Raw genomic sequence first — 115,343 nt, 5'->3', positions numbered from 1 at the left:
CTTCGTATTTATCCAGCCAAATTCTCAGGAGCACATTAACCAGCGTTGCAAGGGGTATGGCGAAAAACAGGCCCCAGACCCCCCATATTCCGCCAAAAAAGAGTACTGCTATAATAATAGCCACGGGATGGAGATTGACAACCTCGGAAAGAAGCAAAGGCGCCAGGATCTGCCCGTCGAAAATCTGTATGAATCCGTAGGAAGCCACAGCCCACAGGGCTTTCGGTTCCACGCCCCATTGAAAAAATGCAATGAGCCCCACGGGAAAAAACATGACCGTCACCCCGATGTAGGGAAAGATGACGGACAGGCCCGTGAACAGGGATAGCAGCAGCGTGTAGTTGAGATCCAAAAATTTGAACACGGCGAAGCTGAGGCCCCAGATGATGAGGATCTCCCAGCCCTTGCCCCGGACATAGTTGGAAACCTGCCGGTTGACGTCATGCCAGACCGACCGGGTCAGCCCCATGTCGCTGGGGCGGAACCGAAGCATCCAGCCTATGATGATCTCCTTGTCCTTTAAGAAGAAAAAGACCAGAAAAGGCACCAAAACCAGATACACCACCAAAGTCACCAGGGTGTACACCGAGGCCACGGACAGGGAAACCGCCCGCTTTGCAAAGGCCGCGGCTGCGGAATTGCTCATTTCGAAAATCTGATCCACCTGGGCCTTGGATATGATCTCGGGATATTTTTCCGGCAGATGCATCAACTGCTTCTGCCCTGTGGAAAGCATGTCGGGAAGCTGTCTCAACAACTGAATGATCTGCTTGGAGATTTGGGGCAAAAGCCAGACCACCAAAATCACCATGGCGCTCAAAAAAAGGACGAACACGATGATCACGCAGGCCAGCCTGGGAATTTTAAACTGCTGCAAACGGACCACAAGACCGTCCAGCAGATAAGCGATGACGATGCTGACGAACACCGGCATGAGCATTTCGCCCAAATACAGGATGGAAAGCAGCCCGGTGACCAGCATCAGCACCAGGACCACCATCTGGGGGTCGGACAAATACCGGTCCACCCAATTCTTGATCATGGAAATCATATTTTACGCAAATCCTCGCAATAAGCCTTGCCGCACCGCACGCAGGCCGCAGGTCCGCCGGCCGTTAAAGGCCGCCCCCCTCAGCGCGGAAAAATCATCCCTGCCACAGGGTTATGGCGGCATTGCGCCTGGAACGGAACCGCACCATGACTTTTTCCAGGGGCGAATCGTGGGGTCCTATGGTGATGAGCGGGGTCTTTTGCACGTCCTCCTCCACGGCGTACGTGCGCCCTACCCCCACTTCCTTGCTTGATCCGTCCTCAAAAAAAACCTTTACTTTAGCCACGTAGATGGAAGCCCCCTGGGTGGAGATCCGGAACGCGGCCGCGTTTTTTCCCGCATCCGTGATGTAAATGTAGCCGTTGCCCAGTTTGTTGTTCGCCTCCGGCTTGGGGCTGCCCTGGCCTATCATCACGGGTTCGCCTGCAAAAACCAAAGCAAGAGATAAAAGAAAGAACATGCAGGCGGACAAAGCCAGCCTCGCCAATCGTGCTTTTTTCATCTTGGACTCCTGGGTTTGTTGCTGTTTTGAAGCATAAAGGGCGCCGGCCCCTTAGCAAAACCATCATGAAAGGATACCAAAAATGCAGGAAGGAGGAAAACAAAAAAGGAAGAAACCAGGGGGCTGAACGGAAAAGGCCCGCCAACGCCGGCTTTTCCCACGAACTAGGAAGCCCAATGCGCCGCAGGCCCTTGAAAAACAAAACGGAGCATTTTGCGGGAGGAAGAAAGAGCCCCTATAACTTGCCGATCATCATGGCAAGCCCCACCGCCGCGCCTACCCAAAAGAGGGTTTTAATGCATCCCATGCAACGGCCCAGGCCAGTCCGGTCCATGTACCCGGTTCCCAGCGGGGTTCTCCGGGTGGAATCCTCGGGAGAGCAAAGAATGTAAATATAATACAGAATGTTATCAATCCCTATAGCCATGTCCGCCTCCTGAAAATACGGGTCCTTATGATTTGCACGCTGCTCCGTGAACATCCCTGAAAGCTCATTTGTGCTTGCCATGATAACCCCGGAGGTATATATTAGTAAAATTAAATTAATTTTCATTTTGGATAAATAGATCTAATGCTTCCGGACTTCAATCGCCTCAAACTCTTCTATCACGTATACGCCCGCCGAAGCGTGGCCGGGGCCGCCAGGGATCTGCACGTGACCCAATCCGCAGTCAGCCAGGGCCTCGCCAAGCTGGAGGAGGAGCTGGAAACGCCGCTCTTCACCCGGGTGCACAAGGGCATCGTGCCCACTCCCGCGGCGGAAAGCCTGTTCAGCATGGTCAAGCCCTTTGTGGAGGCGTTGGAACGCGAGCTGCGGAGTTTTGCGGCCTCCAAGAAGCAGCCGTGGGGGGTTTTGCGCGTGGGCTCGCCCCGGATGTTCGGCAAAATATACATGCTCCGGGTCTTTGCGTCCTTCCGGGAGAAATACCCGGAGGTCAGCTTTGTTCTGGAGCTTGGAGGCCAGGAAAAGCTGTTGAACATGGTCCGGGCCGGGGATCTGGATTTTACCTTTTCGGACATCTTTTTTGCGGAAAAGGCGGATTTATCCGGCCTGCGGGATTTTGCGGTGGAGCCGGTGATCGAGGAGGAGGTGATCCTGGCCTGCTCCACCCAATATTATGAGGAGCGCATTCGGGGGGATCATTCGTTGAAGCATCTGCTGACGCTGGATTATCTGGCTTTCCGGCCGGACCAGTTGATCCTGCGGGGATGGTTCAAGCATCATTTCAAGCGCCAGGCGCCGCGCCTGAACATATCCCTCACCGTGGACAACATTCAGGCCGTCATCGCGGCCATCGACGAGCATATGGGCCTGGGCGTGATCGCTTCTCACCTGGCCTGGGAGCAAATCAGCCGGGGGGACATCACGGCCGTCCATACCAACAAACCGCCCATCTCAAATACGATCTCCCTGGTGCAACTGGCTAACAAAGTCCCCAGTCTCACAGAAAAGGTCTTCCTGCGGCATTTCCACAAATCCATGGCCGCCATGGAAATGCACAAGGACTTTTTCAAGCTCTGGCCCCAGCCCTGAAAAGCAAAAGATTAACTGCAAAACTAATAAACTAAGCGCCTCAGGCGCGAACTGATTAACTGAAGAACTGCGAAAAAAAAGTGCCTCCGGCGGCCAACTTTTGAAAAAGTTGGATCAAACCTTTTACAATGGCGCTTCGCGCATAAGCAGAATCAGCAACACCGTCATTTTGGGAATAAGTTACTACAATGAACCAAAGGTTTCATGTATATGAGAGTCTAACCAACGGCTCGTTCCCATGTTTTACGTGGGAATGCATACAGGAGAATCTGAAACCGAAGACTTATCAATGAATTCCATCAAATTTAACGGAAAAGCGCTGCTTCGAGCAAGGTATACCGGGCGCAGGTCCTTCCAAGTCTCCACGCTCTTTCCTGGCCGCCCTTATTGGCCTTCGGCCCCCGGCATTGCATGCCGCGGCTGGCCGGGATAAATTATTGTACGCCGGGGTTAAAATTGGTCTCACTTACCCTACAATCAGCAAGCCGTACAGGGGGATGAAGTCTTCTTTGCCGGCGGCCCTGTTATTGACCACCAGGGGAGGCCAGTCGGCGGCTTTGGCCAGGGCGGAGACGTCAATGCCGTAGCCGGACATGGAGGGCCGGGCCAAGTCGGGATTCCGGCAGGCGCCGTTGCGGGCCGTGACGTTGCAATCGGGCTGATCGGCGCAGAACATGTTCTTGCACGATCCTCCGGCAAAGGCGCGGGCTTTGTCAAAGCCCAGTTCCAGGGCCCTGTTTTCCAGGCTGGCGGCGATGGTGTGAACCTGGCCTTGAATATCGTGGATTTTGGCGGAATAGACGTCGGTTTTTTTGGCCATTAGACGAAAAAACAGGGCCTTAGTATAAGAAGGCAATTGCTTTTTCAGGGATTTTGGCCCGCCCACGTGGGGGGGGCAGCTGGCGGCGACGCCGTAATTGGGGCACCTGGGCTTTTGGCAAAGGGCGGCCAGATTCTCTTTAGCCTCGATGATTTGTGCGTCAAGGAGTACGGCCGAGTCCGCGCCCAGCTCACAAGCAAAATTCTTCAGTTCCGTGAGATTTTTTTGTTCCACCGCCATTATCCATAGGCAAAGTAAAAGAAAAGCGGGCGCCCGCAGGTGTGGCGTTTTCCGCGCGAATAGTCCCGTTGTGGGCCAGGACGGCCATTTGGCAAAAGGCCAGGCCCAGGCCGGTCGAATAAGCCCTGTTCTGGTCAGCCTCGTTCACGCGGACGAATTTGTCAAATATTTTCTGTTCAAAGCCTTCGGGGATTCCCGGGCCGCTGTCCTCCACAAAAAAGACAATCTGGTTGGGTTGGGGCGTGCTGTATCCCAGGATAATGCCTCCGCCCGCGTCTGTATAGGATATGGCGTTGACCAACAGGTTTTGGAGCACCCGGGAAAGAAGGATTTTATCGGCCTCGAACAGGCAGTTTTCCCCGTCATGGGGGATTTCCTTGGCGAACCGGATTTCCTTGATCATGGCCATGCCTGAAAGGCTGGCCAAGGCGTCGTCGATGATTTCCAGGGGATTGACCGGAGTGAGGTAGAGCTTTAGGCGGCCCTCCTCCATTTTGGTGATTTCCAGCATGTCCGACACCATGCGATAGAGGCTGTCGCAGGCGGTGCGGGAGGACTGGATGAACTCCAGGTTTTCGCCTTTGACAGTATAGGTGAGGAGATCCAGGTTGGCCACCATTTCGGAAATAGGGCCTTTAAGGTCGTGCACCAGCATGTTGAAAAGCTGATCCTTGGCTTTTTCCACCTTGCGCAGCTCCTGATTTTTTTTACGGAGCTTTTCCTTGCTTTTCTTAAGGGATTGGGTCAGGCGCTGATTTTCGATGGCCATAATAAAGTGCCCGGCGATGTTCAGCACGAACTCCTGCTCTTTGGGGGACAGGAGATCCAGCACGACCTTATCGGTGAGGTTAAGCACGCCCATGACCTTTTTCCCGGCCATGAGCGGCACGGAAAAATAAGCGTTCTTTTTGTAATGGTCAAATTTTTGGGGAAACTGGCAGTCCAGCGCGCAATCCACATAAAGGGGCTTTTTATTCACGGCCACCCAGGCGGACGGGCTGTTTTCGTCGTCCAGGCTTTGGGAGACGCCGATCAGTTCGGGCCGGGACGAGGCGGCCACCTGCAGGGATTTCCTCCCTTTCATGAGCATGATGGAGCCCTTGGCCATGCCCGAGCATTGCATGATTTCTTCAAGAATTTTTTGAAGTTTATCCTCAAACCCGATTTTTGCGTCGTTGGAAATTTTCACGACGCGGTGGAAGGTTTGAAGCACGTCAGCAGCGTTATCCATTAAAACCTCTCATCACAAGCATTGCTGTAACATTTCCCGGGCTTCTTCATTTTCCGGGTCGGCTTTAAGAACCTGATTCAAATATTTTTCGGCCCACATGGGGCGTTTCATGGCCAGGTAGTTGCGCGCCAGATGCATTTTGATCCGCGGATCCTTGGCGTCCAGGTCCGAGGCGAGAGTCAGGCGTTTGACGGCCTCCTGGTTGTCCCCCAGCTCCTCCAGAAACAGGCCCAGCCTGACCAGAAGGTCCGGCCTGCCCGGAGTGTTTTGGAGGATTTCCATCAAAAGGTTTGCAGCGTAGCGGATGTCCCCTTCTTTTTCGCAGATGTCGACGATTGCCTCCCGGGTTTCGTTTTGCTCCCGGGAAACGCTGATGGTTTTGTCAAAGGTTTGGCGGGCCTTGTCACGCATGCCGGTTTGAAGCAATACAGTTCCCAGGCGAATCCCCCGGTCCAGCTGCCTGGGGCTGATTTTCATGGCTTCGTCCAGGAACTTGGCTGCGTTTTCAAAATCCTGACGCTGCATGTAAAGCTCGCCCAATTGATTGAACGAAAACACATCCAGCTTGTTGAGTTTTATGGCGGCCAAAAAGCATTTTTCCGCCTCGTCCAGGCTATTGTTTTTCAGGTAGTAAAAACCCAACTGCCGGATGGGCTTGGCGCCCCCCGGGTCTATTTCCACGGCTTTTCTCGCGGCTGCGATGGCTTCCGGCAATTGTCCCTGGTTATAGAAATTCCTGGCGTGGCGCAACAACTGGACCGTCGGCGTGGGGTTGTTGTGATGGTGGATGACCCGGGCCACCCGGTCCCCTAAAGACTTGACCGTGAGAGGCTTAAGAAGATAGGCGTCAATGTCCGTTTCCGCCACTTCGGCCACGATTTCCGGGTCAGCCTCGGCCGTCACCATGACCACGGGCATATCCCACATGCCGTTATCGTCCCGGATGTTCCGGAGCACGTCCACGCCCTTCATGACAGGCATGTTCCAGTCGATGATGGCCAGGTCCACTTCTTCGGTTTCCAGCTTCCTCCATGCCTGGGCGCCGTTATTGGCGAACACGAAGTCGCGCCCGTATCCCAGGAGTTTCATGATTCCCCGAATAGACTTGCACATGCCGGGCATGTCGTCGGCAATCAGGACCTTCATGGTATTGATATCAATCATTGCAGCGCCTTTGGGCTAAAAAATACGGGAAAAATTGAAACAGCAATCCGTCGGCCTAAAAGGTATGCAAGTACCATGCCCTATGTATGAGATTTAATAATGCGCCGTGTGGGGCGCCCCAGCGCAGTAGGGGCGGCCTATAGAGTGATAGAAACCATCAATATCCTGCGCACGAAAGCCCGTTCCAAAACCAAACAAAAACACGAATTCAAGCAGGTTCGTGCACCCGCCAACCATATCCAATTTCTGCATTCTTTCCCGGCCGCGCCTTTTGTTCTTTCGAACCCAGGCAAAAAAAGCCTTGCCTGGGCCACCCACAACGACGGCCGATGCTCTCCGTCATCCCCGTGGAGGGCGGCGGCGGGATGATAGCGTTTTTTGCAATCATCGTGACGCCGTCCCGGAAACGGGAACCCAGAGTCTTCATGGAATAGTTGCAGGGTGTGGATTAAAAGTTTGTAACGTGGAATCAGGCGTCCAGTTCCGCCTGCAACTGGGCTTCCAGTTCCTCAATGGCTTCCTGGTCGGCCTCCCAGGCGTTCATGAGAGTATCCAGTCCGTCTTTAACCTTTTGGTATTCCTCCAAAAGAGGCTGGCTTTTTTCGGAGTCGGAAAACACGTCCGGGTCGGCCAGGAGCTCGGAGATTTCCGCTTCCCTGGCTTCCAATTTGGAAATTTTCTTTTCCGCTTCCTGGACTCTTTTTTGGATGGGTCCGATCTTCTCCCACCTTAACTGGCGAATTCTGGCCTCAGCCTGCTTGCGGGCCTTTTTCTCGGCCCGGGTTCCGCCGGCGGGATCAGGCGCGTCATCGGCCTGGGCGGGCTTGGCTTCCTGACGGGCCTGAGCCTCCTCTTCTTCTTCCAACCGGTCCAGGTGGTCAAAGTATTCCGTAAGGGTTCCGGGGTATTCCTCGATGGTCTGGTTTTTGATGTCCCAGATTTTGGTGGCCAGCCTTTTTACAAAGGACTGGTTGTGGGAGACGAAGATCAGGGTGCCGTTGTAATCTTTCAGAGCGTCGGTGAGCATTTCGGCGGCCACGATGTCCAGGTGGTTGGTGGGCTCGTCCATGAGCAGGCAGTTGCCCGGGTTGACCAGGAGTTTGGCCAGAGCCACCCTGGCTTTCTCGCCGCCGGAAAGCACGCCGACCTGCTTGTCCACCTCGTCGCCGGAAAAAAGAAAAGCCCCGCACACGCCGCGGACAAAGGTCTGGGTGGCCTTGGGCACGGCGGTGAAAACCTCCTCCACAATGCTGCGGGAGGCTTCCAGCTGTTCGGCCTGATGCTGGGCGTAATAGGACAGCGAAACCCCATGGCCCAGATCCACCTTGCCCTCTCCGGCCTTCATTTCTCCGGCGAAAATCTTGAGCAGGGTGGTCTTGCCAGCGCCGTTGCGGCCGATGATGGCGATGCGGTCTCCGCGCTGGGCGTTCAGGCGCACGCCTTTGTACAGTACATGATCTCCAAAGGCCTTGGTCAGTTCTTTGGCCGTGACAACGTTCTGGCTGCTTCGGGGGACTTCGGGAAAGGAGAAGCTCATGCTTTTCTGGGGTGCGTGGGTCTTGATCATCTCCATCTTCTCCACCAGCTTGAGCTTGCTTTGGGCCTGCCTTGCTTTGGTGGCCTTGTACCGGAACTTCTCCACAAACTTCATGGCGTCCTTGACCCGCTGTTCCTGTTTTTTGGCCTGACGCTCCAGGACATGCTCCTCTTCGGCCCGTTGGGAGAGGTAGGACTCGTAATTCCCCCGGTACTGGCGCACCCCCTCCATCTCAAAGCTGATGACCCGGTTGATCTGGGAATTCAAAAAGTCCCGGTCATGGCAAACCAGGATCAGGGCGCCTTCGTAGCGCTCCAAAAACTGGCCCAGCCACCGGACCGAGTCCATGTCCAGATGGTTGGTGGGTTCGTCCATAAGCAGGATGTCGGGCTTTTGGAACAACAGGCCGGCCAGGGCGGCGCGCATGCGCCAGCCGCCGGACAGTTCGGCCAGGGGGCGGTCCATATCCTCCATGAGAAACCCCAGGCCGGTGAGAATCTGCTCCGCCACGTGCTTGGCGTATTGGGTTTCAAAATCCGTCAGGGTTTCGGCCAGTTTGGCGATCTTATGGCCGATTTCCGCCTGCTCCTCCTGGTCTTCGGCCTGAGACAAGGCCTCTTCCAGGCGCTCCATGCGCTGGTCCAGCTCCACCCGTCCCGGGACGGCCTCCAAAACGGACTGGAGCACGGTTTCATCCGAAGGATCGGAAATGTCCTGGGCCAGGTAGCCCAACCGCATGCCCTTGGTCACCCGCACCTCGCCGGCGGTGGCCGCCGCCTCGTCCACCATGATCCGCATGAGGCTGGTTTTTCCGGTGCCGTTCCGGCCTATCAGGCCGATGCGGTCTTTTTCCGACACTTGAAAGGTGAGGTTTTCGAATATGGTGCGCCCTCCGAAGGAGAGGGACAGATTGTTGACGACCAAAAGGCTCATAATAAACTAATATCCAAGGTAAAATGTTTAATGGCGCCCGCGAAGAGCGCACTCGTCCGGCCCGGAAAGGGCGTATCCTGCGCGGCTCGAAAATCTACGGCAAACACAGCCTCTTGTCAAACCTTTGGCCTGTAAAAACCTTAAAATAACTTGCTTGTCCGGGCTTTATTGTGTATCAGGGGCGTGATTCTTGCACTATCTTAAAAAGCGGCCGTTTGGGGGCTGCAAAGCATAACCTTTTTGCGGGGGCGCCCGCAAGCAATCAGGAAAACAAAGGAAATACAGCTATCATGGCATTCATAGCCCCTTTTAAGGGTATCCTGTTCGCCCCGGAAAAAGTCAAGGACATGTCCAAGGTCCTGACGCCTCCGTATGACGTCATCAGCCCCGAGGAGCAGGAGGCCTTTTACCAGGCGCACCCCAATTGCGTCATCCGCCTTATCCTTGGCAAAAAAACCCCCGAAGACAATGAGGAAAACAATCCCCACACGCGATCCGCCGCCTATTACAAGGAATGGCAGGAGCAGGGCGTGCTGGCCAAGGACAAGGAGTTGTGCTTTTACCTCATCGCCACGGAATTTGAAGCCCTGGGCAAAACCCACGAACGCCTGGGCCTGGTGGCGGCGGTCCGGCTGACGCCCTTTTCCGAAGGCAAGGTCCTGCCTCATGAGCAGACCTATTCCGGGGTGAAATCCGAGCGCCTGGCTTTGTTTAAAAAGGTGCACGCCAATTTTTCGTCCATATTCTCCCTGTTTCCCGATACGGACGGCGGAGCTTTTGAAAAAATGCACCAGGTCGTGCTGGAGCAGGCCCCGGACGTGGACGTAATCGACTACGCGGGCCACCGTCAAAGAATGTGGCGCATCACGGATCCCGAAACCCAGGAGTTTTTGGGCAAAAAGGCGGGCGAGGAGTCGGTCTACATCGCGGACGGCCATCATCGCTACGAAACCAGCCTGGCCTTCATGGAATTTTTGGAGTCGGAGAATCCCGGCTTGCCCGAGGATCACCCGGCCCGATACGTCATGATGTACCTTGCCTCCATGGCCGACCCCGGCATGATCATCCTGGCCGCGCACCGTATGCTGGCCAAGCTGAGCGATGCGGCCAAGGCGGCTTTCCTGGAAAAAGCCCCGGAGTATTTCGACATCACGGAATTCGACGCGGAAGCCGGCCGGGAGGATTTTCTGGCGGCCCTGGAAAACCAGACCGAAAGAACGGCCATCGGCGTCGCCCTGACCGGCGAGCCCCTGAGGCTCATGGTCATCAAGCCCGGCGCCATGGATAAGGTGTTCGAAGGCGAGATCGCCCCGGAACTGAGGGACCTGGACGTGACCGTCCTGCGGGACTTGATCTTCCTCAAGCTCCTGGGGCTTACCGAAGCGGACATGGACGACCACGATTTTATCAGCTACGACACCAGGCACCGGGAGGTGCTGGACAAGGTCGCAAGGGGCGAGGCGGCCGCCGGATTCATCCTGAACGCCACCAAAATCCAGCATGTGAGGAACGTGGCCAAGGCCGGCCTGACCATGCCCCGGAAATCCACCTATTTTTATCCCAAGGTCATCACCGGCATGGCCATGAAAAGCCTCAAGGCGGACGAGTAGTTTTTGTTGTTGAAAAATCCAACGCCGGATAAAGCCCAAGCGGGCTTTTTCCGGCGTTTTTGTTATAGGGGGTGATTATGAACGACAGCCGATTGGTGTACTCCACGGAGACGGGCCGCATGTGTCCTGACTGCGGCAAGCCCAAAGCAAAATGCTCCTGCAAAAAGAAAAAGAAGGGCAAGGAAGCGCCCCAGCCCTTTCCCCAGGACGGCGTGGTGCGCATCCGCCGGGAGGTCAAAGGCCGCAAAGGCAAGACGGCCATCGCCATATTCGGCCTGCCCCTGGAAGGCCCGGACTTGAAGGATTTCGCCAAGCACCTCAAGCAAAAATGCGGGTCCGGCGGCTCGGTCAAGGACGGCGTGATCATCATCCAGGGCGACCACCGGGAAGCCGCCGCCGAGGCCATCAAGGAAAAGGGATACAAAGTCAAGCTGGCGGGGGGATGATTGAAGAAGGCAGGTATTCCACCAGCATATACCGTCCGCCGGAATTGATGGGTCCCGACTGTCCTAAGCGGCCGCACCTACTGTTGCTAAGCAACCCGGCGCCGATACTGCTGTGCCAGGGCCACCCGAAAAAAAGAAGGGCAAGGCTCCTGGATTCCCGCTAAAAGCATGCGGGAATGACAGGCTGTGCATCCCCAAGGCCCCTATTGCTCCCCTAAAGACGGTGGCCCACAGGGGGGCGCCTCTACAAAGCGCTGCTGCTGCATGCTGCGGCTGGCCGGGAAAAAGGCCCCTGGATTCCCGCAAAAAAAACGGGACAGACGGGGCGAACCCCGCGCCTATTGGATTACAATAAATGATTTAACCTTTTTGACGCCTTCCACGGACCTGGCGATGGCGATGGCCCTGTCCCTGTCCGCGGCGCTGTCCACGATACCCAAAAGCACCACGTGGCCCAGCACGCTTTCAATCTTGACCTGGGTGGATTCAAAATCTTCGGCCTTGATGAGCTTTGTGCGGATTTTGGCGGCCAGGGCCGTGTCGTCCACGGATTCGCCCAAGGTTTTGTCGTTGACGTTCAGCAGGTAGGTTTTGACGGAAATGACGCCCTCTTCCGCTTTGGCGTGGGCTACGGCGACTTCCCTTTGCAGATCCTGCTTTACAATGCCGATGAGGTAGGCCGTGCCGTTGTACACGGACACGGAGATGTCCAGGCCTTTGACGGTGTCGTCGGCCAGGAGCGCGTATTTGATGTTCGCCGCCCGTTTGGCGTCGTCCATTTGGGTTCCCAGGCTGCGTTCGTCCCTGGCGGCCCTGTAGGCGGAATAGCAGCCGGACAGCATAACTGCGCAAAGCAAGAGCGCCGCAAAGGCAAGCCAACGTGATTTCTTCTGCATGACATCCTCCTTGAGATGCGCAAAAGCGGCTTGCCGGGCTTTGCCCTATTCCGAGCAATCGGTTTTCCCCAGAACCTCCCTGATTTTATGGGAAAGCTGCTCCAGGTTAAAGGGTTTTTGAATGAACCCGTTGCACCCCTTTTGCATGATTTCCACAGCCTGTCCGTTCAGGCTGTAGCCGCTGGATAAGAGAACTCTGACTGCGGGGTCGATGAGCTTCAACTGATCGTAAACCTCCTCGCCCGTCATATCAGGCATTATCATATCCAGGATGACCATGTCGATTTCCTGGTGGCTTTGTTTGAAAATTTCCAGGGCGGTTTTGGCGTTGCCGGCCAGGTGAACCTGATAGCCCAGGGCCTTGAGAATTTCTCCGCCGGTCTTGATGATGACGTCCTCGTCGTCCACCAACAGCAGGGTTTCGCTGCCGTACAGGATTCCCAGGGAGGCTTTTTCCTCCATCGCAACCTCGGCCTTGGCCGCAGCCGGCAGGTAGATATTGAAGGTGGCGCCCTTGCCCGGGGCGCTGTATACGGTGAGCATGCCCTGGTGGTTCTTGATGATTCCGTAGGCCGAGGAAAGCCCCAGGCCTGTGCCCCGGCTTACGTCCTTGGTGGTGAAAAAGGGGTCGAAAACCTTTTGTTGGGTGGCCTCGTCCATGCCGTGGCCCGTATCGGTGACGGATACCTTGATGTATTTTCCCGGCTCCAGGGAATAGGGCTTCACAAACACTGCGTCCAACTGGATGTTTTGGGTCTGGATATACAGGTCGCCCCCGTCCGGCATGGCCTGCCCGGCGTTGACGAATAAATTCAAGAGCACCTGCTCCAACTGTCCGGAGTCGGCGTCCACGGCCCAGGAGCCCTGGAAATCCCGGTGAATGGTGACCTCCTTGGCGGCCCGGCCGAACATATGGAGGGTCTTGTCCACCAGCCTGTTCATGTCCAGGGTTCTGACCTCGTACTTTCCTCCCCGGGCGAAGCCCAGGAGCTGGCGGGTCAGGCCGGTGGCGGCGGCGATGTACGCCTCCATGTCTTGAATGCGGTCGTAATGGGGATGGGCGGGCTCCAGGTCCTGCAGCATAAGGCTGACGTTGCCCTGCAGCCCCGTGAGAAGGTTGTTGAAGTCATGGGCCACGCCTCCGGCCAACGTGCCGATGGCCTCCAGCTTTTGGGCCTGCGTGAGCTTCTTTTCCAGCCGGTCCTTTTCCTTTTGGGCTTCCAGGATGTGGGAGATGTCCCTGCAGATGCACCTGAACCCGGCCGGCTTGCCGTCCACGGTCTTTAGGGAGGCGGACATCTGGATCTGCACCGGCGTTCCGTCCAGCTTGACCACCTGGTACTGCACCACCCGGGCGGGCTCTCCGGTCCGGTAAATGCGGTTGAACATCTCAAACAATTCTTCGGCGGTTTCGGACTGAGTGTACTGGCGGTAGCCCAGGCCCAGCATTTCCTCCCTGGACAGGCCGTAGATGCGGCACATGGCGTCGTTGACGAAAATCAGATTGCCTTCCAGATCCAGCTCAAAGAAGCCTTCCTGCAGGCTGTCCAGCATAGTCTGGTATTTCAACTCGGACTCCACCAGAGCTTTGAGGGCGGCCTTCCTCCGGGTTATGTCCGTGGCGATCATGGTCAGGTCGGGAGGCTTCCCCTCCATTTCAATGGGCATGATCCTCACTTCATACCACGACTTGATGGACTGGTTGGGTCCCGCCGCCTTGACTTCCAGTTCCCCGGTCCGCCCCGTCTCCACCACCTTGCGTAGGGCTTTGTCCAGGTTGGATCTGAATTTGGAGGAAATATACGTCAAAACGTTGGAGCCTAACACCATTTCCACGGGAGTTCCGTCCAGGGTGCGGTTGAGAGCCAGGATATGCCCTTCGGAGTCCAGGCGCATCACGATTTCAGGCAGGCTGCGCACCAGGGAGCGATAGCTTTCCTTGGCCGCCGCCAGCTTTTTGAGGGCGCAGTCTTTTTCTTTCAGGGATTCATCCCGGCTGTACAGCCTGGCCACGGTTTGGGCCAGAAATCGGAGGTGGTCCAGGAGCTTGTGCATGCTCATGCGGGGAATCCGGGTCAGGGCGTCCAGATAGCTTTCCCGGTTGTAGCCGTATTCCCGGCAGATTTCCGCGACTTTCTCGGGATCAGGATCCTCTTGGGTGAGCGCCTGGCCCGCAATGAGGGTGAACACCTGTTTGCCGTCATGAAAAATGGGAAGGGCTGCATCGGCGAGCCCAAAGCCGCAAATCCTGGCTGCAGGGTCGTCCCCTCCATCCATGGACGCCAGAAGGCTGAGGCAGTTGTCGCGGCAAACCCGCCCGGACCGGGCGTCGGAAAGGTGAAAGCCCTTACACAAAGACTGCCAGCCGGCCTGGGCCGCCGTCCGGCCTTCAGGATAGGTCAAAAGGCTGACGCTGACGCCCGTGGCCCGAAAAAACCCCGCCAAAACGGATTCCATCTCCTCCAAGGCCGGAGGCGTTCCGTGGGCGTTGTCAGCCGGGTTGTGTATGGGATGCCGCCCTGCTTTGTTCGACGTGTTTTCAGACAGTTGCGACTTTACAGAACTACGTTTAGAATCCTCCATGGCTCCCCCCAGGTGAAGTTACTCAGCCTGCCCATAGCATTCTTAAGTATGTTTACTTTAGTTTATTACACATAAAGTGCGAGATATTCAAGAGATTTGTTATTGGCCTTTGTCTAATAGCGTCCGAATGCTTTGCGCTATCTTTTTAATGTCAAGGGGTTTTACAATGATGTCGATTTTTGTCTCATCCCCCGGAATGCCCTGCAGCCGCCCCTGGGTCCGGCTTGCAACCAGAGAAGCGGGCATGCCCGGTTTGGTCCGGCGAACGGCGTTGATAAGATTTTGACCGGTCATGTCATCCAAGGCCTCGTCGGTCAAGAGCAGATCAAATCCGGAGGGATTTGCATTAAGGATTTCCAAGGCTTCTTTGCCCGAACCGGCGGAGGCTACGGAGTAGCCTAATTGAACGAGCATTTTTGCGGATATATCCCGGACCTGTTTTTCTCCGCCTGCAAGGAGCAGGCTTTCGCATCCTTTTGGCAGCGGGATGGAAGCGCTTTCCGGGAGGCTTCCGGGATTCTTTGCGGCCGCCGGCAGCAGGATGGTAAAAACGCTGCCTTTGCCAAGTTCGCTTTCCACGGTAATGGCGCCGTTGTATTTGGCCACAATGCCGTGGACCACGGCAAGGCCCATGCCGGTGCCTTTTTCCGGGTCCTTGGTGGTGAAATACGGCTCAAAAATGCGGTCCTTGACGGCGTCGTCCATGCCCCCGCCGCAATCGCTGATGCTCAGCCGCACATAGTCTCCGGGCTTTATGCGGGGATGGCGGGTCTGATCCTCCCAGCCGATGGAGCACTGTTCCAGGGATACGCCCAGCACGCCGCCGCGGTCTCGCATGGACTGGTAGGCGTTGGTGCAAAGGTTCATGACAACCTGGTGAATCTGGGTCTGGTCCGCCAAAACCACGCCGCCGCCTTCGTTGATATCCGTATGAAGCTGCACATTATGGGGCAATGAGGACCGGATGAGATTCAGGGCGTCCTTCACCACCGGCTGTATGCGCATGGGCAACAGCTTCTCTTTTTTACGGCGGCTGAAGGCCAGGATTTGATCCACCAGTTTTTGAGCCCGTTCCGCCGCCGACAGCACTTCCTTGAGGTTGCCCTCGGCGAACGGGTTGTCGCCCAACTCGGACAGGGTCATCTCCACATAGCCGATGATGGGATACAGGATATTGTTGAAGTCGTGGGCCACGCCGCCGGCCAAGGCGCCCAGGGCCTCCATTTTATGGGCCTGGCTGAGCTGCTGCTCCAGGCGGATTTTTTCCTCCCGGGCGATTTTACTGGCTGTAACGTCTTCGATGAAGTTTTGAAAATAGGCCACGGACTTGTTTCCGTGTTCATCGGATTCATACATGGAATGGGGGATAAGGCGCAGCCATACAATTTCTTTTGCGGCGTTGAATATGCGGACTTCATAAGGGTCCACAGGCTCCAGGGTGGCGATGGCCCGGGTGCGGTTTTCCAGGATTGTTCCGTAATCCTCCGGGTGCACCATCTCTATATAGCTGCGCCCTTGCCACGCGCTTCGTTCATACCCGGTTATTTCCGCCATTTTTTCATTGGCGTAGATGATGCATCCGTTGGTGTCGGAGATCATCATGCCAATGGGCGCGGACTCGATGAAATTTCTGTACCGCTCCTCGCTTTTGCGCAAAGCCTGCTCAGCCCAATGCTGGTGGGTCCGGTTTCTGGAAACGCCCCTGACCCCGGTTATACGGCCGTCTTCGTCCAGGATGGGCAGGCCGCTGACCGCCAGGATCACCTCCCTGCCGTCTTTATGAACCACGGGAATCTCAACGTCCCTGAATGGCTCGCCCGAATCCAGAACCCGCCGGATGCAAGGCTGCAGCAAGGCCTCCTTGTCTTGGGGGGTAATGATTTGAGACAAATTTTCGCCGAGCAGTTCTTCAGGAGGGCGTCCAATCACAATACGGACGGACGGGCTGCTGAATATACAGTTTCCTTCGGGACAGACTTCCCACATCCAATCGCCGGTAATGTCCAGCAGGGAATCAAGCCGATCCTTGGCCAGGGCCGATTCCCCACATTGGGAAGTCGCTTTTTCCATGAATGCTCCGGATTCAAGATAATAGCGGCTATCTTCCACCAAGCCATTTACAAAAACAGCCTTCCTGGCCGTCAAACTCCTCCGCGATGCAGGATGCAGGACGCGGGGTTATGTACTGACAATGAATTGCATGACGCCGGATCAGGGGGCTACGTGGCCGCTTCCCTCCCGGCCCGGTATATGCTTCTTAGCATTGGACTGAAAATCATGACCATGCTTTTCTTGACCCAGTCCTTGTACTCACTGCTTTTGGGGGGCAACCCCAACACCATGGCCTGGCAATAGCTGGCGCCCAGATAATGCATCACCAACGCATTGAACGCGTCCTGGAAGCGCAACGTCAGTTCCGGAGGGGTCGTAGGGGGGAAATTCTTCTTAACGTTCTCAAGGGTTCCCTGCAGCATGCCTATGATGTACTCATACCCGGGAATGGGCTCCTCGCCGCTGTCCTGGGGGAGATTCAGGGCGATAATCTTCAAAGATTCGGGCCTTTCATCATAAAAAACGAAAAGCTCTTCCAGGTAAAACTCCAGGCCGGCCTCGGCCCGCATGTCCGCGGCTTGGGAAAGCCAGGCCGCACTGGCGTCTTCAATGTCCCGGCAAATGTCCTTCAGGATGGTCTCAAACAAAATGGCTTTGCTGGGAAAATGATAACGGATGATGCCGTGTTCAAACTCGCCCTCCGCCGCTATCATCCGGATGCTGGCGGAGTGGTACGGCTGCCTGGAAAACACGGTCCTGGCCGCTTCTATAATTCTTTCCCGGGTGGCCTGGCCTCGGCTTAACACGGCCCTATTCTCCTGTGTTGTTTTTGTTTTGGCGCTCATAGGTTAGCCTTGTGGACGGATTGGGATCTGATAGTGCTATCCATAACCAGTAGCGGAAGTGTAGACCGGGAACCTGGGTCTGTCAACTTGCGTCATGACGATAATCGGCTTGACAGAGGGCGTGTTTTTGGGCCACATTAGTTTTACGACCGTGAAACACCTTGTTATTCGGGACCCTACGGGTTTCAGGCCCCACTAGTCAAACCATTAGGCAGATGAATTTTTTTTGGAATTTTCAGCGGTTTTTCCGGGATTTTTCCCTTTTTAAGGAAATTTTTCGGCCGCTGGTCCTTTTGGGGCCTTGGCCTGGATAAGTTAATTTAGAAGTCATCCGGCAAACGCTTTAACCTTCACGCGTGACAAAATGCGGAAAAAAATCGAGCCTGCACGCCAGTTCCAAAGGAGGAAAAATGAGTTACCAGGACATTCTGTATGATGTGGAAGACGGCATATTGACCATCACCCTCAACCGGCCGGACCGGTTGAACGCCTTTACCATCACCATGAAAAACGAAATTGTGGACGCCCTGGATCGGGCCGACAATGATGATGACGTCCGGGCGATCATATTCACGGGGGCTGGCCGGGCTTTTTGCGCGGGCATGGAACTGGGCGCCGAGGGCAATATTTTCGGGTACGAAATTCCTCAAAAGGAGCCTTATAATATCGAGGAAATCAGGGACTCGGGCGGTGAGGTCAGCCTGCGGATTTACGATTGCAAAAAGCCGGTCATCGCAGCCATCAACGGGCCGGCCGTGGGCGTGGGCATCACCATGACCCTGGGCATGGACTTCCGGCTGGCGTCGGAAAAAGCCAAGCTGGGCTTTGTGTTTTCCCAAAGGGGGCTTTGCATCGAGGCCTGCTCCAGCTGGTTTTTGCCCCGGATCGTGGGCGTTTCCCAGGCCTTGGAGTGGGCCTATTCCGGCGAGGTCTTCCCGGCTCAGGAAGGCAAGGACGGCGGCCTGATTCGTTCGCTCCACGCGCCCGAGGATCTTTTGCCCGCGGCCAGGGCCCTGGCCAAGAAGTTTACGGAAAAAACCGCGCCCATCTCCATCGCGCTCAACCGCCAGCTCATGTACAAAATGATGGGCGCCTCCCATCCCATGGACGCCCACAACATGGACTCCCGGTCCATCTATTACGCCAGCGAGACTGACGGCAAGGAAGGGGTCATGTCCTTTTTGGAAAAACGGGCGCCGGAGTTCAAGGTCAAGGTGTCCGACGGCATGCCCTACTTCTATCCCTGGTGGACTCCCCGCAAGCCGGAGTAAAACGGCGATTTCATAAGGCATTGATTCACAAATGGCCGGAGCGCGGAGAAAACGCTCCGGCCTTTCTTTCCTTTGAAGATCCTGTTGTTGGACCGCAAGACCTCCCCACAAATTTATTGACCTCATTTCCTGAAATTATTGCTGGACGATCACCATGCAGCATTTCCAGCCGGTCACTGAGGACTGTTGAAAAATAAGGGTTCGGGGAACGCCTTTCCAGGAGTATTCCACCTGGCCTTTCGCCTCCTTGCGGAGGGTTTTCATGGCGGCGGTCATGGTGGGCTCGTTTTGCTTTTCCGGGTTCAAAAAGATTTTTTCCGGCAGATAGTGAATGACGGTTTTCATTTCCGGGGTCATGGCGAAAAAATGCATGCCTTTGGGCAGGTCAAAGCTCTTTTTGATGATTTCGGAAAGATCCTCCAGAAAAATGGAAACTCCCACCGCGCCCGCAACGCGGCCCTCATTCATGACAGGCGCGGCGCAAAAGACGGCCTTTTTCCCGGTGCTTCTGCTCACGAGAGGATGGGCGAATATTTTGTCTCCGTTCATGAGGGGCCGAAAATAATCCCGATCCTTGAGGTTGGCGTCCACAAGGCCTTTTTCGGGAGTCCAGTACTCGCCCTCCGGCTTGATAAACACCACGACCAGATGGGGGTGGGCGTCCTGATAGGCAGTAATGAGCGGACGCATGGACTCCCACTCGCCGGACCGAACCTGACCGGTTTGCGCCAACATGTCCAGGTCAGCCGTGATGCTGGAAATGTGCAGATCCAGCAAATTTGTAAAGGCGTTCAACAGGCTTGCTTCCAGGGGTCGGATTTGGGCGCCGTCCCCGGAAGCCCAGGCAAAGGGGCAGGCAAAAAATACTGACAGCAATAATGCAATGACGATTCTTTTCACAGGGAGCCTCCTGGGCAAGAGTTGCGTTAGTGGATTGTCTGCTGCTCGGCGGCGGTATAGCTTGAAATTGTATCAAATAGGGATGGTAGGAATCAAAATACTTTTTTTCATAGAGCGCCCACCGCAAGGAGGGATTCTCCCATTCCATCTATATCGAGCTATCGGCAGATGAAAATATGATAAAATTGGATCAAGTGTGATGTATTTCATTGACAAAGGATGAGTACTCTCTCAAATTGACCGCGGGTTGGTAATCCTTATTATAATCTTCTTAATAGAAAAAACTTTTAACCCTGGTGGAAGAGGGCGGCTTTTCCGCTGAAAAGGCGGCGAAGAGCGCCGGACAGGAGGAGTCATGGCCGTTATTCGAAAGTCCTTAATTCAACACAATTACCTGATATTAATAGTTTTTTTATTATTTATCGTCATTTTTTCGGGATGCCCTTTTGACGACGATGACGATTATCCTTTGCCGCAGGATCAAAAAAACGAGGCCGGCGTCAACAAAATTCCCGTTATTGTGGAACTGGACGGAACCGGGCAAGTGGCCACAGTCGCCCAGGGGGACAAGGTGTACGTCATTGACATCACCGGCGCTTCGGGAACCCTGGACCCGGATTCCATAGACGTCCTCGGCATTGAGGAGGTGAACGTCAGCTCCTACCCTCCCGGCCTGGCCTTTCCGGACGGGTTTATCAAGTTCAAGGTCATTGGGCTGGCCCTGGGCGAGACCATTACCGCGGTCATCACCTTTCCCACGGCATTTCCCGCCGGGTCTGATTATTATAAAGTGACCGAAGACGGATTCGTGAAATACGACAATGCGGTCATCAACGGCGCCGTGGCCACGCTTACCTTCACCGACGGCCAGGACGGAGACCTGGACAAGCTGAAAAACGGGGAAATTCTGGATCCTGGAGCGCCCAGTTGGGACTGGATATCAGAGGGCGAAGGCAAACTAGCCAAACTTGTTGCGAGAGGCCCCAATTTGATTGGCGCTATGGTTCGCATATTCGTCCCGTGCGCAGACAACAATAATTCCAGTCGGATCAAAGGGAGCAATCCGGAAGCTAACACTCAGGTCTTTTTCATAAACACCTACGCTGCCGACACCGCCTGGACCGTTCTCACGGACAGCCTGCCTAATTGGGTGACCGTCACTCCCGCAAGCGGGACGGGCTCCGGAAAGATTACGGTGAAATTCTATTACTATCTGATGCCGGACGGGACCAGCACAGTGAGCGTATTCTTACAGGATGACGCCGGTGAAGCCCAAGAGATAAGATACACGGTGGAAAAGGCCGATGCATCCGCCATGCAGGCTCCGGCGGGGTCGGTGGATGAACCGGCGACGGGCGCCACGGTGTCCGGCGTGGTTCCCATTTCCGGCTGGGCGGCGGACGACGGCGGCATTGAAAGCGTTTGGATCAGAAATGCGGACGACGATACTTTTTACGGTTACGGTTTTCTGCTGGAATCGCCCACCCCGGACATTGAAAAGCAATATCCCGATTACCCCGGCTCCGGCTACGCCAAATGGTACTTTGACTGGTCCACGCTGGATCTTGCGGACGGCGTATACAATCTCGAGGTGATCGCCTGGGACTGGAGTTACAATCAGACGGCCATAGGAACCCTTGCCCTGACTGTGGACAACGCCAATGCAACCGCGCCCTTTGGAGAAATCGAAACCCCCATTCCCATGATGGCGTCCATGCCCGATTCCAACACTGGCGGTTCGTTCGATCATGAGGGGTGGGCGCTCACTCCCCTGCCCAATACGATCCCCACAGACGGCTCCACCATCAACGTGTATCTGGACGGGCTGTATTTAGGGCATTTGGATCAATACAACCAGTACAACTCGACTCCGGCCATTGCCTTTCCTACGCTGAACAACCATAATGGCGCCGGAGGCGGGTGCACCCTGGATCTGACCGCGCTGCGCAACGGCGTCCATTCCCTGGAATGGGTCATTTACGACGACGCAGGCAACGCTGGAAGTACGGGCAAGCGCTATTTTGTCGTGGAAAATTAGGAAGGATTCCCTATAGGCAACTATTAAGGGCGCCCGGCAATCCCGGCGCCCTTTTTTTATCCCCGCCTCTTGCGAACGGAAGCTTGATTGCATACCCGGCGAGGCTGTGCTAATGTCCGGGCATCCGGTTGGAGTGCAGCCGGAAATCTGGCCTTTCCGTGGGGGACGGAGGGCCGTTGAACCTTCAAGCGACGACGGACATCCATGCGTCTTGCATTTGTCTTCAATCCCTTTTCCTACAAACTGCACGAAGAAAATCTTCGCATAGTGCAGCGTTATTTCGGGCTGTTTCCGCCCTTGTCCATGGCGTGGGTGGCGGGCATTGCCGAGCGTGCAGGCCATGAGGTGACCTTTATCGACGCCCGGACCCTGCGTCTGAGGCCAGACGAGGTTGTGGCCCGGTTAAAAGCGTTCCGCCCGGACATGGTGGGGTTTATGATGACCACCTACATGTTCCGGGAGACCCTCCAGTGGATTCGGCACGTAAAGGAAAACCTGCCCAAGGTGCGGGTCATTGTGGGCGGCTACAACCTGCGGGTGTATCCTGAGGAGTCGGTCATGCCCCCGGAAATCGATTACGGGTGCTTTAACTCCGCCTATTATACGGTCCCCGGCCTATTGGAAGCCCTGGAAAATAACTATGACCTGTCCGACGTTCCCGGCCTGATTTACAAACAGGGAACCAAGGTGATCCGGACCGAATACGGCCCGGAGCCCCATTTTAACGATTATCCCAACCCGGCCAGGCACTTGCTGCCCAACGAGTTGTACGCGGAATTTCCCACGGAGCGGAAAAACTTCACGGTCATGGTCACCAGCAAGGGTTGCCCCATGAACTGCCTGTTCTGCGAGGCCAGAAGCACGCCGTACAATCCCCGGAGCATCCAGACCGTGGTGGATGAAATCCAGGAATGCTATGACGTTCACGGCGTGCGCGAGATCGACATTTTCGACTACGAATTTTTGGTGGACCGCAAACGGGCCATGGGCATTTGCGAGGAGATCATCCGCCGGGACCTGGACATCCTGTGGGCCTGCCGGGCACGCATCGACTCTTTGGACGAGGATCTGCTGGCCCGCATGAAGGAATCGGGCTGCGGCCGGGTGTATTTGGGCATCGAGTCGGGCTTGCAGGAAATGCTGGACCGGGTGAACAAGGGCATCACCATCGAGCAGGTGCGCCGGGCCGTGGACATGACCAAGGCCCACGGCATCAAGACCCTGGGATTTTTCATGACCGGCCTGCCCGGCGAGACCAAACAGACCGTCAAGGAAACGCTCAAATTCGCCACCAGCCTGGGCCTGGATTACGTGCAGTTTTCCAAAACCACTGCCAAGCCTTTGACCAGCATGTGGCATGACATGGTCAAGGAATCGGGCTACGACTACTGGCGGGAGTACATTTTGGGCAATGCGGAGGAGGCCCCTTTGCCAAGGCCCTGGACCGAGCTTTCCAACGACGAGATCGACCGCCTGACCAAAAAGGCGTACCAAAAGTTTCATTCCCGGCCCTTTTTCCTGCTCAAGCACGCCCTGGCCGTGCGCTCCTTTGACGAGTTCAAGCGGAAATTCCTGGCATGGCTGGAGATGCAGTTCCGGCAGGAGGCGGTCTCAAGGCCGGACGAGCATTTTGTCGCCTACGAGGAAAGCCGGCGCAAACGGAAAAAACTTCGAAAAAAATCCTGACGGGCGGCCATGAATATTGTCTTGGTTTATAAGGGAAGGTACGTGATCCGCCAGGCCCTGGACCTGGAAACCCTGGCCGCCGTCCTCAAGGCGGGCGGGCGCCGGGTACGTCTGGTTCACGACCCGGATCCTTTCGGCGTCACGGACAACGTGTTTCAAATTCCCGCCCTGGCCAAGCGCTTTTCATCACCCGGAAAAATCGCCCAAAAAATCCTGAAAGCCAAGCCGGACGCAATTGTTTTTTCCGCCCTGCCCAACACCCTGGATTTCTGCCTGAAAGCCGCCGGATTGGTAAAGCAGCGGTCAACGGCGCCTGTAATTTTTTTAGGCCTGCACCCCACTTTATCGCCTGAGTACGTCATCGGGCGGGACGTCGTGGATTACCTAATAGAAGGGGAAGCCGAGGAATCCCTGCCCGCCTTGCTGGATTCGCTGGAAAAGGGGAAACGTCCTGAAAATGTTGCGGGTCTTTGGCGGAAAAAAGGCGGGGCTGTCATAAAAAATCCCCCCGGGCCGCCGGTGAACCTGGACGCCCTGCCCCTGCCGGACAAAGATCTGTTCGCCCCCCGGGAAAGGCACGATTACAGTTACGCCGCCATGGTCAGCCGGGGGTGCCCGTTTTCGTGCACCTATTGCGAGGAAACCTGCATCAAGCAAAAATACGGACCAAAGTATTTCCGCCGAAAAAGCGTGGAATCGGTCATGGCCGAACTAACGGCGGCCAAAGAGAAATACAGGTTCCGGGAGGTCATCTTCAAGGACTCCTATCTTTCGGGAGACGAAGACTGGCTGGCCCGGCTTATGGCGGAGCATAAAAGCCGCATCCGGCTGCCCTTCAAATGCTTTTGCACCATTTCAGGCTTTACGGAAAACACGGCCATGCTGCTGAAGCAGGGAGGATGCTACGGCATCGAGTTCGGCCTGCAAACCTGGAACGAAGCCATCCGGCGAAATGTTTTAAACCGCAAGGAAACCAACGCCCAGGCCCGGGAGGTTTTTGGGCTATGCGACGCATGGCGGCTTCGCTACGACGTGGACCACATGTTCAACCTGCCCGGAGAAAGCGCAAACGACCACGTCCTGGGAGCGCGGGAATATAAAAAGCTGAAATATCTTAACCGCATCAAGGTGCATTATCTGGTGTACCTGCCCGGCGCGCCCATTGTGGACGCTGGTCTTGGCGCGGGGCTGCTGACCCGGGAAGACGCTTTGGCCTTGCATCGAGGCGTGGGCAGCGATTTTTACGACCAGCAATTCGGAGATCCCGGAAACAAGGACCTGGCGGCGGGCTTCGGCGCCCTGTACAAGATGCTGCCGTTCATCCCGGAATCCATGCTGGAACGGGTTCTGGAAGGGGATAAAATCCCCTTGCTTGGTAAAATTCCCGCACCGGTCATGGCCGGCGTGCAGGCGGCCAGGGCCTTGCAAACGCGGGACTTGCGGTTTGCATTGTACTTGAAAAAATATCCGGCCCAAATATTTGGGGAAGCCATGAAACGGATGGGCGAATCATGAGCAAGGGCGCGCGTCCATTCCGAGCGCGATGGATGTCCGTGGGCGCGGCGGTTTTAGCTTCGGCCCTTTTGTATTGGGTTTTGCTCCGAACCAGCGGCCTGGATTTCGCCGGATTATGGAAGGCGTGGCGCAACGCCAATCTGCCTTTGGTTTGCGGGGTCCTGATTTTTTCCCTGTTTGTGCATATTGTTCTTGGGGCGGATAAATTATGGCGGGTGCTCAAATCCATGGGGTTTGACCTGCCCTGGACTTTGGTGCTCAAAATCCGGCTGGGCGCAGGGCCGTTGCGGGCCTTAATGCCCGTGGACATGGGCGAGGCGCTGAACATCGCTTTTTTTAAGCAATACAGCAAAATCCCCCTGGGCGACGCCTCGGGCGCTTGTCTTTTCGACCGGGGGTTGAATTTTGGCGGCTCCGCGTTCTGGCTGACAGCCGGTCTGGTTATGCTGCCCATGGAAACCCAGGTCGCCGCTTCCCACGCTTTGGGTATTGCAATCGCCGGAGCGCTCTATTGCGTTTTTGTATTTGCAACTCCCATACACGGGGCCGTCGTAGGGCTGGCGATAAAGCTGCATCCCAAGGTAGGGCGGTTCGCGCAAGGAGTGTTGTCGCCGTTTAAAGACTGCCCGGCGGAAAGCAAGTTATTCTTGATGGGCTACGGCATTGTATTCCAGGCGCGGCCTTTGATCGTGTGCTATTTTTTGTTCGCCGCCCTGGGCGTGCAGCCGCCCCTGGACGTATTCATCGCCTTCGCCTCGTTGGCCGTGTTCGCCGGGCACATCCCCACGGCAGCGGGGATCGGCCCCCGGGAGGCGGCTTTGATGGTTTTATTTCAAGGCCTGGCCCCGGCCGGGACGATTTTCGCCGTGGGCGCGGCCATGAGCCTTTTGGTCCACGTCATCCCCATGATCGCGGGCCTGCCCTGGCTGCCCTGGTTTTTGCGCGGCCTGTCGGGCGCTGAAAGCGGACAAAATCCATGAAAGTTTTGCTGATAAATCCCCGGGCCACCTATTGCGGAGAGATTTCCCAAAAATGCTATCCGCCGGTGAGCCTGTTATATCTGGCAGCGTCCCTGCGTCAGGCCGGGCATGAGCCCCGCGTGCTGGACGCCAACGCCTTCGGCCTCAGCGATGAGGCGGTTTTTGCGGAAATCAAGAAGGCGGCGCCCGACTTGGCGGGAATCTCCGTGTATTCCGAAATCCTGCCCCAGGTTTACGCCCTGGCCGACCTGGCGAAAAAGGCCGCGCCCCAATGCAAAATCATCCTGGGGGGCCCCCACGCCACGGCGGTTCCCCAAGAATGCCTGGAGCAGTTTCCCCAGGCGGATTTCATCCTCACAGGCGAGGCGGAAGATTCTTTGCCCATGCTGTGCCGGGCCATGAAAAGCGGAGAGGGCTTTGAGGCTATTCCCGGACTGCTCTTCCGAAAGGATGGCGGCATCGTCCAGGGGCCGAAGCACGTATTTCCTGACGTCCACGCCCTTCCCTGGCCGGCCAAGGACCTGGCCGCCCTGGCTTACGAAAAAAAGCGCTACCACTCCCTTCTGGTGCGCAAACGCCCGGTGGACACCCTGTTCACCAGCCGGGGCTGCCCGTTTTCGTGCGGGTTCTGCTACAACTTCCGCAAGCATTACCGGGCCAGAACACCCGAAGACGTGGTGCAGGAACTGGCCGCCATAAGGGACCGGGGCATCCGGGACGTGGAAATCTGCGACGACACCTTTACGGTCAACGAAGACCGGGCTTTGGCCATTTTCGACCTGATCGTCAAGGAGCGGCTGGACATCTCTTTTCGCATCAAAAGCCGGGTGGACGTGTTTACGGAAAAACTGGCCAGGGCCGGAAAAAAGGCCGGGGTGTATCTAATTGCTTTCGGCATGGAGTCGGGCTCCCAGAGAATCCTGGACGCCATGAACAAAAAAATCACCCTGGAACAAAGCGCGGAAGCCTGCCGCCTCACCAAAAAATACGGCATTGCCGCCCATTCAAGCTGGGTGATCGGGTATCCCGGAGAAACGCCCGAGGATGTGGAGGACACGGTCCGATTTATCCTGAAAAACAAGCCCGCCACCGCCAACCTGGCCGTGCTGAGGCCCTACCCCAACACGCCGGCCTACGAAATCGCCAAGGCCTCCGGCGACCTCATGGGCCAGTGGAGCCCCCACGCGCCGGACATGCCCTGGGTGCGCCTGCCTTGGGCCCAAGACAAGAAGATCCTGGACGACTTGTGCACCCGATCCATCAAACGCATCTACTTCACGCCCTATTACACAGCCGCCTTCGCCCGCCGCATGATCGCCGGCGCCAACTGGACCTTGTTCGCCTACGCGGTCCAGGAGGCCCAAAAGGTTTTGGGGTTGAAAGGGAAAGAAATTAAAGGGTAAAGTGGGTTTTAAGGAGGCGCCTTATGAAAGCCCTAACGTTCTTAGATGCCAAAAGGAATCTGAGCAATGTATTGGAAGAGGTCTGCCAGGACCATGAGCCCACCATCATTACCAGAGCCGGAGGCGAAGCGGTGGTTCTCATATCCCTGGAGGAATACTCTTCCTTAGAGGAAACCATGTACCTGCTTCAATCCCCCAATAATGCCAAGCAATTGATGGAATCCATAGCCCAACTGGAAAGCGGAGGAGGGATGTAAAAGCAGCCTATTGACCTTGATTTATAAGTCTGTCCATTGATCCATTTCCACCTGAAACTCCTCCCAAACCCAATACTTGCCCATTTCAAACGTAGTTTCGTAACTATCAAGGTCTTTGGGCAACAAGTCGTCATTCTCGATTTTGTGCTCATAATAAAACCTCAAAAAATGAATAGGCGCGGGAGAGTATTGCACGATTTCAATGGATTGAGGCTTTTCCATCAGATCGGTCCCTCCGATTAAAACCTTTTTTCCCGTGGGATTATGGCGCCCTTTTAATTCAACCCTGGACTTGACGACGGGAACCAATTTTTTGTACTCGTTCACAAAAAAGAAAAACAAGTCCAGGGGCTTTTCATCCTCCCCCGCTGACTGCTCGATATCGTACGCCCATCCGACGCAGGATCCGTAACCTGTCCTGTACATCAGCCAATGCCAAAAATGCGTGTCCATTGAGGGGACGTTTTCTATAATCCCATGGGCGCGCAACGCGGCGTAATAGCCATGGATATATTGTTCCAACTCGTAAATGGACTCGTTCCTGACGAATGTCATGGGCCGCCTTTCAGCCCTTTCCAACAACGTGAAGATGTTCTCTTTCGGTTGAGATTCGGATTGATGTGGATTGTTCGCCATGCTCCCCTCCTTTGGTTTGTCTGCTTGAGCCCCCCATGACTGTGGGATAGTTTAGCATACACTCCCACGAAAAGCATTTGTTATGGGTGGCCCATGCATGCAATGCCTGGGGCCGCAGGCCAAAAGGTGCGGCCGGGAAAGGGCGTAGAAATTGGGCAAGGCCGGCGGGCGGATGGATTTGGTTGAGTTCCGATTTTTTGTATGGTTTTGGATTGGACGCTCATCCGCCCGATATTTTTGGCTTCAATTTTCAAATGGGTCGCTCCTACTGCGCTGGCGCGCCCAGGCAAGGTGCTGCTTTGCCTGGGCCGCCCACGAACATCCTACAAAATTCAAGCAATTCGGTTTCATGAAACATTGTTGGCGCACTGCTTGGTGCGCTTTAACACGCGCAAAGCGCGTTTTGGCAGGCGCGGGGGCCTGCAAACACACGGCAAACGGGATCGCATCAGGCGGCATGCGAACAGGAAAGCCCTGTGCAACTGCGTATCAAAAGCAATATTTACATAGGCGGAAGGTTTTCCTGGTTTAGAAAACGGAAAATCTCCCGGGCGGCGATGGCGTGGGCCAATTCATTGGGATGGTGATCCGTGGGATTCACCCACAAATCCCGGGCCTTATGTTGGGAAAACGCGGGAAGCAGATCCAAAACCGGAATGCCTTTGTTCGTTGCAAAGTCGCGCAGGAGAGCGTGGCATTTTTCAAACCGGTAATTGTCAAAATCGTAGAGCAAAGGAAAAAGCACCAAAACCATGCGGCCGCCCCGCCCTTCGACCTCTTTCGCCATGCTTTCCAGGATATCCAGGCGCGGCCCTGCGTAATCCGGTTCATAGGCGTCCAGATAGGCCCGGGTGGTTTGCGTGTTCAGCCGGATTTTTTCAATCAGCGAGGCGGCCAGATTGACGCAGGCCAGGCGCTTCCGCCAGGGATTGTACTGGTTTTCGCCGTTATTCTGGTCAATAAAATCGCTGCCTGTGATGGATTCCCGCCCGGGCAGGCCCAGGTCGTTCAACACAAAGCCGTAGATGACCAGGGGATAGGGCTGGAGGCTAAGCTCGTGAGCGCATATGCTTGAAATATGGCCCAGGTTCACGCCGGGCACGGCGCAATTTTTGATTTTCAGGTCGCGGCCTTCCTCCTTGAACATTTTTTCCAAGCGGCGGAAGCAGACATCTTCATATTTAACTCCGGCGCCGGTCATGAAGGAGTCGCCCAGGCCCAGGACGTCAAACCGCTTGCCGTCCAGGTAATTCTTGGGAGCGCCCGGAGGCAGGCGATACTTTTCCCGGGCGAAGTTGTAATCCAGGCCGTAAACGGGAGTTTCTCCGTCCATACGAACAATATGGTGGTATCCCCTTGGATTGGTGTAGTACTCATGGGATCGGTTGTTGAACCGATAATACTCCGGCCCCATCAGTCTGGCCGCGGTTTCCAGAATGATGAAAGCCAGGACCAGCCCCAGGAGAACGGCCAGGAGGCGAAATGTTATTTTTCGGGTGTGAGGCATTAATCCTCTTTTGAGGGGGCTGCCCGGCGGATTTCGCCCGCGAGCCTTTTTGCAGCCCTTCGGGCTTCCAGGTTCTTGGGATCCTGTGCCGCCATCAAGTAATACTCCAGAGCCTCCTCGTTCTTTTCGAGCCGTTCCAGGGCTCGGGCCAGATCATAGGAATATCGAGCATTGAACGGGTTCAGTTTATGGGCTTCCCGGAGTTGTTCCTCGGCCTTTTCCAATTCCCCCATTCCCAAATATTGGAGGCCAAGATTGTGGCGGGGCGCCTCGGCTGAAGGATCCAGTTCCACGGCCTTTTTAAATTGCTGGACGGCTTTTTGGTCTTTGCCCTCGAATGAAAGGATCGCCCCGTAATAATTGCGGCGATATGCGTTGTCCGGCTGTTTTCTGACCGCGGTTTTCCCCAGGTTCTCGCCGTACTTTAACTCTCCGCTCATGATGACCGTCTTGAACACCTTATCCCACAAATAGTTTTTGTCCGGCGCCAAATCCAGGGCTTTGGCGTAATGCTTAAGCGCATCCTTGAAGGCGCCCTGCCGGACTTGCTCCTGCCCCAGGTACTCGTAAACAAGGTAGTAGTCCGGGTTGTTGCTTTTGGCGTAATAATGAAAGGCCATGGGGTTGGCGAAAGCCGGAAGGTACACCACCGTCTGGGCGCCCAGAGCCGCTACGAGGCTTAGAAACACGAGGCCGCTTTTATTTTCGCCCAGGCGGCCGAACAGCCAGCCGGCAAGCCAGCCGGCGGCCAGGGCCAATCCCCCCAGAGGCAGGTACAAAAACCGGTCCGCTCTCCACACAAAGGTGGGGAATATCTGGGAGGTCATAAAAATGACCGCCAAATACCAAACCAGGCCGAGCCGCCAGATTTCTTTACGTCTTGTCAAAAAGAACGCGGCGGCCAGGCACAAAACAAAGCCCAAACCGATCAGAACATACGGGTCCATAAGCGATGCAGGAATGCGGGGCGGAAAAAAAATAGGCAGGGAAAAGGGAAAAAGCCCGTGCACAACGTTTTCGCCGAACACGCTGAGAATGACGGATATACGCTGCACAAGGCCCTGCCCCGCCTCCACGGAAGGCGTAAATTGGGACCACAAATCTCCAAGATGGAGAATAGCCGTGGGAACATGGGGTATTTTGGACGCCATGGTTTGCGAGTTCCAGGCCAGTTCGGCCGCGATCTTCATGAACACGGCGCCCGCGCCTATGATCCACAACAGCCAGGTACGGCTGAATATGGTTTGGAGCTTCTTATCCTCCTGAGAATAAAAGATATACCAGGCAGCCAAAAAAGGGAGGGCCGCGCCCATGACATTGGACAGGCACGCCAGTAAACAAGCCCCTGCGGACAGGGCAAGATACAAGGAGGTTTTTTTTCCCTTTGCGGCTTCCATCTGCATGAGCAGACACCAAAGGCCGAAAAAGAATACAAGCAATTCCTCCCGGCCCGGTATCCAGGCCACGGATCCCGCGGCGATGGGATGCAGGCCGAAAAAGGCTCCGGCGCCAAAGGCGCTCCATATATTTTTTTTGGCCGGTTCTCCCGCAAGGTTGAGAAACAGCAAAAAAACCAGCGCCGTATTGAATAAATGAAGCAAAAGGTTCGTGACATGATGCCCAAAGGGATCATCCCCCCAAATCCTGTAATCCATGGCGTAGGAAAGCAAACGCACCGGGTAATAGCTTTTGGGCATGAAGTGGGTGAACATGGTCTTGACGCCGGCCGGCGACAGGTCTTGAATCATGTAGTTGTTTTTCAGGAGGGTTATGTCGTCGTAATTCACATAATCGGCGGACAGGGTCGTCCAATAAGCGGCTAAAACCATAACGGCGAGGAATATCAGGGCTTTTCTCGGCCCCGTGAAGACGTCGAACCGGCTGGTTTTTTCACCTAGTGCGGTTGTTTGGTTCGTTTGCGTTTCCGGCATGATCCTGTTTCCTTTAGCGGCTCCATTTTTCGGGATAGAAAGCCAGGCCTTGAGCTTGGATTATAACCATTTGAAATCAGAACAGAAACACATTGCAAATCATATTCTTCGGCGCCAGGCGGCAGGCATAAATTCGCAATAATATCAATAAGAAAGACTTCGGAAAGAACCATATCAAATACAGGCTCAGGAAGCAAGAAAACCTTAACGGAAAGGCTTGATAATTGCATGGATATATACTTTCAGGCCTGCGGCATGATGCGGCAGGGACGGATGATCGGCATGGCGGGCCTTGAACCCGCTCCAGGCTTTTTTGCGCCGGCGCGTTACTCGTTCGGGTTGCCTGGACATCATTTAACGGGTTAAATAGCCTTAAAAGTCAATATGGTTAACCACACAAAGCACTTGAGGCGACAAGTCCATGGGACTCCCGTTTTTTAAAATTCATTCCTTGCGGTTCAAGCTGATTGCCAGCATGATTTCCATCTCGTTATTCATCGGCTTCATATCCATGCTGATCGGGGTGAGCTTTTTGTACCGGTCGGTGGTGAACGAGGCTGGCGCCAGAGTGGGCCAGGACTTGAATGTGGCCCGCGTCCTCTATGACCGGCAGATCGAATGCGTTCGTCTGGCTCTGGAGTTGTCCGCATCCACGCCCAGCCTTGCCGACGCACTGTCTTCCGGCAATGAGGCGGAGGCGGCCGGGGCGTTGAATGCGGTCGCCCTGAAACTCAATCCGGACATCCTGGGAATATGCGACTCCCAAGGCAGGATTATCTACCGGCACACAGCGGAAATCCAAGGGAACGCCTTAAATGCGGCGCCCAATCCACTGGTGGTAAAAGCCCTGGAGAGCCAGGCAAGCGCGGCGGGCTCCCTTGTCATGGATAATCAGGAACTGGCCCTGGAAAACCCGGAACTGGCCCGTTTTGCATCAATCAGGGTCAGGGAAAATCCGGAGGACGCGGAAGCGCATCCCCATGAAATGACCAAGGCGCTCATGGTGGGGGCTGCGGCTCCCGTCTTTTCCGGCGGCCGCCTTGCCGGCGTCATATACGGCGGATTTCTTTTGAATAAAGACACGCAGATCGTGGATAAAATCGGGGAAACGGTTTTTAAGAACGAAAAATACAAGGGACGGAGCATCGGAACGGCCACCATTTTCTATCAAAATCTCCGGGTGGCCACCAGCGTCAAGGATTCGTCGGGAAATCGGGCGATTGGAACATTCGCTTCTGAGGAAGTCAACAGCCGGGTTTTGGGCAAAGGGGAAAAATGGACCGATCGGGCCAAGGTGCTTGATGAATGGTATATCACCGCGTACGAGCCTCTGACGGACATCATGGGGCGCCGGGTGGGCATGCTCTACGTGGGGGTTCTCGAGGCCAAATACAATGACATCCGGACGAGGGCCATCAGCGTGTTTGTCAAAATCATTCTGGCGAGCGCCGCCATCGCCATTATTCTTGGGTGGCTGATCACCAGAAGAATCATGGCGCCGGTGAGTCATTTGATTCAGGCGAGCGCGGAGATCTCCCGGGGCAATTTCACCCCGGATATCGGCCCGATTTCCAGGGACGACATCGGTCAGTTGCAGAGGAAGTTCCTCAAAATGACCACGGCTTTGAAGGAACGGGAGGAAAGCCAGAAGGCCCAAAGCGAAATCCGCCTGATTCAATCGGAAAAGCAGGCCAGCGTCGGAAAGCTGGCCGCCGGGGTGGCCCACGAGATAAACAATCCGCTGACCGCGGTCCTGACCTTTACCCACATGATTCTCCGCAGAACCGATCTGCCCGGCGAAGTGCGGTCGGACCTGGAAACCGTGGCCTCCCAGACGGAGCGCGTGAGGAGAATCGTGAAAAGCCTTCTGGATTTTTCGCGCCAGTCAGCCCTGACGCCCGAGAGTCTGGACGTCAATAGCCTTATACAGGAAAGCGTCAAGCTCCTTGAAAACCAGGCGCTTATCAAGGGAGTGAGCCTGAGTTTCCGGGGCGCCGACGATCTTCCCCTGTTCACCCTGGACCACAATCAGTGCCAGAGCGTGTTTATCAATATGATCATCAACGCCCTGGACGCCACGCCCTCGGGAGGAAAGATCTCCATACAAACCAGGAAAGCGAGCCTGGAGAACGCCAAGGGCGTGGAGATAAAAATCACCGATACTGGAACGGGAATTGCACCGGAACACATGGACAAGTTGTTTGATCCCTTTTTCACCACCAAAGAGGTGGGGAAAGGGACGGGGCTGGGCCTGGCCGTCTCCGCGGGCATCATCCAGAGGCATGGAGGCTCCATCTCCGTCCATTCCAAACTCGGGGAAGGAACCGTCTTCACCATCTGGCTGCCCATGGCGGACAACCCGGAATAAACCCAAAGGACTGTTATGAAGATACTGATTGTCGATGACGACCCCATTATCATCCTGAGCTGCCGCAGAATTTTGGAAGCGGAAGGGCACGAACTCCGCGTTGCAAACACGGTTGACGAGGGCGAGTCCTTTCTCGTCGAAGAATCTTTCGACCTGATGATCACGGATATCAAAATGCCTGGCGCCGACGGCTTTGAAATGATCCGGCGCGCCGGGAAAGCGCGGCCGGAAATGCCTGTCCTCGTCATGACGGGCTACCTGATGCAGGAAACCCTTGATGAAGGGGCGAGCCTGGGCGTAACCGATTATATTGCCAAACCATTTACTCCGGATGAGCTGCTGAGGGCCATTGAAGGAGTATAAAAAACAACTTTAACAGGTATAGACCTCATATAAAAGGAACACGACACATGGCGCAAACTATGCTGATCATTGACGACGACCCGGCGGTGCTGGCCTCCTGTCAGCGCATATTCACGGAAGAAGGGTTCCAGGTGACCACAACCACCAATCCGCTGGAAGGGCTCGAATTGGCTGCCGCCAAGCCCTACACGGTGATCCTTTGCGATTGGCAAATGCCGGAACTGGACGGCCTGGACGTGGTGGCGCGGCTAGAAAACGAGGCGCCCGAATCCGCCGTGGTGATGATCAGCGGCTATCCGTCCGTTGACAGGGCCACGGAAGCCATGAAGCGGGGCGCCATGGATTACCAGGCCAAACCTTTCACGCCGGAGGAAATCGCCGCCACCGTGCACAAAGCCATCGCCAACAAACTGGGCCGGGAGAAGAAGGCCCTCGGCCGGTTTGAAAGCATTCTGAAGGACTTTCCCACCCAGATGCTGGACGACAAGGGGCCGAAGAACATCGCCGAAACCGTGGCCCATACCGTGGGCGTGGCAAAGGCCGCCTCCGCCTGGAAATCCTTGTTTGTATTAGGCATGATGGCCGGGGCTTACATTGGTTTTGGAGGGCTTTTAGCCACCACTGTGTCGTTTGACATGAATCCGTCCATGGGCATCGGCCTGAAAAAACTGGTTACGGGCTCGGCTTTCAGCCTGGGCCTGATGCTGGTGGTCATAGCGGGCGGCGAATTGTTCACAGGCAACAATTTGATGGTTTCCAGCGTCATGACCGGAAAGGTGACGTGGCGCAAGGTCCTGGCCAAGTGGGGCATAGTGTATTTGGCCAATTTCGCGGGCTCCATCCTGCTGGTCATGCTGTTTCTTTTTTCCGGACTGTGGAAAACGGGGGGAAGCGCCCTTGGGGCTGCGGCGGTGAGTACGGCCGCCGCCAAGGTCAGCCTGGATTTCGGGGAGGCCATGGTCCGGGCCATTGGGTGCAACTGGCTGGTTTGCCTGGCCGTTTGGATGGCTTTGTCCGCGCGTCAGACCATTGGAAAAATTTTCGCTATCTTCTTTCCCATCATGGGATTCGTGGCCATCGGATTTGAGCACTGCATCGCCAATATGTATTTCATTCCAGCAGGCATCCTGCTTAACGACTGGTACGGGGTCGCCCCTAAGGGAATTGACCTGAATACGCTGACCTGGGCCGCCTTTGTTTTCAAAAACCTGATTCCGGTGACCATCGGCAATGTGATTGGCGGGGTGGTGTTTGTGGGTCTTGGGTATTGGGGCGCCTACTTACGACCAGCCGGCCGCTGATGAGGAGTCATCTCAAAACGCCAGGCTGCTATTAAGCAAGCGAATAAACTCCAAGATAAGTGCAAAAGGACACTGGGTCCCGGCTTGCGGCCGATCCTGGAAAGCGGATCGCCCTTGCCGGGATGACGAACTTTTAGAATTAGCGAAAGAGTAAAGGAGGTTTGCAGCCCTTTTTGATACTGCGGAAGGGCCTCTATGGCTTTTTTACGCCAGAAGCCGCCGCTCTCCGTCTGCTCCGGAATCAATTTGAACGGCTGGTTTTGTCGAGCAGGCGTTTAACTTGAAAGTCCACGCCCACAAAGGTGGGGTTGTACCGCTTTGCTTCTTTGTAGTGATGAATCGCCCCGGAAACGTCTCCCAATTTTTCCAGTTCAATAGCCAGCCTTACATGCAGTATGGCGGTGCGCGGGCTGATTTTCAGGGCTTCCCGCAGATGATGGACGGCTCTTTCGGGCTGGTTTCTCCGGGCGTATTCGTCCGCCGCGTTTTCCCGCATAATGGTGCTGTTAGGATTCAAAGCCACGGCTTTTTCAAATTCCGCCAGGGATTGTTCAGCTTTGTCACGGGCCGAAAGGATGATAGCCAGGTTGTTATGGGCCTGGGCGTCCCGGGGGAAGTCCTTGACGGCTTTTTGGGCGATGGCCTCTGCCTCGTCCAGCCGGCCCATGTCTATCAGCACTTCATAATAAGGATGCCAGATGTATTTCTCCCTGGGCCTTAAATTAATGGCTATGGCGTGATGCAGCAGGGCCTCTTCGTAAAAGCCTTTTCTCTTCAATTCCTGTGCGTAAAAGAAGTGGGCCTGAAAATTGTTGGGATAGGATTTCACGGCGTGTTGATACAAGGCCATGCCGTCCTCCCACACGGGAAGATGCAGCCCGCCCCTCACAGCCAAAAACAGCACAAACACCATCAGGGCCATCCTGGCCAGTTTGACGTTGCGCTTATTGTCCCAGGCCATGGCCAGGTAAGACAAGGCCAGGGCGAATCCGAACAAGGGCAGGTATAAAAACCGATCCGCCCTTGGGATGTGGTGCTGCAGGATTTGTGAGCTGGGCGCCAGGGCGATCAAAAACCATCCGGCGCCGAACAGGAACATCCTGTTTTTCCGCAAAAGGAACATGGCCGCGCCAGTGGCCGTCGCGGCGGCCAGACCGCCTGATACATGTCGGCTGAAAAAGCTCTTGGGGATGTCGTCCGGGTACAGGCAGGGCATCTTCAGGGGCAGAAAGACATGTCCCAGGTTGCCGCCGTACACGGACAGGACGGCCCGGATTTTTTCAGCCAGGGAGACGGGGTCTTTGTAGGTGATTTGCGGCGCGGCCAGGATTTCGTGAAAATATCTTAAGGCCGAGGGCAGATGCGGCAGAAGCATGGTTCGGCTGGATTCGTCCCAGGCCAGCAGGGACAGAGCCTTGATAAAAATCGCCCCTCCCCCGATGATCCACAAAAACCAGGTTGTTTTTAAAACCTTTTTCCAACCGCCGCTCCGGTCCAGGGTCAGGATGTACAGGGCGACCAGGGCGGGAGTCACGGCCCCCACCACGTTGGACAGACAGGAAAAGGCGCAGGCGTAGGCTGTCAGGACGCGGATTAAAAAGGGGCGTTGGGAGTGATCCGCATGGATGTGCAAACGCAGGCAAAGCAGGCAGAAAAAGAACATGAGCAGTTCCTCTCTGCCGGGAATCCACGCCACGGTGTCGGCCGCAGCAGCGTGCAGTCCGAATAGCATGGCCGTAAAAACGCCCAGAAAGCGGGAAGACCGCCCGTCCCACCCCCTTTGCCCGGCGATGGTCTTGGCCAGGCCGAAAGCCATGAGGATGTTCGCCATATGGACCAGCACATTGGTCAGGTGGTAGCCCATGGGGTTTGCGCCCCAAACGGCCCGGTCAACGGCGATGGAAAGCAGGCGGATGGGATAGTAGCTTTCCAGGGAGAAAAAGGTGAAAATGCGTTTGAGGCTTTCCAGGCTCAAGTCTTTGATCAGGGGATTGTTGGCCGTTAACGCAAGGTCGTCGTAATTGGCGAAGTCGAAAAAAATGCATTGCCAATACATGGCCGCGGCCAAGGCGCACAGCGCCAAGGGATAAAGGAGCCTCCCTGTGTTCAGAGCGGCGTCGTTATTCCAGGGGCTGTCCAAAAAGGCCTTTGGTGGAATCATTAACCCATGTCCGTTGCGCTGGTCCCGCCTGCCTGTTGACGCATCAAGTCCCTAAAGAATTCGGTGTCCCGAATATTAGCCATGTCCGGATCGGTCTGCAGTAATTCCCACGAACCAAAGCCCTTGTCAATCGCCGCTTTCAGGTATTTGACGGCCTCCTGCTTTTTGTTCTGCCGTGCGTACATGCAAGCCAGGTTGTATAGGGAGGGAATGTTTTCCTCCAAAACCCGGGCCGTCTCCAAAAGCAGCTTTTCCGCCTCGCCGTACCGCCCCTGATCCATCCTGATTTTAGCTAATTGATTAAGGCCGTTGGGGTCGGAAGGCGCCTTTTCCAGGCCCTGCAGGCATAATTGTTCGGCCCGGTCCGCTTTATTGTACCGCCCCAACAGTTTGGCCAGAGCAAAGTAGTTTGCAGGCTGGTTCGGCCGGATTTGTATGGCGTCTTCCAGGCGCTCGATTTCATTTATTATTCGCAAAGCCAGCAAAAGGTCGTTTTGGGTTTCCTGGTCCTGGTGATCGATAGCCAGGGCGGCGGTGAAATGGTCCACGCCTTGCTGAAATTCGCCCAGGTTGACCAGAAGTTTGCCCATGCTGGCATGCACCTGGAAGGAGTTGGGAGCCATGGACAAGGCCTGGGTGTAAAATCCTTTGGCCTTTTCCAGGTTTCCCAGAGCGACCTGGGCGTCCCCCATGTTGGCGAGGGTTTCCGCGCTTTGGGGGTTGGCGGCCAGGGACTTTTGATAATAATCCACCGCCTCCCGGAGCTTGCCGTTTTTCGCCATGATGAGGCCCAGGTTGTTTAAGGCGAGATCGGAGTCCGGTTTAAACGTAAGGGCCTTATAGTACCCCTGGACGGCTTCCTCAGTATTTCCCATCTCGTATAAAATGGCGGAGTAAGCCGTGTAGGAGACTCCCGTCCGGTGTTGGACCAGTTTTACCCGCAAAGGCTTTGCGTCCGAATGAGAATTCAGCCATAGTTCGTCGATTTGCAACCCTTTTTTATAGCTTTCGGCGGCGGCTTGCAGATCTCCCGCTATCATCTGGGTGTGGCCCAGATTATAATAGGGTCTGGCGTCATGAAATTTCGCCGCACAGTCCTGCATAAGAGCCACGCCGTCGCCCCACAACGTATTTCGTTCATAGGCCGACCAGCCAAAGGCCGCTGTTACGCCCAAGATCAAAAGGGCCGCAGCCATAGGCTTTGCAATAACCCGGAAGGCCAGAACGACCAATGCCGCCGCCAGCATCATGGAAGGGACGTAGAGCCTGTGCTCGAAAACCAATTCAAGCCCGATTACGGATGATTCGATGGCAAGGGTTATGAAAAACCACAAAATGGCAAATGAAATCAGGCGCTCCTTTTTCGCCAGGGCAACAGCCAGGACGACAAGGGCGATTATAATTCCCAATGCGGGCAATGTCTGCCAATTGGAAAACAAGGAATGGGAGACGGGAAAATCGTGCAGCAAAGTCATGCGGGAAGGCAAAGGCGCCGCCAGCAGGCTTAGATACCACACCACCACCCGCCATTCGGTCATCACCCTTTCCCACATGGAAAACTCCCGGCGGGCGTAGGTTTCGCTCAACATGCCCACGGCGTCTTCGCCCACGGCCAACCACGCCAGGGCTCCGAAGGCCGCCAGGCCCAGGATGATCTTCCACCAGTTTCCCGTCAGCCAGCTTTTGGATAAATCCCGAAAGAAAAACCATTCCATGAGCAGAATGATCACCGGCAGAACCAAGGTGTTTTCTTTGGAGGCTAACGCACAAAATGCGGAGAGAACGCCCAACCCGAACAAGATATGCGCCCGCCGTTTATCCGGGCTTGTCCTGGCGTACAGGTAAAGCAGCAGGGTAAGGACAAAGAACATGCCGGCCATGGCGTTCATGCGCTGGACGATGTATGCAACGCTTTGGGTCTGGACCGGGTGCGCCATCCACAGCAACGCGGCCAGGGCCGCAGGGAGGGTCGCATGTTTCATTTTAACGCCGGAAAAAGGCAGCATGAACATTTGCCGGAAAAACAAGAATAAAAAGGCCCCGGTAAGGAAGTGGATGCAAATATTGACCAGGTGGTAGCCTTTTGTGTTGAGCCCATGAAAATAATAATTCAAGCCAAAGGACGCCATAGGCAGCGGGCGGAAAAAATCGGGGTTGGAAAAGGCGGCCTGCATCAGGCCGTCTGAACTAACGGAGTTGATTTGCACGTCCTGATTATATAGGATATTGTGCATATCATCGAAAATAAAAGGCCCTGTAAGGGTGGGCCAATACAACCAAAAGCAGACGGATAGCAATACGGCCAGCCAAATCATCTCGTGCGCGCCGAAAAGGTCTTTGCTTAAGCCGGCGTCTTCCGCGGAGCCGGAGGTGTTGGGTTCATTCATTGTATTCATGTGCGGCCCTCCAATGCTTTTAGTTCAGCGCGGGCCTGTGAGACATTGTTATCCATCCCCAGCTTTTGCGCAAATTCCAAAGCCAGCCAAAGATGGCGTTTGGCCCCTTTGTAGTCCCCCATTTTCTTCAGCAGCATGGCGTAATTATGATGCCCGCGAGGATCGGCGGGCGCCAGTTCAATGGAACGTTTGATGCATTGCAGCGCTTTTTGCTGATCCCCCAGCACTTGATAGGCCAGGCCCAGGTTGTGGACCGCAGGGGCGTACCTGGGCTCCAACTCCACGGACTTGTTAAAGTAGGCGAGGGCCTCCTCCGGCTTGTTCGCCCGCATGAGCAACATTCCCATTTGATAGAGGCCCTTGTAATTATCGGGCTCCAGCGCCAGGCCATGTTGAATATGTTTAGCGCCCTGATGCAGCATGCCCAGGCGCGCCATCAAGGCCCCTAAAAATATGTTGCATTTGACATTGTCCGGGTCTTGCTTCAAAGCCCGCTGGTAATAAACCACCGCCTCCCCGTATCTGCCCACTTTATCGTCGCTCAACTCCGCGGCGTAATTTTGCAGCACCCTGGTCTTGTTGGGGCTCTTCTTCAAGCAGTCGGCCATGAGGACCAGGTTGTCGGCCCAGACCCGGTTTCTGTAAACCGTTCCGATGGAAAGCAAGAGAGCCGCACAGACGCACGCCGCGGCGGCCTTCCTGGGGCTGGACATGGCCTGGAAGAGAAGCAAGGTCAAGGCGAGGATGACCATCATGGACGGCAGGTAAGTCCTGTGTTCAAAGACCAGTTCGATGGGGATGAACGAGGACTCCAAAGCAAGGGTTGCAAAATACCACAGGATGGCGAAGCTCACGATTCTGTGCTTTTTTGCCAGGGCGGCTGCGGCGCCCAGCAGCGCCAGGATGATCAGCAAAGAAAGGAATGTGCTCATTGGGTCAAACAGGGAGTGGGACAGGGGGAAGTCATGCTCCAGGTTCATTCGGCCGGGAAAAGGGAGGATAATCAGGGTCAGATACATCAGGACCACCCGGAATTGGGTGAGAATTCGCTCCATGGGGGTGAAATCCCGAATTCCGTAATAGTTCATCACGCCTTGAACAGGATGGAAGTCAAAATAGATAACCCCCGCCAGGGCGCCTAACAGGACGGCCCCGCCCAACCAGGGAAGCCCGCGCTTCAGCCATGCGAAATCCAGGTCCTGAAAAAAATACCATTCATAGATTACGATTATCACGGGCAAAACCAGGCCGATTTCCTTGGAGCCGAGGGACAGGGCGAAAAACAGCCCGCACAAAAGAAAATATCTTCTGCGGTCTTGCATGCGGCCGCGGATGTACGATAGCAAGGCTGCGGCGAAAAACAGGGTGGAAAGCCCGTTCATCCTCTGGACGATGTAGGAGGTGGTCTGGGTTCCCAAAGGATGGACCAGCCACAAAAGCGCCGCTAAAAAAGCTATCAGGTTCGCCCTGTCTTCCTGGAAGTTTTCGCCCTTCCCCGACAGCAGCAAGGTGATCCGGAGCAGGAAAAAAACCAAAATGCCCGTGACGGCGTGGATGCCAAGATTCACCAGATGGTAGCCATAGGGATCCAGCAAGCCAAACCGATAGTTAATCATCAAGGTGAAGTTGGCTGCAAAACGGCCCGCCAGGCGGGATTCCTTCAAGCCTTCCAGGATGTTTTTCAGATCAAGATTCTGTTGCTGCAAGGGGAAGTTGTTCTTAATCTGGGCCAGGTCATCGAAGATCATGGGGCCGTGCAATACGCCATGGTAAAGCGCCAGGGTCAGCAGCGGAAATAGAACGAAGGCTGCAATCCCCCAGTAAACGCCCTTGCCTCCGGGACCGGCCTTGGAAGCCTCGCCTCCGGGCGCTGCGTCAGGGACGGGTTTAGTTTTCATTTTCCCCTCCAAAAGATGTGTGGATAGCGGTGCGGTGAACGAATCAAGGCGCTTCGTTTGAAGGCTCCAAACTTAGCACATCCGGCGGGATTGGGACAGTCCTTTGTTGGGGTTAAGAATTTGGAAAACTATTTAGACTCCCCAGCGCCATTTTCCATAGATTAAGGTATGGGAATTTTTTCCCCATACTCCGGCATTTAGGCAATTATTCATTAAACCCCCGCCCATGTTCAGTCAGCCGGACCTGTTTGCCCCTCCCTGGAGGGGGCGATGGACCGCATAAACCTGCATGCAAAAAAATAAAGAATTGATTTTTAAAACTAATATATACACAAAAACCACAAGCAGATGCCAATTTACTTCGCAGACGCCATGCTTCCCGGAACAATTCTGTACACATGAAGAAAAAAATACGATAAGATCTTGACTTTGAGAAAAAACCGGGATATAAACGTCTCTAAGGGTGAAGAATGCCTAACTAAAGGGGGGGCGTATTCGCCGGCAAGGGGGATTTATCAGTTCGGCGAGTAGTCTATCACACACATGGAAGTGACGCAACCAGGGGGAAGGGCTTCCCGGCAAAAAACGGCCCTGATCAGCACCCGCCCCACCGCAATCTTTGGCTAAACAAAGCCTCATTATTCAGTTTTCACAATAGGAAACGGTTTTTTAAACATTAATCTTGGTTAAAAACTCCATTTGGGCGTAAACGGCTGGCTCCAGCCGATGTTCAAGGTTTTTCCGACCAAGCCGGAATTTACTCCGGGCGTATTTTTCTACGCACGGGATAGAACGATGTTATAAGTGAAAATCCGCATTTGCTGAAAACAGGCATAGGGCCTGATTCTTGATAACCTTTTACCCTTAAACCACAACACTTTATTTTACCAAGGAGGTATGGCATGAAGAAATTAGTTATTTTGGCGGCAATCCTGATGCTCGTTCCCGGAATGGCTCTGGCGGACATGGGTCTGTTGAACGAAAGCTCCCTGAACGACGTCACCGGTCAGGTCGGCATCACCATCGACCAAAGCCTGAAGGCAACCATCGGGGCCGTGGAATGGACGGACGCCGACGGCTTCGAAACCACCACGCCCGGCGGCGGAAACACTGGCGCACTGGAACTGAGCGTCATCACTATTGACAACGGCGGCAACGCTATCTCCATGACCGGCCTGACGATTGACGCTGATGACGCCTCTCTGGTCATCGGCCTGCCCGCCATGACGGGCGACATCTCCGTTGGCAACATCTATCTCACCGACGGATCCACGGCCGCCACCACGAGCAGCAGCCTGGGCTCCCTGACCATTTCCGACCTGAACATGAGCGGAAGCAAGGTCGTTGTTATGCCTCACTAGGATGCATTGCAGCCTGAACGGAGGATTTGCATGAAAACGCTGGCGATTATAATGGTGGTTTTATTAATGGCGCCCATTGCCGCCCAGGCCCGCATGGAAAGCATGTCGGAGGACTCCATGGGAGTCATCCACGGGCAGGTGGGAATCACCATTAATTTTGAAACCCACCTTAGCGGCAGCTACGTTGCAATCACAGACTCAGACGGCGACGACGGCTCGTACCCCAACCAGGGCGCCCTGACCATATACGGTCTGGACATAACCAAGACAGGGGCCAACGACAACATGGTGGTGACCGGATTGACTCTGGACGTGGGAACCGACAGCGGCGGAAACCCGGCCTTGTGCATCGGGCTTCCGCAGATCACGGGCCATGTGCAGATAGACGAGGTGCGCATAGGAGGCTCGGCCACGGCCGGAAACTCCCTTGGCGCCATCACCTGGGGCAACATCGACTACGCCCCCACCACCTGTACGGTTTACCCGCACTAAGCGGCGCCGTGCACGCTGTTTGACTTTGCATTGCAGGAAGTGGAGTGAATGACTCGATTCGCTGTCATAGTCATGATGTTGCTGACTTTGCCGATGACCGTTTTCGCCCGCATGGACTCCCTTACGGAGGATGACATGGGCGAGGTGACAGGCCAGACCGGCATCACTATGGACTTGACATGGCAGCTGAACAACTCCTATCTGGCATGGACCGATGATGACGGTTTCGGCACGACGGTTTCCCAAAATGAAGGTTCCCTGACCCTGTACGGGTTGACCATAGACGACAGCGGCGCGCCCATCACCATCTCGGGCATAACCCTGGATGTGGGAACCAACTTAAGCGGAGAAACCTATCTTTTGATGGGGCTGCCGTCCATCGAGGGCCAACTGGGCGTTCAGGAGATCTACATAGGCTCCCAGATTGCCTCCGGCGGGTCCTTGGGCCGGGTTTTCATCGGGGACCTGAATATGGAGAACAGTACGATTCGAGTCACGGCTCACTGACAACGCGTTCTCCGGAAAAAACAAACTGTGGGGAGGGCTTAGGCCCTCCCCCACAGCCATTTTCGGAGGCCGTTTTTGCAGAGCCGCAGTCTTTGAGGAGGAGAGCAAGAGGGAAACCAAAACCATGAGACGCCGTTTTTTCATCATCGCCCTTTGCGCCCTGCTATTTCCAGCCCTGGCTTTCGCCGGGCATTCTGCGTTTGACAACATGGTGGAGCTTGACGAGGAACTGGGCGGGCTTTCCGGCCAGGTGGGCATAGCCATAGACGGGTCCATCAAGTTGGTGGACGGCTACACGGCCTGGATCGACCAGGACGGACTCGACGGGGATGAAAACAATCAGGGCGTCCTTCTTTTTGACGATCTGAGGCTTAATGCGGGTGGAGGACACGGCCCTTTAATGATTCAGGGGCTGACCATTGATGCAGACGCCAACGCCGCCGGAAAAACCGTGTTAATAATCAATCTTCCCAAAGTATCGGGCGAGTTCACCGTAGGAAACATTTCTTTAGGAAAAGACATCGAGGGCGCCAGGGAAAACAGCCTGGGGAGTATAACAATCAGGGACATTGATTTATCCAAGGACACAATATTGCTATCGCCCCATTGATTTTTTAATTGAAATTCGAGAACATTGTTTTAGCTATTTGTTACGGATCGGAGCCCATAACCGTAAATGCCTGACAAAACAGCCAGGGAGGCTTCCATGGCAAAAAAAATATATGCATTCATAATAGCCTTTGCCTGTATGGCGTTTTTTTCGCCGTTTGGTTATTGCGGCATGTCCGCCCTTGAGGATGAGGATCTATCCGAGGTCACCGGGCAAGTGGGAATCACCATTGACGTAGCTTTTGAAGCGACTTCCGGCTACCTGTCTCTTATGGACTATGACGGCTTCCCGGACGACACCGGGGGTTACAGTGACCGTGCGTGCATCACCTTAGGCGATTTTTGGGCTAACGGCGGTTCGGCGGGAACGCCGGTCACCGGAGAAGACTGGACCATTGACGTTGGAAGCGACGGATCAAGCTCTTATCTGATCATCGGCATCGGCACGCTTACGGAGGACGATGACTCCGGATGGGGATTTGACTCCTTTAAAATCGGCAAGGATCCGGATGTTGGATTTAACATCGGACGGATCGCCATGACAGGCATTCAAATGGGCGGAAGCACCATACGCATTGAGCCGATTCCCTAAGTTGCGGCGTTTTTAGGAGACGCACTCATGAAAAAAAGCATCCTCACAGCTTGTTGCGCAATTCTCCTGGCTTTGCCCGGCGCCATGGCCCAAAGCCCGGAGCAGGACATCCGCGGCGACTATCCTGACGCGGTTGAAGTCCCCATGCGCGACCCCGGCCTTGAGAGCTTTTTTGCATTGGAAAATGATCTGGAGGAAATGGATCGGTCCGACCTTGCCTCTCACACAGGGCAAATAGGCATAAGAATAGACGTCAGCCTGGAAGTCACGGACGGCTATCTCTGTTGGAAGGACAAAGACGGCTACGCAGAAGACGGCGTGGCCGGGGCGCCCGGATACCTGACTTTATCCGGAATGAAAATGAATGACGGCAATGACCCCACCGGGCCGATGATCATCAACAATCTGGTGATTGACACAGGCTACGGCAACGAGTTCAGCTACATGGCCATCAGCCTGCCTGACATCATCGGCAGGGTTTCGTTTGACGCCATCAAACTGGGCGACGGGCAGGACATGGGGGATTCGCTTGGCGGTTGGGTTTTCGGAGACATGTACATAGAACACAGCAGTTTTTTTATCCGGACCCGGTGAGACGCCGTCCGCGCCGGTTCTATTGAGCGCTTTAACAGGCAAATCCATTTTGGCGACTGCATTTCCGGCCTTGGAAATATACACACAATCAGCGAGTCCGGCGAATTAGCGAATTGGCGGGAATCGGAAGGGCCAGGGCTCCAACAATAATCAAGCGGCGGATTCCTTTAAGGAATCAGCCGGGGATGCGATTAAATTATGCACGTTCTGGCAGGCTTTTTAATCGGCGTGGCTATGCTGACCGGATTTTATGAACCTCAGCCTCTTCCTCAGGGGACTTATATGGTTCAGACCGGCTTGCAGCAGCCTGTTGCTCCCCGGACGTCTTTGCCCGCCTTGTCGGAACACCGATACCACAATATCGTGCGCCAGATGTACGACTACAGCTGCGGCTCCGCAGCCCTGACCACCCTGCTCAACTACTACCTGGGGGAAAATCTCACCGAACCCCACATCATCAACGGATTGCTGACTTACGGAGACGTGGAGCGCATATCCCAAAGCCGGGCTTTTTCCTTGTTGGACATGAAGAGCCTGGTGGAAGTCCTTGGGTATGAAGCCCATGGATATAAAGCGGAAATAGACGACGCTAAAAAACTCAAAATTCCATACATCGTATCCATCGACCTATTCGGATATCTGCATTTCGTGGTTGTCAAAGGCATTTATAACGGACACGTTATGATTGCGGATCCGTCCATGGGCAACATCAGTTTCCCTCTGGCTACCTTTGAACGATTATGGTATAAGAACGTCATCTTTGTCGTATTGCCCAAGACCTCCAATTCCTATCGAACGCCAGCCGGAAGAAAGGCCGCCGTATACGCGGCTGCGCCAGGTTCAGGCAATGGATACGGAAACGGAAACGGTTATGGAAACGGCAACGGATACGGCAACGGAAACGGCTATGGCAACGGGAACGGCTATGGCAACGGGAACGGCTATGGCAACGGAAACGGATACGGAAACGGCTATGGCAACGGATACGGCAACGGCTATGGCAACGGATACGGAAACGGATACGGCAACGGGGCGGGTTCCGGCCCCGCAAACAACCGGTCAAAAATTCCATCCTCGCCGGAGGAAATCAACGCATTAGGCCTTTACTATGGAGGCATTCAGGGAAACAGTCTGGACGGAGCCTTGGAGCCCAATGCCCATGGTAATGGAAACGGCTTTGGAAACGGCGACGGATTTGGAAACGGAAACGGTTTCGGAAACAGCGACCCATTAGGGAATAAAAACGGGTACAGCAACAGTGAGGGGTTTGGTAACGGGGATGGGTTCGGAAACGGAAACGGCTTTGGAAACGGCAATGGCTATGGCAACGGAAACGGCTATGGCAATGGAAACGGCTACGGCAATGGAGAAGACGGCGCCAACGGCGGTCTTTATGTAGACGGCGTTGGAAACGCCGGCAATCGCCGCTTCCATGCATTGGAATTAACCGAAAACGACCTCCGTTTTATAGACAATGAGATGGCTCGCCATATTATGGCGTTTACTACCCCACAGCCCTCCATTCTTGCTTCGCAATTCGAGGCGGATTACGTGACAGGCATGGCGATCAACAAGATCAATTACCGGGTTGCTCCCGGCCATGTGTTGTTCACCGCCCCGGATGCGACCGCCAGCTCCTCCGCAAGTACGCGTTTTGAAATACGGGTTTCCAACGACAGTTCGGATTCAGACAGCGGCACGGCGACAGTGGTGACCAACTAGCTGACTTCCGGCTTGTTGCAACCGAATTAGTGGCGGCCCCTCCAGGGCGGTAGTGCGCCTTATATCATTTGGAAAGGAGATTTTTCTTGCCACGCCATCTTATTTTAATCACGGTGATTTTGGGAATGGTTCTGAGCCTTGGCGCCCTTCCTTTATTGGCGGCTGACTCAGAAGGCCAAGCCGCGGGTTCGCAGGTGGAAGCTTTCAGGACCTTGCAGGAGCGTCTTGACAGTCTGGAAGATGAACTGGACCTCTATAAACGGGAAGCCAACGCCAGAAAAGCGCTGATGCCCACCAGGGAGGAGGCCTCGGAACGCCGAAAAACCGAAGAGGTTTTGAGAGCGACGGAAGAGGACACGGCCGAATTTGTGCTTTTGAAAAGCCGCACCATTGAAATGCGGTACAGCCTGGCCTACAGCCATTCATCCTACGACCGCGTCGCCACGGAGACTGCGGACGGCCTGGCCTATCAATACGTGGATATTGAACGGGAAAGCTATTACAGCCTGATCAACTCCATCGGCGTGGGCTACGGCCTCATGGATAAGGTTTCCCTGAGCGCGTCCATTCCTTTCATTTACAAGTATCAGGTGTCCGGGGAAGATCAAAGCATTTCCGATTTGGGGGACATGTCTTTTGGGCTTTCATACCAGGCCAAGCAAGAGACGGCCAAGTGGCCCGCCATTTTGATGTCTTTCGGGTATGTGGCGCCCACTGGCAGAAGCCCCTATAAAATTGATCCTGACAACGAAATGTCCACAGGGGACGGGGCTCATTCGTTCAGCGTGGGCGCCAGCTTCAGCAAACTTCTGGACCCTGTCATTGTTTTCGGCGCCGTCACCGGGGGCTATTCCGCCCGGGTTACGGGACTGGATCAGAAGCGCTCGGACGGCTATTCCCAGGTCATGGTTCTGGAGGAAGTCAGGCCCGGCCATACCATCAGCTATGCATTCGGGCTCGGCTTTTCCTTGTCCTACACGACGTCGCTTACATTCAGGTTTAACGCAAGCCATACATCCAGCGCCGAGTTCCGGCTGCGGCCTTTGTACGGCTATAATGCCAGAGTCTACGAGGGTGACGACTCCAGCACTGCTTCATTCAGCATTTCCACCGGCTGGAGATTGTCTCCCAAGACGACTCTGTCCGTGGGCCTTGGCTACGGGTTGATCGGCATAGAAAGCTACTCCATCAACGCAAGTATACCATTTGAATTTTCACTGTAGACTTTTAAAAGACGCTTTATTTAAAAATTGTCTGCTAAAGTCAATTTGTTTGATCCGGTGAGGAAATGACAATATTTTTGCGGCCTGAATCCATTAAATCCTGCAAATTAATAAAGCTCCAGGCTTTATTGGCTATCATGACGGGATGGCTTTTGCTTGTTTTATCAGCTCCGCCGGCTTTTGCGTCCGTGGCTGAGCAATTCGCCATCTGCACCAGGGGCATTTCCTTGGGAAACGCCGTGACAGCCAGCCCTCCGGGAGTGTTTTCCATTCATTACAATCCTGCGGGGTTGATAAAACTTCGGGGAAAGGAGCTTGAGTTGGGGGCCCTGCTTCCCAACTTCAATGTTTCACAGCAATGGAGCAAGCCCGACTCTTACACCGCATTTTTCGGGCAAGGCGACGACCCGGTGGCCGGAAGCAGCAGCACCTCGGAAGGCATGGTCATCAGTCTTCCCTTTAACGGGCCTGTGTCCAACGTCAGCTTCGCCCCTTACACGGGAATGGGCTATCACCCGGTAGGCAAGAAATGGGCGGTGGGGTTGGCCATGTATGCGCCCATGGCCGTTGGTATGGAAAACCCGGCCGGCCCTGCAACTTACGGCGCCCAAATGATGCATTTATCCCGGGTGGTTGTGGGTCCGGGCATTGCTTACCAGGTCAATGACACGCTTTCTTTAGGCGCATCCATCGGCCTTGGGTTTTCTTCCATGGGGGTCAGGATGCAAATGCGCGCCCCCAATGACATGGTAGCCCTGACAGGCACCCTGGGCGAGCTTACGGAAGACATAGACGAGTCCCTGTTTTTGGGCCTGATACCGCTTCCGCTCTTCGGCGGCGGCATGTACGCCTTTGACGACATGGGAACCATGCACGCCGAACGCCTGGAAGACAACTTCTCCCCTGGATTTAATGTAGGCATGCTGTGGGAGCCTAGAGACTGGTTTTCGGTGGGCTTGTGCTACCAAAGCGAAGTCAAGCAGGAGCTTTCCGGACATTTCACCCTGGAATACTCCCAGAAATTTCAAAACATGATGGACTGGCTGGTTGCCAACGATTTGATCCGCATCTTCACCGAGTCGCTGGGACTGCCCACGGAAGGCGGACTGGCTTATCAGTCGGGCCGCGGTTCGGTGGAAATGATCCAGCCCCGCCATATTCAGGGCGGCATCATGATCAGGCCTTTCAAAAGGCTCAAGCTCACCGCCGATCTCCAGTGGACCCAGTGGTCCACCATGGAAAGCAACATCTTTGAGTTTGACTATGATCTCCAAGTATTAAAGCTGGCGGAGCTTTTAGGCTACCAGTACGGAACCCGCACCATTGTGTTCGAACGCCACATGATAGACACCCTCCACGCCTGCTTCGGCCTGGAATTCGCCGCCACTCCGTGGCTGGACCTTCGCCTGGGCTACGAGGATCGTCCCACCTCCGTCAGGGAGGAATACAGGGACGCCATGATGGTGCTTCCCGACATGAAAATTCTATCCGGCGGATTTGGCCTAAAGCTCACCAGAAACGCCACTCTCGATATGGGCGTAGGCCTTATTATGGCGGAAGACATTGAAATGGACTACGACAACGGGGGCAGGAGCCGAAACCTGAACACCCGCGAGTTGACCGCGTTGATTTACAACCCCTACGCGCACTTGAATTACTACCAGCAAACCACGGGTATGTTCATCTCCATGGGATTGCGCTATAACTGGTAATCCGCTGCAGCGAAAATCGTCGGCCGGAAATACACAGGCCCTTTGTCACGGACAAAGGGCCTGTTTTGTTCCATCTTCCCCAACAGTTTGTTTGGGGCATGCTGTCCCTTGCCGGGATAACGGGCAGTGGGATGAGCCGCGGCGCCAGGGGCGGGGGAGATTTCCCGGGACAGGAACTTATTTTCCCGGCAGTCCCATGTCTCACGAAGCAAAACGGTTGAGATAAGGCTCGCGTCCCTCCTATCTGTGCATTCCCGGAAAATGGGGCCCAGGGAGGTTGTGGAATATATGCAGGGTGTGGACTAAAAGAATGAGTAAATTGCGTGAATGACGGCAACCAGGCATCTATCCATAAAAGCAGCTTCACACCGGTTCAAAGGTCCGAGGTGGATGTATTTCGTGAAAAAGCATGGGGCCGGCGAAACGGCTTGGCTTATGGCTTAAAATCATATTGGAATGGTCTGAAAAGGGAAGGAACTTAGTAATTCCACCATCCGCCGTCGTAGGCGTCGGGGTTTTCCTGTTGGGGAAAGTCAATGGTGATGGTGCCGCGCAGATGATTTACTTCCAAGGCGCCCAGGTTCAGGTATCCATTAGCGTCGACCGGGCCGTCGCTGCGGGTGTAGCTGGTGTCTCTGATGGCAAAATTATCCCAGGTCAGGGAGCCTTCAAAAGGAAACCAGATGCGCATGTTGTTCATGCGGATGGTTCCGGTGGAGTCTCGGAAGTTGGAGGTTTGATCCCACACCAGGGGGTCGCCGCCGGTTTCGTTTCCCAGGATCATGTAGTTGTCGGTGGTTCCGCCCGTGGAAACGGGCAGCCGGCTGAAAGTCAGGTTGTCTATGACCGCGGCGCCGTCCAAATAGGTCTGTCCCCACTGGATGGTCGTCCTCTCCACCGTCCCGAAAAACCGGCCGTAACCCTGAATCTGGGAGGTTGAGGTCTGTCCGTCGTTGAAAATATCAATGTAGGATTGCCACAAATGGATGGTGGTGAGATACAGGCCGCCAATGTCTATCCAGCCGGCTTCCGTGTGGTTTCCCGCGGTGTAGGTATTTGGCGCGCCTGCGTAGGTTCCCTCTTCCAAGTCGGTCAAAGGATTGGCTGCAGACCAGTCATAGTTCCAGAAATTTCCCGAAGGATCGTCTCTTAAGCAGTCCGCACCGTTATAGTAGGGCGCGCCGCTGTAGCTGCTCCAGTCTTCATCCTGCCACATCTGGATATTTTTAAAGACCCAGGTGGGAGCGTCATCATTCACGCGGGCGTCCAGGCCGATGCGCAGCACGGCTCTTTTTCCTGCGGGAGCATTCCTATAGCCCACATTGATGGAAAAAGGCCCCCATTGGCTGAAGGAAATGGTTCCGTCGGTGGTGCTGGCGGGGTCCGCCGTGGAGGTGGTGGCGTTATTAAGGCGCCAGCCGCCCAGTTTCAGCCCGCCCGCCGTACTGGCGATGATGAGGTTGCCGGCGGTGGCTTTTAGGGAGCCGTACAGATTGATGCCCGTTTGCGCAGTGATTTCGGCAAGATCCTCATCCCCCACGGGCGCCATGCCCGCGCCAGCCGGTTCCTGGCTGATCAGGACGATTATCATGAGCATTGCAACGATGCTTGCGCCCAGCCATTTGATCATCTGTGGTCACCCTTTGCAGGTTTTGCTTTTTTGGAAGATTGCTACCAATTGCCCGTATCAACTTCCGCACTGACAAAGCCTCTCTGAAAGTGCATCCAGAGCCCTCTTCCGGGAATGGAGTTCCTGGCCATGTTCCACGGCCCCAAAGCCCGGCCGTCATTGGTAATGACCGCTGTGCCTCTTTTTGCAGTAATTGTATCAGCGATGGAAATATAAAAGTCCGTGGGGCCGGAACTGGCGGGATTGCCGTTGCTATCGTACTCAACGCCGAAATCCATGTAGTTGACCGCAGAAAGCGCCTGCTTCCCAAGTCCCGTCTCAAAGGGCAGACTGGCGGCCAGGGTCTGGCGGTGATAGTTCATCCGCATGTAAGGCTCCGTATCGTTATCCGGCCAGCTTAGCGTTTCTTCCAGGTTGTTGTCCAGGATGCCGTCAAAGCTGATATACCTCATGTGATTTTGTACGTTAAAGCGGCCGGTTTGATCGTCGGTGCCGAATCGGAAAAACAAAAAGCGCCGGTCCACGCTGTCTATATCGTCGTAAGCCAGTTCCACCCGAATTCCGTTCATGATCATTATGCCGTCATCGCCGACCCCCGTGGTATCGCCGAAGGTATGTGCGTCGACATAGAAATCCCATCCGTCGGAAACCCCCCAAAACCCCGTGTAGTTAAGGGCGGCGATGCGGTCGCCTTCAACGTCCTGCATGGCCACTCGGGCGTTGATCTTCAAAACGGCCACGTCGTAGTTCAGGCTGTAGGCCCTGTTGGTCATGCTTTCGTTCCACCCGAAGGACGAAACGTAGGTGACCGCCAGGTTGCGATGGTCTATCTCCATCTCTGCAACCGCTTGAGCGCGGATGTCCGCCAACTCATCGTCCGTGGCCACCATAATGCGGCCTATGGCAATGAGGGGAAAAACAATCAGAAAAACGGCCAAGAGGGACCAGGCGACCTTTCCGGCGCTGCCTTCCTGTTCCTGGTCTGTTGGTTGTCTTTCCGTCTGCACGTCATTTCCTCCACTGGCGGTAAATTTTTCGGAATACGCGGATATTGCTGGAGCCGGAAATCAACGGCCGTTTTATAACGGATGATAATTATACGGCGATACGCGCGCCCGATGAGTTAATACTGGAAAAAAACAAGAATGACAGGCTGTTTTGCCCCCCCGGCCCAGCCTGAATGCAGGCATGGGTGATTAATCCTCTTATATCAGGATGACTTGGCAATGTCAAACCTAATCCTGCCATTTAAAGGTAAAAATGGGATATTTTTTCCCATGAATCCCGTTCTTAAGCGTCAGGTAAAACCGCCTCAAGCCTCTTTGTCTTATTTTGCAGCTCGCCCTGGGTAATCAGGCCCTCTTCCGCACGAATCAGCAATGGGCCCATCACGGCAGCCTGGACAAAAAACAGCCCGATCAGCGCCGCCAGAGCAATGCGGGAGATGTTTTTTTTCAACCCTTTGTAAAGGGCCGTCAATATGACCGCGTCCGTAAAAACGATCAGGCCCGAGGCTGCTATATCGAATGGAAGCACGAACCATTGCGTTATTTTCATGATCAGGGAAAAAGCTATCCAGGCAGCCGCGCCGGTTATAAACGCCGCCTTCCACGCCTTTTTCGCATTTTGAAATAACCCCGCCCGCCATATGGTTATTATAACCAGAAACGAGAACACATGAAGCAAAACCACGGAGATAAGGCAATTGGAAACCATCCAGGTGTTGATGGAAAACACCGCATATTTGTGGGGCGTCTTGCCCACCCAATGCACCGCCCACAGCATCAGGACGGAGTACGAGACCGCGCCGGTCAACACCGCCTTTCCCGGCCTTTTGGTTATCAGCCAGGCCAGACCGGTTATCCCGGCGAAAATCAATCCCAGTTCAATGCTTAAAGCCCGGTCCGCCTCCCAGGTCCAGACAAAGGTGAGGGCGTGCTTCAGGATTTCCCAAAATCCTCCCCGCAAATAGGTCAGAGCGGCTTTTTGCCCGGTCAGAAGTAAATACAATATGGGAATGAACACCAAAATCGAGCCGTAGCATAGGATGAACAAATCCTTGATAGGCGTTTTGATGATGAAGTGAATCACCAGCATCAAACTTAAGAAGGTCCCTGCAAACCAAAGCATGTGGTGGCACAGGGTGTAATACGAAAAGTAGGGTTCGGGGGCTAATAGCTCTGTTTCAATATATATTCTTGCCCCCACGACCAGCACGAAAAAAAACGGCGCAAAAACATTGACGGCAATCAGGTTTCTCAACCGCCAGGCATTGAAGCGCCCGATTATGGACAAGCCTTCCGCCGCCTTCCCCTCGGGCGCAGGGGCGGCTCCCTTGCTGTGGGGGGTCATGGGAGGCCTCCCATCAAACTCAGGCTGATGACGCCTTTGTTGTATAACACCTGCCAGCCCAAAAACAAGGCTCCTCCCGCCTCCACAATATGGATGTTTCTCCGGTACAAAAAGCCCATCTGGTCCGGCCGCGCCATGTGCCACCGGATCATCAGGCCCGTAAGAAGAAACAGCAGAAGCAGCCCGGCCTTCAAAAGAGGCGGCGCCGGCAAGACCGACAGGAGCGCCGCGTCGATCAACAGGCCGGCCAGGGCGTAATAAGGCAGCCGGGCGCCGTATTTGGCGTACAGGTTCCAGTCGCCGTCTCCGCGTTCGTCTTCAATATCCTTGAGGGGAATAATTGCCAGGCAATAAACGAAAAGAGCCAGAAAAAAGGCCCGAAGGTCGGGAGCGGCGCCTCGCACATTGGAGTAATAGCCCACAATGATAGGAATGACTAGCCCGCCGCTCACGGCGAACACGGAGGCCGGGGGCCTTAATTTCAAGGAGAAAGGCTTGCCGGAATATGACAGGCCAAGCAAGGGCAACAGCAGATAGGCGAACAGCATCCAACCGGGTCTGACCAGAAAAAAGGGATACACCAGGGAAGCCGCCAGCAAAAACATGCTGTAAATCAACGCCTGCCTGGGCGTCAGCCTGCCCGAAGGAATGGGCCTGTGGGGCTTGTTGACGGCGTCCGTTTCCCAATCGGCCCAGGAATTGAAGCTGTAGCAAAAATTGGTGGAAAATCCCGTGATCAAAAAGGCGGCCGCCACGTCCATCAGATCCAGACCGTTGGCCAGCACCGCCCCCACCAGATAGGTGGCGAACGAAATAAGCGCGGCGTCGGGCCGAAACAATTGAAGATACGCTTTGACTGGCGGCATAGTTGATCCCTAAAAGCTCACCCGGTTACGGGCGCAATAATCCACTGGACGGCGCCGGGGCCGGTCAGGCTTTCCTGCACCCCCAGATACATGGGCCCCATTACCAAAACCTGAAAAAACAAAAGCAGCGTGAGCAAGCCTATGGAAACGATGGTCGTCCTGCTTTTCCATCCTTCCTGCTGCAGCCGCAAGATGATTGCTGCGGATAAAAACAGGGGCAGTCCGGCGGCTATGGAGTCAAAAAGGAACTGGCGCCATCCAGCAGCAAAAACCGTTGCCGAGCATAAAACCCATGCGGCGGCGCCCCCTCCGAAAGACCGCTTCCAGGCCTGGGAATCCTGTTGAAAAAGGCCCTGCTTATACGCTGCATAAAGGGCCGCGCCCATGGCGCCTGTAGAATAAACCACGGCCTGAAAAGGGTGGATGCTAAGCTCCGTATGCACTTTGATCAGGGCCTCGGGCCTGGAGGAAAGGCCGATCCAGTGGACTGCGGTTAAGGTTCCCGTCAGGTAAGACGCAAAAAAAGCCCCCAGCCCCTTGAGCCTGCTCCCGGTGATCATCCAGCAAAGCAGGCCTATGCCCGCCGTAAGCAATAACATCTCCAGGCTTAAAGGACGATTTTTAGGATTGTACAGACAGCATGTAGCTATGTCTCGCAATATGCTTTTAACTCCGCCCTGGAGATAAGTGAGCTCCAGGGGAGCGCCGGAGGCCAACGAATGCAGCAGGGGCAAAGTCATGAAGGTCACGCCGAAAAGCATGCCCATGAGCTTTCTCGGCTCCGTGCGGGTGAAGGCCTGCAGGGTCATGATCAAAACAAGGGCCGCCGTGGCGTTCCATAAGACATGATGGAGCCCGCGGTAATAGGAGAACATGGGATAGTTTCCCATCAAGGCGGTTTCCACATAGCTTCTTAACAGGGAAAACAGGACGAAATATACAGGCGCGGCCAGGGCGATGATGAAAAAGGCCTTATGATCGCCCGGCCCCATGACGCATCGGAACCTTTCCAGCTTGTTCGCGGTTTCCATGTTTCGCCTCACTTGGCCGGGTTGGAGTTTCGGAATTCTCAAACGTCAAACGTAGATTTGACCCCATTGCTTTATCGGGCCAGGGCTTCGGCTTCGTCCAGGGATTTGTATCCCAGGTCCGAAACCATTTTCTCGTACACGATCCGGGACATATTCGTCTTTGCTTCCAGATGCCTTAAAACATCCTGCTCCAGCAAGGCCAAGGTGCGGTCCGAATAGGTTTCCAGTTCAGACGTAATATACACTAAAAAGGAGCCGCCTCCCAACTTCTCATCCCCGTCTTCCAGGGACCGGCCCCGGCCTACGGTTTTGGGATATTCCTCAGCCAGCCTGCGCTGCCATACCAGTTGGGCCTCTGCAATGCCCAACACGGCCGGATTGGCGTTTAGCCGGGGAATCAGGTTGTCCATGCGCGCGTATTTCAAGGTGAACAGATTTTTGCCCTCCCGGACAGCGTCTTTCAGGTCCTGCAGGTAGGATTCCAGGGTTTCTTTTGACCAGGGCCAAAACTGGGCTTTGCGCATGTCCCGGAATCGCTCCGGGTTATCCTGGCACGCAGCCGGCTCCTTGGCATTGACGGCCAGAAACATTTCCAGTTCCAGGGCGATGATGTCATTTATGATGGATTCATTGGATTGCATACACTCAGCCCTTGCGATTATTGAAGATTGAATCGATGCGATGCAAATCAAAAAAGGCCTGATCCTTGGGAAAGAGGCCTTTTTTAAAACATTTCTGAATGCCGAACGGTGCGCATGGCCCTTTGCTTGGCTCAGACCATGCGCACCGGGTTGATTCGGATTTACGGCGTAAGGATGTCTATTAAAACAGAGTATCCTCAATGGAGAGGTAGTACTTGGCTTTGGCCTTGGCCAGGTCGTTCAAGCCCTCTCCCCCGGACAGCGCGGAGGAATCCGCCTCCAGCACGCTGTTCAGCAGGCTTTCAAAGCGGTCCCGGTCGTCCACGTAAGTGGAAAGGAACCTGGCTTCGAACACGTCCACCAGCAGGAACTTGCCGCCGGAAACCTCCCTGGCTTCCTCGAACATGGCCGCGGAAGCGTCAGGTCCGCCGCCCAGGCCCAGGAACTCGGGCAGCATGGCGTAGTAGCCGCCCATAAAGGCTTTGCCGACGCCGAACATATAATGGTCGTCCAATTCCATGGACCTTTGCACCATGGCGACGCAGTCGGGCATATCCATGAGCGCCATGGGATCGTCCATGTTCTGCATGAGATACAGGCCGTAGGCCAGACCGGTCCAGCACAGGGCTTCCATGTATTTTTTGCCGAGGAGAGGCGTCAATTCAGGAATTTTTTTGCCTTCCTCCAGCCCCTTGGCGAACTTTTTGTCGGTCATAAGGGAGCGCATGCCGTATTCCTTGGCGATGGAGTAAAGCTCCACAGCGTAAGCGGGATCCTCGTCCTCCACCATCATGCCGTAAGAGGTGTAAAGAAAACAGGTCTTGGAGAGAAGGCCCTGATTTTTCGGGTCCATTTCGGCCAGGGCCGTAACGAGCAGCACGTTGCTGGCCATGCCGTCTTTAAGGAGCGTGGAGCTGGGGGAGTCCAAAAGCGATTCCATCATCAAGTCCATGACAGGCACGGCGGACAAATGCACTCCGGTTTTAACGGCGGTTTTGACGCATCCTGAGCCGGTCATGATGGCCAGCGCCAGAACGATGGTCAACAAAAGTTTGAACCCTTTAAGCCTTGTGATTTTCATGCCTATATTCTCCTCTTTAAAAAGTCCCTATTGTGTTCCAGGCAATATTAAATTGTCAGCATTTCCGTCTTATGTCCCAACAAATCGCCCAGGAAGAGGCTCAATTGCGGGAAGTAACTGATTGCGATTAGGGCAATCAACAATACCAGCAGGAAGGGTAATACCACCCTATACAGACGCATTACGGAAACGTCAAACCGTAATGAAGCAATAAACAGGTTAATTCCAACAGGCGGGGTCAGGTATCCCAACTCCAGGTTGGCCAGGAAGATGACGCCCAGATGGATGGGGTCGACGCCGAACTTGGCCGCCACCGGAGCAATGAGGGGCACCACAACCACGATGGCTGAAAAGATGTCCATCACGCATCCCACCACCAGCAGGAAGGCGTTCAAGGCCACCAGGAAGGCGATCTTGCTGTGGATGATCACCTGCACCCATTGCATGATCCTTTGGGGCACTTCCTGGTCCACCAAAAAGTTGGTGAAACCCAATGCCGTGCCCAAAACAGCCAGCAAGGCGCCCACGGTGATCATGGAGTCCACGGCGATTTTCAGCAAATGCTTCCAGGAAATCTCGCGGTAGATAATCACCTCGGAGAACAGGGCGCACACCACCGCGGCCGAGGCGGCCTCGCCCGGGGTGATAAACCCGCCGTAAATGCCGCCGATGACCACAAAGGGCAGAGGAATTTCCCACTTGGTCTCCCAGATGCTTTCCAGGATCTTCTTAAAGGAGAACTTGGTGGTGGGAATGCTGTTCCGGGCGCCGTACATAATGCCGTAGCCGGCCAGGCAAAAGACGATGAGCAGGCCGGGAATGGCGGTGGCGATAAACAATTCCGTGATGTCCACCTGAGCGATCATGCCGTAGATGATGATGGGAAGGCTGGGGGCGAAAAGCACGCCTGAGCTTCCCGAAGCCGTGACAATGCCCAGGGAGAAATCCCGGTCAAAGCCGTCTTTGATCAGGGCGGGCAGCAGGATGCCGCCGCAGGCGATGATGGTGATGCCCGAGGCGCCGGTGAGGGCCGTAAACACCGAGGACACGATGACCGTCACCGCAGCCAGACCGCCGGGCACCCAGCCCATGAGGGCGTTGGACATACGGATAAGCCGGTTGGAGGCCTTGCTTTCCGCAAACATGTACCCGGCGAAAATAAACAATGGAATGGCTATGATGCCTGGGGCGTTGGCAAGGCGGCCCATTTCAATGATAATGGCCGCCGTGCTTTCGTGGGCCACCAGCATGAACAAAACCACCGCGGCGCCGCCGATGATGGTGAACAAAGGCGCCCCCACAAGAATGGCGGCGATAAAAATCACGACTAAAAAAACGGTTAAAATTTGTTCCATGATTCCCCGCTTATCCGATTCAATGTATCCATTTCAAACTTGCTCATGATTGCGTTCAACCGCGCCTCAGCTTCCCTATGCCCCTATAATCAGGGCTCAATGGTTCTGGTATAGCCGCCCAGGATAATACGGCGAATATTGATAATGCACCGGGCGCTCATAACCAGGAAGAAATAGGGAATGACCAAGCGAAAGAAATGGTCGGGAACTTTCAGGAAGTCCGTGTCCACCAGGGTGAAGGCGGGATATTTGGCTTCCGATTCGATATAAGTCACTGCGGCGTTGAACAACAATGCGCAGGCGATCAGAGCGAAGACCTGTGCGCAAACGTCCAGGATTTTGCTGGCTTTGCTGTCCCCCAGGAGATGGGAGAGCACGTCAATCTTGATATGCCTGTTGTATTCCGCGGCAAGGCCCGCTCCCAGAAAGGCCACCCAAAGCACCTCCACCCGCAGCACCTCATCCACCCACATGATGCCGGTCTGGAAGATGTTTCTGGCGATAACCTGGCCGAACTGCATGAAGATCATGGTGAACAAGAGAATGATCAGGGCGATCTTTTCCACGTAGATCATGCTTTTATGGATGTTGGCCATGCATTCCACGGACGCTTCTTTGTTGATGATGTACCAGACGGCGAAGAACAGAAACACGGCCAGCACAACGCCCGCCAGGAGAATGTCCCTGCGGGTGCCCTGGGCTCTTTCGTACAGGTCGTCGGAGTTTTGCTCCACAACCAGCTTCCAGCCCCAGTCTCCCACGGTGTGAAAGGCTGCAGCCATGGGAGTTTCATTAGCCGCAAAAGCCGTGAGGCCGTTTCTGTCCTTTAAGATAAGGGAGCCGTAGCCCAGGTCGTTGACATTGACTTCCAGGATTGCGTCTTTTTCGGTGGAGCCGATCACCAGGCCCGTGGAATCGATCATATAGGCCTCCCCCTCCTCGCCGGAGCGTAAGCCCTTGATAAAGCGTTTGACCAGCTTGTTCATATCCACGGTGACGGCCAGAACGCCCACGGTGTTTTCCGGGGTTTGATCCACCTTGCCCCGTTTGTCCCTCTCTTTGTAAACGGGCTGCATCAGGTAAAAAACCGGGTAGCGTCCGCTCTGGAAAACGCTGGATACCACCGGCTTGCCTTCCAGCGCCTTTTGAAAATCCGCGTCCCCGGCCAAATTGACGGTCATGTCCGTTTTGTCATCGCCGGCGGCTACGATTTCCCCGGCATTGTTCAGCAGCAAGGCCGCCCGGTATTCCTTTATATCCTTGGTGACCGCCTGCAGCGAGTTGGAGACTTCCTGGACCGCCTGCTCGTTTTGATCGCCGCCCTCGGAAAGGGCGATAAAGGTTTGGTCCGCCGCCACAAGCCCTAACTCGCCCAGGTGCCCCTCTATCCAGTCCGAAATTCTTTCCGCAGCATTTTGAACGGCGAAATTGAGCCCCGTCTCCGCCTGCCTGACTTGCATGCTGCAGATGGAATAAACCAGCACAGCCGTCATCACCGCGACTCCAAAAATGATCAGGAGCCCGGCCGGCAGGATCTCATTGAACCTGGGAGCCCATTTATTAGACCACTCCATGTTGTCCTTCTCCTTTATCTTTGCTGAACGAAATACAACCGGCGGCCGATTGCCCGCCTTGTCGCAATGCTTTATGGTGATCGCCCCGAACCGGGCCAATTATTGCGCTTTCCCGCCTAGTAGAAAACCGGTTGCCAGGTGAAAAAACCCCGCACCGGCGCCTTTAAGCCGGATAGAAAACCGCCCAAAAAGCCGGCCTGCAGGCATAGAGATTCGGTTGAGCGTCTTTTTACAAGACCAGTGATTTTGAGAATGGTAAAAGGCCAGTCCACTCTTGCTCCACCCGCTGTTGATGCAAAAACCAGGTCCGAACGCACAAACCCAAGGCCGGTCCGAACGCATGGGACGCTTGCTGAAATAATCCGGGAATTCAATAAAAGGAAGGGCTGCCTTACAACCGCGCTTTTTTCTATAGCAATATTATCAGCGCCCGAAAAAAACCAAATCGCGCAGTTGGTTGATCTTTAAATGATCGGCGCTTTGTGATGAAGTCGCTAACATCCCCATGTAGCCCCCCCCCTGTTTATACTCCATCAGACGGCTTTTGAACAAATCCTGATTAAGACCTTCGTGGTTTCGCCGCTTTGGTTGACCCTTGATTCAAGGCCGGCTGCGTATGGATTTGCCTGAAGCCGTACACGGTATAACATAGTTTAAAAATCAGGACAAGACTCAACAAGTGTACAATTTTTATTTTTTGCAGAAAAACCGCCTCCGGCCTGAAATCATATTTATACCATTTAAAACCGGGCTTTCCCCAAATTCCTTCTCCCTTTCCCAGGCTAAAGAAAAAAATCATCCTCCATTTTTCCGGCGATTCGCCGAATTCCCTCCGTAATCTCCTCAATGATCTCCCGAACGCTTTTTTCCCCCCTGATAAGCCCGGCTGTCTGGCCGCACGGCATGACGGCGGTTTGGGCGTCCCCTCCGCTCATCACATAAATGGGCTGAGCGGGTTTTGCGCCTGACGGGTTTTCCTCTTCATTTTCCGCGCCTGCAATTCGGTTTGTCGCCGCGTTTTTCAGCACCCTGACAGGCATGGCTTTCTTGCCCATGATTAAAGTGGCTTCGCAGTCGGCGTTGGCCAGGCTTTGTTTGTAAAACAGGGGAGCCTCGCTTTCGGTGCAGGCGGCGAACCGGGTGCCCATTTCCACGCCCAAAGCGCCCAGGGCGAAGGCTGCGGCCGCGCCTCTGGCGTCTGCAATGCCGCCCGCTGCGATGACCGGAATGTCCAGATGATCCACAAGCTGGGGAACCAGGCACAGGGTGGTCACGTGCTCCCGGCCAACGTGGCCTCCGGCCTCAAAGCCCATGGCGGTGACCGCGTCCACTCCGGCTTCCTGAGCCTTTAAGGCCATGGTCAGGGAGGATACCTTGTGCACGATCTTCAGCCCGTTATCTTTCACCACTTTGATGATTTTGGCTGGATTCCCGCCCGAGGTGTTGATGGTTTTTACGCCCATCTCCGCCGCCGCTTGGATAAGCTCCGGCGCATTGGGCCTGTATATGGGCGCGTTGATGCCAAGGGGCTTGTCCGTCAGGGTTTGGGCCTCGCCCAGGACTCTGCGCATGGTTTCCACGTCCATGCCGGAGGCGGCGATCAGGCCGAAGCCTCCGGCGTTGGAAACCGCGGCCGCCAGCTTGGCGTGGGTAATCAATCGCATGGCCCCCAGCATAATGGGGTATTGGGTTCCTAAGATAGCGGAAACAGGATTTTTTTTGGGGGGGTGGGACATGTTTCTCCTATATCACATTATCTGCCTTTAAACACGGGCTTGCGCTTTTCCAAAAAAGCAGCCTGCCCTTCCTTCAAGTCCTCGCTGGCGAAGCCTTCGGCCTGAAGCTGTTCGGCCAGGGCCTTTTGCCCGGGTGTCAATTCAACCCCGCCGGCCAGCATGTTCAAAACAGCCTTGTTGTTTTTTAAGGCGATGGGCGCGTTGTCTGCAATGGATTGGGCCAGCTTTGCAACCTCTTCATGAAAGATCTCCCGGGGATATAAGCGGCTGACCACGCCCAACTCCCTGGCTTCCAGGGCCGTGTAGGTCGCGGCGGTCATGAACAACTCCCGGGTGACGCTCATGCCCAGGGCTTCCACGAATTGCTGCAGGCCTTCCGCATGATAGACCACCCCCAGCTTGGCCGGAGGCATGCCGAACTTCGCGTCGTCCACGGACACCCGCATGTCGCAGCACACGGAAAGGTTGAGGGCCGCGCCGAAGCAGTATCCGTTCCAGGCCGCCAGGGTGGGATAGGGAAAATTTTTGATGGTGCGAAACGCCAGCTCCACGGGATTGTTTTCCTTAAGCAAGGACTCTTCTTCCTTGGAGACGCTGGTGGGAATGGCGGAAATGTCGTATCCGGTGGAAAAGGATTTGCCCTGGCCTCCGGTGAAAAGCACGCACCGCACGTCCGGGCCTTTGGCCCATTCCTCCAGGGTCGTGTGCACGCGAATGAGCATTTCCGGGGTGAGGGAGTTGCCCTTTTCCGGACGGTTAAAGGTCAGGACGCCCACGTGGTCCCTGATTTCCGCCAGCAGATTTTCCTGAGGCATGAACTTGTCTTCCTTTCCGGGGGATAATGGGGTTACTGCCGTATGGGGGTGACTTTGTCCTTCTTTTCCGGGACCGGCGCCACGGCCATGATGCGCACCGTGTAATACAAATCCTTGCCCGCCCAGGGATGGTTCTGGTCCAGGTACACCCAATCGCCGATAAATCCTGTGACCGTATAAGGTTTGGAGGCTTTGCCGGTTTCCGAGAGTTTCCTGACCATATTGCCCACGACCACGGAGCCTTTGGGCAATTCGTCAGACCGGATTCGCTCCACCAGGGACTTGTCGCGTTCGCCAAAGGCGCTTTCGGCCGGAACCGTAAACATGCGGGTCTGGCCCGGCGCCATGCCTTTCACCCCTTTTTCCAGGCCGGGGTACTGATCTTTGGGGGCTTCGTCGAATACAAACCGGTACGGCGTGTATTCATAGATGTCGTTCAGGACTTCGCCCTTCTGGTCCTTGATGGAAAACTGGAGGGTGACCTCGGTGTTTTCGCCAATCTCCATGGATCAGACGCCCTGTCCGAAATCCACAATGGGCCGGGTTTCCGTAACTTCAAATTTGATCAAATGCTTGAGCATCTCGGCGGCATCGCCGATGCGCTTTTTGATTTCGCTTTTCACTTCATCAAATTCCGGGCCTTCGTCCTCCATGTCCAGCACCTTTAAGTACAGGCGGCAGCCTTCCATCTGCATGCCCGTCTTGCCGTGCATGGATATGAAAAGGGCGGCCGAGGGGTTCTGGCATAAATTGTCGTAAGTCCGGTTATCCCCCAGCATCATGCGTATCTTATTGCCGTCCACCAGCATGGGGGAGCCGAAAGTCGCGGCATTGACCTTGCCTTTGGCGTTGGCGGTGGCAAGCACATTGGTCCTGTCCGGGGATTCCAGGAATTTTGCTACGGTTTCACTTACCAGCATGGCTGTCCTCCTTGAAATTATAGGGAGTTAGTCCGTTGCGAAAAGCCTGCGCAAGCGGGCCTCCGCAGTGAGTTTTTTTCCGTCGCCGTATAAAAATGACCATTTTAACAGCTTTTCCATGGCCATGGGAAGCTGTCCGAAATGACTCACAAACTGAATGGTCCTTCCGTACTGCTCCTCCATCTTGGCCCGATCCTTAACCCCGCATCCGATTGTAACCAGGTTGATGTTTTGCTGCCTACAATAATCTATCCCGCACGATACATCCACCCCAAAATTGGATTGCCCGTCCGTAACGTGGATCAAGAGCTTGCGGCGCTTGTCCTTGGGCATGAAATAAGCCGCCGCAATGATGGCCTGGCCCGAGGCGGTCTGGCCGCTGGGGGGCACGGACAACAGGTTGCGGCCGGAAAGCAGCCGGGACATCATGCAGATGCCGTCCATTTCAAAATAGGCCCAGGCGCCCAGGCGGTTTTGAAAGCCGGCCAGGGCCTTGTGCATGGCGCCTACGGTGTTCTCCACCATGCGCCATTTGCCGCCCCGCATGCTGCCCGTGGCGTCCAGCAAAAGGGTGACGTTCCAGTCCATGGAGGGGATGGAATCCGTCTGCCTGAAGCACCGGCCGTTGATGGGCGCGCGGTACAGCTTGCGGCCGTCCACGCGGCCTCCGGTCAGGCCCCGGCTCATGATTTTTTTCCGGTCGGCGTAATTGGCGAAGACGGCTTTAAGCCTGCCCACGGTTTTCCGGTCGATCACCGGATGGGCGGCCATGTTGAAGTCCCAGCGGGAGATGGGCGCCACGTCCGGGTTGTCCGGCCCCACGATGGATCGGATGATGGGCGTGATGTCTGCGGAGCTTTGGGCCAGGTTGGTTTCAATATCGCGCATGAGGGCGTTGTTCAGCCCTTTGCGCGGCGAGGGCGCCGGGGCGCCTGAGTCCTCGTCCTGATGGACGGAAACCGCCGAATCGGGCAGCCAGATCAAGCGCTTGTCCTGGATGGAAAGGCCTTTCACCTCCGGTTCCAGGTTTTTCCAGGCGGCTTTGTACAGGTCCGCCCTGCCCTGGCAGCGTTTGATGATGCTTGCAGTCCGGTCAGGCAGGGATTCCAGGGAGGCGGTTAAATTTTGAAGAATTTTCAGGGCGGGCAGGTAAGAATCTGCAGCGCGCTCGAATATTTGGGGGGACCAGGACGAGGCCCACCACAGATGGATCAAATGCTCCAAAGTGGGCTTTTCGGCGCTCAGCCGGGCTTGCGCCTCGTCCATGGCCCGGCTGCGGGTGCGGGCTGCGTACCGGCCCAGGATGGAGCGGTCGGCCAGGCGGTCCACGTAAACGTCCTCGCCGGTATGGATTATTTTTTGAAAGGCGATCCTGGAAAAGCCGGGCATGGCGGAGAAATCCGGGGCGAGCGTTTTCCACACTTTTTCCGACCACTCGATTTTGTGCAGGGCTTCATGCACCACCAGGCCCGTGAGGTAATCCACCTTATGGGGCGGCGCCGGATATTCGCCCATGACCACCTCGGGGTCGATGATGATGGACGCGGCGGATCCGTGGGCCATGCCCGTGTATTCGATCCGGCCCACGTTTGGCCCCATATGCCCCGCCACCTTGCGGAGCGCCCGCAGGATGTTGGCCAGTTCCACGGATTCCAGGCCGGAAACGTTTTTTCGCCAAAAGGAAGAAAGGCCATCTTCCTCCTCCGGGTCCGAGGCCGAAGCCGGCGTGAAATCAATATTTTTCGTATCGGCTTCCATGGGACCTTTCCGTCATGTTCATCTCCAAATGCAGGGAAAGGAGCACGGATTCCAGGATGTCCCGGCTCACCTGCAGGCTGTTGGCGAAAGCCTCGCGCACCGTGGCGCCCACGGCGACCATTTCGGCGATCATCAAGGTGTGGCGTGTGGACACGGTGACCGGCTCCTGGGTGTTTTTCCGCAACTGGCCGGCTATGTTGACGATGGTCTGGGCGTCGCCCTGGTCAATGCCGGTCTTAAGGTGCAAAACATCGGTTTCCACCTCGGGAGTCAAATAGTCCATGAGGGTGACGTAAAAGCGGTCCCGCAAGGCCGCATCCAGCATTTCGGTTCCCACAAACTCCTCGCCTTCGTTCAATGTGGCGAAAAACACCACGCCGGGAGCGACTTTGATCAGCCCCAGTTCGTCGGTCCAGACCTGGCGGTCCTGGGACAGCACGGAAAAAAGCATGTTCAAGGCTTTGGGATGCTCGGGCCGGTTGATTTCCTCCAGATGGATGACGCATCCCGGCGTCTGAATGGCCTGGGGAAACAAAAATTGCTGGTAATAGGTTTCGCCGTCTTTCAAGCGGTGCTCGCCGAACAGCTGGCCCGGCTCGGAGAGAATGCCTATCTGGAAGGTTGCCAACGCGCGGTTGTTGTTGGCGGCGAACTGGCGCACCATGGTGGATTTGCCGCACCCTTGCTTGCCGGCGACCAAAATGTTGACCGGATGCCGTTGGGACAGGGCTTCGATCCTTCCCAGGTTGTCGATGATGTCTTGGGGCAGGAAAAAATGCTCCTCCCGCTGGGGGATTTCCAATCCGTGTTCCGTTTCGGCCATTCTTTCTCCCTTCCTTTAAAAAAACAACTCCCTGGAGCGCTGCTTGATAAAATCGTTCAATTGGGGGATGTTCCAGCGTTCGTTCATACGCCTGAGGCTGCCGATGATTTCCATGGCTTTTTGCTGGACGGCAGGATCCTCGGACTTGGGAATTTCGGACAATTCCTGGCACAACTCGCGCATGCGCACGTCTTCGGTCTCCAAGGCCAGGGCCCGGGAGAACATAACCTGGGCGCCGCACTTGGGGCATTCGCGGAGGTCCGATTCTCCGCAGGCCACGCAACCGTTCCGGCAAAGATACTTAAACTCCTCGTGGTCGTCCTTATAGCCGCACTGATGGCATGTGAATTCCATACAATCCTCCTGGATTCCAATATTTTTGATGATGCAATTTTATGCGGGATGCAGAGCGGCAGCGCGCCGGGCGGGGGCGGGATTCCGGGGTGTCCCGGACTGTTTGATATGACGTGTTGTCCGGATTCATGCTGCTGCGCCCCATGGGGGAGTTGATGCTTGGTTGCTCTTATTCGAAGGCCTTCGGCGCCCGTCTGTTGAAAAGCCGATAACAGCCTCTGCCTCATGTTCTTAAAGACACTGGGTCCCCGCTTTCGTGCGATCCTGAAAAAACGGATCGCCCTTGCGGGGATGACGGTCTTTTTCAGAAGGCGTTGCGTAAAAGGGCGCTTGAAGCCAAAGTCGATTAAAGCCGCCGCCGATCTTCTTCATCCCCGTGAAGGGATGCGGCGGCAGCCTGAGATTTCAGGGACATGAACTGATTTCTGCAAGACCAAAAAAACTGCCTGTGAAAACGGATGAAATCAGTATCGTGTCCCTCGAAATCGTACCTAAACCAGTAGTTGGAGGGAACGATTTCACGGGGACACGATACTTATCTCCGATGTCTTGCTCAAGGCGTTGTGTGACTGCCGGGGAGATGAGTTCATGTCCCGGGAAATCTCAATCGCCGCTTAAGTTTGCTTTATACGGCTTCTTCCAGGTCTCTTTCGATGCCTGCGGACTTGCCCCAGGGGGCGTCGCCGGCTTCCACCTTTCCGGTGGATTCTCCGGCCAGTTCGTCCACGGACAGCCACGCCTGGCACTGGGGGCACTGGCGCAGGGTCAGGGGCGCATCAATGCGCACATTATATAAATACCTGAATTCAGGAACGGGAGCTTCATAAGAGCATTCCGGGCATTTCATATTGCGTTTTCCTTTCTATCTTTTCCGGAACTCGCCGCAACCGGAGGCGTCTTCCTCGGGGTTCTTGGGCCTGGTGGTGTAGTAGGCCTGCCTGGGGTCCACCACGCGCCGGACGCAATCGCCCTTGCCGGGTTCATCTTCACGCGGGAAAAAACTTTTGCAATCGCTGCATGTGCTCATTAGATCATTCTCCTTTCATAACGCCCTGGCCCGGATTGCAGGGGAAAAGGCAGGGCCTTTTTCCCTGCGTTTTTGAGAGGCCGGGTTCCGGCCCACGGGCCGGGAGGGCGTGGATTATCCTTAAATGCCCTGGATCGTCCTCTGGATGATGTTGTCCTGGGTTTTGCGGGAGATATCCACAAAATGGGCGCTGTAGCCCGCCACCCGCACGATCACCTCCTGGTATTTTTCCGGGTCTTTCTGGGCGGCCCGGAGGGTTTTGTCCGAGACCATGTTAAACTGGATGTGGTCCAGGCCCAGGTCGGCCCAGGTGCGCATATAGGCCCGCCAGAGCTGATACCCTTTCTCGCCGGCCATCTGGGTGGGGGAAAGGCGCTGGTTCAGCAAAAAGGCCCTGCCGTCCGCCACGTGGTCGATCTTGCCGCAGGACTTCAACACGGCTGTGGGGCCTTTTTTATCCAGGCCCGGACCGGGGGAGATGCCGCCGTCGTACAGGGCGTCGCCCAGTCTTCTGCCGTTGGGCAGGGCGCCCACTACGGAGGAGTAGTGGATGTTGCCGGAGACGTTCTGGGGAGCGGCCGGCCAGGTGTTGTTGGAGGTGCAGCGCATGACCTTGCTGTGCTTGGCCATGGTGCGCAGGCACCGGAGCATGATGTCGTCCACGTAGTCGTCGTCGTTGCCCCATTTGGGCGCTTTATTGACGAAGTCCAGGCGCATTTGCTCGTAGCCGTCCCAATTGGTTTCCAGGGCTGTGATCAACTGATCCATGGTGTATTTTTTATCGTCGAACACCAGCTTTTTGACGGCGGCCAGGGAGTCGGCGTTTTCCACCCAGGTGAAAGCGGTGATCCAGCAGTTGCCGCGTTCGCCTTCGGGGCTGACTGCGTCGATGCCCCTTTCCACGGCGCGCTCGGTGATGCCGGAGAGGAAGGGCCTGCCGTAGAATTCGGGGTCCTTGTACCGGCCCAGGTTGACAGTGCGGACCAGGAGGCTCAACAGCCACTGCATCTGCTGGGTCCAGGCGTCGAAGAGCTGCTCGAAATCCGTAAAGGTGCGGGCGTCCCCGGTCTGGGGGCCCATTTGCATGCCCACCACGTGGTCGTAGCCGTTGTGCAGGGCGTATTCCACCATCTTGGCGCAATTGGCCGTGGCGGACGCCATGCGGAAGGGCTGGACGCCGTTTTTGGTGGTGGGGCACGGGCTCATGCAGGCCTGATGCACCCAGGTGCGGGCTTCCTCCACCGGGTGGCCGTGCCAGTTCATGCAGTTGGCCACCAAAATGGGGTCGTTGCGGAAGGACGGATAGCCCAGGCCGTGGCGGATGCACTCAAAGCATTCCCGCATGACCTCGTCGGAGACTTTGGGATGCCACCTGAAGGCGAAGGTGGGATTGGACACCCGGATCAGGCGCGCGGTGCGCAGGAAGGCGGTGGTCAGGGCGTTGCATGCGTCCGAGCCGTCGGGCTTGACGCCGCCGATGGTCCAGACCCAGGTGCCGGTGATGCCCTGCATGCCTTCACGAGCCCAACGGGGGCCGAAGCCGCCCACTTCGTATGCGCGGATCATGAATTCGCCGATAAGGTCCGTGGCTTCCTCTTCGGTCAGGCTTTTGTCCTGGAGAACGTCTTTTTCGTAAAAGGGCCCGTGGTAGTAGTCGGGTCTTGCAGGCCAGGCGCCCTCGCTGGCTTCAAAGCGCGACATGGTCTGGATCAGCAAATCCATTTGGAAGGATTCCTGCAAGTTCCGCGGGGCCTTGGCCGGAACCCGCTCGCAGGTTTCGGCGATGCGCAGGAGTTCTTCCTTGCGCTTTTCGTCGGTTTCCAGGTGCTCGGCCATGGTCCTGGCAAGACGGGCGTAGCGTTTGGCGAACCGGATGGCCGCTTCCAGCACGAGGATCATGGCTTCCCAGTTCTGGATGCGATCGTAAATGTGCAGGATGTCCGGGCCGGGGACGCCGATGGTTTTTTCTTCGGCTTCGGCGATGTGATCTTCAATGTCGGCGATGATGTCTTCAAAGCCGCGCTCGCCCTTAAGGTAATATTCGTAGTTCTTGCCCGAATAGCCGTATGCGGAGGTCGGGGCGCCCCAGCCGATGGCGCCGGAGAGGAACTTCACCGCGTCTTCCGGGTCCAGAATGCGGGCCACCTTGTCCACGGCGGTCTGACCGGCCCAGTAATCGTTGATCTCGGCCACTTTGCGGAGGGATTCCTCTTCAGGCTCGGGCATGATGCCGGGTTCGTTGTACAGTTCCTCGTTGACGATGGACGCGCCGTCCACGCGCCAGCTGATGGTATGGGGAGCGCTGCCCCAGTACCCCACGAGTTGGGAATGATCCGTAATAAAAATGGGAATATTGTCAAAAACATGGGCCAGTGCTTTGGCCCTGCGCATGATGATGGGGTCGAATTTCCACCACTTCCACATGTCCGTAAACAGCTTGGGACCTTCCAGGTCCACTTTGATTCCAGGGGCGTAGTTGCCGCCCAAAGCCCCTTTTTTCCACACGGCCTTCCTCAAATAGTCCAGCCTTTTGGAGCGCTTTTTTTCCGCGATCCACCACCATTCCTGTTTCTCTTCATGTTCTTGGAGACTCACGTCCAACTTTGCGGGTTCTGCAGTCATGGTCTTTCCTTTCACTCTTGGCGTTTGCTGGCATTACTTCCGGAAAAACGGTTCCCCTGATGATGATACCATCCTATTAGCACAGATGACGTAAAAATTACCATCCATAATTGATAAAAGATATTATTAGGCGCAATTTAGACAAATTTTTATCAAAAATTTAACACTAATTTCTAAAATAGAAGGATATCAATAGCCCAATTTTACAGCAAATAATTTTACATGTAAAATTCGAAATTAACTGAATTATTAATTATAAAGGCAAAGATAAATACGGGGCCAAGATTCACCGACGGACGGCCGCAGCCTCCAAGGCCGGGGCCGTCCGGACAATCCGCTGCAGGCGCCCCGGCGAAATAAGGGCGGGCCGCAGGCGCGCCCTACTTTTTCAACTGGCGATGAGCCCTGCGGTAACTGGGGTCGTTCACCTCGCTTCCGCTGGTGTCGATGAGGGCCTGGCGGGTGTAGTGTTCGCACTTGCCGCCGTCGGAGTTGAACAGGACGGTGTAGCTGGCCTCGCCCTCCATGACGTAGACCGGCGGAACCGCTTTGATGTCCGAGCCGACCTTGAGCTTTTTACAGTAGCCGCGGCCGTCCGATGCGTAGGCGTTTTCGGAGAAATTCCTGCAAAAACCGCAGGCCTTTTCCGGGACGTTCTCCCGTTCCTCCACGGTCCGGGCTTTGCTGACGTCGCCCAACATGCCGTTCGCCACCTGTTTCCACTGACTTCTTCGAGACATCCTTTTTCCTCCTTGGTCAAGACGATGAAAGGCGCCGCCTTTATGGGACAGGCTAACCGCCAATGGTTACTTCGTAAACATGCTCCAAAAACAGATCGATCACCGGCTCCAGGCGGGCGTCGTCGTAGCCTTCGCCCGCGGGAAAGTCGTATTCCATGCCAAAGGCCCTGTATTTGCTTCCGGCGTAGGGGTGATAGGGCAGAAGGTCTACGCCCTGGACCGCGTCGTCCAGACTCGCCGCGAATTTGGCCGTGGCGGTCCAGTTTTCCTGGTTGTCGTTCACTCCCGGTATGATGGGAACCCGAATGCGCATGACGGCGCCGGCCTCAGCCATCTTTTGGGCGTTGTCCAGGATCAGCTTGTTCGTCGCGCCCGTATAGGCTTTGTGGGGTTGGGGGTCCATGTGCTTCAGGTCCAAAAGCACCAGGTCGGCCAGGGGCAGCACCCGGGCGTAATCCTCCCATGGGGCGTGGCCGCAGGTGTCCAGGGCCGTATGGATGGGCCTGCCTTCTTCGGCGCCCTCTTTGGCCAGGCTAAAAAGGGCGTGGACGAATCCGGGCTGAGCCATGGGCTCGCCCCCGGAAACGGTGAGGCCTCCGCCGGAATGGCGAAAAAAGGGTTCGTCGGCAAACACCTCTTGCATGACCTCGGCGGCGGTTTGGATGGCTCCCCAGGGAACCAGGCCGGAATGGGTGCATGTCCGGGCGCATTGAAAGCAGTCCGTGCACAAGGCCCGGTCGATCATTGGCTTGGCGTCGTCATTGAGAGACAGGGCGCCGGCGGCGCAGGCTTCCAGGCAGTCTCCGCACCCGATGCAATTGGTGTAAAAGGGAATGACCTCGGGAAAACGGCGCCGCCCTTCCGGGTTGTGGCACCATTTGCAGTCCAGCAGGCACCCCTTCAAAAATACGGTGGTGCGAAATCCAGGACCGTCGTTGGTGGACATGCGCTGGATGTCGTTGACTATTCCGATTGTTTTTCCTGGCGCCTTCAAACCGGTTCTATGCTCCTTCAAACCCGGAGCCGCCGATGGTGGCTTCCAGGCCGCTCATTTCGTAAAGCTCCCTGGGAATTTCCAGCAAGGAAGGCTCCATGGCCTCGGTTTGCCACAGAGACCAGCTCCGGCCCAGCCATCCGTATTTGTCCTGGCACCAGTTGTGGTAAGGCAGCAAGTCCACCCGGGCGATGCGGCCGGGAAGTTCGGACAGAAACAGGGCCGCGGCCTTATGATCCTGAATGGCGTCGTTAAAGCCGGGGATCACGGGAATGCGCACCCAGGTCTCCACCCGGTTTTTTACCAGGAGCGCCAGATTCTCCTTGATCAGGGCGTTGTCCACGCCGGTCCATTCCTTATGCTTCTCCGGGTCCGTGTGCTTGAGGTCGAAAAGCACCACGTCCGTGTGCTTCAGCAGGCTTTCCAGAACGCTCCAGGAGCAATGGCCGTTGGTGTCCAGACAGGTGTGCAAGCCCCGGGCTTTCGCCCCGGCCAATATCTTTCCGGCGAATTCCGGATGGGCCGTGGGCTCGCCGCCGGACAGGGTCACGCCTCCGCCGGAGTTTTCGTAAAAGGGCCGGTCCGACTCCACTTCATCCAGAATTTCCTCCACGGTCATGGCCTGGCCCGTGATCTCCAGGGCGCCGTAAGGGCAGGCGTCCACGCAGTTCAGGCAGCCATCGCACCGGGCCAGGTCGATCTTGTAATAATCCGAGCCTTCGGCCCGGGACAGCACCGGGTCGATGGGCGGCTGAACCGCTCCCGTGGGGCAGGCGTCCATGCAGGCGCCGCACTGGACGCAAAGGCGCTTTTTCCAAAAGACCTGGGGTTTGGCGCTGATAGTCTCGGGGTTGTGGCACCAGGCGCATTTCAGCGGGCAGCCTTTTAAAAAGACGTTGGTGCGAATCCCGGGCCCGTCGTTTACCGCAAAGCGTTGAATTTCCGTAATCAGACAGGTTTCGGCCATTTATCCCTCCCGCTCTCTTTCCTTTTGGGGCCGCGGCCGGGTGAAAACCCTTCCCCGCAGCCCGGAGGTTCCCCAGACCGAGCCCCCGCAATAGGCCTCGGCTTCTTCCATTTCCTCGCAATACACGGCGCCGTGGCATTGGGGGCATTGCCGAAAGCACTGCACCCCGGCGGAGTCCGCGTGATTCAAGAACCGGAAGTCCACTTTGTCGCCCGTATGCCCGCAATGGCTGCACGTGAGTTCCATAGGAAGTCGTCCGCTCCGCAAAATCAGGTTGTCAACGTAATTGGATGAAAACTCAATAATATACCCACTTTGCATCAGGGTATTTTCACAAGCTATGATCCGTAATTATCAATCTGCTTTGTGCCCAACAAATAGTTGCAGGATATTAGCATCTTAGTTTCTACGTCCATGTCCTTATACACCAGATACTTGAAAAACACCAGATTTTAACATCCTTAAGAGATGAGAGGCTTTTAAATTATTAGGGACATACCAAAAAGTTTCGGGATGAATCCATATTTTTCAGAACTTTAGGGCCTTTTGCAAAACCTTTTTAAGGAGGCGATTTCCCCGTAATTCCCGCACCATAGAACGCGCCCGCCCCTATCCAGCCTGGTTTTGACAAGAACGGTTTTCAGCCCCATTATTGTCAGTATGGTTTTCCCGATAAATGGGGCTCAAAGTGAATATCACCTAACGGAAAGGATAAGCCATGGCTGACGACAACATCCCCCAGGCGGGAGACAAAGCGCCTGATTTTTGCCTGAAGGACGGAAACGAAAACGAGGTCTGCCTGAAGGATTTTGCGGGCAAGTGGGCGGTCTTGTACTTTTACCCCAGGGACAACACATCAGGATGCACCACCGAAGCCCTGGAGTTTACGGGTCTGTTGCCGGAATTTGAAAAGCACGGAGCGGCGGTGATCGGGGTGAGCAAGGACTCCACGGCCTCCCATAAAAAATTCACGGACAAGCACAGCCTGGGGGTGACGCTGCTGTCCGACCCGGACAAGGAGGTCCTGGAAAAATACGGCGCCTGGCGGTTGAAGAAAATGTACGGCAAGGAAAGCATGGGCGTGGTGCGATCCACTTTCCTGATCGACCCCAAAGGAACAATCCACACAGCCTGGGGCCGGGTGGGCAAGGCGGCCGGCCACGCCCAAAAGGTGTTGGACGCCTTGGTGAAGGCGGTGTGATTTTAGGATCTGAAAAACAGAAAAAGTGCCTCCGGCGGCGAACTTTTTGAAAAAAGTTCGATCAAAAACTTTTTAAAGTGCGCTGCGCGCAAGGGCGTTGCTGGGTTTGTCATTCCCGAATGCTTCTGTCGGGAATCCAGCGTCACTGGCCTTTTAAAACTACAACGACGCTGGGTCCCCGCCTGCGCGGGGATGACGGGCTTAATCGGCCTGAATAGCTCCTTTGGCCTGCCCATTTTCCCGCCTGTGTCGACCGCCGCTTGCTGCGCCCGCGTAGGGGTTGGGTTCCCAAACCTTGGGCGGCGCTAGCAGAACAGTATCCTGCCAGATTGAATACGGGGAAATGTTCCAATGGAAATAGACGGCCGAGACGATGAGGCTTGGCGCTTTCGCCCCGGCCGGAGGATTTTAGAGTTTGTCAATCATGCCCCTGACGGGAACCTTGAGCATAATGAACCTCAGTCAATCTGGAATTATAGCTCAAAATTCATCCATGATTTCAAAGTTATATAAAGTTAGTCCCTTAGTAAGGGACGTCCCCTTGTTTCCCAACAAAAAAATAGCCAGGCTGAAATTCCCACCCTCTATCAAACTGGTGTATTTGGAATTTTTCATAACATTATAAGATTGCGGTGTATATGGGTACTCACATAAGACTTGAAAATACTTGATTTCATTAAAACATCGAATATGTGGCAAAAAAGGGCTTGAAATATTTATATTAACGTGTGTATCCTTATCGTCACCCACTAGTGTATCCTTATCGTCACCCACTAGTGTATCCTTATCGTCACCCACTAGTAAAATTTACAGTCTGGGGCTACTTAGACCCAAGCCCTAAGCAAAAATGGAATAAGCAGATAAAAACTATGCATGGGTCGAGGACTTCTCTATGGAAGAACTTAAGGCAAGAACGCTTGTTATGATTTTTTCAGCGATCATTTCAGCATTACTCGGTGGGAGTTCAGTTTATAAATTTTATACAGAGAAACTTGATGAAAAAACAATTTTATGTGAAGACTATCGCCACAAATGGCATAATGCAAAATCCAAAGTTTCTTCACTTGAAAAAGAAATATCCTTACTCAATAATAAAATCGGACAGTTAAATTCGGACTTCAATAAACAAAAGGAACAAATAGAAAAGGACTTCAATAAACAGCATAAAGAGATAAAAAAGGAGTTCAATAGCCTTCAGGAAGAATATAATTCTCTAAATAGGAGATATTATAAAGCAACCAGTACTGGGGGGCTTACATACGAAGGGCCATCTATCGAAACGTCATGGCAGGAAGTCAAACTTTCCACAGGAGATAGAGTGCACTTTAAATTACCAAGCGCCTCTCTTTTTATGAAAATCACAAAAATTACAAAAAAAGGACCTGTTATCAAATTTACAGGTGCCATACCACGACTTACTCAATCATCTCTCGTTAGTGAAAAATTTGGAGACTCTTGTTACCTTCTTTCAATAGATCAATTATTACATTTTCAAGTTTCTGGCAAGGCATCGAAAGAAGGATATCTAAAGGCAGATTTATCTGATTTAGAAGACATTTATGTTAAGTGTTTGTCTTACGATGTTTCTGAGCAAGTAACAGAACTGAAGTTCCGAAAGCAACTTGTGGGAGGATAGACTATGAAAAGACCATACATAAAGACACTTGTTTTTTCAATGCTTATTATCTGCGTGACATCAGTGGGGTGCACTTCATCTTCTGACTTACAAAAATTGCAAAGACAAATGTACGGAGAAATCAATCCACTAAGGTCAAACCTAAGTAGAATTGAAAGAGAGGTCAGGTCTTTAGGGACAGAAATTCAGAATAATACAACGCTTATACAGGCCGCCCAGTCACAAATCAGGAATGTTTCAATTGAACAAAAGACTCTTGCTTCTAAGACAAACTCAGAAGTAGAAAGAATTTCCGACTCACAGGACGATATCCTCAATGAATTAAGAAATAAACTAAGAAAAAGTGAAGAAAAGCTAAAGGAAATGGAGGAAACTGTAATTGAAATACGATTAAAAATACATAATCTACAGAAGGATTTTATCCAATGACATTTTTTGCACAACCTCATAAATACGAAAATGCATTTTTGGGGACGTCCTTAAGTTTTTAACTTAGCGCTCAGACAGGATTCATGGGGCCTCTCTCAAAAAGTCATTAGCCTTATCTCATTTTTGACGTCATTTCGGGAATGACGGGTTGGCAGCCCCATCCTTTGCGTTCTACTCGGTTTCGCCGGGACGAATCCCAACTCTTTCCCGCCAGGGCTTTTCGTTTTGATAAAATTCCAGGCGTTGCTCCATGTCGGCGCCTCCGGTTTGATCACCGGCCCTGACTTTCTCCAGGGCGCGTTGCTGGATGGCGATGGCTTGTTGAAAGTCGCCGGTCTCGGCCAGGGCTGCTGCGAGGGTTTCCAGGTAAGAAGCGGGCTTCTTTTTATTCACAAGGCTTTGTGCGATTTCCAATGCCCGGGCGCCGTCCCGCACCTGATCGTCAAAGCTGACGGAAAGAACCCAGGCCAGGAGCCTGGAAGGCTCCTCCATGCCGGGTTGGCATTCCAGACACCTTGACAGCCAATCCACGGTTCCGCGGTCGTCGCCCATATAGCGAGCCGCGTATGCAGCCTGTAAATTCGCCCCGCACAAATCCGGCTTGTATTGCACAGCTTTTTCCAAATCCCGGACCGCAGCCTGGTATTGGCGCAACTGCACGTGAGCCTTGCCCCTTTCCATATAGGCCAGGGCGTATTCCGGATTGAGTTGAACGGCTTTGTCCAACAGCCTGATCGCGGCCTCCGGCATTTTCAGCAGGCCGTAAGCGGTTCCCGTGAAATAAAGCACCAGGGGGCTGTCCGATCTCAGCGCCAGGGCCTTTTTAATGTCGCCGACGCTTTCCGCTTTCTTTCCCAGGCGGGCGTTGATTATGGCTCTCCAGGCGTAGGCCATCACATGATTTTCGTTAAATTCAATGGCTTTGGAAAGGTGTTCATAGGCCTTTTGGTTGGCCGCACTCTGGGCGTAGTTAACGCCGAGCCTGTAATGCCCCTGCACGGATTGGGGATTTAACGCCACGGTTTTAAGATAGTCTTCCAGGGCCTTTGGCTTTTGCCCCATGACCTCGTAAATATTCCCTCTTTCAAAATACAGGGAGTCTTTTCCCGGATAGAGGGCGATGGCCTCGCCGGCGTTTTTCAAAGCCAGATCATAGTCGCCGGCCAAACGGGCCGCATGGGCGCGCCCCAGGTACAGCGCCGGCTCATTGGGGGTGCATTCCAGGGCCTTTGTATAACTCTCATAAGCCTTTTCCGGCTCATTTTTTTGCGTGTATATGGAGCCCAGGTAGTAATAGCCCAAAGCCTGGTCAGGGTCCTCCGCTACAACCTTTTGGGCGTCCGCCAGGGCCTTGTCAAACTCCTCCGCCGCAGAGTAGGCCAGGGCTCTTCTGCCCAGGGCCTGGTTGGAGCCGGGGTTAATGTCCATGGCCTTGGTATACTGCTCAATGGCCGCATAATGGTCTCCCTGCTTGGAGTAGATCAACCCCATGGTCAGGTACGGCTCGGCGCTTTGGGGGTCGATTTTAGCGGCGTTGAGGCAGGTTTGAATCCCTTTTTCGGGATATCCCGCGTCGGCCTGAGCCTTGCCCATGAGGCACATGAGCCCCGCGTTGTCCGGGTCCATTTCCAAAGCCTTCAGGTAGTACGTCACAGCTTCACCGTAATTCTCCCGCTGGCTGCAAAAACCGGCGATCTCCCTGTAGGGCCAGGCCTGATCCGGCAGCAGGGCGACCGCAACGTCAAAATCCGCCCGGGCTTTTTCATAATCTCCCAAGGCGGCGTAGCTTTTCGCACGCTGGACGTAAGCCGCCGGAAAGCGGCTGATCATGTTAATGGCTTGGGTGAAATCCTGGACGGCCTGCTCGTGATCCCCCGTCCGGGCGTAGGCGCCCCCTCTCTGGAACAGGAGCATGGCGTTATCCGGGGAAAGTTTTGCAGCGGCGCTAAGATCTTCAATGGCCTGATCCATGGCCGCCGGGTCCTGAAGCGCCACTCTGGCGCTGTCCGAGTAGGCCTGGGCCAGCATCTTGTCTTTGGGGATGCAGCCGGCGTTTAACAGCGCCGCCAGGATGCAAACCGCCGCCATTGCGAGGCCCGCTTTCAGGACGGCCTTTTGGCCGTCCGCCTTGAAAAGCCCGATTGGGAAAAGTCGCATAATTATAATCCGTTTCAGAAATAGTATGAGCAGGCTGTCAGCCGATGCGCTCCCGGCCGGAAAATACGTACACCCCGCCGTCCCGGGTGGACAGGGCCAGGGTCATGTTCAATTTGCGGGCCATGAGGACTGCCGTCGTGGTGGGCCGGGATATGGAAAACACCACGGGAATGCGGGCGTTGGCGCATTTTCGAACCACGTCCTTGTTCATGCGGCAGCTTACAATGACCACTTCCGCCTGAGCCGCCTTGCCATCCAGAAAAACCGCGCCCAGGGCTTTGTCCAGGGCGTTGTGCCTGCCCACGTCTTCGGCCATGCTTAACGGATTCAGGCTGCGGTCGAAAACAAAGGAGGCGTGGGCGCTTCGGGTGATATGGTGGATGTGCTGCTTGCTCCATATGGCCTGGGCGTGTTCATGGGCCTTAAGCCGGTCCACCAGGGGCTGGTCCGTGGTAAACGGGGCGATTTGGGAGCTTAGCAGGTCCGCAATATCCTCGTCGGTTGCGCCGGGCGGAAAAGGCTGGTCTTTGCCCCGTTCCTCAGCCAGGTTTTGGGCTCTTTGAAAAGCCTCCCGGGAAACCCGAACCTGAACATGCGCGCTTTTTTCCGAGGCGTCTCCTTGGAAGCCCAAAAGATCCTCCCGGCTCGCCAAAATGCCGTCCCCCAGGCAAAGGCCGGCGGCCTGGGCCTTTTCCAGTCCGGGAGTCCGCATGGTTGCCGCCAGGACCAGGCCGTTCACGGAAACGGTCAGGGGCATTTCCCGGATAAGGTCCAAGTCCTCGCGGGAGGATTTCCCGGGGTCCAGCCGGGGGATGGAGAAGGTCCTTTTGAAATGCTCCATGCTCAGTTCCCCTGCCTGATGATGATGTCCCGCCTGGGAAAGGGAATTTCCACCCCGTGCTTGTCAAACTCCTCTTTGACCTTGTCCGTGATATACGAAATGGTGTGAATGCGCTTGCGGGCGTCGTCTATCCAAACCCGCACCTGCAGATCCACGGAGGATTCGCCGTAATTGACCACCACGACCACCGGCGCGGGGTCTTTGGAGACCCAATCCAACTGATTGGCCACGTTGATGATCAGGGACTTGGCTTTGGCTATGTCGGCGTCGTAGGCGACGCCCATATTGATGCGCACCCGGATGCCTTCGGACCCGGAGGTGTAATTGATGATGTCCCGGGTCATGATTTCGTTGTTTGGAATGACGATGGTGATGTTGTCCGTGGTCTGGATTTTGGTGGCCCGCATGCCGATTTCCATCACATCGCCCCAGGTGGCGCTGTTTCTGGGAGAGGTCCAGACCTCGATACGGTCCCCCACTTCAAAGGGCCGGTCTATCAGTAGCAGCACGCCTGCGATGAAGTTGGACAGGGTGTCCTTGGCTGCAAAGCCCACGGCCACCCCCATGACGCTGGCGCCTGCGATGATGGGCATGACGTTGATGCCGATGCGGTCCAGGGCGAATATAATGGCGGCCACATATATCAGCACACCGCCAAAGCGCTTGGTGATGTCAAAGACGATGTCATCGAGCTTGGTTTCGGTTTTTCCGGCGATGCGGCTTTCCAGATAGGTCACGGAAAGGTAGATGATTTTTTTGCCCGGGGCTGCAAAAAAAACGATCATGATAGCGAAAAAGGGATTTTTCACCGCCTCAAGGCCCAAAACCTCGATGAGGTACATGCCCGTGGCCAGGATGAGCCCGTAAAACAAGGCTTGGCGGGTGGCTGACAACACCTTTTGATTGGACTGGATAAACTCATATTTTTCCAGCCGCGCGAAGACTATTTTCACCACCTTGCGAAAGATCATCCACAAAATAAGGGAGCCTAAAACGCCGGCGGCGGCCCGCATGGCCGCGCTTTGCCAGATGGAGTGTTCGTTGACCAGCTCTGCAAGCATCTCGTTGATTCTATTCCAGAATTCCATTTTAAAATCCGTCTTAAGAACGATAAATTAAGGATTACTCTTTATACTGCCGCGGATTGGCATGCCCAAGGCTGCAATAAATTTCGTAGCTGATGGTTCCGGCGGAGGCGGCGAGCTCATCCCCCGTCACCCGCAGCCCGTCCTTTTCCCCCAACAGGACCACTTCGTCGCCCGGCTGCACATTGTCTATCCCGGTCACGTCCAGCATGGTCAGGTTCATGCATACGGTTCCCACAACCGGAACCCGTTTGCCGTGAACAATGGCCGCGCCTTTGTTGGCCAGCCTGCGAAAATATCCGTCCGCGTACCCCACGGGCACGGCGGCGATCAGGGAGGGCCGGGACGTGGTAAAGGTCATGCCGTAGCTGATGGGGCTTCCCTGGGGCAGGGTTTTGAGGGAGATGATCAGGGTCTTGAAGGTCATGACCGGCTTGAGCAGATCCGCCCCTTTCATCCCGGGATCGGGGGCCGAGCCGTACAAGGCGATCCCCGGACGCGCCAGAGGGACTCCCTTGGCCAGCCCTTCCAAAACGGCGCCGCTGTTTGCCAGGGTGTCGTTGATCATGGAAAGGGACGCGCGTTTGAAGGCCTCCACCTGGGACTTTGTGTGGGGATGGTCGGGAATCTCCGAAGCGGCCAGATGGGAGGCGATGCCGGTGACGCGAATTCCCTTCAAGGGCGCCAGGGCCTCCACAAAGGCGGGCAGATCTTCCGGGAAGATTCCCAAGCGGCCCATGCCGGTGTCCACCTTGATGATCACGTTTCCTGTCTCGCCTTTTTCCAAAAAGGCCTGGGACAAAGCCTGGGCCGCCTCCATGGAGAATATCACGGCGTCAATATTGTTTTTGGCGGCGTCCCCGGCCTCCCAGGGAAAAATGCCGGACAAGGAGACGATCGGGACCTTAATCCCTTCTTGCCGGATGACGGCCGCGTCCGCCGGGTCGAATACCCCCAGGGCGTAGGTTCCGCAGTCCACAAGGGTTCGGGCGGCCTGCTTCAGGCCATGGCCGTAAGCGTCGGCTTTCACCACGGAAACCATTTTCGTCCCGGGCCCCGCCAAATCCGCCAAAACGCGGTAATTGTGCGCCAGGGCTTTAAGATCTATTTCAAGGTATTTGCGTTCCATATTCCGGGCTTAGCACAACCGGACGATGGTTTCAATCCGGCTTTGCATAGGGGATTGTGATTCCGTGATCTATCCTGTATGGATAGGTGGAATCTGTTTATGAAATAAAAAATCTCCAAATTTAGGGACGTCTCATGAATCCTGAAAAAAACGTCATCCCGGAAAAAGTACAAACCATTCATCTGACAGCTATTTGCGGCACGGGCATGGGCGCCCTGGCCGGCATGCTCAAGGAAGCAGGATACCAAATCACGGGCTCGGACCTCAATGTTTATCCGCCCATGAGCACCTTTTTGGAATCCAAGGGAATTCCGGTCATCCAGGGATTTTCCGGGGACAACCTGGCCCACAACCCGGATCTGGTGGTGATCGGCAATGCGGTTTCCAAGGACAACCCCGAGGCCGTCGCGGTCATGGAAAAAGGCCTGCACTACTGCTCGTTCCCCCAGGCCATCGACCGGTTTTTCGCCTCCCAGAAGACGCCCATCATGGTTACGGGAACCCACGGCAAGACCACCACCTCGGCCCTCATCGCCTGGCTTATCGCCGCCGTGGGCCTGGATCCGACATTCATGATCGGCGGCATCCTGGCTAATTTCAACAGCAACCACCAGGTGGGGACCGGAGCCTATATGGTCATCGAAGGGGACGAATACGACACGGCCTTTTTTGACAAAGGCCCCAAATTTCTGCATTACACGCCGTCCAGGACCGTCCTGACCAGCGTGGAGTTCGACCACGCCGACATCTTCAAGGATCTGGATCACGTAAAAAGCGCGTTTACGTCCCTGCTGAAAAACCTGCCCAGGGAAAGCCTGCTGGTCTTTCACGACGCGGACGACAATATAAAGGATATCCTGCAACAGGCGGAATGCTGGATCACGCCTTACGGCTTCGGGGAAAAGGCGCCCTGGAGAATCGGCAAGATGAGGACCGAGCCGCCCTACACCTTCCTCGAAGTGTTCCGGCGCGGGGAGTTTTACGCGGAATTCAAGGTTCCCCTCATGGGCAGGCACAACGCCCTCAACTGCCTGGCCGCAATCGCCGTGGTGGACGATTTGCGCATTCCCGTGGAGGGCATCCAGGCCGGGTTGGAAACCTTCAAGGGCGTGGCCCGGCGCCAGCAGGTCCGGGGCGTGAAAAACAATATCACGGTCATGGACGACTTCGCCCACCACCCCACGGCCGTGCGGGAAACCATCAAGGCGGTCAAGCCGTTCTACGATAAAGGCCGGGTGGCCGCCGTGTTCGAGCCCAGGACCAATTCCAGCCGCCGTAAGGTGTTTCAGGATGTGTACCCTGAAGTATTTGATGACGCGGACATCATTTGCATACCCCAGCCCGCCCTTTTGGAAAAAATTCCGCCCGAGGAACGGTTCTCGTCGGAAAGACTGGTGGAGGACCTGAAAGCCCGAGGAAAGGACGCCCATTTTTTTGCGGACGTGCAGGGCATCATCGACTTTTTGGCCAAAACCCTGGAGCCCGGCGACCTGGCCCTTATCATGAGCAACGGCGGGTTTGAAAACATCCATCAACGATTGCTGGATGCGTTGTAGACACGGCGTGGATTGAAGGCCTGCTTTTGTATGGTTTTTCATAGATCGTCAGTTCGAAAAACTTCCTGGGCGTCCTGTTAAACCAAGGCCGAACCAAGAGCGCCTGCGCGCCCCGGCAGGATACTGCGCTGCCGCGGCCACCCACATAACAGGCCGGGTTACATTGCAGTTGCTCTCCCCCGTGAACCCACTTGGGGCCGCGCAAAGCGCGTCCTGGCGGGCGCGGCGGCCTGCAGCAACACTGCAAATTGAATTACCTCTGGCTTCATAACGGCAGGGCAAGCCCTGAAACTACGGATCAAATGCCGCCTATAGGCGCTATTACCCGGCAGCAGCGGCATGCAATGCCGGGGTCCGCAAGGCTAAAAATCGTGATCTGGAAAAACTGTTCAAACCGGGGCGATCTTTTTGGCAAGCATTTCATATTCTTCCTGATCGCAGTTTTCTTTCAGCAAAGGGATCAGGTTTGCTAATCCTGAAGATGCTTTAAATGCTTCGTAGGCGACATGATGTGCGATTTGCTTATCCATTTATTCAATCCTTTCCAACCAGGCTTTTGCCGGGGCGTAGCCCAGGGCGGCGGATTGGCGCATGACCTGCTCGGCGCGATTGTGGTCCTCCCGGATGATGAGGATTCTGGCCCATAGGTACAGGCCTTTGGGGTCCTGGGCCTTGGCGGCCTCTTTGGCCCATTCTTCAGCCAGATCGATCATATCGTTTTCAAAATAAATCTTGGCCAGCAGCACCTGGGCTGAGGTATGGCCCTGCTTGGCGGCCTTGCCGAGCCAAATCACGGCCTGGGTCAGGTCTTCATGCACTCCCCAACGGCCGGTATAGGCCAGGCCCAGGTTTTTCTGGCATTCGGCGTCGCCCATATCCGCGCCTTTGCGGTACCACTCCAGGGCTTGTTTATAATCCGGGTTATCGCCTTGCAGATACACGGCGCCCAGGGAGGCGAAGGCGGGCCCCACCTTTTGCTCCGCCGCTTTCTCATACCACTTGACGGCTTTTTTCGTGCTTTGGCGGACGCCTTCGCCTTGATAATACATGTCCCCCAGCATATTTTGAGCGGCGCTCAATCCCAGATCGGCGGCTTTTTCCAGCCATTTGACGGCCTTTTGCGGATTTTTGGGAGTTCCGATTCCCTGGCGATGCATAAGAGCCGCGTTATACATGGCGGAGTACTGCCCCTGGTCCGCGGCGCGCTCCCACCATGCCAGGGCCTTTTCCATGCTTTTGGGAACGCCCGTGCCGCTGGAATAGGCCAGGGCAAGGCCCATCTGGGCCAAAACATGGTCCTGGGCGGCGGATTTTTCCAGCCAGAATAGGGACTGCTCCATGTCCAGGGGAAGGCCCTGGCCCTTGGCGTACCGGGAGGCCAGTTCAAACTGGGCGTTAGGGTCGCCGTTCCTGGCGGCTTGAATCAGGGTGTTGGAATCCTGGGCGTGGACAAAGGAGACGGCGCATAGCCAGGCAAATACGGCCAACAAAAATAAACGGAACGCTTTGGGGGCTTTACGGCGAAAAATCATGATATTGGAATCCCGGCGGATTGTTAAGGATTATAGGCGAAAATTATCTGTAACATATCCAATTCAAAACTGAAAACCGGATTTACTGCTTTTGCTCCTTTTGGCGGGATTTGATCAATTCCAGGTTCAGGCGGGCGTTTTCATAAGCGGGATTGATTTTAAGCGCGGTTTCCAGATGCCGGATGGCGTCGTCCTGGCAGCCCAGGTTGTAAAGCACGGCGGCCATTTTGTTGTGGGTTTCGGGATGATCCGGGTTGATCTCCAGGGCTTTGGAAAGATGGGTGTAGGCTTCCTCCAGGCGGCCCAGGCTGATAAGCACGGTGGCCAGAAGGTATTGGGCATCGAAGTCATCCGGGGAAATGTAGCAAATGGTTTTAAGCTGGTCCCGGGCGCCCAGGGGGTTGCCGGTTTTCAGCATAAGCAGGGCCAGGTTTCTCCGGACTTCGATGTTTTCCGGCTCGATTTCCAGGATACGGTTTAATTGATTGGCTCCGGCCTCGATATTGCCGGTCTTGAAATAGATGGACGCCATGTTATTCAGGGCGTCCACGGACCTTGGCGCCAGGCTGAGGGCGGCCTGAATATAGGATGCGGCTTCCTTGTCCTGGCCCGCCGCAGCCAGCAAAGACCCCATGTTGTTGTAGGCCTCAAAATTTCTGGGATCAAGCTGGATGGCTCTGGCGAAAAAATCCCGGGCTTCTTTGGATTCTTCCAGTTTCAGGCTAAGCATGCCCAGGTTGTTGTATACGTTGCTGTCGTTAGGGGCCAGGTCCCGGGCCATGGAAAAATGCTGCAGGGCTTCCTTAAAACGGCCCATGTCAACCAGCAGCGCGCCGATCTTGCAATGGGTCCGGACCTTGTAGTCGGGCAAAAGCAGACCTTTTTGCAACTCTGCCAGGGCCTGGTCCAAACGGCCCAGGCGTTTCAGGGATGCGGCCAGGTTGAACCGGGCTTTTAAGTACGAAGGATTGATCTCCAGGGTCTTGCGGAATTCCTCGATAGCCTGATCGTAACGCCCCTGAGCCATATACTCGATGCCGACGCAGTGATGGGCCAGATAGTTGCCCCGGGTGTTATCCCGAGCCTGGGAAAACAGAGTCATGGAATTTTGCCAATAATAAACCTGACGTTTGGCCGCAAAAGCCGGAGCGGCGATGAGCAAGGCCGCCAAAATCGCCATGGCCGGTTTGGGGATGTTTTTACTTTTTAACAGGTCCAACGCCCCCCACACGAGCATGATAAAAAGCCCCACACCCGGGAGATACAAGGCCCGGTCCACCATGGCGGGAAACACGCCGGTGCGGAAAAAGAGCCCCAGATAAGGCAGGATGATCCCCAAGTACCAAAGCCAGCCTACGATCAAATAAGGCCGCTTGCGGCGAAGATGCAGGCAGGCGCCGGTTGCGAGAACCAGCAGCGCCAGGGCTGCCAGGGGCTTGGCCAGGGACATGGATTCGGGCATGGGGTAGAATATGGAAAGATTCCTGGGCCACAGGGTTTTTCCCATGTAGGCGATACAGGAATACAGGGCGTTTTCAAGGCGCAGGAAATACCCCACTTCCTGGGCGTCCACAATCTGCCCTTTGGCCGAAAAGGCCAGATAATTCAAATATCCCACGCCCAGGCACAAGAGGAGCAAAGGGGCTTTTTCCAGAATCAGGGCGCGCCAGGGCTTGTCCGGCCCGCCGAAAAGGGAAGCCAGGGGGGCCTCTTCCGGACCTTTTAACAACGGCGTCCGATATAGGGGCCAGTAGTCCAGCAAAAACAAGGCGAACATCACGGGCATGACCGGCGCCTTGGACATGAGCGCCCCTAAAAAGCACAGGCAAACCCAGGCGTAGCGGCTCCATTGGGGTTTGGCCGTGTATCGGGCGTAGGAAAGAAAAAACAGCATGATGAAAAAGCCGGACAGAGTGCTTTTTCTCTGCACGGCCCAGGCCACGGCTTCCACGTTCAAAGGATGGACCGCGAAAAGCAAGGCGACAAGCGCGCTTGGCCAAAGCCTTTTGGTCATTATTTTCAGGGCGAAAAACAGCAGCCAGGCGCTGGCCAGATGCAACAGCAGGTTGACCAGATGATACCCCCAGGGGTTGAGTCCTCCGAACTGGTAATTGGCGGCCAGAGAGAGCCAGGTCAGGGGATACCAATAATCCCTTGGCTGAGAGACGGAAAACATCCAGCCGATGTCCGGGGACGCCAGGCCCCGATGCAGGTCGTTGTTCTCCAGAATCTGAACCTTGTCGTCCAGGTTGATGAACTCATGCCCCGGCAGGGACCAGTATACAAACAGGACAGCCAAAGCGATCAGCAGGCAGGCCGTCAGGGTTTGGTTGTCGCGCAACAGGTCGGCGAAGCTCTTTTGCGGAGCAGGCGTTTCCTTGCTTGCAGTTTCCACATGTTCGTTGTTGCTATTCAAAGCCGGCAGCCTTTCCGGAAAGGGGCGCAAAAATCGGGAGCAAACCAGTTCGTGGTTGGTTTTTCGCAGTATGGGGCGGCGGCCCCTGCAGTTTTCTTTAAAAATAAATCCACCCTGCCGATATATAACCGTTTTCACGGGTTAGCGCAAGCCTGAACGCCCGGAGGCGTGCCGGGCGCCCAGCCCGCCCGGTTGAACGCCGCCGCTGTTCGGCTTTTTTCCTCCGTTTCATGGGCTTGGGACGACAGGAATATTGACAGGCGCCCCGCGTAAGGCTAACTGTAATATTCGGAGGCGGGACATGAGGGTGGCGTTTATCCAAAATTTTTTTGAAGAACTGACCGGTCCCTTGATTCTTTGCGAATTGCTGGAAAGGCAAGGGCATAGGGTGAAGTTTTTTCTGCCGGATCGGGGCTGGACGCGCAAGCTCAAGGCCTTTTCTCCGGAAATGGTCGCCATGTCCGTGTGCACGGGGGAGCATCCTGGAATGCTGGAGACAGCCTCCTGGGTGAAGAAATTCATAAACCCGGCGCCTTTGGTGGTCATGGGCGGACCTCACCCGACTTTTTTTCCCGAAGTGATCGAGCATCCCTGTGTGGACGCCATTTGCAGGGGGGAGGGGGAAAACGCCTTTCCGGCCCTTGCCGCCTCCATCAACGGCAAGGGGCCGGCCGTGGACATAGACGGATTTTGGATCAAACGGGAGGGGCGGGTTTATAAAAATCCGCCGGCGGATTTGGTGGAGGACCTGGACCAAATCCCCATTCCCAGCCGGAAAAACCTGTTCAAAGACTATCCGTTCATCCAAAAGCTGCCCTTCCGCAAGATGATAACCGGCCGGGGCTGCCCGTATAATTGCAGCTACTGCTATAACCGGGCCTTGAAGGACATCCTCAAGGGCAAGGGGCGGTATTTGCGCCGCCGAAGCGTAACCCACGTGGTGGACGAGGCGGCATACCTGAAGCAGACCTTCGGGACAAAATTCATCGACTTTAACGACGACATCTTCACCGTGGACCCGGATTGGATTCTGGAATTTTCCGACCAATACGCCAGCCGGATCAAGGTTCCCTTTTGCTGCAATGTACGGGTGGACAGGCTGGACGAGCAAGGCGCCAGAGCCCTGGCCAGGGCCGGGTGCCGGGTGGTCAAGTTCGGCCTGGAAAGCGGGGACGAGCATTTTCGGCGCACGGTCTTGAATAAGAGCACCACGGACGACGACATTCGCCGCTGCGCTGAAATCCTCCATGCATCCGGGATAAAAATCCAGACCTACAACATGCTCGGCCTGCCAGGCGAGACCTTGCAGCAGGCCATGAAAACCGTGCGCCTGAATCAGGAAATCAAGCCGTACTATGCATGGTGCTCCCTGGCCCAGCCCTATCCGGGCACGGCCATGGCCGAGCAGTTCGCCCAGGCGCCGGAGCAGGTCAAGGATCAGGTGGAGCAATGCCCGGCAAGCTGGTTCGACACCAGCATCGCCCCTTTGGAAGACCGGGAGCGGCTGATCAACCTGCACAAGTTTTTCGCCCTGCTGGTGCGCTTTCCCAAGCTGGAGCCTTTGGTCATGAAGCTGGTCGAACTGCCTGAAAACGGGCTTTTTCGCGCCCTTTACCAGGCGGTGTACGGCCTGCATATGAAAGCCATGGTCAAGGCAAGCTGGCCGCGCGTATTGAGCATGTATCTCAAATTGAGAAAGCAGTATTGACCCATGATCCTGAATCCCGAAAAAATCCGGCGGGCGCTTTTTTTGCTCCCCGGCCCTTATGTGTATGAAGACCGTTGCCAGTCGTACATCGGCAAGGGCTCTTTTTTCAGGTACCGGGAGCCGGTGGAGGAAATGTACGCGGCCGGGGTTCTGGGGGATCTGGGCGTAACGTGCCGGATCGTCCATGCGGCGCCGGAGCGTCTTTCCAAGGGCGGAATCGAAAAAATCATTGGGGCCTTCGCACCGGATATGGTCGTAATCAGCTCCACCTATCCCGGGCATGTGCAGGATCTTGCCTGGGCCGAAAAAATCAGAAAAATCCTGCCCCGGGCCATGATCATCACACGGGGCGGACACATGGGTTTTATAGACCGTCAAGACCTGCTAAAGCGCTTTTCCGCTTTGGACGGAGTCATCCGGGGGGAAACGGAGTTCACGCTGCGAGATTTCTTTCAATCGAATGACAAAAGGATTCCGTCCGGATTCACCCTGCGCCATGGGGATGCATTTGAAGAGACGCCGGATCCCGGCCTGGACAACGACATAACCGCCCTGCCCTTTCCGGCCCGGCGTTTGCTGAACCACAGGTTGTACCGAAGCCCGGTTACGGCCCGGCCCATGGCGACCATCTCGGCCAACCGGGGCTGTTGCCACCGGTGCGTTTTTTGCCCGGCCCATAAAGTGAGCGGAGCGGCCGTCAGGCTTCGCAGCCCGGAGTCCCTTGTCCGGGAGATCAGGGAATGCCGGGAGCATTGGGGCATTCGGGATTTTTTCATGCGGGGGGAAACCTTCACCGCGTCCCGGACCTGGCTGAAGGACTTGTGCCGGGAATTGAAAAAGCAGGCGCCGGGCGTCAGGTGGCTTTGCAACGCCCGGGCCGACGCTTTGGATTCTGAGCTGGCCGGCCTCATGAAATCCGCCGGCCTTTGCGGGGTGAGCATGGGCGCGGAAAGCCCGGACGCCGACACCCTGGCTCTGATCAGAAAAGACCTCTGCTTTGAAGACGTCAGGAAGGCGGTGGCCGCCTGCCGGTCCCACGGAATCATGACCATGGTTTATTTTCTCATGGGCTTTTTGTGGGAGACCAGGGAGGACATTGTTTGCAACATTGCAAAAGCCGGAACCCTGAAGAGCGACGTGACGGAGTTTTTCTTCCCTTACCCCCTGCCGGGCGCCGAGCTATACGAAACCGCCAAGGCGCTGGGGCTGATAAATGATCGCGCCCCCCTGCCTTGGAGCCAGCAGGCGCCGGTCTTCATTCCCCAAGGCCTGAGCGCCCGGGAGTTGATGCAGTTGCGGGCGCGGGCCAGGCGCAATCCGGCCCAAAATATTCGAGCCGCCCGGGCGGTGCTTCGCCAGGCTACCGGCGCCAGAGAAATCGCGGCGGTCATGACCCACGGATTTTTCACCGCGGCAAACGCCCTACTCAGGGCTTAGCGCTTCTTTCTGCGCTTGAACATTGGCCCTGGCCTCGTCTATGCATTTTTTCAATTGCCTGGAAGCCTGCATGTTTTCCGGCTTGATCTTAAGGATTCTCTCAAAATACTTCGCCGCTTCAACGTATTTCTCCTTGCCCATGTAGATCAAGCCAACATTGTACAAGGCGGGAATGTAGTCTGGCGCCGCTTGCAGAGTCTCCCTAAAATGCAGGACGGCTTTTTCGTATTTGCCGATGGCCGCATAGGAGCGGCCGAGCAAAAAGTTCGCCTGGGGATCTCTGGGCTGCAACTTGATCACCTTTTCAAACTCGGCGATGGCCTTGGGGTGGTTGTCCAGGTTGCCCAGCAGGATGCCCAGGTTCCGGTGGGCGTCCACGTAATCCGGGTATATTTCCACGGCCTTTCTGAAATGCTCCAGGGCCTGAGTCACCATGGCCTGCCCGCCCAGGGCCACCCCAAGATTGTTGTGGGTGGGGGCGTATTCCGGCTCAATCCGCAGGGCCTGATACAAGCGGGTTATAGCATCTTCCAGCCTGCCCGCGCCCATGTAGGCCAGGGCCAGGTCGTTCAGATACAGGACGTTCTCCGGCTCCTTTTTTACGGCTTTTTCAAAATAGGGAATGGCCTTTTCGTGCTCTTCCTGGTGGCCCAGGCTGATGCCGATATTGTAATTGGCCTGTGCGAAATCAGGCTTGAGTTCAATGGCTTTCTGAAATTCTTTAAAAGCTGATTCTTCCTGGCCTGCATGGGCCAGGGCAAGCCCCAGATTATTGTGCGCCCGGGCGTTGTTGGGGGCCTTGGCGACCGTATCCCGCCATAGCGTAACGTCGCTTTGCCAGACCGTGTTGCGCTGGTGGGTCCACACCCCAAAAATCACGGCGATGCACAGCAGGCTGGCAATAGCCGGCTTCCGAAGGTTTTCTTTGGAAAGCAGCAAGGCGGCGACTGCGAATACGGGAAAGACCGAAGGCAAATACAGCCTATGTTCAAAGGCCAGGTCCAGGGGGATGAACGAAGACTCCAGAAACAGGGTGATGCAGAACCAAAGAATGGCATAGGAAACCAGGCGGCGCTTTTTGGCAAGCAGTAACGCAGCGGCGATCAAGCCGGCCATGAACAGAATGGAATAGAACGTGGTTGCGGGATTTAAAAGCGATTGGGAAGGGGGAATGCCGTAATCCAAAATCAACCTGCCGGGATAAGGATATACAAGCAGGCTAAGGTAGTAAACCAGCACCCGCGGCTCGGTCAGCAAGCGCTCCTTGAGGGTGAAGTCAAAATTCTTGTAGTCGTATAAAATGCTGTCCAGGGGATGGGAGCCCAGAAACAAATAGGCCCCTATGACGGATGCGGCCAGAAGCCCGCCCAAAATCAACGCAAATTTGCCGGCCCAATCCTTACGTAAATCCTGAAAGAAAAACCATTCAAAAACCAACGCTGCAAAAGGCAGGGCCAGGGCGATTTCCTTGCCGCCCATGGCGAGCGCCCATAAGACAACGGACAGGACCCAATACGTCCGTCCCTTGCCCGGCGGCGATAGACGCGCCTTAATGTACATGGCCATGGACCACAAGCAAAACATGGACGCCATGACGGCGGAGCGCTGCACAATATAGGTCACTGCACCGGTGTGCACGGGGTGAACCAGCCACACCAAGGCCGCCAGGAAGGGCGCCCATTGAGAGGGGGCGTTTTTTTGGCCTATTCCGGGGACGGCAAGCAGGCATAGCAGCAGATAGTACATGCCCAGGCCGGCCAGAAAATGGAGGACGATGTTCACCATGTGATAGGCGGCCTCGTTGCCTCCTGAAAAATAATAGTTCAGGGCGAAGCTCAGGTTGGCCAGGGGGCGGGTGGAGTCAAAGGCCGCGGTTTTCAGGCTGTCCAGAGTCAAATCGTTTAGGGCGATGTTTGCGTTCCTTTGGATGAACGGCACGTCGTCGAACACAAAAGGGCTGGAGAGGGTATTGGAATACACCCACAAGGCGGCCATGGCCAGGACGGCGCCCGCGAGGATCATAAGCAGTTTGTTGGTTTGGGGTGCGGGACGTTGGAGCCCGGCGTTATTTTTTTCGGCAGTGCTGTTTTCCATGGCTATCCTTGGCTGAAGCCCGGGAGTTTAAAAGGGGTTCTTGCGAATGAGGGCCAGAAAAATGGATAAAAACATCTTAAACACATAATACACCGGGGTCATCCCCTTGTGCATGGACCGGCCGTCCGGGTTGGGGTGCATGATAACAGGCGCTTCCAGAACCCGCAACCCCGCACGGTGCAGCATGATGATTACATCGGCGTCCGGGAAGTCCGCCGGATAGTGGGGGCTGGCGTAAAAGCGCTCCATGGCGGCCCGGTTCAAGGCTTGAAAGCCGGAGGTGGGGTCGGTGATTTTTTTTCGGATCAGCAGGGAAACCAAAACGCGAAACACCATCACCCCGGCGTAGCGCAGGGCGGGCATGGAATAGGCCCCCTCCCCCAAAAACCGGGATCCCAGAACCACGTCCGCCTCGCCCTTCTGCACGGGTTTCAACAAAATGGGCAGGCTTTGGGGATCGTGCTGGCCGTCTCCGTCGATCTGCACGGCGTAATCGTAGCCGTTGGCCAGGGCGAATTTGAACCCGGTTTGCAGGGCCGCGCCGTAACCCAGGTTGAACGGCAGGCGAATCACCCGGGCTCCGGCCCGCCGCGCCGAATCCGCGGTTCCGTCCTTGCTGCCGTCGTCCACCACCAAAGGTTGGGCGAAAGGCGCATGGGTTTGAATGCCCCGGATCACTTGGGCGATATTTTTTTGCTCGTTAAAGGCCGGGATGATGGCGATCACCCTGAAAAATGCGGTTTTTTGGTCGTGCTTGGGCATTTTGCCGGACTTTTCCTTGAGATATTCCTAAAACTGGCTATTATGGCAATACTTTGATAATCAAGGGCTTAGAGAAAAAAGCCGGAGAGCAAGGCCTGAAGGCGTATTCATATAACGCCCCGGGGCTTTGGTCAAATCATTTAGGAGGGGGGGATATGACGCCGAGGCAGAAAATCTTTGCGCTCATGGTTTGCGTGGCCTTGTTTGGCATCATCATCAGTCTGGTGCATAAACGCAAACTCAAGGAGGAATACGCCTGGTTGTGGCTCGTCACCAGTGCGGCCCTGTTTGTGCTGGTGCTCTGGTACGACCTGCTTGTGGGCCTGACCAAACTCATCGGGGCGGTTTTGCCCACAACCACGTTGTTTTTGTTCGGCCTCCTGTTTTTCATGCTCATCACCTTGCATTTTTCCATTAAAATTTCAAGACTTTCCACCATGGTTACGGAGTTGGCCCAGGAAACGGCCATCCTTCGGGAGGAAAACAGGGCCTTAAAAAGCATCTGGCCCGCACCTGAAAAGGAAGATGAAAAATAGCCATGCGATTGGGGATCAACGCCACATTCCTGGCCCCGGGCAAGGGCGGCGGCATGGAGCGCTATCTGGTCAACATGGTCAAGGCCATGGCGCAGACGGCGAAAGGAGACGCGATGATCGTCTTTGGCTGCCGGGAAGGCTTGCCCGGCCTGGAAGGCGCGGCTCCTGTGATCAAAGGGCCAATCAGCGCCCAAACCCGCTGGGCCAGGGTCCTGTGGGAGCAGGTTTTACTGCCCGGGATCATAAAGGACAGCCATTGCGATGCGGTTCTGTCCTTTGGCAATATCTGCCCTGTCCGCCTGTCGCGCCCCTCGCTGCTTGTCATGCACGACGCCATCCCCTTTGAGCCCGTGCACGGTTTTTCAGCTTTGGAAAAAAAGGCCATGCAAAACCTTTTCAGAGCGTCGGCCAGGGCTGCGGACCGTATCGTCACGGTGTCCGGGTTTTCCAAAAGCAGGATTTGCGAACATACCGGGGTGAGCAGAGACAAGGTCAGCATCATTCCCGGCGCCTGCGATCCCATCTTTTTTCCACAAGAAACAAGCCGCAAAAAAAGCGGCGATTACATCCTGGCCAGCGCCAGCGCCCGGCCCCATAAAAACCTGGATCGGCTGCTGCATGCATACACAATTCTGGTGCAGGATAAAAAAGTGAAAGCGCCTTTGGTTTTGGTCCACACTCAGGGTTCGGAAGGCTTAGCGCTGGAAAAAGCCCGGCGCCTGGGGTTGGGGAATAAGGTGATCGCGTTGGGAAACACCTCGGATGGAGAGCTTGCCGGTCTGTACCGCAACGCAACGCTTTTTGTGTATCCTTCCCTGTACGAAGGCTTCGGCCTGCCCATCCTGGAGGCCATGGCAAGCGGAACTCCCGTGATCGCAAGCCGGGCCGGAGCCATCCCCGAGACGGCCGGCAACGCGGCGCTGCTTGTGGATCCTTACGATCATGAGGAACTGGCGCAGGCCATGGGGAGGGTTTTAAAAGATCCCATAACGCAAAAGGAAATGGCGGAAAGAGGAAAGGAGCGGGCCAGGGAATTTTCGTGGGAAAATAGCGCCGGCGCCATGCTGGCTCTGGCGCGGGAGACTGCGGGAAAACGCCGATGAAAATCTGCTTTGTCGTGGAATACTACCCGCCCCACGTGGGAGGGGGCGAAAATTTGTTCGCCGCGCTGGCCGAAGGGCTTGCCGCCAGGGGCCATGAATGCGTCGTTGTCACGTGCGGCCTAAAAGGGTCTCCCATGGAGGAAATTCGGAACGGCGTGCAAGTGAAGCGGGTTCGGGTTCCCAAATGGGGAGACCGCATGTGGTTCAGCCTTCTGGGATTGAAGTTGGCCTTGCGGGAGGCCAAGGACGCGGACGTTATCCACACCACCACCTACAACGGCGCCTTTCCCGCCTGGCTGGCGGGGAAAATCCTGAACAAGCCGGTCATAATAACAGCCCATGAGGTCCTGGGGCCGTTGTGGCAAGAGTTGAAGCTGCCCCGCTTGGCTGCCTGGCTGGGCGCCGCGGCGGAGAAAGCGGTGCTTGCCCTGCCCTTTAACGCCTACTCCTGCAACTCACAAAGCACCCGCAAGGGGCTGGCCCACTACGGAATTCCGAGGGATAAAACCTTTTTGGCATACCCTGCGCCGGACTATACGCGCTTCAAACCATTGGAGGGCGAGGACCAAAAATCAATCAGGAAAAAGATTGGCCTGCCACAATCCCGGTTCATCTACCTGTTCTACGGCAGGCCGGGAATGCTGAAGGGCGCGGACTATCTGGCGGACGCCGTCCCGAAGATCTGCAGGGAGGTCCCGGACGCCTTGCTTGTCATGATTCTTTCCAGGGAGCCTGCTTCCGGATATAAGCGGATTTTAAAAAAGGCCGCATCCCTACCATGGGAAAGCGTCCTGATAAAGGACTCCGTCCCCGGAGATGAATTGCCAAAGTGGATTCAGGCGGCGGACTGCGTGGTTGTTCCCTCCCTCAGCGAAGGATTCGGGTTTTGCTGCGCCGAGGCCTGCGCCATGGATAAGCCGGTGGTTGCAACCCGGGCGGGGTCTTTGCCTGAAGTGGTTTCAGGCAGGCATATTCTTGTGAAGCCGGGAAGCGCCCGGGCCCTTGCCGACGGAGTCATCCTGGTCAGCCGGGGGGGATGGACGCAAAAAGCCCGCAAGGCTTTCTCCCAAAGCGAGTTTGTGGAGAATCACCTGCGGGCTTATGAAAAGCTGCTGGGAAAAAACTCGGCCGGTTAAACCTCAACCGGTTCTTCTATGACCACGGGCTGGCCGTTGCCGCTCCACAGGCAGTCGTGGATGCACAAAAGCGGCCCCACTGAAATGCTGCCGGCCAAAAGCATCCCCATAAGCGTGATTCCAAATTGGGGGATGAAGACGGCCAAAACGCCCGTGAGCGTCACAATGCCCAGAACGGCGGGCAGGGTCGGTTTGCTGAACACGGGATTGAACCCATCGTACAGGGTGTGGTGGAATAAAAAGATGAACACCACGGCCATGACGGCCCCGCCGACCCACACGACGGCGAAGGCGTGGGAATAGGAAAGAACGCCTGCATTGAAGGGCCCGCTGCTGAAAAAGGCGAAAAAGGCTTTGGCTCCCGGCCATTGGGAGGAGGAAACGGCTTTAAAGGCCACGGGCAGCGCCATGATGATCGTCCATATCACCAACATAAAAGCCCAAAGCCAGTTTATCCAGGCGCCCGCCACCCCGGCCAGGCCGGCCAGAAATCCGTCCGTGACCGTGCCGGCGAAATTTTTCCCCTTGGTCCTGGCGGAAAGCAGGCCGGTGGCCACGCCGATCACGCAGCCGAAAACCGTGATGAACATCAGGGTTACGCGAATGTCAAAAGGATTGGCCGTCAGAGCTTCCATGCCGCCCTCCACCTGTCCCGCCAGATAATACAGGCTGAAAATCCAGGTTACTGCATAGGCGGCGCAGGTTCCCAATAAAAATTTGACAGGCGACGTAAAGGGTTCTGTGACGATATTTTTTCCCTGGCTCATGATCCCCCCATAAAAAAATAACGTGATGCATTTATGCAGAATAAGTAATTTGGCGTGAGCGGCCGCGGTAGGCATGGCAAGGCTTTTACCGGGCGGTGAGAAACCTACCAGCAGAAGGCTTGTCTGTCAATCAATTTTGAGGAGCAGGCCTTGCTTGAACTATGTTCCGGGACAAATTTTCATCGGTTGGGGAGGGCTTATTGCCTTTTAACATGGAGAAAAACGCCGGGCTGTGGTAATCTGATTTCAATACCGCCCGGATGGGGCGATTTACCACAAGGAGGGAATCAGATTGCCTGCTGTTATCAAAGAAAATGACTTGCTGATGGAAGAAAAAATGGACGAAGAAGCGACAATCGGGGAAGGCATAGTAGTCAAAGACGCCGAGTCCATTATCAATTTGTTTCTCCAATTTGCGGTCAAGGAATACAAAATATACAATCCGAAAACTCTTTTGCCGGAAAAGGAAAAGCCTCTGGTCATCATTTCCGCCCACGGCCCCCAATGGGCGCCGGCGCCCATTATGTTCATCGTGGGCAAGTATTTTCTGGACAACGGCCTGGGGGATATTGTGGGCAGCTTCTACCCTCACCCCCTGTTCATGCGGGTTCCGGGCATGAAGGCCATTTTCGGCAGGCTGGGCGTGCCCACCAAGGTCTACGACCTGCCAGGGCTGGTCGAGCGCCTGAACGACGGCCGGATTCAGGTCACGGGCACGGCGCCCGAAGGCATTTACTGCAACTTTCAATGGGAAGATTACGTGGGGCCGTACGACAACGCGGGCATGGTGGCGGCCGCCGTCCTGTCCCAGGCCAAGCTGGTGCTCATCGCCCACCAGGGCGGCGACGCCTGGAACTTCCAGGCCAACCTGCCCTTTGGCTGGACTCTGCCCATACCCGGCGGGCTCAGGGGGGTGAATATTCCCATCGGGCCGGTGCGGAGAATCGACCGGTACGCCATGCTGGCGAAAAAATATCGCCCCTCGCTTAAAAAAGCGGAGTTGGAAGCGGCCTCGGCCAAGGAAAGAAAATTGCTGATCGGCCTGGAAGTGGCGAAAATCCGCACCCAGTTGAACCTCATGACCGAAGACTTGCAGCACCGGGAAGCCAAGTTGCTGGCGTCGAAAAACGGGAAGAAGAAGGTGAAAAAATAGTTTGTTTTCAGGGGCGGGGATATTGCGGAGGGAGATGGTTTTAACCAAAGCCCTATTTGGCACTGGCGTCGGTTTGGTTGTGGGGGCGTTTTTAGCGCTGACAAAGGGCTATGCCTCCTTCAGAATGGACGTGCTGAACCATGAATGCGCCTGCCAAGATGACGAGAAACATTAGGCGTTGCTGACCAGCTAAACCACGTTTTAAATCCAGGGTAATTGACTTTGTTTTCCAATTCCGGTGACGAAATCCCCATTGCCTCTCATCCCTGACGACTGATGTGGGAAGACTGAAATCATGAAAAAAAGGGCCTCCTTTGCGCAGAAGACCCTCCTGTTGTTGACTGGTTACAAAACGTTTTTGACTTCGTCGGGCACCTTGGCGGCGAACTGCTCGAAATTCTTTTTAAAATCCTGGGCCAGCTTTTGGGCTCTTTGGTCGTATTCCGCAGGGTCCTTGGCCTGATTTCTGGGATTCAGAATTTCCCCGGGAACTCCGGGGCAGGAAACCGGAACCTCGAAATTAAACAGGGGATCCTTGCGGTATTCCACGTTGTCCAGAGCGCCGGTGAGGGCGGCCTTGACCAAAGCCCGGCTGTACTTGATGGAAATCCGGCCGGCCTTCGAGGCGGGCTCGCCGGCCCACCCCGTGTTCAAAAGCCAGCATTTGACCTCGTGCTTCAGAACCTTTTTCCGCAAAAGATCGGCGTATACATGGGGCTCCAAGGCCATAAAGGGGGCGCCGAAGCAGGTGCTGAAGGTGGCTTTGGGCTCATTCACTCCGGCTTCCGTGCCCGCCACCTTGGCGGTGTAGCCGGACAAAAAGTGGTATTCGGCCTGGGCGGCGGTCAGCCTGGCCAGGGGAGGCATGACGCCGAAGGCGTCGCAGGTGAGCATGACCACATTCTTGGGGTGTCCGCACACGCCCTCGCGCATGGCGCTGGGAATGTGGGCGATGGGGTAGGCCGCCCGGGTGTTTTCCGTCAGGCTGTCGTCGTCCAGGTCTACGCGCCGGGTGCGCAGGTTGATTCCCACGTTTTCCAGGATGGTTCCGAATTTGCGGGTGCATTCGTAGATTTCCGGCTCCGCGGTTTTGGATAACCGGATGACCTTGGCGTAGCACCCTCCCTCGAAATTAAACAGGCCCCGGTCGCTCCAGCCGTGCTCGTCGTCGCCGATGAGGGCGCGCTCCGGGTCGGCGGAGAGGGTGGTCTTGCCGGTCCCTGACAATCCGAAAAACACGGCTGCGTCGCCGTCCTGGCCCACGTTCACGGAGCAATGCATGGAAAGCACTTCCTTTTGGGGCAGCAGGTAATTCATGAGGGTGAAGACCGACTTTTTGATTTCACCCGCATAGGCGGTCCCTCCGATGAGGATGAGTTTCCGGCCCAGGTTGACGATGATAAAGGCCTCGGAGTAGGTCCCGTCCAGTTCGGGCACGGCCTGGAACCGGGGGACGTTAAGAATGGTGAACTCCGGATAATGGGACTCCATTTCGTCCTGGTCCTTGACCTGCACAAAAAGATTTCGGGCGAACAGGTTGTGCCAGGCCGTTTCCGTGATTACCCTTATAGGAACCCGGAATTCCGGGTCCTGGCCGGCGTAGCAGTCCTGGACGAAAAGGTCCTTGCCCTGGACGTAGGCCATGAGGCGATGCAGCAGGATATTGAATTTTTCCTCGGAAAGCCCTTTGTTTACGTCGCCCCACCAGAGTTGGTCCTGGCTGGACGGTTCCCGGACCATAAACTTGTCGTGGGGGGAGCGGCCGGTGTGCTGGCCAGTGCGGACCACAATGGGCCCCAGGTGGGCCATGACGCCTTCGCGCCGTTTAATGGATTCTTCGTAAAGGCCGGGGGTGGATAGGTTCCAATAAACTTGTCCCAGGTTTTTCAGGCCCAGGGCTTTCAGATCCTGTTTGCGTTTTTCTTCCGGGGACATTGTTCAACCTCCTTGGAAAGGGGAATTGTTCGTCATTATCAAACACCGAAATTTGACGCTTTGACAAATTTCGGACAGGGGGCTTGCACGCCTGCCAAAGGCCTGCAAATCATTCATATAAGTTAAAATATTAAGATCTTAAGGCAAGTTTTCAACCGGCCGAAGAAAAGCCGGCGCACAAAAAGCTTGACAACAAGGTCCTAAGACTAAAAACTGGTGCACTTTACGTGCCACAAACGCTCGCCGACCGGGGCGGGCGAGGCCGGGAGAAGTTCTATGGAAAATAGCCAGGATTTGCTGATAATAACAGGTTCGTATGGCAGCGGCAAGACGGAATACGCTGTAAACCTTGCTGTAGAAAAGAATCAGGGCGGCGCGCCCACCACTTTGGTGGATCTGGACGTGGTCAATCCTTATTTTCGCAGCCGGGACGTACGGGACCAATTCAGCAGTCTGGGCATTGAAGTGGTGGCGCCTGAAGGGGCTTTCACCCATGCGGATTTGCCCATGCTTTCGCCCCGTGTAAAAGGGGCGGTCAAGCGCACGGACCGGACGGTCATCCTGGACGTTGGGGGAGACCCCATGGGCGCCCGGGTATTGGGCCGGTTTTCCCAGGATATCATGGCCAGGGCTTACAGCATGGCCCTGATCGTGAACACCCGGCGGCCGGAAACGGAAGATTTGGAAAAAGTTCTGAACATGGCGGCCATGATTCAGAGGGCTTCGGGACTGCAAATCACAGAACTCGTGGCCAACTCCCACCTGATGGAGTTCACCGACACCGACGTGGTCGTGGAAGGAATTGCCGCGGCCAGGGAGGCTGCAGGGGCTCTGAATGCAAAGTTTACAAGGGTCTGCGTGCTGGAAGACCATCTGGACAACGTGGACGCCTCGGCCCTGGACGCAGAATTGGTGGTGCTGAAGAAGTTTATGAAAAAGCCATGGGAGCCCGGATGCCGCAAGGCCTACCGGTGTTAAGACGCACGTCGAAACGCAAGCACGGAGCCCCCGGCGCAATTATTTTATTCTTGAGTGGGTAAATACCCCGCAGCTTGCTGCGCTGATTCCGAGAGACGCTTCACTTTAAAATGAAGTGCGACATTCGGACCGAAGGCTAGGAGATTTTTAGATGGCGAGGATGACTGTTAACGAGTTCTATTGCAAAGGATGCGGCTTATGCATCGAAGCCTGCCCCAAGAAGATCATTGAACTTGCCTCACACCTGAACGATGCGGGATACCATCCCGCCGTTTGCGTGGATCAGGACAAGTGCAACGCCTGCACCCTTTGTTACGTGACCTGCCCTGACGGGGCCATCACCATAGAAAAATAGCTGGCGAGGAGTTTGACGAAAATGGGCAAAAAGGTTCTGATGAAGGGGAACGAGGCAGTGGCTGAGGCCGCCATACTGGCCGGATGCCGCCACTATTTCGCATACCCCATCACCCCCCAAAGTGAATTGATCGAATACATGGCCAAAAAGATGCCTCTGGTTGACGGCACCTTTTTGCAGGCCGAGAGCGAAGTGGCGGCAATCAACATGGTGCTTGGCGCCGCTGCATGTGGAGTGCGGGTTATGACCTCCTCCTCCTCCCCCGGCATTTCCCTCAAACAAGAGGGCATCTCTTACATTGCGGCTTCCAGGCTTCCCGCAGTCATCGTGAACGTAACCCGTGGAGGCCCGGGCCTGGGCAACATCGCGCCCATGCAGTGCGATTATTTTCAGGCCACCCGCGGCGGCGGACACGGCGATTATTATACGCCGGTGCTGAGCCCGTCCACGGTCCAGGAATTCGCCGACATGGCCCCCATGGCCTTTGAGATCGCCGAAAAGTACCTGACTCCGGTCATGATCCTGGGCGACGGCATGCTGGGCCAGATGATGGAGCCCGTGGAGTTTCCGGACGCTTATCCTCCCCAAAAGGATCCCTCGGAATGGGCTTTGGGCGCACGGAGAACTCCGGATGACCGGCACATCATCAACTCCCTGTACATTGACCCGTACGTGCTTCAGGAAAAAACGGAAACCCTGTTTAAGGTCTACGAGGAGATCAAGAAAAACGAAACCCGTTTTGAGACCTATAACATGGACTCCGGCGCCAAATACCTGATCGTGGCCCACGGCACGGCCGCCCGCGTGGCCAAGTCCGCCGTGGACGCCCTGAAGGAAGAAGGCGTGGAACTGGCCTTGATCCGCCCCATCACACTGTGGCCCTATCCCTACGACGCGGTGGCGGAAGCGGCCAAGGGCAAGGAAAAGGTCATTACCATCGAGCTCAGCATGGGCCAGATGGTGGAAGACGTGAAGCTGGCGGTCTGCGGCGAATGTCCGGTGGAATTCATCGGCAAGGCCGGGGGCGTGGTTTTCACTCCCGAAGAGATTGTTTCTTTAATCAGGGAGAAAATATCATGACTGTTTTTAAAGGAAGAACCAAAGGACTCACGGACGCCAAACTGAGCTACTGCCCCGGCTGTCTGCACGGCGTGGCCCACCGGCTCATCGGCGAGTCCATGGAGGAACTGGGAATCATCGAAAAGACCATCGGCATCGCGCCCGTGGGCTGTTCGGTTTTTGCATACAACTTTTTCGCCTGCGACGTCATCCAGGTGCCCCACGGCAGGGCGCCGGCCGTGGCCACAGGCATGCACCGCGCCCGTCCCGACCGGATCGTCTTCACCTATCAGGGCGACGGCGACCTGGCGGCCATCGGCACGGCGGAAACCATCCATGCAGCCAACCGCAGCGAAAACATCACGATTTTCTTCGTGAACAACGCCACCTACGGCATGACAGGCGGCCAGATGGCGCCCACCACCCTGCCCGGCATGAAGGCGACCACCGCCCCCTACGGCAGGGACGTGAGCGACACAGGCTTCCCCATGAGGCTGTGCGAGATTTTGTCCCAGCTTGAAATGCCCAATTACATCGAGCGGGTGTCCCTGCTTTCGCCCAAGGAAATCCTCAAGGCCAAAAAGGCTGTTAAAAAGGCCCTCCAGTACAATACTGACGGCAAAGGCCTTTCCTTTGTGGAAATGATTTCCACCTGCCCCACCAACTGGGGCATGGATCCCCTGAAGGCCAGGGAGTGGGCCAGGGAAAACATGCTTCCCATCTTCCCCCTGGGCGTGTTCAAAGACAGGGCGGCTGAAGAAGCCAAGGAAAAGGAGGCGGAATAATGGCGACCACAAGAATTCTTTGCGCGGGATTCGGCGGACAAGGCGCACTCCTGATCGGCAAGCTGGTGGCCGAAGCCGGCATGGCCGAAGGCAAGTTTGTAACCTGGCTGCCTTCCTACGGCCCTGAAATGCGCGGCGGCACGGCCAACGTCATGGTGGTGGTCTCGGATAAGCCCGTGGGCTCCCCCATCTTCACCAAGATGGACGTGCTGGTGGCTCTGAACCAGCCCTCTTTGGACAAGTTCGCCAAGGACACCAAGGACGGCGGCCTCATCATCACCAATTCCGACCTGTGCGGCGACCCGGAGAACAAGGATAAAATCAAGCTGGCTCCGGTCCCCTTGACCAAAATCGCCGAGGAAATCGGCAACGTCAAGGCCGCCAATATGGTGGGCGTAGGCGCTTTGCTCCAGCTCACCGGCTGCGTGGAACGCAAGAGCGTGGAAGACTATCTTTCCCACATGATGAAAGAAAAGAACCCCGCCCTCTTGGAAACCAACATGGCGGCCATCGACAAAGGCGCATCCTACGTGTCCTGATAGCCGTAAGACAGATTGATCCCAAAAGGGGAAGAAGCCGGGACAAAAAGGCTTCTTCCCCTTTTTTATTAGGCATGGACCTGGGGGGGGCGGAAATTCATAGCATACAGCCTGTTTCCTTATAAAAAGGCCATCCGTTCGCCCAACCAAAGAGGAGCTTTAAATTATAACCGGCCGAGCAACATGCCGCTTCGCGGCCCTGGCAGGATGCCGCTCTGCCAGGGCTACCCATGGATATGGGTCAGAATTCAGACTTCGTGGAATAATGGCGCAATGTAGTCGCACAGCTTGCTGTGCTTTGGGGGGCGCGCCAGGCGCGTCTTTGCAGGGCAAGCCCTGAAACTACGCGACCCCAAGGGGCGCCGATATTTTAATCCGGCGCCGTCGCCAACATTATAACCCGCCTCCGCCGTCAACCGGCAGCCGCGGCATGCAATGCCTTGCGGGCCGCGCAAAGCGCGTCCATGGCAGGTGCGGGGCCTGCCATTACACGGCAAATGGAATTGTTTTGCAGGCTATTTGCCAGTGCGAATAGCCTGGAGGATATACATCACCTCGGCCAAGCCGATCTTGCCGTCGTCGTTGAAATCCGCCGCGGCGTAGACCTCCCCGGCCGTCTCCATCCCGGCCAGGGCCTGAAGCGCAAGCACGGCGTCTATCAGGTTGACCGCGCCGCTGTCGTTGACGTCGCCTGGCGAAACAAAATGGAGCGACATGTCATCGGTTTTTTTACATACAATCTCGTCAATCAGGTAATAATCGTCGGAAATGCAAATATTCCCCCCGCCGAAGCCTGGATTGGCCGTCCCGGTCACGTCGACAAGCATGTCCTTGTAGGACCAGGCGCTTCCATGTTTGTATCTGTATACAGCTCCCATATATGGCAGATTCCAGTATCCCGGCGCTCCGATTAAAGCGGTATCTCCGGATATTGCGATGGCCGCTCCAAAAGCATAACCCGGACTTGCTTCGCCCCTATAGGTTTCCAGCAACTCCCAGTTTCCACTTATGGGATTCAGGTAAAAATGGTGAACAACCCCGGCATAATCCGCCACGCTGCTTTCGTCGCAATCGCCGACCAGAAGGTCTCGCGTCACGTGGGAAAGGGCCACTTTTCGTCCAAAATAAAGATACTCCGACGTGCTGACGGGATTCTCAAGGTATTGTTTAACCCCGAACGGATTTCCGGCGAGATCCTCAATCTCTTCATCAAAGACCCATATGCGTCCTTCTCTGGAGCCGCTATTCCTGTCTCCGGGAGCGGAGGCGACCGCATACCTTCCATAAATGCCCACATCCGTCCCTAGCCGGGAGCCGGTATGACCCGAGACGGTCGAGGGCGTTCCTGTGTGCTGCCTCAGGATGTCCCCGTTGGACATGTCCATGATGGTGACCATGCCCACATAACCTCCGTCGTAATGTTGCGGGGCGCCTACGATGATTGTGTCCTGAAAACAGTCAAGAGAGAGCCCAAATTTTCTATTACAATTCTCATTGCCGTATTTGGTTCCGGAGCCCCAGTGTCCGCCGGAAAGGTTAAACTTGTAAATGGCGCCGCGATTATAGCCTTCGTACTCGGCGCCATAAGCGCCCACGATCAATGTTCCGGACCCGTTATAGGCCACCGAATATCCGAAATAATCGCTTTGGTCGCCATCGGAAGCGTGAATGGTTGTGGTGTGCTCCCAGGTATTGTCTCCCGTTCTTTCATAAACAAGGACGGCTCCCTGGTTAGCGTTCTCACCTACTGTTGCTCCGGGCGCTCCCGCAAAAATATAGGAATCGCTCATTGCATAGGCATGGATGCTGATTCCATCCGGGATAGGCAGCCGAAACGGGGCCGCATAGGCGCAGCTCACCCAAGCAATCAATATGATTACCGTTTGAAACAAAACCTTCATTCGATCTCCCTCATTTTTCCTTGCAGGCTGTTGAAGACACGGCGGGGGCGTCCCCCTTGCAAGACAGCAAGGGGCAATTGGGACAAATCTCCTAAGGCGGGATTTACCTGCAATTTTTAAAATTTTGTTACACCGACCAAAAGAGCGCTTAGGGGAGGGACTTTACCAAATAGCTGGTTCCGGTCTTCACCGTTCCAGATACTTCGCAAGGTACTCAACACAAACGCTGCTCCACAGAGCAGGTATAGAATAGCGGCCCCCTCCTCTGTAGTCAAGATGTAAGTCAAACGCTGTAAGTCAAACGCCGGGAAATTCGAAAGGCTTCCATAACATTACGCCGGCCCATAGTCACTAAGGCAAAACAGCCTCCGCATATGATTTCCATTGAATATCCAGGCCCGGCCATGGTAATTCTTTACATTGGCCTGTTTTGCAGGCCTTCATACTCATTATTGGAATCAGCCATGCCAAAACCGCCGTTGGAATTGCAAACCACCACGTTATGGGAATACCCGTCCCAGCATTACGGAGACGGAAATCAGGGCGACAAAAACTACCTCGGCGCCACGCCGTCCTGGATCATCTGGAACCTTTTACAGCGCTACACCAAGCCCAAGGATCTGGTGGTGGACCCCATGGCCGGCAGCGGCACCACCCTGGATGTGGCCCGGGACATCTCCCGCAGGGCGCTTGGCTACGACCTTCAGCCCACCCGGAAGGATATCTTCCGATCTGACGCCCGAAAATTGCCTTTGGAGGACGGAAAGGCGGATTTTGTGTTTATCGACCCGCCCTACTCCACCCACGTAAAATACTCGGGCCTGCCCGAGTGCATTGGCGAGCTTTCCGCCGACGGGCCGGATTATTACCAGGCCATGGATACGGTGATCGGGGAGATCAACCGGATTTTGCGGCCGGACCGTTTCATGGCGTTGTACGTTTCCGATTCCTTTGAAAAGGACAAGGCTTTCCACGCCATCGGGTTTGAGTTGTTTCGACGAATGCAAAAATACTTCGATCCCGTGGACATCATCTGCGTGGTCCGGCATAACGCCAAATTGAAAAAGAACAACTGGCATACGGCGGCTGTGGAGGGCAATTTTTTCCTGCGCGGATTTAATTACCTGTTCATCATGCACAAGCCCTTGCAAAGCAAAGCGGCGCCCAAAAAATGGCTGCCCGACCGCAGGCCCAAGCAGGAAATCCAGGATCATGTGGAAACCCGAAAGCCCAAAAGGAATGGGTTCAAACCCGCTTGGGAGAGAAAAAGGGATGGAGACAAACCCGCTAGGCAGGGAAAAAGGGATGGGGATAAACCCGCTTGGGATAAAAAAAAGGACGGAGATAAACCCGCTTGGCAGGGAAAAAGGGATGGGGATAAACCCGCTTGGGATAAAAAAAAGGACGGAGATAAACCCGCTAGGCAGGGTAAAAAGCAGGGTGAGAATAAAAAGGACGGACGCAGCAAGTCCTGGAATACGAGGGGCCGCCAGCGGAGTTATAAGGACGAGGATCAGCCTGAATCGCCGAGAAGCTCAGGCAGGGGCAAGCCGTATCGCCAGGGCAGGCAAGGCAGGCATTCAGGATCGGACCAGTGGGAGCAGCCGGAAAAAAGCCGCAGCGGCGGCGGATTTCAAAAGCCCGGCAAGAAAGACGGACCGGAAAGGCCCGGCCCGAACAGGAGCCAGGGCAAGCCTGCAGCCAAAGGGTCCGGTCCCGGACGCCCCAAAGCCAAACCAGGGAGGAAGCCTAATGCACCGAGGAAAAAAAATCGCCCGTAGACGTCTTGTATTTTTCAGTCTTCTGCTTGTTTTTATTTTACCCGGCTTGGCCCCGGCCATGGACCAGCCTGTGCTGTCCAAGGGCCAGACCGTATATGTGCCCGTATATTCCAATGTTTATTCCGGCCCCAGGGCTAATGTGTTTCAGCTCGCCGCCATGGTGAGCATCCGCAACACAGACCCCAAAGAGTCCATCAAAATCGTTCGCGCCGATTATTACAATAACGAAGGCAAGCTGGTGGAAAGTTATTTCCCGGGAGGAAAAGACCTCGCCCCCTTGGCATCCACGCATATTTACATTAAGGAATATGATGAAAAGGGAGGCCCGGGCGCCAATTTCATCATTACCTGGCAGGCCAAGGGACTGGTTAATGAGCCTGTTATCGAGGCCCTGATGCTGGGTCTTAAGGGCGGCCAGGGGATTTCGTTTTTATGCCCGGCGAAGGTCATAGATACCAAAGATTAAAAAAGAAGGAAGATTCGGTCAACAATGCAAAGCGAAAAAAAGCCGTCTCCATTCGCCTTACGCAACGTCAAATTATTTGTAGCCTTTGGAGTCTTTTTCAATTCCCGGTTTTACTACCCGGTTTTTTCCATCCTGTTTTTGGACTTTGGCCTGACATTAAGCCAGTTCGCCATATTGAACGCCATCTGGGCGGCCACCATCGTCATGTGCGAGGTGCCTTCCGGCGCTTTGGCCGACGCATTCGGCAGAAAGCGCCTGCTGGTGTTGGCCGGCGCGCTCATGGTGCTGGAAATGCTTTTGATCGCCTTTTGCCCCCGGGGCAACCCCAACCTGTTGTTTCTGGTTTTCGCCATCAACCGCATTTGCAGCGGCGTGGCCGAGGCATCAGCCAGCGGCGCGGACGAGGCCATCGCTTACGACACGCTAAAAAAGTACGGAGATCCCAACGACTGGGGCGTTATCATGGACTGGCGCATCCGGTTCAAGTCCGTGGGATTTATCTTCGCCATGATATTGGGCGGCATCGTCTACGACCCCACCGTGGTGCAGAAAGTCGTTTCGTGGCTGGGTTCGGATATGGCCGTCACCCAGGAAACCACCTTGCGCCTGCCTATCTACATGACCTTGGTCCTGGCTGTGATGACTCTGGCCGTCACCCTGATGATGAAGGAAGAAAGGGTGGACGAAGGCGGCAGGGAAGAGGATTCCGCCCCGTCGGTGAAAGACGCCTTTGCCATTACTTTTCGGGCGGGACGCTGGATTTTGCGCACGCCCTTTGTGCTGACGGTCATCATGACCGGGCTGCTTTTCGACAGCGTGGCCCGTATGATCGTCACCATGGCCAGCCAGTATTACCGGTTGATAGACGTCCCGGAGGCTCTGTTCGGCTTGATTTGGGCGGGCATTGCCGTCATGGGTTTTTTCGTGCCCCGTCTGGCCAGATATTTATCGGAAAACAAAACCCCGCTGTTCAACCTGGGCTTCATGGCTGTTGTGGTGCTTGCCGGGGTTTCGGGCATGTCCCTATTCATCCCCTGGTGGGGCGTGATTCCGGCCATGCTTTTATTCGCCAACATGAACGTGCTGGATTTTTTCCTGAGTTTTTACATCAACCGGGCCACCCGGTCGGACAGGCGGGCCACAGTGCTGAGCTTCAAGGGGCTCGCCCTGAACCTGGGCTACGGCGCCATCGGCATTCTTTATTCGTTGCTTCTGGCGCGGCTGCGCACCGGCCTTTCGGCGGACCAGCCGGGCATGGAGGAATTGGCCCTGAAGAACGCCGTGTTCATCGATTCCATGATTTACTTTGTGGGGTACTTCCTGATCGGGCTGGTGGTTTTGGTCATTCTGGGCGCCTGGCTGCTCCGGGGATCCAGGGAGCATAAGGAAATCAGGCCTCAGGAGGAGATGGGATACCCCCCCGAAAAATAGTCGGACGGAATTTGGCATCTGGCTGTGCTATGCCTTAATCTCATATTGGTATTTTATAATTAACCCAATCTGTTAAAGGAGTCCGCATATGAATTTTCAGGCCTTGAAATTAGCGTATTTCTCCCCCACGGGAACCACCAGAAAAGTCCTCCAAAGCATCGCCGAAGGCATTGGCGTGGAAAATGTCGAAGACGTCGACCTGACCCTGCCGCAACCTGACGATGGAAGCATTGAAGCGAAAGCAGATGAATTGGTTGTCATGGGCGTCCCGGTTTACGAAGGCAGGGTTGCCAGAGCCGCCATTCCCAGGTTGGAACGACTGAAAGGCGACAAAACCCCGGCGGTGATCGTAGTCATGTACGGCAACCGGGATTTTGAAGACGCATTGATCGAATTGAGCGACCTGAGCAAGGAATGGGGCTTTTTGCCCATTGCGGGCGGGGCGTTTATCGGCGAGCATTCTTTCGCCAGCGAAGACAAACCCCTGGCCAACGGACGCCCGGACGCAGAGGACCTGGGAAAGGCCAAGGACTTCGGCGCCCGGATCCGCGCCAAGCTGGACGGCCTGGAAGCGGTTGACGACGCGGCGTTGGTCGAAGTTCCCGGCAACAAGCCCTATATCTTCCGCGACAGAAGCGCCTGGGAGCACATTGCCGCCTCCACCATTGAAGAAACCTGCACCTTGTGCGGAGACTGCGTGGAAATGTGCCCCATGGGCGCCATCACCATTGAAAACGATGCCGTCAAGACCGACAACATGGCCTGCATTCTGTGCTGCGCCTGCATTAAAGGCTGCCCCGTGAACGCGCGGGAGGTGAACAATCCGGATATTGCAAAAATTTTCGGTTGGGTGTGCAAGCACTACCAGGCTCGGAGAGAGCCCCAGAGTTTCGTATAGTCAGAACGGCCGCTGTAATTCTGGTTTGAAGTCAACCGGAAGGATGCGAAAAAATCCCTAATAAAAAAAGCCAAAGGCGCCCTGACCTGCTCAGGGCGCCTTTCCCATTTCAAAACTCCGGATCCGTTTCTACTTCAGCACCTCACGCATGATATACAGGCTGTCCGTCAACCCCAGCACGCCGTCCCCATTGACGTCCGCATTGCCATAGACGGGCGCGGCGGTTTCCAGCCCGGCGGTGGCCTGAATGCTCAGGATCAGGTCCTCCATGGCAACCAAGCCGTCGTGATTCACGTCTCCGGGCGTAAGATTTATGTACACGATGTAAGTCACGGACGTCCCATCCTGGGCGGTCACAATAAGCTCCTGGCGGGAAATGACGGGATCGGTCAGGTCCGATGAATCCCAGGACTGGTATGCATCCCCAGCCGTGAGGGCCGCCAGGAAGTCCGCCAGGGATATTCCGAAAGGAACGTTGACAATGGTCTCGTTGGCCGTTCCGCCGGCGCTGATGGTGTAAACGGCGCTGGTTATGGTGTTGTTGGAACTGGGAGGATCCAGATTGATGGTCACGCCGTAGTCCTGTGTGGAGGTGTCGTAGGCCGTGACGGTGTAGGTGACGGGAACCCCGTCCGTAAAATCCTGGGCGGCGCCCGAAGCAGGAGAGACGGAAACGCCCGTTATGGCGATGGTGGGCGTAAGACCCATGAGGCTTGTTCCGTAGGGCGCCGTTAACGTAACGGACTTGGCGTCTTCGTCAATTTCTCCTATGGCCGAAAGAGACTCGATCATAAAAGACGTGATCGCTTTCGGCGGAATGGGATAAATCGTTCCGATTTCTCCTGTTTGGAAACCGGTTCCGCCGATAGCCAATTTAGTCAGAGAAGAAGAGTCGGCGTCTGCGTCAATCTGAATGCGTCCGCCCCCGCCGCCGCCGCCATGGCCGTACCAGGGAATTCCGTTTCCGCCGTTGGCGTATAGGGAGCCGTTTCCTTCCAGGTTATTGGCCGTAATCCAGATGCTTCCTCCAGCCCCGCCGCCTGCTGAGGCATATTGTCCGTTTGCACCGTTTGCGCCATTGGAAGTGATTGAACCATCCAAAGTTAGTGTTCCGGAAATCACCATGCGAATAGCGCCGCCGCCTGCGCCGCCCGAAAAGGCGTATTGTGTGCAGTATCCTCCTCCGGAGCCAAGCTCTTCAGGACTGGTCAGCGTTCCGTATGCATCGCCTCCTGCTCCGGTAGAACCGTTGCCTCCCGCGCCGGCGTGGCCTGCACCGCCCGCGCCTCCGGCATATCCGTCACCGGTTGCTCCGGCGCCTGGGCCTGCGCCCGTGGCATAGCCTTTTGCGTCGACCGAAATACTGCCTCCGGCCTGGACGTCCACGTTGTTTGCCACGTGCAGATAGAGTATATTCTCCCGAGTGGACCCATTGGCTTTGTGGGTCAGCACTCCGGAATTTCGGACTGTTATATTGCCAAGGCTAAAAGGCTTGTCCGGGGCGATGTTCTGAAATTCGAAGGTGGCCCCTGACCCTATTGTCAGGTCTGTCAGGGCATCGAAATTCCCGTTGGAGTAAAAAGAGGTCCCAGAAGCAAGATCAAGGTCGGTGGGTCCAAAAATATCTCCGTTGTTATAAAAAACAACGTTGGTAAGCACCGTGGATACAGGCAGAGTCACCACCCCGTTATTGGTAAAAGATCCGCTGGTCGTGCAGTCCGTAAAATCCCCTTCTATGGACAGGGAGCTGCTTTCCGGCACCACATAGTACCCCATGTTTTTTACCGTGAGGTTATTCAACAGCAGGGTTGTGGTAAGCACCTGGGTGGTTGCGAAAGTGGCAATGCCGTTGTTGTCAATAAGAAGATCTCCAAGGGTAGCAGAGCCGGTTTTGGTGTAAATGGCGCCTGCCCCCCCGTACTGGCGCTTGCTCCACCCCCCATAGGCCTCCATGGTCAGGGCGGAAGTATCGGTGGTGGAGTAAACGGCTATCCTGCCTCCAGCCCCGCCTCCTGCGCCGGCGTAAGCCCCGCCGCCAGCCCCGCCATTGGCTGTTATAGAGCCGCTTCCGGCCAGGGAATTTGCAGTAATCAGGACGCTGCCTCCGGCGCCTCCACCGGAGTCTCTGTAACAGGAAGCCCCTCCGGAGCCGTCGCCGCCATTCGCCGCGACAGTCCCATTCAGGGTGAAAGTTCCGGACACATCCAGCAGCACTGCGCCCCCTCCGGCCCCGCCGGGATAGCAGGACCCGTTTCCTCCGGCTGATCCAATGTCCGAGGGGGTTTCTACAGAACCGTACTCAGCGCCGCCGAGCCCTATAGTCGCCCCGTCTCCCATGGTCCCGTCTCCGCCGCGGCCCCCGTAGCCGCCGCCTCCTGCGCCTTCTTTGTAGTAATCGGCGGCGCCGCCCGCTTCCGGCCCGTAACCGCCGCTATACCCCTTTAAGCTAGCGTGAATGCTGCCGCCTGCCTGCACGTCCAGGTCTCCGGTCACGTGGAGGTTTAATATCTGATCCTGGGTCGCTCCATTGGCTTCATGGGTTATTGCGCCGGTGTCCAGAACCATGACATTGGTGATGGTTATGGGCTTGTCCGCAGTGAGGTTCTGAAACTCAACCGTGGAACCCGCGCCCACGGTCAGGTCCGATAAGGCGTCAAAGACTCCGTTGGAGTAAAACGCGGCCGACGAGGTCAGGTCCAGGTTTTCCAGCCCGTAAACGGTTCCGTTGTTGGTGAAGGTCACGTTGGAAAGCACCGTGGATGATGTCAGGGTTACGGCGCCATTGTTGGTGAGGTTGCCGCTTGAATTACAGCCCGTAAAAACTCCCTCTATGCTTAAGCCGCAACTTTCCTGCACGACATAATTGCCGCTGTTCCTGAGCGTGATATTATCCAGCGTGAGTGTGGTGGTAAGCACCTGATTGGTGCCGGGGGCGGAGATATCGTTGTTGTCTACAATTAAATCCCCGTAAGCCTGGGAGGCGGACTTTGTATAAATGACGCCTGCCGCTCCCCATTGCCACTTGCTCCAGCCGCCATAGGCCTGCATGTCAATGGCCGAGGTATCGGTGGTGGAGTACACGGCAATCCTGCCTCCGCCTCCTCCGCCTCCGCCTCCGTAAGCGCCGCCTCCCCCCCCGCCATTGGCGGAGATGGAGCCCTCACCATCCAGCGTTCCTGTGTTTATCCAAATGCTTCCCCCGGCCCCCCCGCCCGAGTCCCTATAGCAAGAAGCCCCGCCAGAGCCGTCGCCGCCGTTTGAGGTGATGGAGCCATCCAATGAAAGAGTACCGGGAACATCCAATATTAAAGCGCCGCCTCCGGCGCCGCCGGGATAGCAGGAGCCGTTCCCCCCACCGGAACCGAAATCCGAAGGAGTGGTTACAGATCCATACACGTCTCCTCCCTCGCCCGTTTGGCCGTTTCCGCCTGATCCTCCATACCCTCCGCCTCCGGCGCCTTGCTTGTATGAGTGGACGCTTACCCCAGGTTCAGGCCCCAGGCCGCCGGCATAACCCTTTCCATTTGCGTTAATGCTTCCTCCGGATTCAAGGGTAAGGTTGGCGGCTGTCAGGCTGGAAAGGTTCCCTGCAATGGAGCCGCCGGACTCGATGACGACGTCGCCGTCCATGGCGATGCTGAAGCTCTCTCCGGCATTGGTCGTCAGGCTGCCTCCGTCGGCTATAATCAAGTCGCCGGCTCCGGAAATGACCTCGCCGTTTGCCATGAGTTGCGTCGAAGAGATAACGCAGGTTCCGTTCAAATCGCCGGAATCGCATGTAAACGCAAAAGAAGTTCCGGGAAGTACTATGCAAGCCGCGAGAACAATTGCGCCAACGCTCCAAAAATACAGGTTGCTTACAAGTTTCGATGTCATCGTCATTGTATATAACCCACTGAAAGTTATTCGTTTTTTAGTAGTATTGCAAAACATTTGAATTAGGTCAAAAATTATTATGCTTGGATGCAAGGCATCCCTTCTTTTAATTCAATTGCCGGAAAAACATAGGCCCCTTCAAAATTAACGACAAAGGTAAGTATCCCCAGATCCGCGATTGATGGGGAGAAAAAAAATGAAAAACCCCGTTGTGCTTGAGAAAACAAGCAGATAGGATGGAGTTGACCACAACAACCTATCACCAACGGGGTGAAGCCATGATGACACAGACAGTCCTCCCTTTCAAGCTGGAAGTCACCAACGAGACAATCACCGCCCATGCCGGGTTGGTTGTGTTCGGCGAGTTTGTTCACGGCCTTGGATTGAACGCTCTGGTCAACCGCAATTTGCCCAAACCCGGTTCAGGGGCGGGATATGCGCCGTCCGCCTTTGTTGAACCGCTTATTTTGATGCTTCATGGAGGCGGCCGGAGCTTGGAGGATTTACG

95 protein-coding genes and 1 pseudogene (1 of these 96 running past the window's edge) are annotated in these 115,343 nt (G+C 55.5%); 42 read left to right on the top strand and 54 right to left on the bottom strand.

All coding sequences use genetic code 11. The features are described from left to right. The 3 genes from BUE18_RS11950 to BUE18_RS27495 all read right to left on the bottom strand — a co-directional run. Positions 1-1,051, bottom strand: the 5' portion of a protein-coding gene (locus BUE18_RS11950; protein WP_073475956.1) for an AI-2E family transporter. 47 nt of this gene lie to the left of the window's left edge; the window shows 1,051 of its 1,098 coding nt (coding positions 1-1,051); the start codon lies at positions 1,049-1,051; its stop codon lies beyond the left edge, outside the window. A gap of 94 nt (positions 1,052-1,145) precedes the next feature. Next, positions 1,146-1,553, bottom strand: coding sequence for a hypothetical protein (locus BUE18_RS11945; RefSeq protein WP_073475954.1), 408 nt, complete (start codon positions 1,551-1,553; stop codon positions 1,146-1,148). A gap of 235 nt (positions 1,554-1,788) precedes the next feature. Continuing rightward, positions 1,789-1,980: a hypothetical protein gene (locus BUE18_RS27495; protein WP_139264705.1), complete on the bottom strand. Its 192-nt coding sequence runs from the start codon at positions 1,978-1,980 to the stop codon at positions 1,789-1,791. 144 nt (positions 1,981-2,124) lie between these two features. Here BUE18_RS27495 and BUE18_RS11935 point away from each other — a divergent pair, with 144 nt between their 5' ends. Beyond that, positions 2,125-3,087, top strand: coding sequence for a LysR family transcriptional regulator (locus tag BUE18_RS11935; RefSeq protein WP_073475950.1), 963 nt, complete (start codon positions 2,125-2,127; stop codon positions 3,085-3,087). Positions 3,088-3,553: 466 nt separating this feature from the next. Here BUE18_RS11935 and BUE18_RS11930 read toward each other — a convergent pair whose 3' ends face one another. The 4 genes from BUE18_RS11930 to abc-f form a co-directional block, all read right to left on the bottom strand. After that, positions 3,554-4,141 (bottom strand): DUF2284 domain-containing protein, encoded by a 588-nt coding sequence (locus BUE18_RS11930; protein WP_170868337.1) that lies wholly within the window; start codon positions 4,139-4,141, stop codon positions 3,554-3,556. Next, positions 4,098-5,378, bottom strand: a complete 1,281-nt coding sequence (locus tag BUE18_RS11925) for a GAF domain-containing sensor histidine kinase (RefSeq protein ID WP_073475946.1) — start codon at positions 5,376-5,378, stop codon at positions 4,098-4,100. The genes BUE18_RS11930 and BUE18_RS11925 overlap by 44 nt, the downstream gene beginning before the upstream one ends. Positions 5,379-5,390: 12 nt before the next feature. Beyond that, positions 5,391-6,542, bottom strand: coding sequence for a tetratricopeptide repeat protein (locus BUE18_RS11920; protein WP_073475944.1), 1,152 nt, complete (start codon positions 6,540-6,542; stop codon positions 5,391-5,393). A 469-nt stretch (positions 6,543-7,011) separates the two neighbouring features. Further along, a complete protein-coding gene (abc-f, locus tag BUE18_RS11910) occupies positions 7,012-9,012 on the bottom strand; it encodes a ribosomal protection-like ABC-F family protein (RefSeq protein WP_073475941.1) in 2,001 nt (666 codons plus the stop codon). 290 nt (positions 9,013-9,302) lie between these two features. Here abc-f and BUE18_RS11905 point away from each other — a divergent pair, with 290 nt between their 5' ends. Together BUE18_RS11905 and BUE18_RS11900 are read left to right on the top strand one after the other, a co-directional pair. Further along, positions 9,303-10,622, top strand: a complete 1,320-nt coding sequence (locus BUE18_RS11905) for a DUF1015 domain-containing protein (RefSeq protein WP_073475939.1) — start codon at positions 9,303-9,305, stop codon at positions 10,620-10,622. 77 nt (positions 10,623-10,699) lie between these two features. Next, the gene (locus tag BUE18_RS11900) at positions 10,700-11,068 is read left to right on the top strand and encodes a translation initiation factor Sui1 (RefSeq protein WP_073475937.1); all 369 of its coding nucleotides are present in this window, start codon (positions 10,700-10,702) and stop codon (positions 11,066-11,068) included. A 338-nt stretch (positions 11,069-11,406) separates the two neighbouring features. Here BUE18_RS11900 and BUE18_RS11895 read toward each other — a convergent pair whose 3' ends face one another. The 4 genes from BUE18_RS11895 to BUE18_RS11880 form a co-directional block, all read right to left on the bottom strand. Next, positions 11,407-11,964: a BON domain-containing protein gene (locus BUE18_RS11895; RefSeq protein ID WP_073475935.1), complete on the bottom strand. Its 558-nt coding sequence runs from the start codon at positions 11,962-11,964 to the stop codon at positions 11,407-11,409. 45 nt (positions 11,965-12,009) lie between these two features. Next, on the bottom strand, positions 12,010-14,547 hold the full coding sequence (locus tag BUE18_RS11890) for a PAS domain S-box protein (protein WP_083610964.1): 2,538 nt from the start codon (positions 14,545-14,547) through the stop codon (positions 12,010-12,012). 99 nt (positions 14,548-14,646) lie between these two features. Further along, positions 14,647-16,617 carry a PAS domain-containing sensor histidine kinase gene (locus BUE18_RS11885; RefSeq protein ID WP_139264704.1) on the bottom strand — a complete coding sequence of 657 codons (1,971 nt, stop codon included), beginning with the start codon at positions 16,615-16,617 and terminating at the stop codon, positions 14,647-14,649. A gap of 149 nt (positions 16,618-16,766) precedes the next feature. Continuing rightward, a complete protein-coding gene (locus BUE18_RS11880; RefSeq protein WP_073475930.1) occupies positions 16,767-17,405 on the bottom strand; it encodes a TetR/AcrR family transcriptional regulator in 639 nt (212 codons plus the stop codon). A gap of 449 nt (positions 17,406-17,854) precedes the next feature. Here BUE18_RS11880 and BUE18_RS11875 point away from each other — a divergent pair, with 449 nt between their 5' ends. Next, positions 17,855-18,715 carry a crotonase/enoyl-CoA hydratase family protein gene (locus BUE18_RS11875; protein ID WP_073475928.1) on the top strand — a complete coding sequence of 287 codons (861 nt, stop codon included), beginning with the start codon at positions 17,855-17,857 and terminating at the stop codon, positions 18,713-18,715. A gap of 135 nt (positions 18,716-18,850) precedes the next feature. Here BUE18_RS11875 and BUE18_RS11870 read toward each other — a convergent pair whose 3' ends face one another. Further along, entirely contained in the window at positions 18,851-19,615 is a 765-nt protein-coding gene (locus tag BUE18_RS11870) for a PDC sensor domain-containing protein (RefSeq protein ID WP_073475926.1), read from the bottom strand. A 355-nt stretch (positions 19,616-19,970) separates the two neighbouring features. Here BUE18_RS11870 and BUE18_RS11865 point away from each other — a divergent pair, with 355 nt between their 5' ends. The 6 genes from BUE18_RS11865 (at position 19,971) to BUE18_RS11840 (ending at position 27,494) form a co-directional block, all read left to right on the top strand. Next, on the top strand, positions 19,971-21,653 hold the full coding sequence (locus BUE18_RS11865; RefSeq protein WP_073475924.1) for a choice-of-anchor U domain-containing protein: 1,683 nt from the start codon (positions 19,971-19,973) through the stop codon (positions 21,651-21,653). A 204-nt stretch (positions 21,654-21,857) separates the two neighbouring features. After that, entirely contained in the window at positions 21,858-23,339 is a 1,482-nt protein-coding gene (locus BUE18_RS11860) for a B12-binding domain-containing radical SAM protein (protein WP_073475923.1), read from the top strand. Positions 23,340-23,348: 9 nt separating this feature from the next. Further along, complete coding sequence (locus BUE18_RS11855) at positions 23,349-24,854, top strand: B12-binding domain-containing radical SAM protein (RefSeq protein ID WP_073475921.1); 1,506 nt, start codon at positions 23,349-23,351, stop codon at positions 24,852-24,854. Further along, positions 24,851-25,834, top strand: a complete 984-nt coding sequence (locus BUE18_RS11850) for a lysylphosphatidylglycerol synthase domain-containing protein (RefSeq protein WP_083610962.1) — start codon at positions 24,851-24,853, stop codon at positions 25,832-25,834. The genes BUE18_RS11855 and BUE18_RS11850 overlap by 4 nt, the downstream gene beginning before the upstream one ends. Then, entirely contained in the window at positions 25,831-27,237 is a 1,407-nt protein-coding gene (locus tag BUE18_RS11845) for a B12-binding domain-containing radical SAM protein (RefSeq protein ID WP_073475918.1), read from the top strand. Before BUE18_RS11850 ends, BUE18_RS11845 begins: the two co-directional genes overlap by 4 nt. A 23-nt stretch (positions 27,238-27,260) precedes the next feature. Continuing rightward, positions 27,261-27,494 carry a type II toxin-antitoxin system Phd/YefM family antitoxin gene (locus BUE18_RS11840; RefSeq protein WP_073475916.1) on the top strand — a complete coding sequence of 78 codons (234 nt, stop codon included), beginning with the start codon at positions 27,261-27,263 and terminating at the stop codon, positions 27,492-27,494. Positions 27,495-27,515: 21 nt separating this feature from the next. On the opposite strand, the gene BUE18_RS11835 is transcribed toward BUE18_RS11840, so the two are convergent. The 3 genes from BUE18_RS11835 to BUE18_RS11825 all read right to left on the bottom strand — a co-directional run bounded on the left by BUE18_RS11835 (position 27,516) and on the right by BUE18_RS11825 (position 31,568). Further along, a complete protein-coding gene (locus BUE18_RS11835) occupies positions 27,516-28,130 on the bottom strand; it encodes a hypothetical protein (RefSeq protein WP_073475914.1) in 615 nt (204 codons plus the stop codon). Positions 28,131-28,632: 502 nt separating this feature from the next. Further along, positions 28,633-29,637: an SGNH/GDSL hydrolase family protein gene (locus tag BUE18_RS11830; RefSeq protein ID WP_073475912.1), complete on the bottom strand. Its 1,005-nt coding sequence runs from the start codon at positions 29,635-29,637 to the stop codon at positions 28,633-28,635. Further along, positions 29,637-31,568: a tetratricopeptide repeat protein gene (locus tag BUE18_RS11825; protein WP_073475911.1), complete on the bottom strand. Its 1,932-nt coding sequence runs from the start codon at positions 31,566-31,568 to the stop codon at positions 29,637-29,639. The genes BUE18_RS11830 and BUE18_RS11825 overlap by 1 nt, the downstream gene beginning before the upstream one ends. A 421-nt stretch (positions 31,569-31,989) precedes the next feature. On the opposite strand from BUE18_RS11825, the gene BUE18_RS11820 reads away from it, so the two are divergent. From BUE18_RS11820 to BUE18_RS11810, 3 genes are read left to right on the top strand one after another with little or no spacing between them, the layout of a single operon-like run. Next, on the top strand, positions 31,990-33,936 hold the full coding sequence (locus tag BUE18_RS11820) for a sensor histidine kinase (protein ID WP_244549314.1): 1,947 nt from the start codon (positions 31,990-31,992) through the stop codon (positions 33,934-33,936). Positions 33,937-33,951: 15 nt separating this feature from the next. Then, a complete protein-coding gene (locus BUE18_RS11815; protein WP_073475909.1) occupies positions 33,952-34,299 on the top strand; it encodes a response regulator in 348 nt (115 codons plus the stop codon). 47 nt (positions 34,300-34,346) lie between these two features. Further along, the gene (locus tag BUE18_RS11810) at positions 34,347-35,600 is read left to right on the top strand and encodes a formate/nitrite family transporter (protein ID WP_073475907.1); all 1,254 of its coding nucleotides are present in this window, start codon (positions 34,347-34,349) and stop codon (positions 35,598-35,600) included. A gap of 241 nt (positions 35,601-35,841) precedes the next feature. On the opposite strand, the gene BUE18_RS11805 is transcribed toward BUE18_RS11810, so the two are convergent. The 3 genes from BUE18_RS11805 to BUE18_RS11795 are packed head-to-tail and all read right to left on the bottom strand — an operon-like array spanning position 35,842 to position 42,055. Beyond that, positions 35,842-37,761, bottom strand: a complete 1,920-nt coding sequence (locus BUE18_RS11805) for a tetratricopeptide repeat protein (protein ID WP_073475906.1) — start codon at positions 37,759-37,761, stop codon at positions 35,842-35,844. Further along, complete coding sequence (locus tag BUE18_RS11800; protein WP_073475904.1) at positions 37,761-40,157, bottom strand: tetratricopeptide repeat protein; 2,397 nt, start codon at positions 40,155-40,157, stop codon at positions 37,761-37,763. The genes BUE18_RS11805 and BUE18_RS11800 overlap by 1 nt, the downstream gene beginning before the upstream one ends. After that, the gene (locus BUE18_RS11795) at positions 40,154-42,055 is read right to left on the bottom strand and encodes a tetratricopeptide repeat protein (protein ID WP_073475902.1); all 1,902 of its coding nucleotides are present in this window, start codon (positions 42,053-42,055) and stop codon (positions 40,154-40,156) included. The genes BUE18_RS11800 and BUE18_RS11795 overlap by 4 nt, the downstream gene beginning before the upstream one ends. Before the next feature lie 902 nt (positions 42,056-42,957). Here BUE18_RS11795 and BUE18_RS11790 point away from each other — a divergent pair. From BUE18_RS11790 to BUE18_RS11750, 9 genes are all read left to right on the top strand, one after another. Further along, positions 42,958-43,416 carry a DUF6160 family protein gene (locus BUE18_RS11790; protein ID WP_073475900.1) on the top strand — a complete coding sequence of 153 codons (459 nt, stop codon included), beginning with the start codon at positions 42,958-42,960 and terminating at the stop codon, positions 43,414-43,416. A 30-nt stretch (positions 43,417-43,446) separates the two neighbouring features. After that, entirely contained in the window at positions 43,447-43,908 is a 462-nt protein-coding gene (locus BUE18_RS11785; protein WP_073475899.1) for a DUF6160 family protein, read from the top strand. Positions 43,909-43,956: 48 nt separating this feature from the next. Continuing rightward, positions 43,957-44,415 carry a DUF6160 family protein gene (locus tag BUE18_RS11780; protein WP_139264701.1) on the top strand — a complete coding sequence of 153 codons (459 nt, stop codon included), beginning with the start codon at positions 43,957-43,959 and terminating at the stop codon, positions 44,413-44,415. A gap of 124 nt (positions 44,416-44,539) precedes the next feature. Beyond that, a complete protein-coding gene (locus BUE18_RS11775) occupies positions 44,540-45,025 on the top strand; it encodes a hypothetical protein (protein ID WP_073475895.1) in 486 nt (161 codons plus the stop codon). Positions 45,026-45,121: 96 nt separating this feature from the next. Next, entirely contained in the window at positions 45,122-45,616 is a 495-nt protein-coding gene (locus BUE18_RS11770) for a DUF6160 family protein (protein WP_139264700.1), read from the top strand. Positions 45,617-45,643: 27 nt separating this feature from the next. Next, entirely contained in the window at positions 45,644-46,210 is a 567-nt protein-coding gene (locus BUE18_RS11765; RefSeq protein ID WP_073475892.1) for a hypothetical protein, read from the top strand. 198 nt (positions 46,211-46,408) lie between these two features. Further along, positions 46,409-47,932, top strand: a complete 1,524-nt coding sequence (locus tag BUE18_RS11760) for a C39 family peptidase (protein ID WP_073475890.1) — start codon at positions 46,409-46,411, stop codon at positions 47,930-47,932. A gap of 86 nt (positions 47,933-48,018) precedes the next feature. Further along, positions 48,019-49,155: a transporter family protein gene (locus BUE18_RS11755; RefSeq protein ID WP_073475889.1), complete on the top strand. Its 1,137-nt coding sequence runs from the start codon at positions 48,019-48,021 to the stop codon at positions 49,153-49,155. A gap of 152 nt (positions 49,156-49,307) precedes the next feature. Then, the gene (locus BUE18_RS11750; protein ID WP_170868336.1) at positions 49,308-50,867 is read left to right on the top strand and encodes an OmpP1/FadL family transporter; all 1,560 of its coding nucleotides are present in this window, start codon (positions 49,308-49,310) and stop codon (positions 50,865-50,867) included. A 478-nt stretch (positions 50,868-51,345) separates the two neighbouring features. Here the strand turns inward: BUE18_RS11750 and BUE18_RS11740 are convergent, their stop codons facing one another. The 23 genes from BUE18_RS11740 to BUE18_RS11625 form a co-directional block, all read right to left on the bottom strand. Then, positions 51,346-52,497 carry a hypothetical protein gene (locus BUE18_RS11740; protein WP_073475883.1) on the bottom strand — a complete coding sequence of 384 codons (1,152 nt, stop codon included), beginning with the start codon at positions 52,495-52,497 and terminating at the stop codon, positions 51,346-51,348. A gap of 41 nt (positions 52,498-52,538) precedes the next feature. Further along, entirely contained in the window at positions 52,539-53,504 is a 966-nt protein-coding gene (locus tag BUE18_RS11735) for a hypothetical protein (protein ID WP_073475881.1), read from the bottom strand. A gap of 283 nt (positions 53,505-53,787) precedes the next feature. Next, positions 53,788-54,849, bottom strand: a complete 1,062-nt coding sequence (locus BUE18_RS11730; protein ID WP_073475879.1) for a hypothetical protein — start codon at positions 54,847-54,849, stop codon at positions 53,788-53,790. Continuing rightward, positions 54,846-55,715 carry a UbiA family prenyltransferase gene (locus BUE18_RS11725; protein ID WP_073475877.1) on the bottom strand — a complete coding sequence of 290 codons (870 nt, stop codon included), beginning with the start codon at positions 55,713-55,715 and terminating at the stop codon, positions 54,846-54,848. The genes BUE18_RS11730 and BUE18_RS11725 overlap by 4 nt, the downstream gene beginning before the upstream one ends. A gap of 17 nt (positions 55,716-55,732) precedes the next feature. After that, positions 55,733-56,746: a hypothetical protein gene (locus tag BUE18_RS11720; protein WP_073475876.1), complete on the bottom strand. Its 1,014-nt coding sequence runs from the start codon at positions 56,744-56,746 to the stop codon at positions 55,733-55,735. Positions 56,747-56,817: 71 nt separating this feature from the next. Further along, positions 56,818-57,387 carry a DUF4125 family protein gene (locus tag BUE18_RS11715; protein ID WP_073475874.1) on the bottom strand — a complete coding sequence of 190 codons (570 nt, stop codon included), beginning with the start codon at positions 57,385-57,387 and terminating at the stop codon, positions 56,818-56,820. Positions 57,388-57,568: 181 nt separating this feature from the next. Next, complete coding sequence (locus BUE18_RS11710; RefSeq protein WP_073475872.1) at positions 57,569-58,468, bottom strand: TRAP transporter TatT component family protein; 900 nt, start codon at positions 58,466-58,468, stop codon at positions 57,569-57,571. A 47-nt stretch (positions 58,469-58,515) separates the two neighbouring features. After that, the gene (locus tag BUE18_RS11705; protein ID WP_083610960.1) at positions 58,516-59,823 is read right to left on the bottom strand and encodes a TRAP transporter large permease; all 1,308 of its coding nucleotides are present in this window, start codon (positions 59,821-59,823) and stop codon (positions 58,516-58,518) included. Between the two features lie 89 nt (positions 59,824-59,912). Further along, positions 59,913-61,397: a cache domain-containing protein gene (locus BUE18_RS11700; protein ID WP_139264699.1), complete on the bottom strand. Its 1,485-nt coding sequence runs from the start codon at positions 61,395-61,397 to the stop codon at positions 59,913-59,915. Between the two features lie 782 nt (positions 61,398-62,179). Beyond that, positions 62,180-63,133 (bottom strand): NAD(P)H-dependent flavin oxidoreductase, encoded by a 954-nt coding sequence (locus BUE18_RS11690; RefSeq protein WP_073475866.1) that lies wholly within the window; start codon positions 63,131-63,133, stop codon positions 62,180-62,182. A 17-nt stretch (positions 63,134-63,150) separates the two neighbouring features. Beyond that, a complete protein-coding gene (locus tag BUE18_RS11685) occupies positions 63,151-63,948 on the bottom strand; it encodes an enoyl-CoA hydratase/isomerase family protein (RefSeq protein WP_073475864.1) in 798 nt (265 codons plus the stop codon). Positions 63,949-63,980: 32 nt separating this feature from the next. Continuing rightward, on the bottom strand, positions 63,981-64,454 hold the full coding sequence (locus BUE18_RS11680) for an FKBP-type peptidyl-prolyl cis-trans isomerase (RefSeq protein WP_073475862.1): 474 nt from the start codon (positions 64,452-64,454) through the stop codon (positions 63,981-63,983). A 3-nt stretch (positions 64,455-64,457) separates the two neighbouring features. Next, positions 64,458-64,868 (bottom strand): hypothetical protein, encoded by a 411-nt coding sequence (locus BUE18_RS11675; protein WP_083610959.1) that lies wholly within the window; start codon positions 64,866-64,868, stop codon positions 64,458-64,460. 27 nt (positions 64,869-64,895) lie between these two features. Then, on the bottom strand, positions 64,896-66,626 hold the full coding sequence (locus BUE18_RS11670; RefSeq protein WP_073475860.1) for a vWA domain-containing protein: 1,731 nt from the start codon (positions 66,624-66,626) through the stop codon (positions 64,896-64,898). After that, the gene (locus BUE18_RS11665) at positions 66,601-67,449 is read right to left on the bottom strand and encodes an AAA family ATPase (protein ID WP_073475858.1); all 849 of its coding nucleotides are present in this window, start codon (positions 67,447-67,449) and stop codon (positions 66,601-66,603) included. The genes BUE18_RS11670 and BUE18_RS11665 overlap by 26 nt, the downstream gene beginning before the upstream one ends. A 15-nt stretch (positions 67,450-67,464) precedes the next feature. Beyond that, positions 67,465-67,803 (bottom strand): hypothetical protein, encoded by a 339-nt coding sequence (locus BUE18_RS11660; protein WP_028315764.1) that lies wholly within the window; start codon positions 67,801-67,803, stop codon positions 67,465-67,467. Positions 67,804-68,428: 625 nt separating this feature from the next. Next, positions 68,429-68,650 carry a hypothetical protein gene (locus BUE18_RS11655; protein WP_073475857.1) on the bottom strand — a complete coding sequence of 74 codons (222 nt, stop codon included), beginning with the start codon at positions 68,648-68,650 and terminating at the stop codon, positions 68,429-68,431. A gap of 15 nt (positions 68,651-68,665) precedes the next feature. Beyond that, complete coding sequence (locus BUE18_RS11650) at positions 68,666-68,830, bottom strand: benzylsuccinate synthase gamma subunit family protein (RefSeq protein WP_073475855.1); 165 nt, start codon at positions 68,828-68,830, stop codon at positions 68,666-68,668. 120 nt (positions 68,831-68,950) lie between these two features. After that, positions 68,951-71,452 (bottom strand): pyruvate formate lyase family protein, encoded by a 2,502-nt coding sequence (locus BUE18_RS11645; RefSeq protein ID WP_073475853.1) that lies wholly within the window; start codon positions 71,450-71,452, stop codon positions 68,951-68,953. Positions 71,453-71,832: 380 nt separating this feature from the next. Next, on the bottom strand, positions 71,833-72,192 hold the full coding sequence (locus BUE18_RS11640) for a hypothetical protein (protein WP_073475851.1): 360 nt from the start codon (positions 72,190-72,192) through the stop codon (positions 71,833-71,835). Positions 72,193-72,244: 52 nt separating this feature from the next. Then, entirely contained in the window at positions 72,245-73,207 is a 963-nt protein-coding gene (locus tag BUE18_RS11635; RefSeq protein WP_139264698.1) for a glycyl-radical enzyme activating protein, read from the bottom strand. Then, positions 73,194-74,153 carry a glycyl-radical enzyme activating protein gene (locus BUE18_RS11630; RefSeq protein ID WP_073475849.1) on the bottom strand — a complete coding sequence of 320 codons (960 nt, stop codon included), beginning with the start codon at positions 74,151-74,153 and terminating at the stop codon, positions 73,194-73,196. The genes BUE18_RS11635 and BUE18_RS11630 overlap by 14 nt, the downstream gene beginning before the upstream one ends. Next, a complete protein-coding gene (locus BUE18_RS11625) occupies positions 74,154-74,399 on the bottom strand; it encodes a hypothetical protein (RefSeq protein ID WP_073475847.1) in 246 nt (81 codons plus the stop codon). Positions 74,400-74,871: 472 nt separating this feature from the next. On the opposite strand from BUE18_RS11625, the gene BUE18_RS11620 reads away from it, so the two are divergent. The 3 genes from BUE18_RS11620 (at position 74,872) to BUE18_RS11600 (ending at position 77,419) form a co-directional block, all read left to right on the top strand. Further along, a complete protein-coding gene (locus tag BUE18_RS11620) occupies positions 74,872-75,354 on the top strand; it encodes a peroxiredoxin (protein WP_073475845.1) in 483 nt (160 codons plus the stop codon). An 892-nt stretch (positions 75,355-76,246) separates the two neighbouring features. Further along, complete coding sequence (locus BUE18_RS11605; RefSeq protein ID WP_073475840.1) at positions 76,247-76,990, top strand: hypothetical protein; 744 nt, start codon at positions 76,247-76,249, stop codon at positions 76,988-76,990. A gap of 3 nt (positions 76,991-76,993) precedes the next feature. Beyond that, positions 76,994-77,419: a hypothetical protein gene (locus BUE18_RS11600; RefSeq protein WP_073475838.1), complete on the top strand. Its 426-nt coding sequence runs from the start codon at positions 76,994-76,996 to the stop codon at positions 77,417-77,419. Between the two features lie 171 nt (positions 77,420-77,590). Here the strand turns inward: BUE18_RS11600 and BUE18_RS11595 are convergent, their stop codons facing one another. Genes BUE18_RS11595 through alr form a run of 4 tightly spaced genes read right to left on the bottom strand, consistent with a single transcriptional unit; the run spans position 77,591 to position 82,631 of the window. Further along, a complete protein-coding gene (locus BUE18_RS11595; protein WP_073475837.1) occupies positions 77,591-79,576 on the bottom strand; it encodes a tetratricopeptide repeat protein in 1,986 nt (661 codons plus the stop codon). Positions 79,577-79,613: 37 nt separating this feature from the next. Further along, on the bottom strand, positions 79,614-80,417 hold the full coding sequence (locus BUE18_RS11590) for a formate dehydrogenase accessory sulfurtransferase FdhD (RefSeq protein WP_073475835.1): 804 nt from the start codon (positions 80,415-80,417) through the stop codon (positions 79,614-79,616). A gap of 2 nt (positions 80,418-80,419) precedes the next feature. Next, positions 80,420-81,505: a mechanosensitive ion channel family protein gene (locus BUE18_RS11585; protein WP_073475833.1), complete on the bottom strand. Its 1,086-nt coding sequence runs from the start codon at positions 81,503-81,505 to the stop codon at positions 80,420-80,422. A gap of 34 nt (positions 81,506-81,539) precedes the next feature. Beyond that, a complete protein-coding gene (alr, locus tag BUE18_RS11580; protein ID WP_073475832.1) occupies positions 81,540-82,631 on the bottom strand; it encodes an alanine racemase in 1,092 nt (363 codons plus the stop codon). 134 nt (positions 82,632-82,765) lie between these two features. Between alr and mpl the strand changes: the two genes are divergently transcribed. Further along, positions 82,766-84,187, top strand: a complete 1,422-nt coding sequence (mpl, locus tag BUE18_RS11575; RefSeq protein WP_073475830.1) for a UDP-N-acetylmuramate:L-alanyl-gamma-D-glutamyl-meso-diaminopimelate ligase — start codon at positions 82,766-82,768, stop codon at positions 84,185-84,187. Between the two features lie 389 nt (positions 84,188-84,576). Here the strand turns inward: mpl and BUE18_RS27905 are convergent, their stop codons facing one another. The 3 genes from BUE18_RS27905 to BUE18_RS11565 all read right to left on the bottom strand — a co-directional run bounded on the left by BUE18_RS27905 (position 84,577) and on the right by BUE18_RS11565 (position 88,135). Beyond that, on the bottom strand, positions 84,577-84,717 hold the full coding sequence (locus BUE18_RS27905; RefSeq protein WP_170868335.1) for a hypothetical protein: 141 nt from the start codon (positions 84,715-84,717) through the stop codon (positions 84,577-84,579). Then, positions 84,718-85,719, bottom strand: a complete 1,002-nt coding sequence (locus BUE18_RS11570; RefSeq protein ID WP_073475828.1) for a tetratricopeptide repeat protein — start codon at positions 85,717-85,719, stop codon at positions 84,718-84,720. It lies immediately after the preceding gene. An 82-nt stretch (positions 85,720-85,801) separates the two neighbouring features. Next, a complete protein-coding gene (locus BUE18_RS11565; protein ID WP_139264697.1) occupies positions 85,802-88,135 on the bottom strand; it encodes a tetratricopeptide repeat protein in 2,334 nt (777 codons plus the stop codon). A gap of 301 nt (positions 88,136-88,436) precedes the next feature. On the opposite strand from BUE18_RS11565, the gene BUE18_RS11560 reads away from it, so the two are divergent. Together BUE18_RS11560 and BUE18_RS11555 are read left to right on the top strand one after the other, a co-directional pair. Next, on the top strand, positions 88,437-89,843 hold the full coding sequence (locus BUE18_RS11560; RefSeq protein ID WP_073475825.1) for a B12-binding domain-containing radical SAM protein: 1,407 nt from the start codon (positions 88,437-88,439) through the stop codon (positions 89,841-89,843). Between the two features lie 3 nt (positions 89,844-89,846). After that, a complete protein-coding gene (locus BUE18_RS11555) occupies positions 89,847-91,280 on the top strand; it encodes a B12-binding domain-containing radical SAM protein (RefSeq protein ID WP_073475823.1) in 1,434 nt (477 codons plus the stop codon). Here BUE18_RS11555 and BUE18_RS11550 read toward each other — a convergent pair. Next, positions 91,266-93,374, bottom strand: a complete 2,109-nt coding sequence (locus BUE18_RS11550) for a tetratricopeptide repeat protein (RefSeq protein WP_073475821.1) — start codon at positions 93,372-93,374, stop codon at positions 91,266-91,268. The genes BUE18_RS11555 and BUE18_RS11550 overlap by 15 nt on opposite strands. Positions 93,375-93,401: 27 nt before the next feature. Then, a complete protein-coding gene (locus BUE18_RS11545; RefSeq protein ID WP_073475819.1) occupies positions 93,402-94,136 on the bottom strand; it encodes a glycosyltransferase family 2 protein in 735 nt (244 codons plus the stop codon). 155 nt (positions 94,137-94,291) lie between these two features. Between BUE18_RS11545 and BUE18_RS11540 the strand changes: the two genes are divergently transcribed. Genes BUE18_RS11540 through BUE18_RS11530 form a run of 3 tightly spaced genes read left to right on the top strand, consistent with a single transcriptional unit; the run spans position 94,292 to position 96,911 of the window. Next, the gene (locus BUE18_RS11540) at positions 94,292-94,672 is read left to right on the top strand and encodes a DUF2304 domain-containing protein (RefSeq protein ID WP_073475817.1); all 381 of its coding nucleotides are present in this window, start codon (positions 94,292-94,294) and stop codon (positions 94,670-94,672) included. A gap of 2 nt (positions 94,673-94,674) precedes the next feature. Continuing rightward, complete coding sequence (locus tag BUE18_RS11535) at positions 94,675-95,775, top strand: glycosyltransferase family 4 protein (protein WP_073475816.1); 1,101 nt, start codon at positions 94,675-94,677, stop codon at positions 95,773-95,775. Then, the gene (locus BUE18_RS11530) at positions 95,772-96,911 is read left to right on the top strand and encodes a glycosyltransferase family 4 protein (protein ID WP_073475814.1); all 1,140 of its coding nucleotides are present in this window, start codon (positions 95,772-95,774) and stop codon (positions 96,909-96,911) included. Before BUE18_RS11535 ends, BUE18_RS11530 begins: the two co-directional genes overlap by 4 nt. Here the strand turns inward: BUE18_RS11530 and BUE18_RS11525 are convergent. Continuing rightward, positions 96,908-97,678 carry a hypothetical protein gene (locus BUE18_RS11525; RefSeq protein ID WP_073475812.1) on the bottom strand — a complete coding sequence of 257 codons (771 nt, stop codon included), beginning with the start codon at positions 97,676-97,678 and terminating at the stop codon, positions 96,908-96,910. The genes BUE18_RS11530 and BUE18_RS11525 overlap by 4 nt on opposite strands. A gap of 292 nt (positions 97,679-97,970) precedes the next feature. Between BUE18_RS11525 and BUE18_RS11520 the strand changes: the two genes are divergently transcribed. After that, positions 97,971-98,831 carry a hypothetical protein gene (locus BUE18_RS11520; RefSeq protein ID WP_073475810.1) on the top strand — a complete coding sequence of 287 codons (861 nt, stop codon included), beginning with the start codon at positions 97,971-97,973 and terminating at the stop codon, positions 98,829-98,831. Positions 98,832-99,176: 345 nt separating this feature from the next. Here BUE18_RS11520 and pckA read toward each other — a convergent pair whose 3' ends face one another. Then, positions 99,177-100,766 carry a phosphoenolpyruvate carboxykinase (ATP) gene (pckA, locus tag BUE18_RS11515; protein ID WP_073475808.1) on the bottom strand — a complete coding sequence of 530 codons (1,590 nt, stop codon included), beginning with the start codon at positions 100,764-100,766 and terminating at the stop codon, positions 99,177-99,179. Positions 100,767-101,042: 276 nt separating this feature from the next. Between pckA and BUE18_RS11510 the strand changes: the two genes are divergently transcribed. From BUE18_RS11510 to BUE18_RS11490, 5 genes are all read left to right on the top strand, one after another. Beyond that, positions 101,043-101,744 carry a DEAD/DEAH box helicase family protein gene (locus tag BUE18_RS11510; protein ID WP_073475807.1) on the top strand — a complete coding sequence of 234 codons (702 nt, stop codon included), beginning with the start codon at positions 101,043-101,045 and terminating at the stop codon, positions 101,742-101,744. 151 nt (positions 101,745-101,895) lie between these two features. Beyond that, positions 101,896-102,099 (top strand): 4Fe-4S dicluster domain-containing protein, encoded by a 204-nt coding sequence (locus BUE18_RS11505; protein WP_073475805.1) that lies wholly within the window; start codon positions 101,896-101,898, stop codon positions 102,097-102,099. Between the two features lie 21 nt (positions 102,100-102,120). Then, entirely contained in the window at positions 102,121-103,179 is a 1,059-nt protein-coding gene (locus tag BUE18_RS11500) for a 3-methyl-2-oxobutanoate dehydrogenase subunit VorB (RefSeq protein WP_073475804.1), read from the top strand. Then, positions 103,176-103,943 carry a thiamine pyrophosphate-dependent enzyme gene (locus BUE18_RS11495; RefSeq protein ID WP_073475802.1) on the top strand — a complete coding sequence of 256 codons (768 nt, stop codon included), beginning with the start codon at positions 103,176-103,178 and terminating at the stop codon, positions 103,941-103,943. Before BUE18_RS11500 ends, BUE18_RS11495 begins: the two co-directional genes overlap by 4 nt. After that, positions 103,943-104,482 (top strand): 2-oxoacid:ferredoxin oxidoreductase subunit gamma family protein, encoded by a 540-nt coding sequence (locus BUE18_RS11490; protein ID WP_073475800.1) that lies wholly within the window; start codon positions 103,943-103,945, stop codon positions 104,480-104,482. The genes BUE18_RS11495 and BUE18_RS11490 overlap by 1 nt, the downstream gene beginning before the upstream one ends. Before the next feature lie 515 nt (positions 104,483-104,997). On the opposite strand, the gene BUE18_RS11485 is transcribed toward BUE18_RS11490, so the two are convergent. After that, complete coding sequence (locus BUE18_RS11485) at positions 104,998-106,383, bottom strand: dockerin type I domain-containing protein (protein ID WP_073475798.1); 1,386 nt, start codon at positions 106,381-106,383, stop codon at positions 104,998-105,000. A gap of 464 nt (positions 106,384-106,847) precedes the next feature. On the opposite strand from BUE18_RS11485, the gene BUE18_RS11480 reads away from it, so the two are divergent. From BUE18_RS11480 to BUE18_RS11465, 4 genes are all read left to right on the top strand, one after another. Further along, on the top strand, positions 106,848-108,164 hold the full coding sequence (locus tag BUE18_RS11480) for a TRM11 family SAM-dependent methyltransferase (protein ID WP_083610967.1): 1,317 nt from the start codon (positions 106,848-106,850) through the stop codon (positions 108,162-108,164). Continuing rightward, positions 108,136-108,630 (top strand): DUF3124 domain-containing protein, encoded by a 495-nt coding sequence (locus BUE18_RS11475; protein ID WP_073475794.1) that lies wholly within the window; start codon positions 108,136-108,138, stop codon positions 108,628-108,630. Before BUE18_RS11480 ends, BUE18_RS11475 begins: the two co-directional genes overlap by 29 nt. 24 nt (positions 108,631-108,654) lie before the next feature. After that, entirely contained in the window at positions 108,655-110,061 is a 1,407-nt protein-coding gene (locus BUE18_RS11470; protein ID WP_073475792.1) for an MFS transporter, read from the top strand. 88 nt (positions 110,062-110,149) lie between these two features. Continuing rightward, complete coding sequence (locus BUE18_RS11465) at positions 110,150-110,959, top strand: 4Fe-4S binding protein (protein WP_073475790.1); 810 nt, start codon at positions 110,150-110,152, stop codon at positions 110,957-110,959. A 129-nt stretch (positions 110,960-111,088) separates the two neighbouring features. On the opposite strand, the gene BUE18_RS28620 is transcribed toward BUE18_RS11465, so the two are convergent. Continuing rightward, positions 111,089-114,685 (bottom strand): beta strand repeat-containing protein, encoded by a 3,597-nt coding sequence (locus BUE18_RS28620; RefSeq protein WP_073475789.1) that lies wholly within the window; start codon positions 114,683-114,685, stop codon positions 111,089-111,091. A 428-nt stretch (positions 114,686-115,113) separates the two neighbouring features. Between BUE18_RS28620 and BUE18_RS11455 the strand changes: the two are divergent. Then, positions 115,114-115,343, top strand: a pseudogene (locus BUE18_RS11455) (IS1380 family transposase); the annotation flags it as partial.

The sequence above is a fragment of the Desulfatibacillum alkenivorans DSM 16219 genome (assembly GCF_900142135.1).
GTDB classification, from domain to species: Bacteria; Desulfobacterota; Desulfobacteria; order Desulfobacterales; family Desulfatibacillaceae; genus Desulfatibacillum; species Desulfatibacillum alkenivorans.
The sequence above is the reverse complement of the archived record's forward strand: the minus strand, read 5'-3'. Positions and strand labels throughout refer to the sequence as shown.

Coding starts and splice junctions, on each gene's coding strand:
- BUE18_RS11800 (WP_073475904.1), bottom strand. CDS start 40,157: ATGAATACAATGAATGAACCCAACACCTCCGGCTCCGCGGAAGACGCC.
- BUE18_RS11715 (WP_073475874.1), bottom strand. CDS start 57,387: ATGCAATCCAATGAATCCATCATAAATGACATCATCGCCCTGGAACTG.
- BUE18_RS11690 (WP_073475866.1), bottom strand. CDS start 63,133: ATGTCCCACCCCCCCAAAAAAAATCCTGTTTCCGCTATCTTAGGAACC.
- BUE18_RS11765 (WP_073475892.1), top strand. CDS start 45,644: ATGAAAAAAAGCATCCTCACAGCTTGTTGCGCAATTCTCCTGGCTTTG.
- BUE18_RS11905 (WP_073475939.1), top strand. CDS start 9,303: ATGGCATTCATAGCCCCTTTTAAGGGTATCCTGTTCGCCCCGGAAAAA.
- BUE18_RS11760 (WP_073475890.1), top strand. CDS start 46,409: ATGCACGTTCTGGCAGGCTTTTTAATCGGCGTGGCTATGCTGACCGGA.
- BUE18_RS11845 (WP_073475918.1), top strand. CDS start 25,831: ATGAAAGTTTTGCTGATAAATCCCCGGGCCACCTATTGCGGAGAGATT.
- BUE18_RS11470 (WP_073475792.1), top strand. CDS start 108,655: ATGCAAAGCGAAAAAAAGCCGTCTCCATTCGCCTTACGCAACGTCAAA.
- BUE18_RS11840 (WP_073475916.1), top strand. CDS start 27,261: ATGAAAGCCCTAACGTTCTTAGATGCCAAAAGGAATCTGAGCAATGTA.
- BUE18_RS11645 (WP_073475853.1), bottom strand. CDS start 71,452: ATGACTGCAGAACCCGCAAAGTTGGACGTGAGTCTCCAAGAACATGAA.
- BUE18_RS11825 (WP_073475911.1), bottom strand. CDS start 31,568: ATGCCGGAAACGCAAACGAACCAAACAACCGCACTAGGTGAAAAAACC.
- BUE18_RS11475 (WP_073475794.1), top strand. CDS start 108,136: ATGCACCGAGGAAAAAAAATCGCCCGTAGACGTCTTGTATTTTTCAGT.
- BUE18_RS11740 (WP_073475883.1), bottom strand. CDS start 52,497: ATGATCAAATGGCTGGGCGCAAGCATCGTTGCAATGCTCATGATAATC.
- BUE18_RS11830 (WP_073475912.1), bottom strand. CDS start 29,637: ATGCCTCACACCCGAAAAATAACATTTCGCCTCCTGGCCGTTCTCCTG.
- BUE18_RS11780 (WP_139264701.1), top strand. CDS start 43,957: ATGACTCGATTCGCTGTCATAGTCATGATGTTGCTGACTTTGCCGATG.
- BUE18_RS11680 (WP_073475862.1), bottom strand. CDS start 64,454: ATGGAGATTGGCGAAAACACCGAGGTCACCCTCCAGTTTTCCATCAAG.
- BUE18_RS11465 (WP_073475790.1), top strand. CDS start 110,150: ATGAATTTTCAGGCCTTGAAATTAGCGTATTTCTCCCCCACGGGAACC.
- BUE18_RS27495 (WP_139264705.1), bottom strand. CDS start 1,980: ATGGCTATAGGGATTGATAACATTCTGTATTATATTTACATTCTTTGC.
- BUE18_RS11480 (WP_083610967.1), top strand. CDS start 106,848: ATGCCAAAACCGCCGTTGGAATTGCAAACCACCACGTTATGGGAATAC.
- BUE18_RS11505 (WP_073475805.1), top strand. CDS start 101,896: ATGGCGAGGATGACTGTTAACGAGTTCTATTGCAAAGGATGCGGCTTA.
- BUE18_RS11935 (WP_073475950.1), top strand. CDS start 2,125: ATGCTTCCGGACTTCAATCGCCTCAAACTCTTCTATCACGTATACGCC.
- BUE18_RS11685 (WP_073475864.1), bottom strand. CDS start 63,948: ATGCCTCAGGAAAATCTGCTGGCGGAAATCAGGGACCACGTGGGCGTC.
- BUE18_RS11890 (WP_083610964.1), bottom strand. CDS start 14,547: ATGGAGGATTCTAAACGTAGTTCTGTAAAGTCGCAACTGTCTGAAAAC.
- pckA (WP_073475808.1), bottom strand. CDS start 100,766: ATGTCCCCGGAAGAAAAACGCAAACAGGATCTGAAAGCCCTGGGCCTG.
- BUE18_RS11625 (WP_073475847.1), bottom strand. CDS start 74,399: ATGGAACTCACGTGCAGCCATTGCGGGCATACGGGCGACAAAGTGGAC.
- BUE18_RS11705 (WP_083610960.1), bottom strand. CDS start 59,823: ATGGAACAAATTTTAACCGTTTTTTTAGTCGTGATTTTTATCGCCGCC.
- BUE18_RS11560 (WP_073475825.1), top strand. CDS start 88,437: ATGAGGGTGGCGTTTATCCAAAATTTTTTTGAAGAACTGACCGGTCCC.
- BUE18_RS11500 (WP_073475804.1), top strand. CDS start 102,121: ATGGGCAAAAAGGTTCTGATGAAGGGGAACGAGGCAGTGGCTGAGGCC.
- BUE18_RS11795 (WP_073475902.1), bottom strand. CDS start 42,055: ATGAAAACTAAACCCGTCCCTGACGCAGCGCCCGGAGGCGAGGCTTCC.
- BUE18_RS11860 (WP_073475923.1), top strand. CDS start 21,858: ATGCGTCTTGCATTTGTCTTCAATCCCTTTTCCTACAAACTGCACGAA.
- BUE18_RS11525 (WP_073475812.1), bottom strand. CDS start 97,678: ATGAGCCAGGGAAAAAATATCGTCACAGAACCCTTTACGTCGCCTGTC.
- BUE18_RS11655 (WP_073475857.1), bottom strand. CDS start 68,650: ATGAAATGCCCGGAATGCTCTTATGAAGCTCCCGTTCCTGAATTCAGG.
- BUE18_RS28620 (WP_073475789.1), bottom strand. CDS start 114,685: ATGGCAAACGGCGAGGTCATTTCCGGAGCCGGCGACTTGATTATAGCC.
- alr (WP_073475832.1), bottom strand. CDS start 82,631: ATGGAACGCAAATACCTTGAAATAGATCTTAAAGCCCTGGCGCACAAT.
- BUE18_RS11885 (WP_139264704.1), bottom strand. CDS start 16,617: ATGGAAAAAGCGACTTCCCAATGTGGGGAATCGGCCCTGGCCAAGGAT.
- BUE18_RS11775 (WP_073475895.1), top strand. CDS start 44,540: ATGAGACGCCGTTTTTTCATCATCGCCCTTTGCGCCCTGCTATTTCCA.
- BUE18_RS11540 (WP_073475817.1), top strand. CDS start 94,292: ATGACGCCGAGGCAGAAAATCTTTGCGCTCATGGTTTGCGTGGCCTTG.
- BUE18_RS11805 (WP_073475906.1), bottom strand. CDS start 37,761: ATGATTCCACCAAAGGCCTTTTTGGACAGCCCCTGGAATAACGACGCC.
- BUE18_RS11595 (WP_073475837.1), bottom strand. CDS start 79,576: ATGCGACTTTTCCCAATCGGGCTTTTCAAGGCGGACGGCCAAAAGGCC.
- BUE18_RS11815 (WP_073475909.1), top strand. CDS start 33,952: ATGAAGATACTGATTGTCGATGACGACCCCATTATCATCCTGAGCTGC.
- BUE18_RS11725 (WP_073475877.1), bottom strand. CDS start 55,715: ATGCCGCCAGTCAAAGCGTATCTTCAATTGTTTCGGCCCGACGCCGCG.
- BUE18_RS11895 (WP_073475935.1), bottom strand. CDS start 11,964: ATGCAGAAGAAATCACGTTGGCTTGCCTTTGCGGCGCTCTTGCTTTGC.
- BUE18_RS11545 (WP_073475819.1), bottom strand. CDS start 94,136: ATGCCCAAGCACGACCAAAAAACCGCATTTTTCAGGGTGATCGCCATC.
- BUE18_RS11700 (WP_139264699.1), bottom strand. CDS start 61,397: ATGGAGTGGTCTAATAAATGGGCTCCCAGGTTCAATGAGATCCTGCCG.
- BUE18_RS11925 (WP_073475946.1), bottom strand. CDS start 5,378: ATGGATAACGCTGCTGACGTGCTTCAAACCTTCCACCGCGTCGTGAAA.
- BUE18_RS11660 (WP_028315764.1), bottom strand. CDS start 67,803: ATGGAATTCACATGCCATCAGTGCGGCTATAAGGACGACCACGAGGAG.
- BUE18_RS11770 (WP_139264700.1), top strand. CDS start 45,122: ATGGCAAAAAAAATATATGCATTCATAATAGCCTTTGCCTGTATGGCG.
- BUE18_RS11710 (WP_073475872.1), bottom strand. CDS start 58,468: ATGAAAATCACAAGGCTTAAAGGGTTCAAACTTTTGTTGACCATCGTT.
- BUE18_RS11590 (WP_073475835.1), bottom strand. CDS start 80,417: ATGGAGCATTTCAAAAGGACCTTCTCCATCCCCCGGCTGGACCCCGGG.
- BUE18_RS11835 (WP_073475914.1), bottom strand. CDS start 28,130: ATGGCGAACAATCCACATCAATCCGAATCTCAACCGAAAGAGAACATC.
- BUE18_RS11490 (WP_073475800.1), top strand. CDS start 103,943: ATGGCGACCACAAGAATTCTTTGCGCGGGATTCGGCGGACAAGGCGCA.
- BUE18_RS11535 (WP_073475816.1), top strand. CDS start 94,675: ATGCGATTGGGGATCAACGCCACATTCCTGGCCCCGGGCAAGGGCGGC.
- BUE18_RS11850 (WP_083610962.1), top strand. CDS start 24,851: ATGAGCAAGGGCGCGCGTCCATTCCGAGCGCGATGGATGTCCGTGGGC.
- BUE18_RS11855 (WP_073475921.1), top strand. CDS start 23,349: ATGAATATTGTCTTGGTTTATAAGGGAAGGTACGTGATCCGCCAGGCC.
- BUE18_RS11665 (WP_073475858.1), bottom strand. CDS start 67,449: ATGGCCGAAACGGAACACGGATTGGAAATCCCCCAGCGGGAGGAGCAT.
- BUE18_RS11730 (WP_073475879.1), bottom strand. CDS start 54,849: ATGACCCCCCACAGCAAGGGAGCCGCCCCTGCGCCCGAGGGGAAGGCG.
- BUE18_RS11485 (WP_073475798.1), bottom strand. CDS start 106,383: ATGAAGGTTTTGTTTCAAACGGTAATCATATTGATTGCTTGGGTGAGC.
- BUE18_RS11865 (WP_073475924.1), top strand. CDS start 19,971: ATGGCCGTTATTCGAAAGTCCTTAATTCAACACAATTACCTGATATTA.
- BUE18_RS11550 (WP_073475821.1), bottom strand. CDS start 93,374: ATGGAAAACAGCACTGCCGAAAAAAATAACGCCGGGCTCCAACGTCCC.
- BUE18_RS11510 (WP_073475807.1), top strand. CDS start 101,043: ATGGAAAATAGCCAGGATTTGCTGATAATAACAGGTTCGTATGGCAGC.
- BUE18_RS11875 (WP_073475928.1), top strand. CDS start 17,855: ATGAGTTACCAGGACATTCTGTATGATGTGGAAGACGGCATATTGACC.
- BUE18_RS11620 (WP_073475845.1), top strand. CDS start 74,872: ATGGCTGACGACAACATCCCCCAGGCGGGAGACAAAGCGCCTGATTTT.
- BUE18_RS11675 (WP_083610959.1), bottom strand. CDS start 64,868: ATGCTGGTAAGTGAAACCGTAGCAAAATTCCTGGAATCCCCGGACAGG.
- BUE18_RS11810 (WP_073475907.1), top strand. CDS start 34,347: ATGGCGCAAACTATGCTGATCATTGACGACGACCCGGCGGTGCTGGCC.
- BUE18_RS11605 (WP_073475840.1), top strand. CDS start 76,247: ATGGAAGAACTTAAGGCAAGAACGCTTGTTATGATTTTTTCAGCGATC.
- BUE18_RS11785 (WP_073475899.1), top strand. CDS start 43,447: ATGAAAACGCTGGCGATTATAATGGTGGTTTTATTAATGGCGCCCATT.
- mpl (WP_073475830.1), top strand. CDS start 82,766: ATGAATCCTGAAAAAAACGTCATCCCGGAAAAAGTACAAACCATTCAT.
- BUE18_RS11630 (WP_073475849.1), bottom strand. CDS start 74,153: ATGGCCGAAACCTGTCTGATTACGGAAATTCAACGCTTTGCGGTAAAC.
- BUE18_RS11640 (WP_073475851.1), bottom strand. CDS start 72,192: ATGTCTCGAAGAAGTCAGTGGAAACAGGTGGCGAACGGCATGTTGGGC.
- BUE18_RS11670 (WP_073475860.1), bottom strand. CDS start 66,626: ATGGAAGCCGATACGAAAAATATTGATTTCACGCCGGCTTCGGCCTCG.
- BUE18_RS11600 (WP_073475838.1), top strand. CDS start 76,994: ATGAAAAGACCATACATAAAGACACTTGTTTTTTCAATGCTTATTATC.
- BUE18_RS11495 (WP_073475802.1), top strand. CDS start 103,176: ATGACTGTTTTTAAAGGAAGAACCAAAGGACTCACGGACGCCAAACTG.
- BUE18_RS11900 (WP_073475937.1), top strand. CDS start 10,700: ATGAACGACAGCCGATTGGTGTACTCCACGGAGACGGGCCGCATGTGT.
- BUE18_RS11555 (WP_073475823.1), top strand. CDS start 89,847: ATGATCCTGAATCCCGAAAAAATCCGGCGGGCGCTTTTTTTGCTCCCC.
- BUE18_RS27905 (WP_170868335.1), bottom strand. CDS start 84,717: ATGGATAAGCAAATCGCACATCATGTCGCCTACGAAGCATTTAAAGCA.
- BUE18_RS11570 (WP_073475828.1), bottom strand. CDS start 85,719: ATGATTTTTCGCCGTAAAGCCCCCAAAGCGTTCCGTTTATTTTTGTTG.
- BUE18_RS11790 (WP_073475900.1), top strand. CDS start 42,958: ATGAAGAAATTAGTTATTTTGGCGGCAATCCTGATGCTCGTTCCCGGA.
- BUE18_RS11920 (WP_073475944.1), bottom strand. CDS start 6,542: ATGATTGATATCAATACCATGAAGGTCCTGATTGCCGACGACATGCCC.
- BUE18_RS11945 (WP_073475954.1), bottom strand. CDS start 1,553: ATGAAAAAAGCACGATTGGCGAGGCTGGCTTTGTCCGCCTGCATGTTC.
- abc-f (WP_073475941.1), bottom strand. CDS start 9,012: ATGAGCCTTTTGGTCGTCAACAATCTGTCCCTCTCCTTCGGAGGGCGC.
- BUE18_RS11585 (WP_073475833.1), bottom strand. CDS start 81,505: ATGGAATTCTGGAATAGAATCAACGAGATGCTTGCAGAGCTGGTCAAC.
- BUE18_RS11720 (WP_073475876.1), bottom strand. CDS start 56,746: ATGGAAACCGCGAACAAGCTGGAAAGGTTCCGATGCGTCATGGGGCCG.
- BUE18_RS11820 (WP_244549314.1), top strand. CDS start 31,990: ATGGGACTCCCGTTTTTTAAAATTCATTCCTTGCGGTTCAAGCTGATT.
- BUE18_RS11530 (WP_073475814.1), top strand. CDS start 95,772: ATGAAAATCTGCTTTGTCGTGGAATACTACCCGCCCCACGTGGGAGGG.
- BUE18_RS11650 (WP_073475855.1), bottom strand. CDS start 68,830: ATGAGCACATGCAGCGATTGCAAAAGTTTTTTCCCGCGTGAAGATGAA.